The 115343-nt window shown below is 68.4% G+C and carries 84 protein-coding genes and 2 tRNA genes (2 of these 86 only partly in view); 47 read left to right on the top strand and 39 right to left on the bottom strand.

The window, feature by feature from the left end; genetic code table 11:
* Both ACZ5Z2_RS06825 and ACZ5Z2_RS06820 read right to left on the bottom strand, forming a co-directional pair.
* Positions 1–279, bottom strand: the start of a protein-coding gene (locus tag ACZ5Z2_RS06825) for a GGDEF domain-containing protein (protein WP_464761198.1). Its footprint begins 786 nt before the window's first position; 279 of the gene's 1065 nt are visible here — the first part of the coding sequence; its start codon is at positions 277–279; the stop codon falls past the left edge of the window.
* Positions 280–376: 97 nt separating this feature from the next.
* The gene (locus tag ACZ5Z2_RS06820; RefSeq protein WP_464761197.1) at positions 377–1045 is read right to left on the bottom strand and encodes a glutathione S-transferase; all 669 of its coding nucleotides are present in this window, start codon (positions 1043–1045) and stop codon (positions 377–379) included.
* Between the two features lie 221 nt (positions 1046–1266).
* Here ACZ5Z2_RS06820 and ACZ5Z2_RS06815 point away from each other — a divergent pair, with 221 nt between their 5' ends.
* Positions 1267–1647, top strand: a complete 381-nt coding sequence (locus tag ACZ5Z2_RS06815; protein ID WP_464761196.1) for a YidH family protein — start codon at positions 1267–1269, stop codon at positions 1645–1647.
* Between the two features lie 91 nt (positions 1648–1738).
* Positions 1739–2284: a hypothetical protein gene (locus tag ACZ5Z2_RS06810; RefSeq protein ID WP_464761195.1), complete on the top strand. Its 546-nt coding sequence runs from the start codon at positions 1739–1741 to the stop codon at positions 2282–2284.
* Between the two features lie 383 nt (positions 2285–2667).
* Here ACZ5Z2_RS06810 and ACZ5Z2_RS06805 read toward each other — a convergent pair whose 3' ends face one another.
* The gene (locus ACZ5Z2_RS06805; protein WP_464761194.1) at positions 2668–3471 is read right to left on the bottom strand and encodes a hypothetical protein; all 804 of its coding nucleotides are present in this window, start codon (positions 3469–3471) and stop codon (positions 2668–2670) included.
* A 654-nt stretch (positions 3472–4125) separates the two neighbouring features.
* On the opposite strand from ACZ5Z2_RS06805, the gene ACZ5Z2_RS06800 reads away from it, so the two are divergent.
* The 6 genes from ACZ5Z2_RS06800 to ACZ5Z2_RS06775 all read left to right on the top strand — a co-directional run bounded on the left by ACZ5Z2_RS06800 (position 4126) and on the right by ACZ5Z2_RS06775 (position 11483).
* Positions 4126–5934: an amidase gene (locus ACZ5Z2_RS06800; RefSeq protein ID WP_464761193.1), complete on the top strand. Its 1809-nt coding sequence runs from the start codon at positions 4126–4128 to the stop codon at positions 5932–5934.
* Between the two features lie 136 nt (positions 5935–6070).
* The gene (locus ACZ5Z2_RS06795) at positions 6071–6448 is read left to right on the top strand and encodes a glutathione S-transferase N-terminal domain-containing protein (RefSeq protein WP_464761192.1); all 378 of its coding nucleotides are present in this window, start codon (positions 6071–6073) and stop codon (positions 6446–6448) included.
* 55 nt (positions 6449–6503) lie between these two features.
* The gene (locus tag ACZ5Z2_RS06790) at positions 6504–9416 is read left to right on the top strand and encodes a GGDEF domain-containing protein (RefSeq protein WP_464761191.1); all 2913 of its coding nucleotides are present in this window, start codon (positions 6504–6506) and stop codon (positions 9414–9416) included.
* A 301-nt stretch (positions 9417–9717) separates the two neighbouring features.
* Positions 9718–10164, top strand: a complete 447-nt coding sequence (locus ACZ5Z2_RS06785) for a flavodoxin family protein (protein ID WP_464761190.1) — start codon at positions 9718–9720, stop codon at positions 10162–10164.
* Between the two features lie 85 nt (positions 10165–10249).
* Positions 10250–10522, top strand: coding sequence for a hypothetical protein (locus ACZ5Z2_RS06780; protein ID WP_464761189.1), 273 nt, complete (start codon positions 10250–10252; stop codon positions 10520–10522).
* Between the two features lie 55 nt (positions 10523–10577).
* A complete protein-coding gene (locus ACZ5Z2_RS06775) occupies positions 10578–11483 on the top strand; it encodes a hypothetical protein (protein ID WP_464761188.1) in 906 nt (301 codons plus the stop codon).
* Between the two features lie 186 nt (positions 11484–11669).
* Here the strand turns inward: ACZ5Z2_RS06775 and ACZ5Z2_RS06770 are convergent, their stop codons facing one another.
* From ACZ5Z2_RS06770 to ACZ5Z2_RS06760, 3 genes are all read right to left on the bottom strand, one after another.
* Positions 11670–13046, bottom strand: a complete 1377-nt coding sequence (locus ACZ5Z2_RS06770; RefSeq protein ID WP_464761187.1) for a hypothetical protein — start codon at positions 13044–13046, stop codon at positions 11670–11672.
* Positions 13047–13248: 202 nt separating this feature from the next.
* Positions 13249–13665: a hypothetical protein gene (locus tag ACZ5Z2_RS06765; RefSeq protein WP_464761186.1), complete on the bottom strand. Its 417-nt coding sequence runs from the start codon at positions 13663–13665 to the stop codon at positions 13249–13251.
* A 247-nt stretch (positions 13666–13912) separates the two neighbouring features.
* The gene (locus ACZ5Z2_RS06760) at positions 13913–17569 is read right to left on the bottom strand and encodes a methylmalonyl-CoA mutase family protein (protein ID WP_464761185.1); all 3657 of its coding nucleotides are present in this window, start codon (positions 17567–17569) and stop codon (positions 13913–13915) included.
* A 178-nt stretch (positions 17570–17747) separates the two neighbouring features.
* Between ACZ5Z2_RS06760 and ACZ5Z2_RS06755 the strand changes: the two genes are divergently transcribed.
* The 7 genes from ACZ5Z2_RS06755 (at position 17748) to ACZ5Z2_RS06725 (ending at position 28761) form a co-directional block, all read left to right on the top strand.
* On the top strand, positions 17748–18092 hold the full coding sequence (locus ACZ5Z2_RS06755; protein WP_464761184.1) for a YXWGXW repeat-containing protein: 345 nt from the start codon (positions 17748–17750) through the stop codon (positions 18090–18092).
* A 137-nt stretch (positions 18093–18229) separates the two neighbouring features.
* Positions 18230–18595 (top strand): YXWGXW repeat-containing protein, encoded by a 366-nt coding sequence (locus ACZ5Z2_RS06750; RefSeq protein WP_464761183.1) that lies wholly within the window; start codon positions 18230–18232, stop codon positions 18593–18595.
* Positions 18596–18772: 177 nt separating this feature from the next.
* Entirely contained in the window at positions 18773–22252 is a 3480-nt protein-coding gene (gene recC / locus ACZ5Z2_RS06745) for an exodeoxyribonuclease V subunit gamma (RefSeq protein WP_464761182.1), read from the top strand.
* Positions 22249–26010: an exodeoxyribonuclease V subunit beta gene (gene recB / locus ACZ5Z2_RS06740; RefSeq protein ID WP_464761181.1), complete on the top strand. Its 3762-nt coding sequence runs from the start codon at positions 22249–22251 to the stop codon at positions 26008–26010. Before recC ends, recB begins: the two co-directional genes overlap by 4 nt.
* Positions 26000–27979 (top strand): exodeoxyribonuclease V subunit alpha, encoded by a 1980-nt coding sequence (gene recD, locus ACZ5Z2_RS06735; protein WP_464761180.1) that lies wholly within the window; start codon positions 26000–26002, stop codon positions 27977–27979. The genes recB and recD overlap by 11 nt, the downstream gene beginning before the upstream one ends.
* Positions 27980–27997: 18 nt before the next feature.
* Positions 27998–28073, top strand: a tRNA-Thr gene (locus tag ACZ5Z2_RS06730).
* 154 nt (positions 28074–28227) lie between these two features.
* On the top strand, positions 28228–28761 hold the full coding sequence (locus ACZ5Z2_RS06725; protein ID WP_464761179.1) for a hypothetical protein: 534 nt from the start codon (positions 28228–28230) through the stop codon (positions 28759–28761).
* A 222-nt stretch (positions 28762–28983) separates the two neighbouring features.
* Here ACZ5Z2_RS06725 and ispH read toward each other — a convergent pair whose 3' ends face one another.
* The 5 genes from ispH to murJ all read right to left on the bottom strand — a co-directional run bounded on the left by ispH (position 28984) and on the right by murJ (position 36359).
* Positions 28984–29943, bottom strand: coding sequence for a 4-hydroxy-3-methylbut-2-enyl diphosphate reductase (gene ispH / locus ACZ5Z2_RS06720; protein WP_464761178.1), 960 nt, complete (start codon positions 29941–29943; stop codon positions 28984–28986).
* A 28-nt stretch (positions 29944–29971) separates the two neighbouring features.
* The gene (gene lspA, locus ACZ5Z2_RS06715) at positions 29972–30472 is read right to left on the bottom strand and encodes a signal peptidase II (RefSeq protein WP_464761177.1); all 501 of its coding nucleotides are present in this window, start codon (positions 30470–30472) and stop codon (positions 29972–29974) included.
* Between the two features lie 158 nt (positions 30473–30630).
* Positions 30631–33591 (bottom strand): isoleucine--tRNA ligase, encoded by a 2961-nt coding sequence (locus ACZ5Z2_RS06710; RefSeq protein ID WP_464761176.1) that lies wholly within the window; start codon positions 33589–33591, stop codon positions 30631–30633.
* Between the two features lie 183 nt (positions 33592–33774).
* Positions 33775–34728, bottom strand: a complete 954-nt coding sequence (locus ACZ5Z2_RS06705) for a bifunctional riboflavin kinase/FAD synthetase (protein WP_464761175.1) — start codon at positions 34726–34728, stop codon at positions 33775–33777.
* Positions 34729–34751: 23 nt separating this feature from the next.
* The gene (gene murJ, locus ACZ5Z2_RS06700; protein WP_464761174.1) at positions 34752–36359 is read right to left on the bottom strand and encodes a murein biosynthesis integral membrane protein MurJ; all 1608 of its coding nucleotides are present in this window, start codon (positions 36357–36359) and stop codon (positions 34752–34754) included.
* A gap of 196 nt (positions 36360–36555) precedes the next feature.
* Here murJ and rpsT point away from each other — a divergent pair, with 196 nt between their 5' ends.
* On the top strand, positions 36556–36819 hold the full coding sequence (rpsT, locus tag ACZ5Z2_RS06695) for a 30S ribosomal protein S20 (RefSeq protein WP_077483432.1): 264 nt from the start codon (positions 36556–36558) through the stop codon (positions 36817–36819).
* Positions 36820–37108: 289 nt separating this feature from the next.
* On the opposite strand, the gene radA is transcribed toward rpsT, so the two are convergent.
* From radA to ACZ5Z2_RS06660, 7 genes are all read right to left on the bottom strand, one after another.
* Entirely contained in the window at positions 37109–38485 is a 1377-nt protein-coding gene (radA, locus tag ACZ5Z2_RS06690) for a DNA repair protein RadA (RefSeq protein WP_464761173.1), read from the bottom strand.
* Positions 38486–38623: 138 nt separating this feature from the next.
* Entirely contained in the window at positions 38624–39712 is a 1089-nt protein-coding gene (gene alr / locus ACZ5Z2_RS06685; protein WP_464761172.1) for an alanine racemase, read from the bottom strand.
* 13 nt (positions 39713–39725) lie between these two features.
* The gene (locus ACZ5Z2_RS06680; RefSeq protein WP_464761171.1) at positions 39726–41120 is read right to left on the bottom strand and encodes a replicative DNA helicase; all 1395 of its coding nucleotides are present in this window, start codon (positions 41118–41120) and stop codon (positions 39726–39728) included.
* Positions 41121–41349: 229 nt separating this feature from the next.
* The gene (gene rplI, locus ACZ5Z2_RS06675) at positions 41350–41802 is read right to left on the bottom strand and encodes a 50S ribosomal protein L9 (RefSeq protein WP_464761170.1); all 453 of its coding nucleotides are present in this window, start codon (positions 41800–41802) and stop codon (positions 41350–41352) included.
* A 222-nt stretch (positions 41803–42024) separates the two neighbouring features.
* The gene (gene rpsR, locus ACZ5Z2_RS06670; protein ID WP_008213232.1) at positions 42025–42255 is read right to left on the bottom strand and encodes a 30S ribosomal protein S18; all 231 of its coding nucleotides are present in this window, start codon (positions 42253–42255) and stop codon (positions 42025–42027) included.
* A 14-nt stretch (positions 42256–42269) separates the two neighbouring features.
* The gene (gene rpsF, locus ACZ5Z2_RS06665; RefSeq protein WP_464761169.1) at positions 42270–42674 is read right to left on the bottom strand and encodes a 30S ribosomal protein S6; all 405 of its coding nucleotides are present in this window, start codon (positions 42672–42674) and stop codon (positions 42270–42272) included.
* Positions 42675–42898: 224 nt separating this feature from the next.
* The gene (locus tag ACZ5Z2_RS06660; protein WP_464761168.1) at positions 42899–43225 is read right to left on the bottom strand and encodes a HesB/IscA family protein; all 327 of its coding nucleotides are present in this window, start codon (positions 43223–43225) and stop codon (positions 42899–42901) included.
* Between the two features lie 162 nt (positions 43226–43387).
* Here ACZ5Z2_RS06660 and asnS point away from each other — a divergent pair, with 162 nt between their 5' ends.
* The 7 genes from asnS to ACZ5Z2_RS06625 all read left to right on the top strand — a co-directional run bounded on the left by asnS (position 43388) and on the right by ACZ5Z2_RS06625 (position 49481).
* Positions 43388–44803 (top strand): asparagine--tRNA ligase, encoded by a 1416-nt coding sequence (gene asnS / locus ACZ5Z2_RS06655; RefSeq protein ID WP_464761167.1) that lies wholly within the window; start codon positions 43388–43390, stop codon positions 44801–44803.
* Positions 44804–44805: 2 nt separating this feature from the next.
* Positions 44806–45693, top strand: coding sequence for a MalM family protein (locus ACZ5Z2_RS06650; protein ID WP_464761674.1), 888 nt, complete (start codon positions 44806–44808; stop codon positions 45691–45693).
* A 2-nt stretch (positions 45694–45695) separates the two neighbouring features.
* A complete protein-coding gene (locus tag ACZ5Z2_RS06645; RefSeq protein WP_464761166.1) occupies positions 45696–46055 on the top strand; it encodes a hypothetical protein in 360 nt (119 codons plus the stop codon).
* Positions 46046–46834: an SDR family oxidoreductase gene (locus ACZ5Z2_RS06640; protein ID WP_464761165.1), complete on the top strand. Its 789-nt coding sequence runs from the start codon at positions 46046–46048 to the stop codon at positions 46832–46834. The genes ACZ5Z2_RS06645 and ACZ5Z2_RS06640 overlap by 10 nt, the downstream gene beginning before the upstream one ends.
* 80 nt (positions 46835–46914) lie before the next feature.
* Positions 46915–48381 (top strand): aldehyde dehydrogenase, encoded by a 1467-nt coding sequence (locus ACZ5Z2_RS06635; protein WP_464761164.1) that lies wholly within the window; start codon positions 46915–46917, stop codon positions 48379–48381.
* A gap of 9 nt (positions 48382–48390) precedes the next feature.
* Positions 48391–49053 carry a carbonate dehydratase gene (gene can, locus ACZ5Z2_RS06630; RefSeq protein WP_464761163.1) on the top strand — a complete coding sequence of 221 codons (663 nt, stop codon included), beginning with the start codon at positions 48391–48393 and terminating at the stop codon, positions 49051–49053.
* Positions 49050–49481, top strand: coding sequence for a RidA family protein (locus ACZ5Z2_RS06625; protein ID WP_464761162.1), 432 nt, complete (start codon positions 49050–49052; stop codon positions 49479–49481). Before can ends, ACZ5Z2_RS06625 begins: the two co-directional genes overlap by 4 nt.
* Positions 49482–49566: 85 nt before the next feature.
* On the opposite strand, the gene ACZ5Z2_RS06620 is transcribed toward ACZ5Z2_RS06625, so the two are convergent.
* Complete coding sequence (locus tag ACZ5Z2_RS06620) at positions 49567–49827, bottom strand: hypothetical protein (RefSeq protein WP_464761161.1); 261 nt, start codon at positions 49825–49827, stop codon at positions 49567–49569.
* A 171-nt stretch (positions 49828–49998) separates the two neighbouring features.
* The gene (locus ACZ5Z2_RS06615; RefSeq protein WP_464761160.1) at positions 49999–51258 is read right to left on the bottom strand and encodes an NAD(P)/FAD-dependent oxidoreductase; all 1260 of its coding nucleotides are present in this window, start codon (positions 51256–51258) and stop codon (positions 49999–50001) included.
* Positions 51259–51349: 91 nt separating this feature from the next.
* On the opposite strand from ACZ5Z2_RS06615, the gene ACZ5Z2_RS06610 reads away from it, so the two are divergent.
* The 4 genes from ACZ5Z2_RS06610 to ACZ5Z2_RS06595 all read left to right on the top strand — a co-directional run bounded on the left by ACZ5Z2_RS06610 (position 51350) and on the right by ACZ5Z2_RS06595 (position 55010).
* Positions 51350–52681 (top strand): hypothetical protein, encoded by a 1332-nt coding sequence (locus ACZ5Z2_RS06610; protein ID WP_464761159.1) that lies wholly within the window; start codon positions 51350–51352, stop codon positions 52679–52681.
* 71 nt (positions 52682–52752) lie between these two features.
* Positions 52753–53139: a BlaI/MecI/CopY family transcriptional regulator gene (locus tag ACZ5Z2_RS06605; RefSeq protein WP_464761158.1), complete on the top strand. Its 387-nt coding sequence runs from the start codon at positions 52753–52755 to the stop codon at positions 53137–53139.
* A gap of 1 nt (position 53140) precedes the next feature.
* Complete coding sequence (locus ACZ5Z2_RS06600; RefSeq protein WP_464761157.1) at positions 53141–54340, top strand: M56 family metallopeptidase; 1200 nt, start codon at positions 53141–53143, stop codon at positions 54338–54340.
* 118 nt (positions 54341–54458) lie between these two features.
* Complete coding sequence (locus ACZ5Z2_RS06595) at positions 54459–55010, top strand: C40 family peptidase (protein ID WP_464761156.1); 552 nt, start codon at positions 54459–54461, stop codon at positions 55008–55010.
* A gap of 216 nt (positions 55011–55226) precedes the next feature.
* Here the strand turns inward: ACZ5Z2_RS06595 and ACZ5Z2_RS06590 are convergent, their stop codons facing one another.
* Positions 55227–55712 carry an FKBP-type peptidyl-prolyl cis-trans isomerase gene (locus ACZ5Z2_RS06590; protein WP_464761155.1) on the bottom strand — a complete coding sequence of 162 codons (486 nt, stop codon included), beginning with the start codon at positions 55710–55712 and terminating at the stop codon, positions 55227–55229.
* Positions 55713–55761: 49 nt separating this feature from the next.
* Positions 55762–56994, bottom strand: coding sequence for an MFS transporter (locus ACZ5Z2_RS06585; protein WP_464761154.1), 1233 nt, complete (start codon positions 56992–56994; stop codon positions 55762–55764).
* Between the two features lie 330 nt (positions 56995–57324).
* Between ACZ5Z2_RS06585 and ACZ5Z2_RS06580 the strand changes: the two genes are divergently transcribed.
* Entirely contained in the window at positions 57325–58662 is a 1338-nt protein-coding gene (locus ACZ5Z2_RS06580; protein WP_464761153.1) for a DEAD/DEAH box helicase, read from the top strand.
* 9 nt (positions 58663–58671) lie between these two features.
* Here ACZ5Z2_RS06580 and ACZ5Z2_RS06575 read toward each other — a convergent pair whose 3' ends face one another.
* A complete protein-coding gene (locus tag ACZ5Z2_RS06575) occupies positions 58672–59226 on the bottom strand; it encodes a GNAT family N-acetyltransferase (RefSeq protein WP_464761152.1) in 555 nt (184 codons plus the stop codon).
* A 1-nt stretch (position 59227) separates the two neighbouring features.
* Positions 59228–59977, bottom strand: coding sequence for an SDR family NAD(P)-dependent oxidoreductase (locus ACZ5Z2_RS06570; protein WP_464761151.1), 750 nt, complete (start codon positions 59975–59977; stop codon positions 59228–59230).
* 253 nt (positions 59978–60230) lie between these two features.
* Between ACZ5Z2_RS06570 and ACZ5Z2_RS06565 the strand changes: the two genes are divergently transcribed.
* The 5 genes from ACZ5Z2_RS06565 (at position 60231) to ACZ5Z2_RS06545 (ending at position 65718) form a co-directional block, all read left to right on the top strand.
* Complete coding sequence (locus ACZ5Z2_RS06565; protein WP_464761150.1) at positions 60231–62093, top strand: DEAD/DEAH box helicase; 1863 nt, start codon at positions 60231–60233, stop codon at positions 62091–62093.
* An 89-nt stretch (positions 62094–62182) separates the two neighbouring features.
* Positions 62183–63775: a sulfotransferase family protein gene (locus tag ACZ5Z2_RS06560; RefSeq protein ID WP_464761149.1), complete on the top strand. Its 1593-nt coding sequence runs from the start codon at positions 62183–62185 to the stop codon at positions 63773–63775.
* A gap of 62 nt (positions 63776–63837) precedes the next feature.
* Positions 63838–64644: a dioxygenase family protein gene (locus ACZ5Z2_RS06555; RefSeq protein WP_464761148.1), complete on the top strand. Its 807-nt coding sequence runs from the start codon at positions 63838–63840 to the stop codon at positions 64642–64644.
* A gap of 13 nt (positions 64645–64657) precedes the next feature.
* Entirely contained in the window at positions 64658–65071 is a 414-nt protein-coding gene (locus ACZ5Z2_RS06550) for an anti-sigma factor family protein (RefSeq protein WP_464761147.1), read from the top strand.
* 47 nt (positions 65072–65118) lie between these two features.
* Positions 65119–65718: a peroxiredoxin gene (locus tag ACZ5Z2_RS06545; protein ID WP_464761146.1), complete on the top strand. Its 600-nt coding sequence runs from the start codon at positions 65119–65121 to the stop codon at positions 65716–65718.
* A 19-nt stretch (positions 65719–65737) separates the two neighbouring features.
* On the opposite strand, the gene ACZ5Z2_RS06540 is transcribed toward ACZ5Z2_RS06545, so the two are convergent.
* Positions 65738–66106, bottom strand: coding sequence for a YkgJ family cysteine cluster protein (locus ACZ5Z2_RS06540; protein WP_464761145.1), 369 nt, complete (start codon positions 66104–66106; stop codon positions 65738–65740).
* 94 nt (positions 66107–66200) lie between these two features.
* Positions 66201–67067, bottom strand: coding sequence for a KPN_02809 family neutral zinc metallopeptidase (gene ypfJ, locus ACZ5Z2_RS06535; RefSeq protein WP_464761144.1), 867 nt, complete (start codon positions 67065–67067; stop codon positions 66201–66203).
* Positions 67068–67164: 97 nt separating this feature from the next.
* Here ypfJ and ACZ5Z2_RS06530 point away from each other — a divergent pair, with 97 nt between their 5' ends.
* A complete protein-coding gene (locus ACZ5Z2_RS06530) occupies positions 67165–67560 on the top strand; it encodes an MAPEG family protein (protein ID WP_464761143.1) in 396 nt (131 codons plus the stop codon).
* A 53-nt stretch (positions 67561–67613) separates the two neighbouring features.
* Here ACZ5Z2_RS06530 and ACZ5Z2_RS06525 read toward each other — a convergent pair whose 3' ends face one another.
* From ACZ5Z2_RS06525 to ACZ5Z2_RS06515, 3 genes are all read right to left on the bottom strand, one after another.
* Entirely contained in the window at positions 67614–69881 is a 2268-nt protein-coding gene (locus ACZ5Z2_RS06525; protein ID WP_464761142.1) for a thiamine pyrophosphate-dependent enzyme, read from the bottom strand.
* Positions 69882–69891: 10 nt separating this feature from the next.
* A complete protein-coding gene (locus ACZ5Z2_RS06520; RefSeq protein WP_464761141.1) occupies positions 69892–70395 on the bottom strand; it encodes a nucleotidyltransferase family protein in 504 nt (167 codons plus the stop codon).
* 254 nt (positions 70396–70649) lie between these two features.
* Positions 70650–71822, bottom strand: coding sequence for an acyl-CoA dehydrogenase family protein (locus ACZ5Z2_RS06515; protein ID WP_464761140.1), 1173 nt, complete (start codon positions 71820–71822; stop codon positions 70650–70652).
* Between the two features lie 125 nt (positions 71823–71947).
* Between ACZ5Z2_RS06515 and ACZ5Z2_RS06510 the strand changes: the two genes are divergently transcribed.
* A complete protein-coding gene (locus ACZ5Z2_RS06510) occupies positions 71948–72823 on the top strand; it encodes a DMT family transporter (protein WP_464761139.1) in 876 nt (291 codons plus the stop codon).
* Here the strand turns inward: ACZ5Z2_RS06510 and ACZ5Z2_RS06505 are convergent, their stop codons facing one another.
* Both ACZ5Z2_RS06505 and ACZ5Z2_RS06500 read right to left on the bottom strand, forming a co-directional pair.
* On the bottom strand, positions 72824–73555 hold the full coding sequence (locus tag ACZ5Z2_RS06505; RefSeq protein WP_464761138.1) for a sulfite exporter TauE/SafE family protein: 732 nt from the start codon (positions 73553–73555) through the stop codon (positions 72824–72826).
* Between the two features lie 33 nt (positions 73556–73588).
* A complete protein-coding gene (locus ACZ5Z2_RS06500; protein WP_464761137.1) occupies positions 73589–73975 on the bottom strand; it encodes a LiaF transmembrane domain-containing protein in 387 nt (128 codons plus the stop codon).
* A gap of 126 nt (positions 73976–74101) precedes the next feature.
* On the opposite strand from ACZ5Z2_RS06500, the gene ACZ5Z2_RS06495 reads away from it, so the two are divergent.
* On the top strand, positions 74102–74992 hold the full coding sequence (locus tag ACZ5Z2_RS06495; protein WP_464761136.1) for an aldo/keto reductase: 891 nt from the start codon (positions 74102–74104) through the stop codon (positions 74990–74992).
* A 35-nt stretch (positions 74993–75027) separates the two neighbouring features.
* On the opposite strand, the gene ACZ5Z2_RS06490 is transcribed toward ACZ5Z2_RS06495, so the two are convergent.
* The 4 genes from ACZ5Z2_RS06490 to ACZ5Z2_RS06475 all read right to left on the bottom strand — a co-directional run bounded on the left by ACZ5Z2_RS06490 (position 75028) and on the right by ACZ5Z2_RS06475 (position 82798).
* Positions 75028–75459 (bottom strand): hypothetical protein, encoded by a 432-nt coding sequence (locus ACZ5Z2_RS06490; protein ID WP_464761135.1) that lies wholly within the window; start codon positions 75457–75459, stop codon positions 75028–75030.
* Positions 75456–76385 (bottom strand): 5'-nucleotidase, encoded by a 930-nt coding sequence (locus tag ACZ5Z2_RS06485; RefSeq protein WP_464761134.1) that lies wholly within the window; start codon positions 76383–76385, stop codon positions 75456–75458. Before ACZ5Z2_RS06485 ends, ACZ5Z2_RS06490 begins: the two co-directional genes overlap by 4 nt.
* A gap of 522 nt (positions 76386–76907) precedes the next feature.
* Positions 76908–77669 carry an NAD kinase gene (locus ACZ5Z2_RS06480; RefSeq protein ID WP_464761133.1) on the bottom strand — a complete coding sequence of 254 codons (762 nt, stop codon included), beginning with the start codon at positions 77667–77669 and terminating at the stop codon, positions 76908–76910.
* Positions 77670–77881: 212 nt separating this feature from the next.
* A complete protein-coding gene (locus ACZ5Z2_RS06475; protein ID WP_464761132.1) occupies positions 77882–82798 on the bottom strand; it encodes an NAD-glutamate dehydrogenase in 4917 nt (1638 codons plus the stop codon).
* A gap of 305 nt (positions 82799–83103) precedes the next feature.
* Between ACZ5Z2_RS06475 and ACZ5Z2_RS06470 the strand changes: the two genes are divergently transcribed.
* Genes ACZ5Z2_RS06470 through ACZ5Z2_RS06460 form a run of 3 tightly spaced genes read left to right on the top strand, consistent with a single transcriptional unit; the run spans position 83104 to position 87697 of the window.
* Positions 83104–84273 (top strand): efflux RND transporter periplasmic adaptor subunit, encoded by a 1170-nt coding sequence (locus tag ACZ5Z2_RS06470; RefSeq protein ID WP_464761131.1) that lies wholly within the window; start codon positions 83104–83106, stop codon positions 84271–84273.
* Positions 84274–84285: 12 nt separating this feature from the next.
* A complete protein-coding gene (locus ACZ5Z2_RS06465) occupies positions 84286–87465 on the top strand; it encodes a multidrug efflux RND transporter permease subunit (protein ID WP_464761130.1) in 3180 nt (1059 codons plus the stop codon).
* Between the two features lies 1 nt (position 87466).
* Positions 87467–87697: a hypothetical protein gene (locus ACZ5Z2_RS06460; RefSeq protein ID WP_464761129.1), complete on the top strand. Its 231-nt coding sequence runs from the start codon at positions 87467–87469 to the stop codon at positions 87695–87697.
* Positions 87698–87813: 116 nt separating this feature from the next.
* Here ACZ5Z2_RS06460 and ACZ5Z2_RS06455 read toward each other — a convergent pair whose 3' ends face one another.
* Complete coding sequence (locus ACZ5Z2_RS06455) at positions 87814–88974, bottom strand: acyl-CoA dehydrogenase family protein (protein WP_464761128.1); 1161 nt, start codon at positions 88972–88974, stop codon at positions 87814–87816.
* 154 nt (positions 88975–89128) lie between these two features.
* Between ACZ5Z2_RS06455 and ACZ5Z2_RS06450 the strand changes: the two genes are divergently transcribed.
* From ACZ5Z2_RS06450 to metH, 3 genes are all read left to right on the top strand, one after another.
* Complete coding sequence (locus ACZ5Z2_RS06450; protein WP_464761127.1) at positions 89129–90061, top strand: ArsR/SmtB family transcription factor; 933 nt, start codon at positions 89129–89131, stop codon at positions 90059–90061.
* A gap of 10 nt (positions 90062–90071) precedes the next feature.
* Positions 90072–91154, top strand: a complete 1083-nt coding sequence (locus ACZ5Z2_RS06445) for a homocysteine S-methyltransferase family protein (RefSeq protein ID WP_464761126.1) — start codon at positions 90072–90074, stop codon at positions 91152–91154.
* A 151-nt stretch (positions 91155–91305) separates the two neighbouring features.
* Positions 91306–94092: a methionine synthase gene (gene metH, locus ACZ5Z2_RS06440; protein ID WP_464761125.1), complete on the top strand. Its 2787-nt coding sequence runs from the start codon at positions 91306–91308 to the stop codon at positions 94090–94092.
* A 7-nt stretch (positions 94093–94099) separates the two neighbouring features.
* Here the strand turns inward: metH and ACZ5Z2_RS06435 are convergent, their stop codons facing one another.
* A complete protein-coding gene (locus ACZ5Z2_RS06435; RefSeq protein WP_464761124.1) occupies positions 94100–94432 on the bottom strand; it encodes a lipid-A-disaccharide synthase N-terminal domain-containing protein in 333 nt (110 codons plus the stop codon).
* A 99-nt stretch (positions 94433–94531) separates the two neighbouring features.
* On the opposite strand from ACZ5Z2_RS06435, the gene ACZ5Z2_RS06430 reads away from it, so the two are divergent.
* The 5 genes from ACZ5Z2_RS06430 to ACZ5Z2_RS06410 all read left to right on the top strand — a co-directional run bounded on the left by ACZ5Z2_RS06430 (position 94532) and on the right by ACZ5Z2_RS06410 (position 104238).
* A tRNA-Val gene (locus tag ACZ5Z2_RS06430) sits at positions 94532–94606 on the top strand.
* Between the two features lie 185 nt (positions 94607–94791).
* Positions 94792–98163, top strand: coding sequence for an autotransporter outer membrane beta-barrel domain-containing protein (locus ACZ5Z2_RS06425; protein WP_464761123.1), 3372 nt, complete (start codon positions 94792–94794; stop codon positions 98161–98163).
* Between the two features lie 107 nt (positions 98164–98270).
* Positions 98271–99314: a type VI secretion system protein TssA gene (gene tssA, locus ACZ5Z2_RS06420; RefSeq protein ID WP_464761122.1), complete on the top strand. Its 1044-nt coding sequence runs from the start codon at positions 98271–98273 to the stop codon at positions 99312–99314.
* Between the two features lie 82 nt (positions 99315–99396).
* A complete protein-coding gene (locus ACZ5Z2_RS06415) occupies positions 99397–101616 on the top strand; it encodes a bifunctional diguanylate cyclase/phosphodiesterase (RefSeq protein ID WP_464761121.1) in 2220 nt (739 codons plus the stop codon).
* 168 nt (positions 101617–101784) lie between these two features.
* Positions 101785–104238, top strand: a complete 2454-nt coding sequence (locus tag ACZ5Z2_RS06410) for a PAS domain-containing sensor histidine kinase (protein WP_464761120.1) — start codon at positions 101785–101787, stop codon at positions 104236–104238.
* A 16-nt stretch (positions 104239–104254) separates the two neighbouring features.
* On the opposite strand, the gene ACZ5Z2_RS06405 is transcribed toward ACZ5Z2_RS06410, so the two are convergent.
* Together ACZ5Z2_RS06405 and ACZ5Z2_RS06400 are read right to left on the bottom strand one after the other, a co-directional pair.
* Entirely contained in the window at positions 104255–105382 is a 1128-nt protein-coding gene (locus ACZ5Z2_RS06405) for a hypothetical protein (RefSeq protein ID WP_464761119.1), read from the bottom strand.
* Positions 105375–115343, bottom strand: partial view of a filamentous hemagglutinin N-terminal domain-containing protein gene (locus ACZ5Z2_RS06400; protein ID WP_464761118.1) — the 3' portion only. It continues 2166 nt past the right edge of the window; the window shows 9969 of its 12135 coding nt (coding positions 2167–12135); its start codon lies beyond the right edge, outside the window; the stop codon is at positions 105375–105377. The genes ACZ5Z2_RS06405 and ACZ5Z2_RS06400 overlap by 8 nt, the downstream gene beginning before the upstream one ends.

The following is a 115343-nucleotide window of genomic DNA, read 5'->3' as shown; positions in this document are numbered from 1 at the left end:
TGCCGCATGCAGGGTGTAGAACCACGCCGGCGCGATCAGCGCCAGCGCCGCAGCCGCCAACGCCACCCGCACGATGCCCTGCAGCCACCATGGGCGCCGCATCAAGGCCACGATCAGGCTGCCGGACACCACGCAACTGGTGGGCGGCACGATCAGATCCATCGTGCGATGAACCGGCCCCAGCCAGTGGATCAGCGTGGCGCAGACACCCGCGAACAGCCCCAGCCACAACATGATCAGGACGGCGACGCGGACGTAACTGTCTTCGGACTCTTGCATGGGCACCGTCAGGCATCCGCGAGACTGGCCAGCAGTGTAGCGTCCCCGGCAAGCCCGACCGCCTTCCGACCGGCGGACGGCATGGCAGCCGGCGCGGTCAGCCCAGCGCGTAGGGGCCGCCGCGCTCCAGCGCGCGACGATACGCAGGCCGCTGCCGTATGCGCTGCACGAACGCGGCGACGTGCGGCAACCGCTCGCCCAATCCGCTGCGCGCCATCGCCGCTTCCATCGGAAAACTCATCTGGATGTCGGCCGCGCTGAACTCGCCGCCCACGAACCAGCCCGTCCGCGCGAGCGCGTCGTTGGCGTAACCCAGGTGCAGCGCCAGCTGCGGATCGACGAAGGACGACTGCAGCTTGCCGGCGATCCGCCGCGCGATCGGCCTGGCGAAGAACGGCATGGGCGCCGTGGCGATGCGCGAGGCCACCAGCTTGAGCAACAGCGGCGGCATGGCCGAGCCCTCGGCGTAATGCAGCCAGTAGTCGAAGCGCAGCCTCTCCGGCGTGCCTCGCGGCGGCGCCAGTCGCCCCGTGTCGTAGCGGTCGACCAGGTATTCGACGATCGCCCCCGACTCCGCGATCACCTGCCCGTCGTCCTCGATCACCGGCGACTTGCCCAGCGGATGGATCGCCCGCAGTTCCGGCGGCGCCAGCATCGTCTTCGGGTCGCGCCGGTACTTGCGGATCTCGTAGGGGACATCGAGCTCCTCCAGCAGCCAGAGCACGCGCTGGGAGCGGGAATTGTCGAGGTGGTGGACGGTCAGCATGGGGCGTTGCCGGCAATGGGAGTGCCGGAGGCTAACATGGGGTCGGAAAGCCGACGCGGGGCGGCTCCCAGCCTCCGTCCTCGACGCAAGTCGCTTCATCACCATGACGTCGGGCACCGTGAAGCCTCCAAGTGCGCCGCGCAGCAAGCAAAGACGCGCCTCGGCTTCATGTTTCACGGATGCGAACTAGACTGGATCGACCCTCCCGCACGGGCAGCCCGATGATCCCCCACTTCAGCGACCTCTCCGCCAACGAACGCACCTACCTCGCCTGGATCCGCACCGCGGTATCCCTGATGGGCTTCGGCTTCCTGATCGAGCGCTTCGACGTGTTCCTCGTCTACACCACGCGCGGCGCCGTGCTGAACACCGGCCTGCACCTGCGCGCGTCCGAATGGCTGGGCCTGGGCATGATCCTGCTTGGCGGCGTGCTGATCCTGCTCGCCACCCGCAGCTACTACCGCAACGCCCGGCTGATCCGCGCCGAGGCCGAAGCCGCCTACCATGGCACCGTGGTCGAACGCGTGCTGACGACGCTGCTGGTCGGGCTTGCGCTGTTCCTGGTGCTGTACGTGGGCTACCAGCTCACCAGCCTGGGTTGAGAATGGCCATCGCAAGGCAGCTACGTGGCGGCCCGTGCACGGAGCGCCGTTTCACGGTTGATGGCCTCCTCCCTTTTGGCCGGGCCATGCGATGACCATCTGGGAAATTGCGAACGACTCGATCGACAAGGCACCCATGCTCGTGGTGACCGAAGACGATCGATCCAACCTGTGCTTCTGGGATCAGTTCGGGGGCGACGGGTCGCCGATCCATTGGACAAAGCCGCCCAAGCTGCAACCGTTCGTGGACAAGAAGCGGTCGAAGCAGAAACCTCGCGCTGACATAAGCCCCTTCATGCCCGGCAGCCTTGCGCTCAATGCCAAGGCGCGCGATGCGCTGGGTGATTTCCTCGGCCGGTTCGGCCAACTGCTCGAAATCGACGTGCTTGGCGAGGTCGAGTATTACTACAACATCACCAACGTCATTGACTGCATCGACCTCGACAGGTCGGAGGTGCTGCCGGGCGGGTTCGTAAAAAGGCCGGTATTCAAGGAATCCTCGATCCCGACCCAGGCGGCGATATTCAAGGATGCCGCCCACCCCTCGAGCATCTACGCCAACGACGCCGCGAAATCGGAACTCGAGAAGCGCATCGCCGAGTCCGGCATCACGGGCATGGGCTTCAGCAAGGCTTGAGGATGGGCAAGACGGAGGATCGAGTGCGATTCTCCGTTCCCGCAGGCCTGCTCCCGCATTTACGGAACAGCTGCCCCGCCTGCACCTGCCGCAGGATCCAGTGCATGGCCTTTCCGCACCTCATCGCGCTGCGCGAACCCACGCCGCCCCGGCTGCGGCAACACGCTCGACATGCCTGGCGAGAGGCACTGTCGCGACAACGTTCGAGCCTTCCCAGATCGGGGCACTGGCGCGCTGGGCTCGGGGCAGCGCTTCAACCGTCACGACGTCGTGCTGCGAGCGGAAACCTCCGTCGTGTTCGACAGCCTGCGCCAACACGCCTTGCCGCTTCCGTAGCGGGCTCCCATGGAATCAGGCGCGCTTGGCGGCTGCGCCTTTCCGCTTCACGGCCCCAGTATCCGCGGCACCAGCGCATGCCATGCCGGCATATCCCACAACACATAGACGGGAACGGCGGAAAGCAGGAACAACCCCAGCCAGACCGGATAAACCCGTGGCACCGTCCGATGCCCGATCACGTCCCACAGGAACATCGGCGACACGGCGAGTAGCACATAGAGATCCAACGAGAGCGGGCTGGCCGGGAAGGTGGATGGCAGCCAAGCCAGCCGGGCGATCGCCGCCTGCAGGGGCACGGCCGTCGCCAGGAACATCATCCGCTTGTGGAAGCCGGGGTCGCGCCGCCGCGCATGCAAGGCCAAGCCAATGCACACGGGGAAGATGATGCCGGTGCGGAATTGAACCAGCGCAAGATTGTCGAGGAAATGGAGCGTTTGCCGGAGCCTTGCCTGGATCGGCGGCGGCGCAACCTGGGCGCCGTTCCACACCTGCTGGTAAATCGCCGGGATGAGGAAGAAGCCGACGACGACGATCGCCGGAAACAATACAAAAGCCGCGCGCCCCAGAAGCATGTGCCGATCGCGCCGGCCCGTCGCCATCAGCCAGGACTGCGCGAGCAGCAGAAGCAGGAAGCACCCCATCAGCACGGCATGCACATGCAGGATCGGCGGAAACGGCGGCCTCGCCCCGGCCCGCACCATTTCCACCTTGGCGATCGAATCCGGGGCGAATCCGGCCAGCGTGACGGCGATGAAGAAGGCCGCCATGAAGACCCAGATCCAGCGGTCGATCGCCAGGGCCAGCGGCCTGGCGGGCAAATAGAGCGATTGCGCGTAGTTCGTGGCCATGACACGCCCCCTGTAGGCTCTTTCCGCAACGGGTGATCCGGCCGGAACCTGCACCATGTCGATCATGACGCCGGAACGCAGCCGAACCCGATGGCACGCTTCGCCGTTGCTCCCGCGCGGAACCCGGGAAACGCGGCGCTCATGCCCGCCTCAAAGCTGGTACTTACCCCTCACTGCCCCACCGGCCCTCTCCGGCCACGACGCTTCCATCGCCACTAGCAACGCCACCCAGCGGAAAACCCCTCTTCCCCGGTGCCGAAGCCGGCCCAGCCGTGCAGCCTCCCGGCCTTGCCGGCAAGGCGTCCATTACCCCATGTCGCGCGCTTGAACAAGACGAAGCGTTGGCGCGCCTCGACCATGGTGAGCTTTCCGCACCAACCCCGCAACAGCCATCTGGAAGGCCAAAAGCTGCCATGGACAATTTGAACGTGAGAGGCATGGCCGGGTGGTTGGGTCGCCCGACTGCGCCAGCACGGCCAGCCACGGCGATCCGGCATCGAGCCGGGAACGCTTGATTCCCTCCCTCCGCTCATGCCCGAAGTTGTGCCCGCACCAGGACTCGCTCACAGTGGACAGCCATCGGGGAACGCGAGCCGCACCCTCGTCGGATTCGACAGCAACGCGCTTCCACCGCGAGGCGCATCGGGGAGAACCATGAAGACTCGTCGCGACTTCCTCACCCAGGCGCCGCTGGGCCTGCTGGGCGCCGTGGTGGCCGGCAGCGCAGTGGCGCAGACCGGGCAGAACCCCGCACCGACCACGCCGCCGCCCGGCTCGCCCGGCGCGTTCAACACCGCGCCGCCGGTGGGGCCGAAGCTCACCACGGCCACCTTCGTGGAGGCCGAGAAACTCGCGCAGGTGAGCATGAGCGAGGCGCAACGCGCCATAGCGGTGGCCAACTGGCCCACCTCGATGGCCGCGCTGCTGGAGCGCCGCATCGGCCCACGCAAGGTATCGCTGGAGGAAGGGCTGGCGCCGGCCACCACCTGGTTCCCGGCAATGGGGCGCGCCCACGTCGGCCCCGCGCGCGACCGCTTCGTGCCGTCCACCGTGGCGGCCATGCCGCTGCCGGCGAAAGACGAGGACATCGCCTTCGCCTCCGTTGCCCAGCTCGGCGCGTGGATCCGCGCGCGCAAGCTCACCTCCACCCGCCTGACCAGGATTTACCTGGAGCGCCTGAAACGCTTCGACCCCGAGCTGCGTTGCGTCATCACCCTGTGCGAGGAACACGCGCTGGCACAGGCCGCGCAGGCCGACAAGGAGATCGCCGCCGGCCATTACCGCGGCCCGCTGCACGGCATCCCCTGGGGCGCGAAGGATCTGCTCGACACCGCCGGCATCGCCACCACCTACGGCGCCGAACCGTTCCGCCATCGCGTGCCGAAGGACGACGGCGCGGTCACCCGCAAGCTCAACGCCGCCGGTGCGGTGCTGGTGGCCAAGCTCAGCCTGGGCGCGCTGGCGCTCAACGACATCTGGTTCGGCGGCCAGACCATGAACCCGTGGCTGCTCAAGGAAGGCGCCTCCGGTTCCAGCGCCGGCCCGGCCTCGGCTACCGCCGCCGGCCTGGTGGCGTTCGCCATCGGCAGCGAAACCCAGGGCAGCATCATCAGCCCGTGCATGCGCTGCGGCACCACCGGCCTGCGCCCCACCTACGGCCGCGTGCCGCGCACCGGCGCCATGACGCTGTGCTGGACGATGGACAAGCTCGGCCCCATCGCCCGCTCGGTGGAGGACACCCTGCTGGTGCTCGACGCCATCCGCGGCACCGACCCCGGCGACAGCGCCAGCGTGCCGGCGCACCTGGACTACGACGCGACCGAGTCCATCAGGGGCCTCAAGGTCGGCTACTTCCCCGTCTGGATGAAGGAGGCGCCGGCCACCGACCTGGATCGCGCCGCACTCGACCAGTTGCGCGCGCTCGGCCTGGTGCCCACCGAAGTGTCCCTGCCTGACTGGCCCTACGACGACCTCAACGTGCTGCTGTTCGCCGAATCCGCCGCGGCCTTCGAGGAACTCACCCTCTCCGGCGCTGCCGACCGGATGCGCGTGCAGACTCCGGACGCCTGGCCCAACCTGTTCCGCGAATCGCGCTTCCTCTCCGCCGTGGACTTCGTGCAGGCCGACCGCCTGCGCCGCAAGGTGGCCAGGGAAATGGAGCGTGTGATGGGCGAAGTCGACCTGCTGCTGGTGCCCTCGCTGCGCGACGAGATGATGGTGATCTCCAACATGACCGGCCACCCCTCGCTCACCCTGCGCACCGGCTTCGTGGAAGTGAGCCAGGTGCGCAGCGATTGGGCTCCCGACCCGAACCACCCGCTGCCGAAGCTGAGCAAGCCGCACCGCGTGCCCTATGGCGTCACCCTGATCGGCCGGCTGTTCGAGGAAGGCACGCTGGGGCGCGTGGGCCGTGCGCTGGAGGCTAGGGTGGCAGTGGCCGCGGAGCGGCCGGCGGGATTTTGATCGTCGTGGCTTGATCAACGCGCTCGAATCGAAAACGTGCCGCGCGACAGGCAAACGGTCGGTGTCGATTTTCGAAGGCCCCGTTCGTCTTCCTGTCGTGGGGCCGATGGGGCCGAACTCCCGAGGATGACTGGCGATGATCACGGTCTTTGGCGAAGGAAGAGGCTTTCGGGTCGTCTGGCTGCTGGAAGAGATGGGACTGCCGTACCGCTTGCGACCAGTGGATCTGCTGGCCGGCGTCGAGAAAGACCCGGAATTCCTGGCCATCAATCCGGCCGGCTTCATCCCGGCGAACGCGCCTTGGGTCGAGACGACTTCCGCGCCATGGTCGAAGCCAACACCCAACGCTTTGCCGGCGTCAGGCCAGCGCACAGACTCACACACAGAAAATCAAACGGGCGTAAGTGAACCTGGATCACCCCTGGGGGCAGGTTGGTGGCCGCGGCAAACGGTGCAGCGGAGCAATTCCCGAAAAGTGCACACGGCCCCCTGTTTTCCGCGGCGGCCAGCTTGATCTGCGTCGTGCCCCGCAACCACAGACGCGGCGAAAATTCCGGCACACTGCGCGGATGCGACGCTCCTTCATCCTGTTGATCCTGTCGTTTGCGCTGTACGCCGGACTGGCATCTGCCGCCCCGCCGGCGTCGATGCACGGCCTGCCGCTGATGCAGCGCTTCGAACGCGATGATCTGCCCTCCGCCAACCTCACCATCGACACGGTCATGGCGGTGGATGCGAAGGGCACGCCCTTCGTCACTGCAGCCGAGGGCGTGATGGTCTATCGCGGCGGCGAATGGGAAACCGTCGAACTGCCGCGCAAGACCGCGGCCAATTCGCTGTTCGCTGCTTCCGACGGCAAGTTGTATGTCGGCGGCACCGGTCTGTTCGGGGAGCTGCGCACGCAGGCCGACGGCAGCTTCCGCTTCATCGATCTGCTGCCGAAGTTCGCGCGCGACGGCAAACCGGCCACCGTCGGCTATGTGTCCGCCATCGTGGAAACACCGCGCGGCGTGTATTTCCTCGCCGGCACCGATCTGTTCCTGCTCGCCCGCGACGGCGGTGCGCGACGCTGGGCGTTGTCGCCGAATACGCGCCAGTTGCTGTTCGCGGTCGGCGATGCGGTGTATGCGCGCATCGACGGTGTCGGCCTGTGCCGCGTGGAAAGCGGCAAGGCAGTGCCGGTGACGGGCGGAAACGTATTCGCGAAGCTGCCGATCGTTGCCATCTGGCCTTGGCGCGATGGCCAGCTGATCGCGGGCTTCGACGGGTTTTATTTCGCCGACGCCGACGGCATCCGCAAGTTGCCCGGCGATGCCGACACCGCTTTCGCCGCGCACCAGCCTTACCTTAGCGCGCGCCTGCCCGACGGCAGTGTCGTGCTGGGCAGCTTCGATGGCACCTTGATGCGGTTCTCGCCCGAGCTGCGCCTGCTCGACAGTTTTTCGCCGAACCTGGGCGCGCTGGTGAACGCCGCGCAGGATCGCGAAGGCGGCCTGTGGATCGCCGGTGAAAATGGTTTGGCGCGGCTGCGGCTGCCCTCGCCGTGGACGGTGTACGACCAGCGCCACGGGCTGGACAATCTGGTCTTCGACAGCGCCTGGCACGACGGCGCGCTGTGGGTGGGCAGTTATGACGTGCGCCGTGCCGCGCCCGCGCAGGGCGGGGCCGCACCGCGCTTCGTCGCGCAACACTGGGTGCAGAACGACCTCGAGGCCTATGCGTTGGAGAACACCCGCGCCGGCCTGCTGATCGGCGAGCGCACCGGCGTGCTGGTGGTGGAACCGGGCGCGAAAACACCGCGACGCCTGCTCGAACAGGTGGAAAACAATTCCGGCGTCGAAAGCCTGTGGCGCGCGCGCAACGACGCCGACCACGTGCTGGGGCTGGGCGGGCCTCTGTCCGGCAACCGGCGCGCGGTGTGGCTGGCGTTGCACGATGGCCACTGGCAACTGGCGGCGCAGTGGGATTCCGGGATCGGGCAGCCGAGCGGCGTGGTCGCAACCGCGCCCGGCGAATTCTGGATCGGCGACCGCCTCGGCGGCGCATGGCGCTGGCGCATCGACCTCGCCAGTGGCGCGGTGCGCGAACGCCGCCATTTCGGCGCAGCGGACGGACTTGCGACCGACCACGACCTGGGCAGCCACATGTTCACGCTGGATGGCGCGCTGTACGCGATTTCCGGTGCGCGCGTGCAGAGGCTGCAAGGCGAACGTTTCGTCGATGCGCGGCTGCCCATCCTGCCCGGTCTGGAGCGTCCGTGGGAATTGCGCAGCGACGACAACGCGCTGGGCACATTCGTCTGGACGTCGCGTCAGCTCTGGCGGCGATCGCCGGGTCGAAGCGATTTCCAGCCGCTGCACATCAGCAACAGCCGCGTACCGAACTATCGCTCGCTGAAAGTCGACGGCGACGGCATCCTGCGCATCGCCGCCGGCAACACTCTGCTGCAGTTCGATCCGAGCATTGCGGAACCCACCGTGCCGCCGTTGCACGCCGGCCTGGTGCGGATCGAACAACACCCGCCGAACGCGGCGCCATCGCTGCTGCCGCTGCTGCCGGATGCCGCCGCACCGCCGCTGCCGCCCGGCTCCGGCCTGTCGCTGCGCTTCGGCACGGCGACGATGGAGCCGAACGTCGAATATCGCTACCGCATCCCCGGCTATCTCGATGCCTGGTCGGAGTGGAACGCGGATCCGGTGCTCAACATCCGCAAGTTGCCGCCCGGCGAACACACGCTCGAACTCGATGCGCGCATTCGCGGCGGGCGTGCGGGAACTCCGCTGCATTACCCGCTGCGGGTGCAGCCGTACTGGTATGAACGCGGCTGGGTGCGTGCGCTGTCCTGGCTGGCCGGCCTGCTGGCGGTGGTCGGCATCGCGCTGGCAGTGGCGTGGTGGCGCAACCGGCAGGTCATCGCGCACAACCGCGATCTCGCCCGGAAAGTCTTCGAGCGCACCGCCGAACTGGAAGACGCCAACCGCCAGTTGGCCGAACAGGCCACCCGCGACGGGCTGACCGGCGTCGCCAACCGGCGCGCACTGGAGCAGGCGCTGCAACGCGAATGGCAGCGTTGCGGCGAACACGGCGAGCCATTGGCCGTGGTCATGCTCGATGTCGATCACTTCAAGCGTTTCAACGACACCCACGGCCACCAGGAAGGCGATGCGCAACTGCGCCGCCTTGCCCAGGCGCTGGCGGCCGAAGCACTGGCGCCGCGCGACCTGGCCGCACGCTACGGCGGCGAGGAATTCGCGCTGGTGTTGCCCGGCCTGACCACGGAAGCCGCCGCCGAGCGCGCAGACAACGTGCGCCGGCGCTTCGTCCAGGCCGCGGCCGAAGCCGGTTTCCCCGGCACCGCCAGCCTCGGCGTGGCAGCGCTGTTGCCGGTGGCCGGCATCGAACCCGCCGAACTGGTCAAGCGCGCCGACGAAGCCATGTATCGCGCCAAGCACAACGGACGCAATCGGGTGGAGATCGCATAACGCGGAAGAACGGGGTCGAGACGACTTCCGCGCCATAATCGAAGCCAAGACCCAACGCTTTGCCGGCGTCAGGCCAGCGCAGGGGCCGCCACGCTGCGGTTCAAACGACAGCAAGTGAACCTGACGCGTCTTCCTGGCTGGCAAGCTAGGCCTGCGCATCGTTGGCATGCGACTCGCCACGCAACGATGGGATTGCCGTCAGTGCACCCGGCCTTTTCCGGTTGACCTTCATCAACACCACCGCCCGCCACAGCCCCAGCATGGAGCTCACGACCACCTCGCCGGGCGGAGAGGACAAGCCATGACACCCGCCAACCGCACGCTCGTCGTCTACTACAGCCGCAGCGGCACCACCGCGCGCGTGGGCCATGCCCTGGCCCAGCGCCTGGGCGCGGACGAGGTGGCGATCCAGGACGCGCGGGCGCAGGGCCGCGTGTCCGTCTGGCGGGCAGCGCTCGATCGCCTGCTCAATACCTTGCCACCCATCGCCCCGATCAAGGTGCCGCTGGATAGCTATGACCTGATCGTGCTTAGGACACCGGTCTGGGGCGGGCGCGCCGCGGCCCCGATGCGCCGGTTCCTCAAGGGCTACGGGCCGAGCCTGTCCATGGTGGCGTTCTTCTGCACGATGGGCGGCAGCGGTGCCGCAAGCACCTTCGAAGACATGCAGGCGCGGTTGGGCAAGCCGACGCGTGCAAGCTGTGCGTTCGACGCCAAGGTGTTGGCCAAAAGGGACGGAGGGAATTAAGAGACTCGGCCTCCAGGCGATGACCTACCGTCTTCGCCTCCATCTGCCGACGGTGCGGGCGCTCACCTGACGCCAAGCTTGCGACATGCCACGTCGTCCGCGCCTTCAGCTTCCAGGGAATCCCCTCCATGTCACCCAGCGTGGCGTCTCGCAAGCGCGCACGGCAGCCTACTGGACATGGTTGCGCGAAGGCGCCGGCGAGGACGAACTGCTGGGCATCCGCGCGCACCTCGAACAAGAGCAGGCGCTGGGCGACACCAAGTTCCAGGCCATGATCGAAAAAGCCCTGGGCCGCCCCGCCCGACTGCGCCCACGCGGGCGGCCACGGCGATCCGGTATCCTGCCGGGGGATGTTTAATTCCCTCCGTCCCCTTATCCGTCCTTATCCGTCCTTTACAGCTTCAGGAGACACCATGTTTATGCCATCCCCACCGCAGGCGCCGCCGGCGGTTGTGACAACACACCTTCAAAAGCATGCCATTGGCGAATGCGATGTGCTGGACTCAGGTCTCGGCTCGATACACAACAACTATGGTCTGTCTCCAATTACAAATGCCGAGATCTTTTTCAAAGATTTTGATTTTCATGATGCCCAAATCAAGATTCTCACCGAGCCGAAGCACGGAGTCCTGGAATCGGCCCCTGTTGATGCACCGAATCAGCCATTCCCAGCCGCGCATGCAGAGAACACGACTTACGTAGCAAATGAAGGATATGTCGGTCACGACAAATTCTCGGTGCGCGTATGGGACAAGAAGTATGACGTGACCATTTATTACGATGTTCAGTCGTTCGACGGCCTTCCGTCTCTGGATATCGCCAATGACAATCCGTGGTGTGACGGCCACCCAAACTTCGGTTCTTTCAAGATCTCGGATAGCGGCATGGAGTCGTCACCGTTGCCCACCCCCGACCCCGGCCAGCCGCTGCCATCCCTGCCCTACGACCTGTCACTGCTGGCGCTGTCCGCCCGCCGCAAATCGTCGGCCACGACCACGTCCTCTGATGCGGCATCCCATGCCTTGACCCTGGCCATACCGCGCGCCGACGTGACCACCGCCACTACCCTCACCAACGGCGACTTCGCCAGCAACACCGGCTGGTCCACTGCCGGCTCCGTGACCATCGCCAACGGCGAAGCCGTGCTGGGCGAAAACCCCGCCAGCCAGACGCGCCTGAGCCGGCCCTTCACCCTCGGCGCCAACGACCGCTTCCTGCACTTCACGGTGAGCAACGTCGCCCTGCAAAACCCCGGCGACCGGCCGGAGGACGCCTTCCAGCCCGCCAAAAGGGACACCAAAAGGGACGGAGGGAATTAAGAGACTCGGCCTCCAGGCGATGGCCTACCATCTTCGCCTCCATCTGCCGACGGTGCGGGCGCTGGGCGACACCAAGTTCCAGGCCATGATCGAAAAAGCCCTGGGCCGCCCCGCCCGACTGCGCCCACGCGGCCGGCCACGGCGATCCGGCATCCTGCCGGGGGATGTTTAATTCCCTCCGTCCCCTTATCGGGTACCGGTGGGCACGTTGTGGAGATCGACGATGTAGGTCGTGCTGCCGTCGGCGTTGGTGACGGCGGTGACGCCTTGCGCCAGGTGCGCGCTGCCGTCGCCCTGCAGGTTGAACAGGGCATCGGTCTGGCTGAGGTCGAGGGCGCCGGCGAGCGAGGCGCCGGTGGCGGCATCGAGCAGAGCGACCTGGAAGGCATCCTCCAGCCGGTCGCCGGGGTTTTGCAGGGCGACGTTGCTCACCGTGAAGCGCAGGAATCGGTCGTTGGCGCCGAGGGTGAACGACTGGCTCAGGCGCGTCTGGCTGACGTGGTTTTCGTCCAGCACGGCGGAGCCGTTGGCGAGGCTCACGGAGCCGGTGGTGGACCAGCCGGTGCTGCTGGCGAAGTCGCCATTGGCGAGGGTGGTGGCAGTGGTCACGTCGGCGCGCGGCGTGGTCAGGGTCAAGGCATTGGACGCGGTCTCCGAGGACGAGTCGCTGGCCGACGACTTGCGGCGGGCGGCCAGCGCCAGCAGTGACAGGTCGAGCGGCAACTGCGGCAGGGGCTGGCCGGGTGGCGCGGGCGCGTCGGGCTGGAAGGGGTTAGAGGGCGTGAAGGTGGTCGAGGCTAGCTGCGTGCCATCGGCGCCGGTGACGTCGATTTGGGAGATTTTCCATTCGCCCAGGCCCTGGCACAAGCCACTGGGATTTTCATATGAGGCTGGAACTTCGATGGTGTAATGAATATCGATTTTTATTCCGTATTTTTCTACTTGTATAACGATGGTGTCTTCTCCCGAGAAATCCTTGTCTGCAAGATAAGAATATAAGCCCTTATCAAAAGCATTGGTTGGAGCATCGTAGCTCGGCACTACATGGCCGTGCCTTGGGTGAACAAGGATCTGAGTCTTGGCCCCTACGAAGGAATACCCATCTGCCGCATATTTCTTAAGGGATGGATGGCTCTTGCTCAGATACTCCGTCATGTAGGTATCGGCATTAACTGTTGGAGCGAGTTGTGTCCCTTGTCCATTTGTTCCAGTGGAGGTGGTTTGGCATTCGCCCATCGCAAGGATCGGCGTCGCTTGGGTCGTAGCCACGGCCGTGGTGGATACCGCAGCTCCCAATGCTAGGCTGGAAAGCCATGTTGAAGCTGACGTTGCCATGGCATCGTCCTCCGTTGTTGTCGAAGTGGTGGGTTGTGCCAGGGGTGGCGCAGTCAAAAGGGACGACGCGACATTCGCGGTGTCGGTTGTTTCGGAAACTGCATGGGTGGTCATCCCCGTGACAGGTGCGGTGTTGCCCTCGATGAGGGTGAGCGTAGGCTTGAGTGTGAGGCCAAACTTGCTCTGGTAGCCCGTGGCGCCCTGGGTCGACAGGCCGAGCGAAGCCATGACCGCGGCGATAAGGAGACGGAGGCAATTAAACCACCCTCAAAGCTTGCACTTCCCCATCTCTCCCCTGCCATCCCTCTCCGGCCACATCGGACACAACGCCTCCACCACCTCCATCAACTCCACCCAGTCGGAAAGATCCCCCTTCCCAGGTAGTGGAGCCGACACGACATAGCTCCCGGCCAGTGGCTCGGCCACCCGGTCAGGATGCTTCATCGGCAATTTGGGCAAGCAGTTCATCGAGCCATTCCGTGCGATCGAACAGCGCAAAGTATTCGCGTACCTCGGCCATGTTGAGCTTTCCACGCTGCGCCCGCAACAACGCTTGGATGTCGTCGAGATCGCGGGTACGGGATGGGTTGTTGACCAGCGCCTGCAGTTTGAAGCCTATCAATCCTTCCGCGCTGATCACCCGCAGGGTGCCTAGCGCCGTGGCGCGTTCGCTGGCTTCGCCCAGCAGACGCCTTGCGATGGGACGGTGGGCATAGAGCAGGTCCAGACCTTCGTCGTCGCGCAGGTAGTTGGCGGCGTCCTCGCTGCAATGCACACAGCGATAGCCCAGGTCGAGCAGGATGCCGTGCAGACGATCCGCATCGTCCACATCGGCCAGGAAGTCCACGTCACGGGTAGCGCGTACCACCTGATTGCAGCCAGTGCCAAGCCGCTGATCAAGGCTGGCGGCGTCTTACAGCCGGCGAACGCGACGATGGCCTGCTTGATCTGCTCGACTAGGCGGGACATGGGCTTGCTCCAGTGAGATAAGCGTCGGAATCAATCGCCACTGGACAGACGATACCAAGCAAGAGCTTTCCCCTTCTCCCCAACCCTCTCCCCCGGCGCAGCCGGGGGAGAGGGAGTAAAGCGCGTTACATGTTGCGACGGTACTCGCCACCCACGTCATACAACGCATGACTGATCTGCCCCAGCGAATGCGTCTTCACCGCCTCCATCAGCGCCGCGAAGACGTTCTTGCGCTCGCGCGCGGTGCTCTGCAGGTAGGCCAGGCCGTGCCCTTCGACTCCGCTCGCCTGCGGCGAGCTACGCTCAGGGTGAACGGAGGCTTCTTCGTCGGTGGAGTCGGTGCCATGCGCATGTGACGTCTCGCCCGCAGGCGCCAGCACATTCCGCGCCTTCTGGAACGCCTGCACGTTGGCGATCTGCTGCCCCTTCTCCTCCTCCGTCGAGCGGATCAGCTCGATCTCGGTGGCGATCTCGCCGCCCTTGTCCTTGGGCAGGAAGGTGTTGACGCCGATCAGCGGCAGCGAGCCGTCGTGCTTCTTGTGCTCGTAGTACAGGCTCTCTTCCTGGATCTTGCCGCGCTGGTACATGGTGTCCATGGCGCCGAGCACGCCGCCGCGCTCGCTGATGGCTTCGAACTCCTTGTACACGGCCTCTTCTACCAGGTCGGTGAGCTCTTCGACGATGTAGCTGCCCTGCCAGGGGTTCTCGTTGAAGTTGAGGCCCAGCTCCTTGTTGATGATCATCTGGATGGCCACGGCGCGGCGCACGCTTTCTTCGGTGGGCGTGGTGATGGCTTCGTCGTAGGCGTTGGTGTGCAGGCTGTTGCAGTTGTCGAACAGCGCATACAGCGCCTGCAACGTGGTGCGGATGTCGTTGAACTGGATTTCCTGCGCGTGCAGCGAGCGACCGGAGGTCTGGATGTGGTACTTCATCATCTGGCTGCGCGCGCTGGCGCCGTAGCGCTCGCGCATGGCGCGAGCCCAGATGCGGCGGGCCACGCGGCCGATCACGGTGTACTCCGGATCCATGCCGTTGGAGAAGAAGAACGACAGATTGGGCGCGAAGTCGTCGATCTTCATGCCGCGCGCGAGGTAGTACTCGACGATGGTGAAGCCGTTGCTCAGGGTGAAGGCGAGCTGGCTGATCGGGTTCGCGCCGGCCTCGGCGATGTGGTAGCCGGAGATGGAGACGGAGTAGAAGTTGCGAACCTTGTGCTCCACGAAGTACTGCTGGATGTCGCCCATCATGCGCAGGGCGAATTCGGTGGAGAAGATGCAGGTGTTCTGCGCCTGATCCTCCTTGAGGATGTCGGCCTGCACGGTGCCGCGCACGCTGCTGAGGGTTTCGGCCTTGATGCGGGCGTAGGTCTCCGCATCCACCAGCTGGTTGCCGGTGACGCCAAGCAGGCCGAGGCCCAGGCCTTCGTTGCCCTTGGGCAGCTCACCCGAATACTGCGGGCGGCCGTTGGGGTACATCGCAGCGATGGTCTTTTCCGCCTCGGCCCAGCGCGCGGGGTCTTCCTTGAGGTACTTCTCCACGTTCTGGTCGATCGCGGTGTTCATGAACATCGCGAGGATGATCGGCGCGGGGCCGTTGATGGTCATCGACACCGAGCTGCTGGGCGCGCTGAGGTCGAAGCCGGAGTACAACTTCTTCATGTCGTCCAGCGTGGCGATGTTGACGCCGGAGTTGCCGATCTTGCCGTAGATGTCCGGGCGCGGCGCCGGGTCTTCGCCGTACAAGGTGACCGAGTCGAACGCGGTGGAGAGGCGCGTGGCGGCGCCGCCCTGGCTGAGGTAATGGAAGCGGCGGTTGGTGCGCTCGGGCGTGCCCTCGCCCGCGAACATGCGGGTGGGATCCTCGCCGCTGCGGCGGTACGGATACACGCCACCGGTGTAGGGGTAGTGGCCGGGCAGGTTTTCCTTGCCGAGGAACATGAGCTGGTCGCCCCAGCTTTCGGTCTTGGGCGGCGCCACCTTGGGGATCTTCTGGTGGCTGAGCGAGACGCGGTAGTTCTCGACGCGGATGGTCTTGTCGCGCACCTTGTATTCGTTGACGTCCGTGGTGACGGACTCGCGCAGCTTGGGCCAGTCGCGCAGCAGGTGGATGGACTCGTGGGTGAGTTCCTTCAGTGCGGCGTTGTAGCGTTGGCGGAGGAGCAGAAGGGTGCGATCCGCCTCTCCCCTCTCCCCTCGGGAGAGGGGTTGGGGGTGAGGGTTCGGGGCTTGCGTGGCGCTTGAGGCAAGGGCCGTACCCTCACCCTCGATCCCTCTCCCGGCGGGAGAGGGATGCAAATCGTCGCCGTGGTAAAGCTCCAGCGGCTTCGGCAGCTTGTCGTCGCCCAGTTCCTTCAGCGACTCGTAGTAGTGCTGCGCCTTGCTGGCGGCCTCGGCCTGGTGGAGCACGGAGGCGTTGATGCCTCGCCCCTGCTCGGCGATCTCGGCGAGGTAGCGCACGCGGCTGCCGGGGATCAGCACGGTGGCGCGCGGCTCCTTGAGCGTGGTGTCGAGCTGCGGCGTCCACTTGTCCGTGGGCAGGTGCAGCTTGTCGCGCATCAGCCGGCACAGGTTGGCGAACATCCAGGTGACGCCGGGGTCGTTGAACTGGCTGGCGATGGTGGGGTACACCGGCACGTCCTCGTCCTTCACGGCGAAGGCGGTGCGGTTGCGCTTCCACTGCTTGCGCACGTCGCGCAGGGCGTCTTCCGCGCCGCGCTTGTCGAACTTGTTGAGCACGACCAGTGCGGCGAAGTCGATCATGTCGATCTTCTCCAGCTGGCTGGCCGCGCCGTAGTCGCTGGTCATCACGTAGACCGGGAAATCCACCAGGTCGACGATCTCCGAATCGCTCTGGCCGATGCCGGCGGTTTCCACTATCACCAGGTCGTAGGGCTGCGCCTTGAGGAAGTCGATGCAGTCGTGCAGCACTTCGTTGGTGGCGGCGTGCTGGCGGCGCGTGGCCATGGAGCGCATGTAGACGCGGTGGCTGCGCAGCGCATTCATGCGGATGCGGTCACCCAGCAGCGCGCCGCCCGAGCGGCGACGGGTGGGGTCGATGGCGAGCACGGCGATGCGCATCTGCGGGAAGGCGTGCAGGAAGCGCAGCAGCAGCTCGTCCACCACGCTGGACTTGCCCGCGCCGCCGGTGCCGGTGAGGCCGAGCACGGGCGTGGCCTTGCCGGCCAGCTTCCACTGCTTGCGCAGGTGGTCGAGGTCGGTGGCGGAGAGCTTGCCCTCTTCGATGGCGCTGAGCATGTGGCCGATGGATATCTCGTCATCCACGTCCACCTTGGACGCGGCGGTGTCGGGCGCGCGCTGCGCGGCGGCGCGGCCGGCGCGCTGCATGACGTCCTCGATCATCTCGGTGAGGCCGAGCTTCATGCCGTCGTTGGGATGGTAGATGCGCTCCACGCCGTAGGCCTGCAGCTCCTTGATCTCCTCCGGCGTGATGGTGCCGCCACCGCCGCCGAACACGCGCACGTGGGCGGCGCCGCGCTCCTTGAGCATGTCGACCATGTACTTGAAGTACTCGACGTGGCCGCCCTGGTAGGACGACAGCGCGATGGCGTCGGCGTCCTCCTGCAATGCCGCGCGCACCACGTCCTCCACCGAGCGGTTGTGGCCCAGGTGGATCACCTCGGCGCCCTGGCTCTGGATGATGCGGCGCATGATGTTGATCGCCGCGTCGTGGCCGTCGAACAGGCTGGCCGCGGTGACGAAGCGCAACGGGGTGGTCTCGGCCTGGGGGGCGCCGGCGGGGACGTGCTTGGCGGGGGAACTCATGGCGACTCCGACATCGTGTGCTTGAACCCGCCGATTCTAGTGCGGCGCAGCGCATCGCCACTGATGCGCTGCGACATGCGGGAACCTGAACGCCTCATCGAGGCCGCGTCAACACCCTTCCGCCAAGCGGCGTTTCTCGTACTGCACGCCGCCTTTCGCGACGACCATGGAGAGCACGATGAGCCGCAAGTCTTCCACCCTGATGCTGTCTGCCGGCCTGGCGTTGGCCAGCGCCGGCTTCGTCGCCACGCCGGCCGCGCAGGCGGCGCCGCAGGTGTCGATCGGCGTGGGCGTGGGCATCGGCATGCCGCCACCGCCGCCGCGCTTCGAGGCGGTGCCGGCGCCGCGTTTGGGTTACGTCTGGGCGCCGGGTTACTGGATGTGGAATCCGCGCATGCATCGCCACGTGTGGGTGGCTGGCCGCTGGATGCACGCGCGGCCGGGCTGGCACTACCTGCCGCCGCACTGGGTGCATGGCCCACGCGGACGCTGGCATTTCAACCAGGGTTACTGGGCGCACTGAACGCGCAACAACCTGCGACGGAACCGGCCGTGCGCCGCCGCTTTCCGTCGCGGCAATCGCCTCTAGACTCCCATCACTTCGCGGCGCGGCAACGTCGTGCGGTCTTGGCCCATCACACCAAACGAGGGAGGAACCTCATGCCGTCTCACCGTCTCGCAAGCTTGTTGATTGTCGCCGTCGCAGCCCTCTCCGCCGCGGGTTGCGTGGTCGAACCGCCGCCGCGTCCGCACCGGGTGGTCTACGCGCCACCGCCCCCGCCGCGGGTAGTGGTGGAAGAAGTGATCGCGCCGCAGCCCCCGCCGCCGCCCATCGTGGAAATGGTGCCGCCGCCGCGTCCCGGCTTCATCTGGACACGCGGCTACTGGCGCTGGAACGGGCACCGCTACGTCGGTGTGGCCGGGCACTGGGAGGCCATCCGCCCCGGCTACCATTACGTTCATCCGCATTGGGAGCAACGTCGCGACGGCTGGCACTTCCGCGTGGGCGTGTGGGTGAACGGCTGAAGCCGTATCTTTTCGATCACCCCTGATCGCGAAGATCACACGGGCGGCCATCCATGGCCGCACGGTTCAAGGAAACGGCCCGGGCATTCCGGGCCGTTTCGTTTTTGCAACCCGCCTCCCGGCGCCGTCTTCAGGACGGTCGCAGACGGCGAGACCAAAGGACGGCAAAATCGACGGATGCCGACACCCCCGCCCCTCACGGAAGACATCCAGCCCGGCCTGATGGTCGTGCACGGCAACCGCCTGGAAGACCTGCGCGACCTGCTGGCCGAATGGCTGGCGCGCGCGCCGCTGGCACCGCTGGAAGACGAGCTGATGCTGGTGCAGAGCAACGGCATCGCGCAGTGGCTGAAGCTGGCGCTGGCGCGCCCGCGCGAGGCGGGCGGCATGGGCATCAGCGCGGCGGTGGACATGCAGCTGCCCGGCCGCTTCCTGTGGCGCGCGTACCGCGCCGTGCTGGGCCGCGAGGCGGTGCCGGCGGATTCGCCGTTCGACAAGTCGCGCCTCGCCTGGCGCCTGATGCGCCTGCTGCCCGCGCAGCTGGGCGACGAAGCCTTCGCGCCCTTGCGCCACTTTCTGGGCGAGGGCCGTGTCGATCCCGTCAAGCTGTTCCAGCTCGCGCGGCAGGTCGCCGACCTGTTCGACCAGTACCAGGTCTACCGCGCCGACTGGCTGGAGGACTGGGAACACGACCGCGACGCGCTGCGCGATCCGCGCGGGCAACGCCTGCCGTTGCCCGCCACGCAGCGCTGGCAGGCGCAGCTGTGGCGCGCGCTGCTGCGCGACGTGGGCTCCACGCAACGCGACAACCACCGCGCCGCCGTGCATCGCGCCTTCCTCGCGCGCGCCGCCGTGCTGGAGGCGCGGCCGGCCGCGCTGCCCAGACGCATCGTGGTGTTCGGCATTTCCTCGCTGCCGCAGCAGACGCTGGAGGCACTCACCGCGCTGGGCCGCGTGTGCCAGGTGTTCCTGCTGGTGACCAATCCGTGCCGGCACTACTGGGCCGACATCGTCGAGGATCGCGAACTGCTCAAGGCCGAGCGGCATCGCCAGACGGCCAAGCCCGGCGCGCCGGAAACACCGCAGTACGAGGAACTGCACCTGCACGCCAACCCGCTGCTCGCCGCCTGGGGCAAGCAGGGCCGCGACTACATCCGCCTGCTCGACGGCTTCGACGCGCCGGAGATCTACCGCGCGCGCTTCGCCGCGCTGAACCGCGACATCGACCTGTTCGCCGATCCCGGCCGCGACACGCTGCTGCACCAGGTGCAGCAGGCCATCCTCGACCTCGAACCGCTGCCCGCCGATCCCGCGCAACGTCAGGAGTGGAACGACGGCGACGAATCGCTGCGCTTCCACGTGGCGCACAACCCGCAGCGCGAGGTGGAGATCCTGCACGACGAACTGCTGGCGCTGTTCGAGCGTGCCGCACGCGAGGGCCGACCGCTGGCGCCGCGCGACGTGATGGTGATGGTGCCGGACATCCAGACCTACGCGCCGCACGTGCAGGCCGTGTTCGGCCGCATCCTGCCAGACGATCCGCGCCACCTGCCGTGCAGCATCGCCGACCGCCCCGCGCGCGGCAGCGCGCCGCTGCTGGTGGCGCTGGAGCAGCTGCTGCGCCTGCCCGAGTCGCGCTTCGCCGCAGGCGACATCCTCGACCTGCTCGACGCACCCGCGCTGCGCCGCCGCTTCCGCCTGGACGAGGCCGACCTCCCCGTGCTGCGCCGTTGGATCGAAGGCGCCGGCATCCGCTGGGGCCTGGACGGCGCGCAGAAGGAAAGCCTGGGCCTGCCGCCCGAGGAACAGAACAGCTGGCGCTTCGGCCTGCGCCGCATGCTGCTGGGCTACGCCGTGGGCGAGGGCGCGTCGCTGCACGGCATCGCGCCCTACGCCGAGGTGGGCGGCCTCGACGCCGCGCTGGTCGGCCCGCTCGCCATGCTGCTCGAACGGCTGGAACACGGCTGGCGCACGTTCGCCATGCCGGCCACGCCCGCGCAATGGGCGGGCCGCCTGCGCGGACTGCTCGCGGACATTTTCGACGCGGGACGCGACGACGATGACGCACTGACCCTGCAACGCCTGGCCGACGCACTCGCCGTCTGGGAGCAATCCTGCCTCGACGCCAACTTCGACGGTGCGCTGCCGCTGACCGTGGTGCGCGAGCACTGGCTCGCCGCCATCGACGAAAGCCGGCTGTCGCAGCGCTTCCTCGGCGGCGCGGTGAGCTTCGGCACCCTGCTGCCGATGCGCGCGATCCCGTTCCGCGTGGTCTGCCTGCTCGGCATGAACGACGGCGACTACCCGCGCCGCCACGACGCGCCCGACTTCGACCTGATGGCGCTGCCGAAGCAGCAGCGACCCGGCGACCGCTCGCGCCGCGAGGACGACCGCTACCTGTTCCTCGAAGCCCTGCTCTCCGCCCGCGACGCGCTGCACGTGAGCTGGATGGGCCGCAGCGCTCGCGACAACGCCGAGCTGCCGCCTTCGGTGCTGGTGGGCCAGTTGCGCGACTACCTTGCCGCCGGCTGGCGCTGCGCGGGCGACGCCAGCCTGCCCGACGCGCTCACCACCCACTACCCGCTGCAGGCCTTCAGCCAGCGCTACTTCGACGCCAGTGCCGACCCGCGCCTGTTCACCTATGCCCGCGAGTGGCAACGCGCACGCCAGTCCGTGCCCCTGGGCGACGCCGCGCCGTTGCCCGCATGGCAACCGGAGGCCGCGCTCGACCTCGGCCTGCTGCAACGCTTCCTCAGGTCGCCCGCGAAGACCTTCTACGCCACGCGCCTCGGCGTGCGCTTCGACATGCTTGACGACGCCGATACGGAGCACGAGGCTTTCGCGCTCGACGGCCTCGAACGCCACCAGGCCACCGATGCCCTGCTGCGCACCGCCATGGATGCCGGCACGGACGCGCTGCCCTACGCCGCGCAACGCCTGCGCGAACAGGGTGGCCTGCCGCCCGGCAGCTTCGGCACGCTGGCGCTGGAACCCGTCGAACAGGCCGCGCACGCCGCCGGCAGCGCTTGGCGTGCACTCGACGCGCGCTGGCCGTACGCCGCCGGCATGCGCGAACTTGGCCACGAAGCGCATGGCCTGCGCATCGAGGACTGGCTGGACGACCTGCGCGACGACGGCGAAGGCGGCCACGTGCGCCTGCTCGCCACGGCCAGCACACTGGCAAAGGATGGCGCCGTGCGCCACGACAAGCTGCTCGACGCGTGGGTGGCGCACCTGCTCGCCAACGCCCACGCGCTGCGGCTCACCAGCCACCTCGTCGGCCCCGACACCACGCTGACGCTGCCGCCGCTCGCCGCCGGCGAGGCCGCCGCCCTGCTCGACGAACTGCTCGCCGCGCTGCGCGCCGGCATGCAGTCGCCGCTGCCCATCGCACGCAGGACGGCGTTCGCCTGGCTGCGGGTCGAAGCCGCCAACCGGAACCTTGCGGACGACAAGCGGAAGCATCCCGCCAGCGCCGCACGCCAAAGCTACGACCGCGCCGGGCATCAACATGGCCGCGGCGAAGTGGAGGACGACATCTGCCTGCAGCGCGAGTGGCCGGACTTCGACGCGCTGCACGCCGCCGGCTTCGAGCAGTGGCTGCACCTGTACCGGCCGCTGCTCAGCGCCGCGCGCAACGACGGAGGCGCCGCATGAACGCGCCCCAGCCGCTGTCCCCGCTGCAACTGCCGCTGGCCGGCACGCAACTCATCGAGGCCAGCGCCGGCACCGGCAAGACCTGGACCATCGCCGCGCTGTACCTGCGCCTGGTGCTCGGCCACGGCCGCGCCGAAGCGCTGCTGCCCGCGCAGATTCTGGTGATGACCTTCACCAAGGCCGCCACCGCGGAGCTGCGCGAGCGCATCCGCGAGCGGCTCGCCGAGGCCGCCGGTGCCTTCCGCGGCCAGCGCGCGGCCGACGATTTCCTGCAGGCGCTGATCGCCGAATACCCGGACGGCGAAGCGCGCGCCGCCGCCGCACGCAGGCTCGAACTCGCCGCGCAGTGGATGGACGAGGCCGCGGTGTTCACCATCCACGGCTGGTGCCAGCGCATGCTGGTGCAGCACGCCTTCGACAGCGGCGAGGCGGTCAGCGAGGACGGCATCGCCGACGAAGGCGAGCTGCTGGCCGAAGCCGTGCGCGACTACTGGCGACGCTTCTTCTTTCCGCTGGATCGCGACGCCGCCGCACTGGTCGCGCGGCAATGGAAGGAGCCCGACGCGCTGCGCCGCGCCGTCAAACCGCTGCTTGCCGGCGCACCCGATGCCTTGCGTCTAGGTGGCCAGCCGGTGCCGGCCATCGCCGATCCTGCCGAAGCGCTGGATGCGGCTGCCGCATCGCTGCGCGATGCCGAAGCACGGGCATGCACGCTCTGGCACAAGCAAGGCAAGGAAATCGCGCAATTGATGCGCGATGCGATGGAGCACGGCGTACTCAACGCCGCCAGCTACAAGCCCGCCACGCTGGCTGCCGACCACGCCGCTTTCGACGCATGGGCTGGCGATACCCACCAAGCTCCCTCAACGTCATCCCGGCGCAGACCGGACAAGTGCGAAGCGCGCAGAACGCCCGAAGGGCGGCCCCGCAGGGGCGAGCGCAGCGAGTTATCCAGTGTCGACGAACTCGCCAAGGCCAAGACGCTGGAACGCCACTCCACCGCCAAGCTGCAGAGCGCGACGCGCAAGAACCAGTCCACGCCCACGCATGCGTTCTTCGCCGCCATCGACGCCGTGCTGGCGGCGCGGGCCGGCACCGACGCGCTCCAGCCGCTGCTGCTCGCCCACGCCGCCGCCTGGATCGCGCAGCGCCTCGACGAAACCCGCCGCGCGCGCGCCCTGCTCGGCTTCGACGACATGCTGAAGCGCCTCGCCGCCGCCCTGCACGGCGCCAACGGCGACGCGCTGGCGCGCACCATCGCCGCGCAGTACCCGGTGGCGCTGGTGGACGAATTCCAGGACACCGATCCGCTGCAATGGCGCAGCCTGCAGCGCATTTACGGCGGGCACGACGACACCGCTCTGCTGCTGATCGGCGACCCCAAGCAGGCGATCTACGGCTTCCGCGGCGCGGACATCCACACCTACCTGCGCGCCCGCGAGAGCGCCGCCCGGCCGCACTGGACGCTGGACACCAACCATCGCTCCACCAGGGCTCTGGTGGCCGCGGTGAACCGCGTGTTCGAGCAGGCGGACATGCAGCCGCAAGGCGCGTTCTGCTTCGGCAGCGAGTTGCCCTTCGTCGCGGTGAAGGCCAAGGGCCGCCGCGAAGTCCTGCTTCTCGATGGCGCACCGCTGCCCGCGATGCAGATGGCCGTCCATCCGTCCACCGAACCCGCCAGCATGAGCGCATGGCGCGAAAGCATGGCGAGCCACGCGGCCGCGCAACTGGTCGCCTGGCTGGACGCCGCGCAAGCCGGCCGCTGCGGCTTCATGGCGGAGGACGGTGCGTTCGCGCCGCTGCAGCCCGGCGACGTCGCCATCCTGGTGCGCGACAAGGACGACGCCGCCGCGATGGCCGAGGCCCTGCGCCGGCGCGGACTCGCCCACGTCTACCTGTCCGACCAGCAGTCGGTATATGCCAGCGACGAGGCCGCCGACCTGCTGCGCTGGCTGCATGCCTGCGCACGTCCCGGCGACGACCGCGCCATGCGCGCAGCGCTGGCCACGCCCAGCATGGCGCGCAGCCTCGCCGAACTGGCCAGCCTCGACGGCGACGACGCCGCACGCGAAGCCTGCGACGAACACTTCCGCCAGTCGCATGCGCTGTGGCAGCGCCACGGCGTGCTGGCGATGCTGCACGAACTGCTGCACCGCCTCGACCTGCCCGCGCGCCTGCTCGCCCGCGACGGCGGCGAACGCGCACTCACCAACCTGCTGCACCTGGCCGAACTGCTGCAGCAGGCCGCCACCGGGCTGGACGGCGAGCACGCGCTGATCCGCTTCCTTGCCGCGCAGATCGCCAGCCCCGGCAGCGGCGAAAGCGCGGAGGCGCAACTGGTGCGACTGGAAAGCGAAGCGGCGCTGGTCAAGCTGGTGACCGTGCACAAGTCCAAGGGACTGGAATATCCCGTGGTGCTGCTGCCCTTCGCCTGCGGCTTCCGCGAGGTGGACGCCGGCAAGGCCGTGCAGGTGCGCGACGGCGAAGGCCGCGCGCAGCTCGACCTGCAGCCCGGCGAAGACGCCCTGCGCGAAGCCGACCGCGAACGCCTGCAGGAAGACCTGCGCCTGCTCTACGTGGCGCTCACCCGTGCCCGCCACGCCTGCTGGCTGGGCGTGGCCAACCTCAAGCACGGCAACAGGAAGGATTCCGACCTGCACAAGTCCGCGTTCGGTTACGTGCTCGCGGGCGGCCAACCCATCCCGCCCGGCGAATTGCTGGCGCGCGTGCGCGCGCTCGCCGGCGAGGGCACATCCATCCAGGTCACCGAACTGGTCGAGCCCGCCGACGAACGCCGTCACCACGGCGCCACGGCAACCATCCTCGCCCGCCCCGCGCGCAGCTTCCCGCTGAAGCCGGCCGAGCCATGGTGGATCGCCAGCTACAGCGCGCTGGCGCACAGCGACGACGGCGCGGCACCACGCCACGCGCCCGAGACCGCCAACCAGGCCACGCTCGCCGAGAACGTCGCCGCAGGCAATGCGGAAGCGGCCGACACGGAGGTGCACGGCATCCACGCCTTCCATCGCGGCGCCAACGCCGGCACCTTCCTGCACGACCTGCTGGAAAGCTGTGCCGACGAAGGCTTCGCGCGCGCCGCCGCGCCTTCCGCCGGCCTGCGCGACACCATCGCGCGACGCTGCCAGGCGCGCGGCTGGCAAGCCTGGATCAAGCCGCTGACGGCCTGGCTGCCCGCGCTGCTGCGCACGCCGCTGGCCTTGCCCGACGGCGGCGCGATGCCGCTGGCCGCGCTCGGCGATCCCGCGCGCTATCGCGCCGAACTGGAGTTCTGGTTCGAGGCCAACCACGTCACGTCATCCGCATTGGATCGCCTCGTGAGCGCGTACACGCTGGATGGCGCGGCGCGTCCCGCGTTGCCGCCCAACCACGTCAACGGCCTGCTCAAGGGCTTCATCGACCTGGTGTTCGAGCACGCAGGCCGCTGGTACGTGGCCGACTACAAATCCAATTGGCTGGGCGGCCATGCCGCGGCCTACACCGACGAAGCCATGCGCGACTCGGTGCTGCACAGCCGCTACGACCTGCAGTACGCGATCTACACGCTGGCGCTGCACCGCCAGCTCAAGGCGCGCCTGCCCGGCTACGACTACGAATGCCACATGGGCGGCGTGCTCTACCTCTACCTGCGCGGCGTGGACGGCGAAGGCCACGGCGTGCATGGCGAGCGCCTGCCGTTCGCGCTGGTCGATGCACTGGATCGCCTGTTCGCCACGGGAGGCTCCACCCATGCGGCCTGACGCCTTGTTCGACCGCGCGCTGGAACAGCAGCGCCTGCGCCCGCTGGACGTCGCCTTCGCGCGCTTCCTCGCCGAACGCGACGCGCAACTCGCGCCCGCGCTGCTGTGGCTGGCCGCCCTGCTCAGCCGGCAGCTGGCCGACGGCCACCTCTGCCTCGATCTCGACATGCTGCCCGCGCTGGCGCAGGAACAGGACTGGCCCGAGGACTGGCGCGCGCTCGCCGACTCGCTGCACGACGGCGACGCCCTGCGCCTGCCCGCTTCGCCCTTGCTCGCCGCGAACGGCGATGGCGAACCGGCCGATGCGCCGCTGGTGCTGGACGGCACGCGACTCTACCTGCGCCGCAACTGGAACCACGAGCGCAGCGTGGCGCAGGGCATCCTGGCTCGCGTGGCGCGCAACGAGGCGCCCGCCGCGCACTTCGCCGCCGAACTCGCGCGGCTGTTCCCCGACGCCGCGTCGCCCGACTGGCAACGCATCGCCTGCGCGCTGGCCGCGCGCAGCGCCTTCGGCGTGATCACCGGCGGCCCCGGCACCGGCAAGACCACCACCGTGGTGCGTCTGCTCGGCCTGCTGCAGACGCTGCGACTGCGCGACCATGCGCAGCCGTTGCGCATCCGCCTCGCCGCGCCCACCGGCAAGGCCGCTGCGCGGCTCAACGCCTCCATCGCCGCGCAGCTCGCGCACCTGGACGTGGACGACGCCGTGCGCGCGGCCATCCCGTCCGAGGTGCTCACCCTGCACCGCCTGCTGGGCGCGCGGCCGGACACGCGCCGCTACCGCCACGACCGCCGCAATCCCCTGCATCTCGACGTGCTGGTGATCGACGAGGCCTCGATGGTCGACCTGGAAATGCTGGCCGCGGTGCTCGATGCGCTGCCGGCATCGGCGCGGCTGATCCTGCTCGGCGACAAGGATCAGCTCTCCTCGGTGGAAGCCGGCGCGGTGCTGGGCGACCTGTGCCGGCGCGCGGAAGCCGGCCACTACGACGACGCCACCGCGCAGTGGATCGCCACGACCACCGGCGACGACGTCGCGGCCTTCGTGCAGGCCGACGCGCAACCGCTCGACCAGCACATCGCGATGCTGCGCGACAGCCACCGCTTCGGTGCCGACAGTGGCATCGGCCGGTTGGCGCAGGCGGTGAACGCGGGCGACGCATCCGCCGTACTGGCGCTGTTGCAGGCACCCGCAGCCGACCTTGCCTGGCAACGCGACGCGGACACCGCCACGCTGGCAGCGCTGGCCATCGACGGCTCGGTCGCATCGGACGGCAGCGACGCTTGCGGCTACCGCCATTATCTCGAATGGCTGCGCGCGCACCGCCCGGCCAGCGATGCCGGCGAGGCGGCGCACGCGGACTGGGCGCGCGGCGCGCTGGAGGCCTTCAACCGCTTCCAGCTGCTGTGCGCGCTGCGGCGCGGCCCGCACGGCGTGGACGGGCTGAACCGGCAGCTCGCCGCGGCGTTGCGCGCACGCGGGCTGATCGACGACGGCCATGCCTTCGACGGCTCGGACTGGTACGAAGGCCGCCCGGTGCTGCTCACCCGCAACGACTACGGCCTCGGCCTGATGAACGGCGACGTCGGCCTGTGCCTGCGCCTGCCCGCCGCCGATGGCGGCAACGGCACTCGGCTGATGGTGGCCTTCCTCGCCGCCCCGGATCGCAGCGGCGGCCCGCAAAAGCTGCGCTTCGTCCCGCCCGCGCGGCTGGCCGACGCGGAAACCGCCTGGGCGCTGACCGTGCACAAGTCGCAGGGCTCCGAGTTCGGGCACACCGCCCTGCTGCTGCCGCCCGATCCCAACGGCGTGCTCGGCCGCGAACTGCTCTACACCGCGATCACCCGCGCCCGCCGCCGCTTCAGCCTGCTCGGCAGCGCCGCCATCGTGGAGCAGGCCATCGCCCGCCGCACCCGGCGCCACTCCGGCCTGGCCGAGCGGCTTGCGCCCCACCCGGCCGCCCCGTAAAATCCACCGTTCAACATCGCCGGAGTAGCTCAGTTGGTAGAGCACGTCATTCGTAATGATGGGGTCGTAGGTTCGATTCCTATCTCCGGCACCAAGTGAGACAAGAAGGGCAGCCCAAAAGGCTGCCCTTCTTGCTTCCGTCGCCGGGCGCCAGGCCGCTTTCCCGCGGGCGCGAACGACCACCTCTCTGGCCATCGCTTGCAGAAGTCGTAATACAGTGAGGGCCGCCGATTTGTCAGGGAAGCACGATGAGCGGAAGAAACGATGGCGTCTCGCACAACACCGAGGACAAGGGCTGGTGGTGCCAGCACGGCGTGCGGCTCGAGCTGGCGTTCGTGGACATCTGCCAGTCCAGGCTGGGCCTGGCTGCGGCGATCAACCCGGCCAAGAAAAGCGATCCGTATGCCCCGGATCTGGTCGTGGGCGGGCGACTGGCCGACCTGAAGGTTCAGAACACTCCCTTCTTCGTCTCGGGTCGCTATGGAATGGATCCCCGTCGCTCCGTCACCTTCAACCGCAAGGATTACGAGAGATACAAGTCGCTCTACCCGGGAATAGACATCTACTTCTGGGTGGATTGGATGCAGACCGAATCGAAGTTTGGCCGGGTCGACTATCTGGCGGGCATCTACCGGTTGCCGTTCGCCGACGTCGCAAGGCTGATCGAACGCGGCACGCCCGAGCATGGCTATATCCACCGGCGCGACGATACGCAGGGAAACGCGAAGTCTTCTTTCCTGCTGAACCTCGGCGACTTCCAGACCCTCTTCGAGACGGGCTGACTCACCGGCACTCGAAATGAGGCTTTGGCCTGCCCTTCGGCGAATCCCTGCGGCCACAGGGATTCGGCAAGGCACGCAGTTGCAGGGTTTGCTCAATCCACCGCGTCGAGGCAAGCGGCGCCTGCCTGATCGCATGGCAAGCGCAGTTCGACTCCTGTCTCCCCCATCGAACAAGCAAAAGGCCCGCATCGCTGCGGGTCTTTCGTCGTCCTGCCGATCAGATCAGCCCTCCGCGGGGCTGCCGGCGAACAGGCGCAATTCCTTGGGCAGGGCGAAGGTGATGGTTTCCGGTTCGCCATCCAGCTCACGCACCGCGCCAGCGCCCCAGGATTGCAGGCGGGCGATCACGTCGCGCACCAGCTTCTCGGGGGCGGAGGCGCCGGCGGTGAGGCCGATGCGTTGCACGCCGTCCAGCCACGCACGCTCGATGTGCTCGGCGCCGTCGATCAGGTAGGCGCGCACGCCCTGCTTTTCGGCCAGCTCGCGCAGGCGGTTCGAGTTGGAGCTGTTGACCGAGCCGACCACCAGCATCAGATCCACCGCGTCGGCGAGCCGGCGCACGGCGTCCTGGCGGTTCTGCGTGGCGTAGCAGATGTCGTCCTTGCGCGGCCCCTCGATGTCGGGGAATTTCGCGCGCAACGCGGCGATGATCGCCTTGGTGTCGTCCACCGACAGCGTGGTCTGGGTGACGTAAGACAGCTGGTGCGGGAACTTCGGCGCCAGCGCAGCCACGTCCTCAACCGATTCCACCAGCAGGATCTCGCCGCTGTTGGCGGCGTTCCACTGCCCCATCGTGCCTTCCACTTCGGGATGGCCGGCGTGGCCGATCAGCACCACGCTGCGGCCGATGCGCCCCAGCCGCGCCACTTCCATGTGCACCTTGGTGACCAAGGGACAGGTGGCGTCGAACACCTTGAGGTCGCGCTGCTCGGCCTCCTCGCGCACCGCCTGCGACACGCCGTGGGCGCTGAAGATCACCGTGGCGCCGTCGGGCACCTCGTGCAGTTCCTCCACGAACACCGCACCGTCGTGGCGCAGCTTGTCCACCACGTAGCGGTTGTGCACCACCTCGTGGCGCACGTAGATCGGCGCGCCGTACGACTCCAGCGCCCGTTCGACGATGGCGATGGCGCGGTCGACGCCGGCGCAGAAACCGCGGGGATTGGCGAGCAGGATGTCCATGAACGTACCGCGACAGGTCAGGCGGCGATTATCGCACGCCACCCTGCCCCTTCCCGCCGAACAGGCCGAACGCCACCAGCAGCACGGCGCCCACGGTGATGCCGCAGTCGGCGATGTTGAACGTGGCGTAATGCCAGTGTTTGAAATATACGTCGATGAAATCGGTGACCACCGCCGCATGCAGACGATCGATCAGGTTGCCAATGGCGCCTCCTATGATGAGTGCGAGCGGCAGCGCGGTGCGCCAGTCGCGGCGCGCGGTGCGCGTCAGCCACGCCACCAGCACCGCGCTGATGACCAGCGCCAAAACCACGAAGACCCAGCGCTGCCAGCCATCGCCCCAGGCCAGAAAGTTGAAGGCTGCGCCGGTGTTGTAAGCCAGCGTCCAGTTGAGGAGGCCAGGGATCACCGGATGCGGCACGCCTTCCGGTTGCAGCGTGGCCAGCGCCCACCACTTGCTGAGCTGGTCGAGGGCGATGACGAGGGCGGAGAGCAGCAGCCAGGGGAGTGCGTTGGGTTTGGTGGTCATGGGCACATCAAGGTTCGATGGAGTGTCTCCCTCTCCCCGCCGGGGAGAGGGTTGGGGTGAGGGGTCAATCTTGCGGCAAAGTTCGATGGAAAGGCTTTCGCTAGCACCCGCCCCTCACCTCGATCCTCTCCCCGGAGGGGAGAGGAAGAAAAGCACGGCTAGAACCAGCGCCGCATCTCGCCAGGCCCATCCACATTGTCCACGCAACGGCCGCAGAGTTCCGGATGGTTGGCATGGCTGCCCACGTCGTCACGGCGGTGCCAGCAGCGCACGCACTTGGCCGCCTCGCTGACGCTGGCCGACACCCATGCCCCGGCGCCATCCAGTTCCACGGCTTCCGCGCCTTCGGGCTGGGTTTCGGCGGTGGCGAGCTGCGCGTCGGAGGTGATGAAGAAGAAGCGCAGTTCGTCCAGCGCCGGCGCGTAGCGCGCCACCGTGTCGGCATCGGCGTGGATCACCAGCTTCGCTTCCAGCGCCGCACCGATCCGCTCGGCCTTGCGCATGCCTTCGAGCACGCGCGCGGCGCTGTCGCGGATCGCCAGCAGGTCGCTCCACCAGCGGCGCTGCTCGGGCGAGGCCTGGGTGGCGGCCAGGCCGTCGTACCAGGTTTCGAACAGCACGCTCTCGCCGCGCTGACCGGGCAGCGCCTGCCAGATCTCCTCGGTAGTGAAGCTCAGGATCGGAGCCAGCCAGCGCACCAGCGCCTCGGCGATGCGGTACATCGCGCTCTGCGCGCTGCGCCGGCCGTGGCTGTCGGTGGGCATGGTGTAGAGGCGATCCTTGGTGATGTCGAGGTAGAGCGCGCCCATCTCGTTGGTGCAGAAGTTCTGCACGCGCGCCACCACCTCGGGAAAGTCGTAGCGCTCGTAGGCGGCGACCACCGCCTGCTGCACGTCGCAGGCCTGCTGCACAGCCCACTGGTCGAGCGGCAGGCTGTCTTCCACCTTCACCAGGTGCTTCGCGGGATCGAAGCCGTCGAGATTGCCGAGCAGGAAGCGCGCGGTGTTGCGCAGGCGGCGGTAGCCGTCCGACACGCGCTTGAGGATCTCGTCGGAGACGCTCATCTCGTTGCGGTAGTCGGCCGAGGCCACCCACAGGCGCAGCACGTCGGCGCCCAGCGTGTCCATCACCTTCTGCGGCGCGACCACGTTGCCCAGCGACTTGGACATCTTGCGGCCCGAGGCGTCCACGGTGAAACCGTGGGTGAGCACGTCGTCGTAGGGCGCGCGTCCATGGATCGCCGCCGAGGTGAGCAGCGAGGACTGGAACCAGCCGCGGTGCTGGTCGGAGCCTTCGAGGTACATCACCTTGTACTCGCGCGCATCACCCTGCTGCAGCTCGGGACGCTGGCCGATCACGCCGAAGTGGGTGACGCCGGAGTCGAACCACACGTCCAGCACGTCGGTGACCTTGTCGTAGTCCTTCGCCTGGTCGCCCAGCAGCTCGGCGGGATCGAGGTCGTACCACGCGTCGATGCCGCCCTGCTCCATGCGCTTGGCCACCTGCTCCATCAGCGCCACGGAATCGGGATGCGGCTCTTGCGTCGCCTTGTGCACGAACAGCGCGATCGGCACGCCCCAGGTGCGCTGGCGGCTGATGCACCAGTCCGGGCGGCCGGCCACCATGCCGGCGATGCGCTCCTCGCCCCAGCCCGGCACCCAGCGCACGTCCTTGATCGACTTCAACGCCGTGGCGCGCAGGCCGGCCTGCTCCATGCCGATGAACCACTGCGGCGTGGCGCGGAAGATCACCGGCGTCTTGTGGCGCCAGCAGTTCGGGTAGCTGTGCTCGATCTTCGCGTGCGCCAGCAGCACGCCGCGCGCGCGCAGCAGTTCGACGATGGCGTCGTTGGCCTTCCACACGTGCATGCCGGCGAGGTCGAGGTCGCCGGCCTTGGGCGTGTCGTCGCGGTAGGTGCCGCGCGCGCCGATGTAGTTGAGCAGGCCGATGCCATTCTCGCGGCCAACCACGAAATCCTCCACGCCGTGGTCGGGCGAGGTGTGCACCGCGCCGGTGCCGTCCTCGGCGCTGACGTGCTCGCCGAGGATCACCGGCACGACGCGGTCGTAGAACGGGTGGCGCAGCTTCGTGCCGTTGAGCGCGGTGCCGACAGCATGCCCCAGAACCCTCCCCTCTCCCTGCGGGAGAGGGGTCGGGGGTGAGGATTCGGCGGAGCCGGAAGAGTGCGCTCCGCCCGTACCCTCTCCCGCCCTGCGGGCACCCTCTCCCGGAGGGAGAGGGAAATAGCGGGCGAGCGCCTTGTCGACCAGCGCCGCAGCAATTACCAGCAGCACGCGCTTGCCGTTGCGCGCCGGGCCTTCGACCAGCGCGTATTCCAGTTCCGCACCCAGCGACACCGCCTGGCTTTCCGGCAGCGTCCACGGCGTGGTGGTCCAGATCGGCACGGCCACGATGGCGTCGCCCGCATCCACGCCGAACTTGGCGGCCAACGCCTTGGCGTCCACCGCGTCATAGGCCACATCCACCGCCGGCGAGACCTTGTCGCCGTATTCGATCTCGGCCTCGGCCAGCGCCGAGCCGCAGTCGAAGCACCAGTACACCGGCTTGGCGCCGCGCACCACGTGGCCGTTGGCGACGATGCGCGACAGCGCGCGCACCATGTCGGCCTCGTACTTGAAGTCCATCGTGCGGTACGGGTTCTCCCAGTCGCCCAGCACGCCCAGGCGCTTGAAGCCGGCGCGCTGGGTGTCGATCTGCTCGGCGGCGTATTCGCGGCACTTCTGGCGGAACGCGCGCGCGTCGAGCTTCTCGCCCGGCTTGCCGTGCTGCTTCTCCACCGCGATCTCGATCGGCAGGCCGTGGCAGTCCCAGCCCGGCACATAGGGCGCGCGATGGCCGGCCAGCAGCTTGGAGCGCACCACCATGTCCTTGAGGATCTTGTTGACCGCGTGGCCGATATGGATCGCGCCGTTCGCATAGGGCGGGCCGTCGTGCAGCACGAAGGCCTTGTCGCGGCCGGCGGTCTTCGCCTGGATCTGCGCGTAGCGCCCGACCTGCTCCCACTCGGCCAGCCAGCCCGGCTCGCGCCTGGGCAGGTCGCCGCGCATCGGGAAATCCGTCTGCGGCAGGTTGATGGTGCTCTTGTAATCGGTGCTCATCGCTTCGGGTGCCTCTTCAGTCCCGCCCCGAAGCCGCCCGGCCCGGAGCGCTGTTGTACCGCCCACCGCGCGCGGCGGCAGGCGCACGCGCTGCGGGCGGATGTCTTCAAATAATAATGATCGCCGCGACGGCGCCGGCGCGCGCGCGGGTGGCGTATTTCGGGTTGGACTTGTCGCGGTTGCTCATGCGCGGGCCAGTACCGGATTCATGCCCAGGATTTCCCGGGCCGAACGCGCATCATGATCCATCTGCGCCTTGAGTGCATCCAGCCCGTCGAATTTCTGCTCGTCGCGCAGCTTGGCGACGAACTCCACCGCCATGCGCTGGCCATAGAGATCGCCCTCGAAATCGAACAGGTGCACCTCCAGCAGCGGCTCGCTGACCTGGTTCACCGTAGGCCGCACGCCCAGGCTGGCCACGCCCGGCCAGCTGCACTCGCTCTCGCCCAGGCCCACGCGCACCGCGAAGATGCCCTGCACCGGGCTGACCCGCTCGCGCAGGTGGATGTTGGCGGTTGGGAAACCCAGCGTGCGGCCGAGCTGGTTGCCGTATTCCACCTTGCCTTCGATCACGAACGGGCGACCGAGCAGCACGGCGGCGCCGGCGAACTCGCCTGCCCCCAGCAACTGGCGCACGCGGCTGGCGGAGACGCGGGCGCCATCCAGCAGGATCGACGGCATCACGCAGCCGGCGAAACCGGCCTTTTCGCCCAGCTCGCGCAGCAAGGCCACATCGCCTTCGCGCCTGTGTCCGAAGCGGAAGTCCGCGCCCACCCATACTTCCTTCGCGGCCAGGCGCTCGACCAGGATGCGCTGCACGAAGTCCCGGGCGGACATCGCTGCCAGCCCGGCATTGAAGCGCAGCATGTGCACACGCCCGAAATCCGCAGCCGCAAAACCGAGCAGCTTCTCGCGCACGCTGGAAAGGCGGGGCAACGGCTCGGGGGAGAAATAAGTCCGCGGCAGCGGCTCGAACGTCACCACCGCCGATGCGCAGTCCAGGGATCGCGCGCGGCGCTGCACTTGCGCGAACAAGGCCTGGTGGCCCCGGTGCAGGCCGTCGAACGCGCCGACGGCCACCACGCTGCCGTTGGGCGCCAGGCAGGGGCCTGCGATATCGCGGGAAAGTTTCGTCATCGCACCAGTATATCGGGCCGGCATCAACTTCCACGCAGATCGCGCAAGCGAAAGCCCGTGGCGAACAAGCCGCCTGCATAGGCCGCCGCCCCGGCCACCACCAGCACCGCCAGGTGCCAGAGGCGCGTGTGCACCGGCACCACCGTCCAGTGCGGCCACAGCCAGCGCCCGGCCAGCAGCACCAGCACCATCGCGGCGCAGGCGAACGCCAGCCGCAGCCAGTGGCGCAGCCAGCCCGGCTGCGGGTCGTACACGCCGGCACGCTTCAGCCAGTACCAGAGCTGGGCGAACTGCAGGTAGTTGGACAGCACGCTCGCCACCGCCAGCCCCACGTGCAGCCCGGGAATGGCGGCAATGCCCTGCAACCAACCGGCCTGGCGCTGCGCCGGCGTGGCCCATAGCAGGTACAGCAGGGCCACCAGCAGCACGTTGAACACCATGTTGCTGATCAGCGACACCACCGCCGCGCGCACCGGCGTGCGGGTGTCCTGGCGCGAATAGAACGCTGGCAGCAACACCTTCACCAGCGCATAGGCAGGCACGCCGCAGCTCAAGGCCATGGTCGACAGCGTGGTCATGCGGGTGTCGAACACGGTGTACTGGCCGTTCTGGAAGAACGAGCTGACCAGCGGTTCGGCCAGCAGCAGCAGCGCGCACATCGCCGGCACCGCGATCAGCAGCGTGGTGCGCACGCCCCAATCCAGCGCCTTCGAGAAGCCGATGCGATCGGTGCCCACGTGATGGCGCGACAGCGCCGGGAGGATCACCGTGCCCAACGCCACGCCGAACACGCCCAGCGGCAGCTCCAGGAAACGGGTGGACTGGTACATCCAAGTCTGCGAGCCAGTCACCAGCAGGGTGATCAGGATGGTGTCCAGCAACAGGTTGAGCTGTCCCACCGAGGCGCCGAACAGGGTCGGCACCATCAGCTTCATGATCCGTCGCACTGCCGGGTGCCGCCAGCCCCAGCGCGGCAGCGTCAGCAGATCCAGCCCGCGCACCGCCGGCAGCAGGAACAGCAGTTGCAGCACGCCCGCCACCAGCACCGCCCAGCCCAGCGACATGATCGGCACCGCGAGCCGCGGCGCCAGCCACAACGCGCCCGCGATCATGCACACGTTGAGGATCACCGGCGTCATCGCCGGCAGGCCGAAGCGATGGAAACTGTTCAGTGCACCGCCCGCCAGGGCGGTCAGCGAGACGAACAGCAGGTACGGGAAGGTCAGCCGCAGCAGGCCCACGATCATCGCGAACTTCTGCGGCTCGTGCACCGCACCGGGCGCGAACACCATGGCCAGCTGCGGCGAGAACAGCATGCCCAGCGCCGTCACCAGCAGCAGCACGCCGCCGAGGGTGCCGGCCACGCGCGCGGTCAGCTCCTTCAGCTCGGCGTGGCTGCGGGTTTCCTTGATCTCGGTGAACACCGGCACGAAGGCGGTGGAGAACGAGCCCTCGGCGAACAGCCGGCGCATGAAGTTGGGGATGCGGAACGCGATGACGAAGGCGTCGGTGGCGGCCGAGGCGCCGAACACGTGGCTCATCGCCACGTCCCTGGCCAGGCCGAGCACGCGCGACACCATCGTCATGCTGCTGAACGAGAGCAGCCCGCGGAACATGCTGGGGGACTTCATGCCGATGGGATTTCCTGGATCGGGCGGGCAACGGGCGCACAGTCTGCCAGCCGGCGCAGGCAAGATCACCGCCGGATCATGGCCGAATGCGGGCAAGGCCTCGTTCGCCGCCGCCTAAATGCTTGACGCACGGGCGAATCGACCGCATAATTCGCGTCTTTCTCCAACCTGCAACCCGCGATTCGGGAGTTTTACCTTGGCCAACATCAAGTCCGCGAAGAAGCGTGCGCGCCAGTCCGAGCAGCGCCGCCTGCGCAACATCAGCGCCCGTTCCATGGTGCGCACCGCGCTGAAGAAGGTCGTCAAGGCCATCGAGGCCAAGGACAAGGCAGCCGCCGTCGAAGCCTTTGCCGCCGCCCAGCCGGTGATGGATCGCTACGCCTCGCGTGGCCTGATCCACAAGAACAAGGCCGCCCGCCACAAGAGCCGCCTGAACGCGAAGATCCGCGAACTGGCGTAAGCCCGTTCCATCGCGCGTCACGAAAAAGCCGGCCTTGGCCGGCTTTTTTGCGTGTCCTCACTCTGCACGCGCTCGATTAACGTCAAGCCAGGGTAAAAAACTCCGTTCACGCTGGGCGTAGCTTGCGGTAGCAAGTGAAGTCGAAGCGGCGATCACCCTTCGACTTCCTCGCTCCTCAAAGCACGGCCATCCATGGCCGCTCTCCGCATCGGCCCTTTGGGCCTGCGCTCAGGGCGAACGGTGGTGGTCTATCGACGCGTCGACACCCATTGGGCGAGACGCAAGGCGCTCAGCGGCAGGCGTCGATCGCCTGCGCCAGCCGCTCCACGCCCACCACTTCCAGCTCGCCCACGCGACCGGACTTCGGCGCGTTCGCCTTGGGCACGATGGCTCGGCGGAAGCCGTGGTGCGCGGCCTCCTTCAGGCGCTCCTCGCCGTTCGGCACCGGGCGGATCTCGCCGGACAGGCCCACTTCGCCGAACGCGATGGTCTTCTCCGGCAAGGGCCGGTCGCGCAGCGAGGACAGCACCGCCAGCAGCGCCGGCAGGTCGGCCGCCGTCTCCTGCACGCGGATGCCGCCCACCACGTTGATGAACACGTCCTGGTCGTAGGCGGCCACGCCGCCGTGCCGGTGCAGCACCGCCAGCAGCATCGCCAGGCGGTTCTGCTCCAGGCCCAATGCCACGCGACGCGGATTGCCCAGCGAGGATTGATCCACCAGCGCCTGCACCTCGACCAGCAGCGGCCGGGTACCCTCGCGGGTCACCATCACCGCACTGCCCGGCGTGGGGCCGGCGTGCGCGGAGAGAAAGATCGCAGAGGGGTTGGGCACCTCGCGCAAGCCCTTGTCGCCCATCGCGAACACGCCCAGCTCGTTGACCGCGCCGAAGCGGTTCTTGAACGCGCGCAGCACGCGGAAGCGGCTGCCGGATTCGCCCTCGAAGTACAGCACCGCGTCCACCATGTGCTCCAGCACGCGCGGGCCGGCGATGCCGCCCTCCTTGGTGACGTGGCCGACCAGGAACACGCTGGTGCCGGTTTCCTTGGCGAAGCGCGTGAGCCGCGCGGCCGACTCGCGCACCTGCGACACCGAACCCGGCGCAGCGGTGAGCAGTTCCGTCCAGATCGTCTGGATCGAGTCGATCACCAGCACGCGCGGCTTCGCTACCGCGGCCTGTTCGAGGATGCGCTCGATGCAGGTCTCGGCCAACGCCTGCAGCGGTTCCAGCGGCAGGCCGAGACGCTGCGCGCGTGCGGCCACCTGCGCCAGCGACTCCTCGCCGGTGACGTAGACGCTGGGCAACTGCGCGCCCAGCGTGCCCAGCATCTGCAGCAGCAGGGTGGACTTGCCGATGCCGGGATCGCCGCCCACCAGCACCACCGAACCTTCGACCAGGCCGCCGCCCAGCACGCGATCCAGCTCGCCTATGCCGGTGAGCGTGCGCGCTTCGGCGGTCACGGCGACTTCGGTGAGCGGCATCACCTTCGATGCGCCCGCCGCCTTGCCCGCATAGCCGCCGCGCGCGGCACCTGCCGACTTCACCGCCGGCTGCAGCACGATCTCGGACAGCGTATTCCACGCGCCGCACTCCACGCACGAGCCCTGCCACTTGGGATGCTCGGCGCCGCAATCGGTGCAGACATAGGCGGTCTTGGCCTTGGCCATGCTGAGGTTCCTGGTGAATAGTGCGGCTATGGATAGCCGCTTTTTGACCTTTGCGCTCAAGGACGAGTGCAAAGTCATGCGACCAAGGGTAACCGGCGCCCATCGCAAGCGACGAGACGGCAACGCCAATGCGAAGCGTCAGCCCTCGTCCTCGACGAACAGCACACGACGCGTCATGCCGCAGGTGAGGTCGTAGCTGATCGTGCCGGCGTGCGCCGCCACGGTTTCCGCCGGCAGGCCGTCGCCCCACAGGGTGACGCGGTCGCCCACCTTCGCCTGCGGCGCCTCGCGCAGATCGAGCGTGACCAGATCCATCGAGACGCGGCCGATCAGCGGCACGCGCGTTTCGCCCATCCGCACCGGCGTGCCGCTGACTGCGCTGCGCGGGTAGCCGTCGCCATAGCCGATGGCAGCCACGCCCACTGGCATGTCTTCGGGGCAAGTCCACGTGCCGTTGTAGCCGATGCGCTCGCCCTTGGCCGTCCAGTTGATCGCGATCAGCCGCGTGGACAGCGTCATCGCGGGACGGAAACCGAAATCCATGCCGCTCTTGCCGTCCACCACCGACAGGCCGTACAGCAGTCCGCCGGTGCGCACCCAGTCGGCGCGTGCCTCGGGCCAGCCCAGCACGGCGGCCGAGTTGGACAACGAGCGCGGCCCGTACAGGCCCCGGGTGACTTCGTTGAAACGCGCGATCTGCGCGCGCGTGGCATCGCCGTCGAACACTTCGGATTCGGCGAAGTGCGTGAGCAGGCCGATTTCGGGATCGACACCTGGCATTGCGGCAAGCCGCGCATGCACCTCCGCCACGCGCTCCGGCGCGAAGCCCAGCCGATGCATGCCGCTGTCGATCTTCAGCCACACGCGCAGGCGGCCACGCGTGGCGCTGGCCTCGGACAGCCACGCCAGCTGCGCCTCGTGGTGGATCGCCGCGTCCAGTCCCAGCCGCTGCATCTCGGCGATGTCGCCGGCCTGGTCGGGGCCGGACAGCACCACGATGCGCTGGCGGTGCCCTGCCGCGCGCAGGCGCAGGCCGTCGCCCAGCGCGGCCACCGCGAAGCATTCGGCCTCGGCGTCCAGCGCGCGCGCCACGCGCTCCAGGCCGTGGCCGTAGGCATCGGCCTTGACCACCGCCATCACCCTGGCCGGCGCGGCCATCGCCTTGATGCGGGCGAGGTTGTGGCGCAGGGCGCCGAGGTGGATGGTGGCGACGGTGGTGCGGCTCATGCGTGGCGCGCGATCACTCGAACCCGCCCACGAACGAGTCCGCGGCGTAGTTCTCGAACTTGGTGTAGTGGCCGAGGAAGGTCAGCTTCACCGTGTCGGTGGGGCCGTTGCGCTGCTTGCCGATGATGATCTCGGCCAGGCCCTTGTCCGGCGATTCCTTGTTGTAGTACTCGTCGCGGTAGATGAACATGATCACGTCGGCGTCCTGCTCGATGGCGCCCGACTCGCGCAGGTCGGACATCATCGGACGCTTGTCGGCGCGCTGTTCCAGCGAGCGGTTCAACTGCGAGAGGGCGATCACGGGCACGTTGAGTTCCTTGGCGAGCCCCTTCAGTGAACGCGAGATTTCTGAAATCTCGGTGGCGCGGTTCTCCTTGTTTCCGGGCACCTGCATCAGCTGCAGGTAATCGATCACGATCAGGCCCAGGCCGCCGTGCTCGCGGTGCAGGCGGCGCGCGCGCGAGCGCATTTCCACCGGTGACATGCCCGGCGTGTCGTCGATGAAGATCTTCGCCTCCGAGAGGATGGCAATGGCGTTGGAGACGCGCGGCCAGTCCTCCTCGTTGAGGTCGCCGTTGCGCAGCGCCTGCTGGTGGATGCGGCCCACCGAGGAGATCAGGCGGAACGCCAGCTGCGAGGCGGACATTTCCATCGAGAACACCGCCACCGCCTTCTTCGCGCGCAGCGCGGCGCTCTCGGCGATGTTCAGCGCGAACGCCGTCTTGCCCATCGAGGGGCGCGCGGCCACGATGATGAGGTCGGAGGGCTGCAGGCCCGAGGTGAGGTTGTCGAGGTCGCTGAAGCCGCTGGTGATGCCGGTGAGCTGGCCGCGGTTCTCGTAGCGCTCGGTGAGCAGGCGGAACGCGTCCTTCACCGCCTCGCGCATGGAGACGGAATCCTTCTTGCCGCGCGCGCCGGATTCGGCGATCTTGAACACCGCCTGCTCGGCGCTTTCCAGCACCTCCTGCACGCTCTTGCCTTCGGGGCGGTAGCCGTCCTCGGTGATCGAGGTGCCGGCGTCGATCAGCTGGCGCAGCACCGACTTCTCGCGCACGATCTCCGCGTAGGCGGCGATGTTCGCGGCACTGGGCGTGCTGTTGGCCAACTCGATCAGGTAACTCGCGCCGCCGACCATCTCGGCCAGGCCGTTGCCTTCGAACCAGTCGCCCAGGGTCACCGCGTCGCAGGGCATGCCCTTGTTCGACAGCTCGGTGATGGCGCGCCAGATCAGGCGGTGGTCGCGGCGGTAGAAGTCGTCCTCGCCCAGCTTGTCGGCCACCTTGTCCAGCGCGTCGGGCGCCAGCATCAGGCCGCCCAGCACCGCCTGCTCGGCGTCGATGGAATGCGGCGGCACGCGCAACGCCTCGATGGCCGGCGACGAAGGCTTGCGTTCGGGCACGAAGGACATCGGGTTACCTCGGAAAGACGAGCCGGCCACCGCTGCGGCAGGCGCCGACGCACGGCGACGGACAAGACCCACATGATGCGCGGCGGCGTCTCACGGGTCGAGATGGAAACCTGTGGAAAAGCTGGGGAAAGTTGGGGATAAGGCAGCGCACCTCTCCACCCCGCATTTCGGGCCATCCAAAACAAACGGGCGCCCGAGGGCGCCCGTTCGCGGGACGTGCGGTGGCGGCTTACTTCTTCTCGCCGACCACGATCACCTTGACGCTGGTCTGCACGTCGGCGTGCAGGTGGATGGCCACCTCGAACTCGCCCACGTTGCGCAGCGGGCCTTCGCCCAGGATCACTTCACCCTTGTGGATGTCGTGGCCGATGGCCTGCAAGGCCTCGGCGATGTCGCGCGGGCCCACCGAGCCGTACAGCTTGCCTTCGGGGCTGGCGTGCGCCTCGATCGTCACCGACACGTCGGCCAGCTTGGCCTTGCGGGCCTCGGCCTCGCTCAGCGCGTTCTTGGCCTTGGCCTCGTACTCGGCGCGACGCTGCTCGAACGCGGCCAGGTTGGCGGCGTTCACGCGCACGGCCTTGCCCTGCGGGATCAGGAAGTTGCGGCCGTAGCCCGGCTTCACGCTGACCTTGTCCCCAAGGTCGCCGAGGTTGCGCACTTTCTGCAGAAGAATGAGTTCCATGGGTATTCCTTTTCGTTAGCGCCGGGATGGCCGGCGCAGCCGTGGACGGGTGTCCGAATGATTGATCTTAGCCCCCTCTCCCCATCGGGGAGAGGGCTGGGGTGAGGGGCCGGTCTTGCGAGAAACTGCTTCGAAGCGGACTTCGACCAGCGTCATCGCGAGCACCCGCCCCTCATCCGCCCTGCGGGCACCTTCTCCCCGACGGGGAGAAGGGAACACGCATCAAACGTCGTGATTGTCGGTGTACGGCAGCAGCGAGAGGAAGCGCGCGCGCTTGATCGCGGTCGCCAGCTGGCGCTGGTAGCGCGCCTTGGTGCCGGTGATGCGGCTCGGCACGATCTTGCCGTTCTCGGTGATGTACTGGCGCAGGGTGTTGAGATCCTTGTAGTCGATCTCCTTCACCTTCTCCGCGGTGAAGCGGCAGAACTTGCGGCGGCGGAAAAACTTGGACATGGTCGTGATTCCTCTCAGTCTTCGCTGTCGCTGTCGTTGTCGCGACCGTCACCCTCGTCGTCGCGGCGGCGCGACGAACGGGCATCGTCCTTTTCCTTGCTCTTCAGGATGAAGGACTGCTCGGTGTCGGCGCCATCGCGCTTGATGACGAGGTGGCGCAGCACGGCGTCGTTGAAGCGGAAGCCCGACTCCAGCTCGTTCAGCGCGTTCTGGCCGACTTCGATGTTCAGCAGCACGTAGTGCGCCTTGGCCAGGTTGACGATCGGGTAGGCCAGCTGGCGGCGGCCCCAGTCTTCCAGGCGGTGGATCTTGCCGCCGTCGGCCTCGATCAGCGACTTGTAGCGCTCGATCATGGCGGGGACTTGCTCGCTCTGGTCAGGGTGGACCAGAAACACGACTTCGTAATGTCGCAGGGACATCGTGGTTCGACTCCTTGTGGATGCGGCCGGAATGGCCTCGCAGCCTCCCGCCGGATGCGGTGAGGCAAGTGTCCGTCACGCCCCTTTCAGAGCGGACAGAAGCGGAATTGTAAGCGGAGCGCGGGACACGGCGCAAGTGATTGAATCTTGAAGGCGCGGCCAAGGATTGCCGCCCGTTCGACTTTCGCGCTCATGGACGAGCGCATCCGTACCGCCCGCTCCGATCACCCTACCGTGAAGCTCTCGCCGCAACCGCACTCGCCTGTGGCGTTGGGGTTGTGGAACACGAAGCTGGCGTTGAGGCCCTGTTTCTGGAAGTCGATCACGGTGCCGTCCACCAGCGGCAGGCTCTTGTCGTCCACCACCAGCGGCACGCCGTCGATGCTGACCAACTGGTCGCCCTCGCCCACCGACTGGGCCAGATCCACCACGTAGCCGAAACCCGAGCAGCCGGTGCGCTTCACGCCGAAGCGCACGCCGGCAGCATCCGGCGACTGCGCGAGGAAACGGCGCATGCGTTCGTTGGCGGCGGGGGTAATCGTGATGGTCATGGCTGCGGGCAATCTTGGGAAACGTGGCAAGGCGCATGCCTTTCCGGTCGCGGCACGTGCAAGGCCTAGATTATCATGCGGGTTTGTCCACGCGCTCCGTAGGGCGCGCGTTCCCCCTATAGATGCGCCCGTCGCGGCGCATTTCAACAGGAGTTCCGATCCATGACGGCGGTCAGCCCGATCCTATCGAGCGTGAAACAGGCTCTTTCCGGTGCCATCGAAGCCGGCCAGGTCGTCACGGTACGCGGCTGGGTGCGCACGATCCGCGATGCCAAGGGCGGCCTGTCCTTCGTCAACGTCACCGACGGCTCCTGCTTCGACCCGATCCAGGCGGTGGTCACCGACAAACTGGCCAACTACGAAAGCGAGGTGAAGCACCTCACCACCGGTGCGGGCCTGATCGTCACCGGCACGCTGGTGCCGTCGCAGGGCAAGGGCCAGCGCTTCGAGATCCAGGCCGACAAAGTGGAAGTCACCGGCTTCGTGGACGACCCGCTGACCTACCCGATCCAGCCCAAGCCGCACACCATGGAGTTCCTGCGCGAAGTGGCGCACCTGCGCCCGCGCACCAACCTGTTCGGCGCCGTGACCCGCGTGCGCCACACCATGATGACGGCGATCCACCGCTGGCTCACCGAGCAAGGCTTCTTCTGGATCAACACGCCGATCATCACCACCTCGGACGCCGAAGGCGCCGGCGACATGTTCCGCCTGTCCACCCTGGATCTGGCCAACCTGCCGCGCACGCCGGACGGCAAGGTCGATTTCCGCAAGGATTTCTTCGGCCGCGAGGCCTTCCTCACCGTGTCCGGCCAACTCAACGTGGAGGCGTACTGCCTTGCGATGAGCAAGGTCTACACCTTCGGCCCCACCTTCCGCGCCGAGAACTCCAACACGCCGCGCCACCTCGCCGAATTCTGGATGGTGGAGCCGGAGATCGCCTTCGCCGACCTCAACGACAACGCGGACTGCGCGGAGGGTTTCCTCAAGGCCATCTTCACGGCCGTGCTGGAGGAGCGTGCGGACGACATGGCGTTCTTCGCCGAGCGCGTATTGCCGGAGGCCGTCACCCGGCTGGAGAACTTCATCGCCCAGCCGTTCGAGCGCATCGACTACACCGAGGCCGTGGAGATCCTCAAGAAATCCGGGCAGAAGTTCGAATACCCGGTGGCCTGGGGCATCGACCTGCAGACCGAGCACGAGCGCTACCTCGCCGAGAAACATATCGGCCGCCCCGTGGTCGTAATGAACTACCCCGAGGCGATCAAGGCCTTCTACATGCGCCTCAACGACGACGAAAAGACCGTGGCCGCGATGGACGTGCTGGCGCCCGGCATCGGCGAGATCATCGGCGGCGCCCAGCGCGAGGAACGCCTGGATCATTTGGACGCCCGGATGGCCAAATTCGGACTCGATCCTGCCACTTATGGCTGGTACCGTGACCTCCGCCGTTACGGCACCGTGCCGCACGCGGGCTTCGGCCTCGGTTTCGAGCGCCTGCTGGTCTATGTGTGCGGTCTCTCCAACATCCGCGACGCCATCCCCTACCCGCGCGCCGCAGGGACAGCCGAATTCTGATGATGAAACGCCGGTTCACCGCACTCGCCCCGATCTTCGCCGCCGGCGCGCTGCTGGCCGGCTGCCACACCGTGAAGAACCTGGTGCCGACGAGCCTGGTGCCACCGAACCTGCGCCCGCCGGAAAACACCAGCGACCCGCTCAAGGAGGCGCAGCAGCGCCTGCTCGACGCCACGCCCTGCTGCACCAGCTTCGCCGACCTCTCCTACCAGAGCCTGCTGCCGTGGCAGCCGCGGCCCTACACGCTGGGCGGCGGCAGCAGCGTGGCGAACATCAACGGCACGCACAGCTATTTCCTCGCGTTCCGCCTTCCGGACGACGCCAAGCAGCCCTACCGCATCGCGTTCAAGTCCGAGTTGAACGGCCGCTGGCTGAAGTCCAGCTACCTGTTCGCCCCCACCGTGGTGGTGCTGGACAGCGGCTTCCAGCCGATAGCTTCCGACGACATCTCGCTGTGCGAACACATGGGCTGGAGCGACGCCACCTCCGGCGCGTTCGGCAGCTACACCGTCGACAGCAAGCAGGCGCGCTACCTGCTGGTCTACAGCTCGGCCAGCCAGCAGAACGGCAAGACCTACTGGGAACAGTCGCCCACGGCGTTCTCCACCCAGGCCACGCTGGACATGAACTCCAGCGGCAGCTTCAGCGTGCAGCACGGCCCCGACGGCACCATCTGGGTGGGCATGATGGACGCCACCTACGCCAAGGCCGTGGACAACGCGATCTGCAAGAAACCGCAGCAGGGCGACGGCGTGCTGAACACCTTGCGCACCGCCCTGCCGTGGAACGGCGGCACCGGCAGTCCGGACGGCGGCACGGGTAACGGCAACAACGGCACGGGCTCGAACACGGCTCCCGGCCCCGCCGCCGACGGCGCCAAAGGAAGCTGAGCGTGCTGGCTCTCTATCTCGGCCTGCTGGTCGCCGGCGTCGTCCTGTTCATGCTGTCCTACGTGGCGCCGTTCCGCGTCGCCGCCTTCATGCGCCAACGCCATCCGCAGCACTGGCAGGTGGTCGCCGAGTCGACCAAGGGCAGGATCGGCCCGCTGCGCACCTGGATGCGCATGCAATACGTGCTGCGCTCGCCCGCGCTGGCCCTGCTGGACGACCGCGACATCAACCGCTGGCGCGGCATCTGGCGCTACAGCCAGTGGCTGGGCTGGCTGTGCTGGCTGGCTGTGCTGGCTGGCAGCGCTGGCGATGCGCCTGCGCTGGGGTTGATCGACACCACGGGAGCTCGACCATGCAACTGAACCTCGATGGCCGCCACGCCCTGGTCTGTGGCGCCTCGCAAGGTATCGGCCGCGCCAGCGCGATCGAACTGGCGCTGCTCGGCGCCGACGTCACCCTGCTGGCACGTCGCGCCGAGGCGCTGGAAAGCCTCGCTGCCGAACTTCCACGCACGCATGCGGGCCAGCGCCACGATTTCGTGGTCGCCGACGTGGGCGACACCGCCGCGCTGCGCGCGCGCGCCGACTCGCTGGTCGCCGCCGCGCCCGTGCACATCCTCGTCAACAACAGCGGCGGGCCACCGCCCGGCGGAGTGCTCGACGCCGCGCCGGAGGATTTCCTCGCCGCGTGGCGGCAGCACCTGCTGGCCAACCACACGCTGGCGCAGGCCGTGGTGCCGGGCATGCGCGCGGTCGGCTGGGGCCGCATCGTCAACGTGATCTCCACCTCGGTGCGCGAGCCGATTCCGGGCATCGGCGTCTCCAATACCACGCGCGGCGCGGTGGCGAACTGGGCCAAGACCCTGGCCGGCGAACTCGCGCCGTTCGGCATCACCGTCAACAACGTGCTGCCCGGCGCCACCCGCACGCCGCGCATCGAGCAGATCGTCGCCGCACGCGCGCAGAAAAGCGGCAAGCCGCCGGCCGAAGTGCAGCAGGCGATGGAAGCCGAGGTGCCGATGCGCCGCTTTGCGGAGCCGGCGGAAATCGCCGCCGCGGTGGCCTTCCTCGCCTCCCCCGCCGCGGGCTACATCACCGGTGTCAGCCTGCCGGTGGATGGCGGCCGCCTGCGTTCGCTGTAAGTCCGGGCAAGGCGAATCGCATCGCCCGCGTACGCAGGCGTCCGGTGCAATCGCCGGCCGCGCAGCGTAAGCTTGCAGGGATGCCTTCCATGCGCCTCGCCAACCTGATCGACGGTCGCCTCGCGCCGCCCCAGGCCGACCGCTGGCTCGACGTGTTCGAGCCTGCCACCGGCGAAATCTTCGCCCATTGCCCCGATGCCGACGCCAGCGATGTCGCCGCCGCGGTCGCGGCCGCGCAACGCGCCGCGCCGGGCTGGGCCGCCACGCCGACGGCGCAGCGCGCGCGACTGCTGCATCGCCTCGCCGACCTGGTCGAGGCGCGGCTGGACGAGTTCGCCGCGCTGGAATCACGCGACAGCGGCAAGCCGGTGAAGCTCGCGCGCAGCGTGGACATCCCGCGCGCGGTGAGCAACCTGCGCTTCTTCGCGGCCGCAGCGGAAACCTGGGGGAGCGAGTCGCACGCGATGGCGCTGGGCCCATCGAACCAGGGCGCGATCAACTACACGCTGCGCCAGCCACTGGGCGTGGTGGGCTGCATCAGCCCATGGAACCTGCCGCTGTACCTGTTCACCTGGAAGATCGCACCCGCGCTGGCCGTGGGCAACGCCGTGGTAGCCAAACCCTCGGAAGTCACGCCCTGCACCGCCGCCCTGCTGGGCGAGTTGAGCATCGAGGCCGGCTTTCCGCCCGGCGTGCTCAACATCGTGCAGGGCCGCGGCCCCACGGTGGGCCAGGCCATCGTTGAACATCCGGCGGTCAAGGCGGTTTCTTTCACCGGCAGCACCGCCACCGGCGCGCACATCGCCGCGGTGGCCGCCGCGCAGTTCAAGAAGGTGTCGCTGGAGCTGGGCGGCAAGAACCCGGCCATCGTGTTCGCCGACGCCGATCTCTCCGACGCCAACCTCGACGCCATCGTGCGCTCGGGTTTCGCCAACCAGGGCGAGATCTGCCTGTGCGGCTCGCGCCTGCTGGTGCAGCGCTCGATCTACGACAGCTTCCGCGAGCGCTACCTGGAGTGCGTGCGCAGACTGCGCGTGGGCGATCCGGACGACGACGCCAGCGACCTCGGCGCGCTGGTGTCCAAGCCGCATTTCGACAAGGTGATGGCCTGCATCGCGCAGGCGCGCGCCGAAGGCGGTCGCGTGCCGGTCGGCGGCGAGGCCGTCGCCGTGCCCGGCCGCTGCGCGAGCGGCTGGTTCGTGGCGCCCACGGTGATCGAGGGATTGCCGAACGAAGCCGCCACCAACCAGCACGAAATCTTCGGCCCGGTGGTGACGCTGATCCCGTTCGAGGACGAAGCGGAAGCCCTGGCCATCGCCAACGGCACCGGCTACGGCCTCGCCGCCTCGCTGTGGACGCGCGACCTGAACCGCGCGCACCGGCTCGCCGCGCAACTGGAATTCGGCATCGTGTGGATCAACTGCTGGATGCTGCGCGACCTGCGCACGCCGTTCGGTGGCGTGAAGCACTCGGGCCTGGGCCGCGAAGGCGGCAACGAAGCGCTGCGCTTCTTCACCGAACCCAAGAACGTCTGCATCCGCTACTGAAGGGCACCGATGAACTCGATCAAAGACCTGTTGGCCAACAACCGGCGCTGGGCCGCCGAAACCACCGCCAAGGAACCGGACTTCTTCGAGAAGCTCGCGAGCCAGCAGTCGCCGAAGTACCTGTGGATCGGCTGCTCCGACTCGCGCGTGCCGGCCACCCAGATCGTCGACCTGCCGCCGGGCGAGATCTTCGTCCACCGCAACGTGGCCAACGTCGTGGTGCACACCGACCTCAACGCGCTCAGCACCATCCAGTTCGCGGTGGACGTGCTCAAGGTGAAGCACATCCTGGTGGTCGGCCACTACGGCTGCGGCGGCGTGGGCGCGGTGCTGAAGCAGTCGCGGCTGGGCCTGATCGACAACTGGCTGCGCCATATCGGCGACGTCGCGCTCAAGCACCCCGACAGGCTCGACCCGGCCGTGGCATTCGCGGTGCGCCACGCGCGCCTGTGCGAACTGAACGCGCTCGAGCAGGCGGTGAACGTGTGCCACACCACGGTGGTGCGCGAGGCCTGGGAACGCGGCCAGCCGCTGGCCGTGCACGCGTGGATCTACGGCCTGGACGACGGCCACATCACCGACCTCGGCCTGGACGTGCGCGGCCACGAGCAGCTGGCTGCCGCCTACGAAGGCGTGCTGGCCACGCTCGCCGAACGCTGGAACGCGCAGTGAGCGACGTCGTGCGCACCGACGCGGCGCCGGCACCGGTGGGCGCCTACCCGCACGCGCGGCGCGTGGGCAACCTGCTGTTCCTGTCCGGCGTGGGGCCGCGCCAGCCGGGCACGAACGCCATTCCCGGCAACGTGCACGATGCCGACGGCAAGCTCGTCGCCTACGACATCGAGGCGCAATGCCGGCAGGTGTTCGCCAACGTGCGCGCGGTGCTGGAAGCCAGCGGCGCACGCTGGGAGGACTTGGTCGACGTCACCGTCTTCCTCACCGACATGGCGCGCGACTTCGCCGCGTACAACCGCCTCTACGCCGAACATTTCGCCGGCGTGGACGCCTGCCGCACCACGCTGGGCATCACCGCGCTGCCCACGCCCATCGCCATCGAGCTGAAATGCGTAGCAGCGCCGGGCCTCGGCGATCGCCCCTGATCGCACAGTTCGAGCCGGTGGCCATCAAAAAAAAACCCGCCGGAAACCGGCGGGTTTTTCGTTTCGCCAAGAACCTTCCTGGCGATCAACCGGCCTTGGCCGGAGCAGCCGGAGTGGCCGCATTGGCCTTCTTCGCGGCCTTCTTGTGATGGCCGTGGTGCTTGCCCGACTTGTGCTTGGCGGCCTTGTGCCCGGTGGCGGCAGGGGCAGCTGCGTGCGGAGCGGCGGCGGGAGCCGCCTGCTGGGCCGGCGCCGGGGCAGCCGCCGGTTCGGCCTGTTGGGCGAACACGGAAGCGGACAGAGCCACGCCGGCGACGAGCAGGGAAGCAATCGCGAACTTGCGCATGATGGCGAACCTCGATGATTTTTTTGTGTATCGCGAACCCGGCCGGAACCCGGCGCCACGGGTGGCGCGACGTGGCCACGATAGCAGCCCCCCTGGCATACCGGGACTGAACGGAACGCGGGTTTCAGGGAGCGCGGCGGCGGCAGATATCCACGCTTCAGCTTGCGCGTTTCAGAGCCCGAAACGCGCCGGCGCGTAAGGCCGCGGATCGATCGCCGGTGCGCTGCCGCACAGTTGGCCGGCGACCAGTTCGCCGGTGGCAGCCGACATGCTCACGCCCAGCATGCCGTGCGCGGTGGCCAGGTGCAGGTTGGCCCAACGCGCGCTCGGGCCGATGATCGGCACCTCGTCCACGCTCATCGGCCGCCAGCCCCACCACTCTTCCAACCGCTGCGGCCCTTCCGGCTCGTGCAGGCCCTGCGCCGCGCCACGCCGCAAGGCATCGAGGCGCGCACGGTTGAGTCCCTCGGCGTAGCCGGAGAACTCCATCGTGCTGCCCAGCCGGTAGCCGTCGGCCCAGGTGGTGACGCAAACCTGCGCCTCGCGCAGCACCAGCGCATGGCGCGGCGCACGCGCCGGCCGCGTGTAGGTGATCGAATAACCCTTGCCCGGCTGCATCGGCAGGCGCAGACCCAATGCTCGCGCCAGCAGCGGCGACCAAGCGCCCAGCGCCAGCAGCACGCGATCGCCCGCGAAGGCACCGCGCGAGGTGCGTACCAGCGCGATGCGCTTGCCGTCGGTGTCGAAGCCCTCGATGCGCGCGCCGCATTCGATCGCGCCGCCCAGCTCGCGCACGCGCCGCGCGAGTTCGGCCACGTAGCGATCCGGCCGCAGCCGCGCATCGCCGGGATGGAACAGGCCGCCGGCCACGCCGGGTTTCAGCGCCGGCTCCATCGCCTCCACCGCGTCGCCGCGCAGGCGCTGCACCTCGACGCCGAGGCGATCCAGCACGGCGGCATGGTGGCGTTCGTCGGCCGCCAGCAGCTTCGCGCCGCGGTACACGTACAGCTCGCCTTCCTCGGCGAATTCGCAGTCCAGTCCCTCGTCGCGCACCAGCTCGCCCAGCCGCCGGCGCGAACGCTGCAGGATCGCCGAACGCGCCGTCGCGGCACGCTGGAAATCGGCCCAGTTGCAATGCCTCGCAAAACCCAGCAGCCAGCGCAGGCGCGGGCCATCGAAACGCGGATTGAGGTAGAGCGGCGCGTCGGCGCGCAGCATCGAGCGCAAGGCCATGCCAAGGGTGCCGGGCATCGCCAGCGGTGCGGCATGACTGGGCGTGATCGTGCCGCAGTTGCCGTGCGAGGCGCCGCAGCCTGGCGTGCCCTGCTCCAGCACGCGTACCTCCACGCCCTTGCGCAGCAGGTGCAAGGCGCAGGCGAGGCCGATCACGCCGCCGCCTAGTATCAGTACGTCCCCGCGAGTCGTATCCATCGGGCCATTGTAGCCGCCTGCTGCGTCGCGTCATGCGCGCGCCGCAGGCAACGTGCACGATGCGAGCCGCCTCTTCCCCAAAGGCATGACCATGTTGGCCCGACTCGCCGTTCGTGCAGGCTTCATCGCCGCGCTGCTGGCTTGCGCCAGTGCTGCCGCGCAGTCGTTCGACCCTTCCGCGCTGAAACTGCTGCGCGCCATGGAGCGTGCGCCGACCACGCTGGCGCGCTACCGGTACCTCGTCCGGAAGACGCCATCGCTGTCGCCCGGCGATCAGCTGCTGGCGATGCAGTTCATGGCCTTTTCGCAGAACGAACTCGGCCTCTACGACCAGGCCGTCTTCGATTTCCCGCTGAAGAACGACCTGCCGGACGACCTCAAGCTGCCGACGCCGGCGGAGTGGAAATCGACGGACGCCGTCGACGCCATCGCCGCGCTCGCGGCGCAGCGGCGCATCGTGATGGTCAACGAGGCGCACCACGACGCGCACACCCGGCAGCTCACGCTGGCGCTGCTGCCGCGGCTGCGTGCGCTGGGCTTCACCTACTTCGCCGCCGAGGCGCTGGGCGACAACGATCCCGACCTCGCCAAACGCGGCTATCCCGTGCGCAAGAGCGGCACGGAATACCTGCGCGACCCGATGTACGGCGACATCGTGCGCGAGGCGATCCGGCTGGGCTTCACCCTCGTGCCCTACGACAACGCGCTCACCGGCCAGGCGCGCGAAACCGCACAGGCCGAGACTTTGTACGAGAAGGTGTTCGCGAAGGATCCCAACGCACGCCTGTTCGTGCATGCCGGCTACGCGCACATCGACAAGGCGCCGGGCCGCCTGGGCGAATGGCATCCGATGGCGATGCAGCTGCAGAAGCTCACCGGGCTGGTGCCGCTTTCCATCGACCAGACCGACTTCCTCGAAACCGGCCTGGATGCCTCGGATACCTACCACCGGCTCGCGCGCGCGTTCCCGTCCGGCAAGCCAGAGATCCTGCTGAACCGCCAGACCGGCCAGCCATGGAGCGCACGACCGGCGGCCTACGACATCGACGTGATCCTGCCTGCCGGCCTCAGCCTCGAGGCCTTCGGCAAGTACAAGTACGGATACCAGCTCAGCTACGCGCAGGCCGGCCTGCCGCACGTCCTCGACTACAACGAAATGCAGCGGGCGGCCTGGCTCTCGCTGGACGACAAGCGGCGCGCCTATCCGATCGACACCACCCTGTGCAGGGGCTCCATCCCCTGCGTGGTCGATGCCTACTACCCCGGCGAACCGGACGACGCCATCGCCGCCGACCGCTACGCCTTCATGGGGCCCACCGAAACCAGCAAGCTCTATCTGCACCCCGGCTCGTACCGGCTGCGCGCCAGCGACAGCGACGGTCACACGCTGTCGCAAAGCGACATCGCAATAGCGCCGCCATGACCCTTGCGCCAAAAGGATTACAAGCGTAGTCTCAAATAAAACTACGCCCGTAATCCTTTGCAGGTGCAACCATGCCCGATCCCGTACCCGCGATCAGCGAAGCCGAAAGCCGCGTGATGGAAGCGCTGTGGCGCAAGGCGCCACAGGCTTCCGAAGACATCGTCGCCGCCGTGCAACGGGACAGCGACTGGCACGAGAAAACCATCCGTACCCTGCTCGGCCGCCTGCTCGGCAAGGGCGCGGTGAGCGCGGAGAGGAACGGCCGCCGCTACCTGTATTCGCCCACGCTGAGCCGCGAGCAATGGCAGTCGCAGGAAAGCCGCAGCCTGCTCGATCGCGTGTTCGGCGGCCGGCTCAGCCCGCTGCTGGCGCACTTCAGCGAACACGAGAAGCTGGGTGCGAAGGACGTCGCCGAGCTGCGCAAACTGCTGGACGCCATCGAGAAGAAGGGGCGCTGAAATGGACACACTGCTGCTGCGCGGCCTGACGCTCGCCACCGGGGCGCTTGCGTTCGTGCTGCTGGCGCGACGCCCCGCCCGGCGCGCCTTTGGCGCCGGCCCCGCCTTCGGCCTGTGGCTGCTGCCCATGCTGGCGCTCGCACTGCCTTACCTGCCCGGACTGCATGTGCCGTGGTTCACGTTGCCGGCCATCCGCATCCTGCCTGGCACGGCCGTTGCCGGCGCGGCCGTCCCGCAAGCTTCTGCCCGCCTGCCGTGGCTGCGCTGGCTGTGGCTGGCCGGTGCGCTCGCGATGGCGTTGCGGCTGATCGCGCATTACCTACGGTTGCACCGCCATGGCCGTCCGCTGCCTGCAGCGATGGCGGAGCGCATGCTGCATGAATTGGATGGCTTCGAGCCGCGCCGATTGCGCCTGCACCCGGCCGGCCCCGCTCTGCTGTGGGCGCCGCGCAGCCTGCTGTTGTTGCCGGCGGATTTCCTCGAACGCTTCGATGCCAACGAGCGCCGCCTGGTGCTGCGCCACGAGTTCGCCCACCTGCGCCGAGGCGACGCGCTGTGGAGCCTGGTCGCCGAACTGGCGTTCGCGCTGCTGTGGTTCCACCCGCTGGCGTGGCTGGCGCGGTCGCGCTTCCGGCTCGATCAGGAACTGGCCTGCGACGAGCGCGTGCTGCGCGATGCGCCACACGACGAAGCCGGCTATGCCCACACCTTGCTGCGCAGCGTCGGCCTGTCACCCATGCCGGCGCTGATTCCCAGGCTCGCCGAGCCTCAACTGAAGGAGCGACTCACCATGATCCAGCATCATCGTCCCGGCGCGCTGCGGCGTCGTGCGGGTGTCCTTGCGATTGCCGCATTGCTGGCTGGCGGCACGCTCGTGGCACAGGCGTCCACGGGAAACCAAGCAAATAAGCAGGCCGGCGAGAACCAGGCCTACAACACCAGTATCCGGCCGCGCTACCCGGCGGCAGCGATCAAGGGCAAGGAACAAGGCACGGTAGTGCTGGACATCCAGGTGCTTGCCGACGGCTCCACTGGAACGATCACCTACGATGCCAAGCAAAGCACCACCACCTCGGCCGACCTGATCGAGGCCGCCACCCACGCCGCCAGGCAGTGGCGTTTCAACCCGCAATTGAAGGACGGCAAGGCGATCGACGGCTATGCGCGCGTGCCCGTCACGTTCTCGCTGTCCGAAATATAGGCTTGGCCCCACGCTGAATCACACTGAGAAATCAAATACGAAACAGAAACTAGAAGATTGATTTGCATGTGAATTATTGAATTGATAACCTCGGCACACCCCGTGCCGAGGTTGTCGCGTGAACCTGCCTTCCGCCATCCGATCCGCCGCCTCGCCCGCGCGCATCGCACGGCTCGCGCTGCTGGCTCTCGCCATCGCCCTGCTCGCCGCCTGCGCCAGTGCGCCACGCCGCCACATCGCGCCATCCGCCCTGGCCAACGAACCGGCACGCGGCCCCGACGGCGAAATCGCCGCCGCCAACGACGTGCTGTTCCGCGCCATGGCACTGGTCGGCACGCCTTACCACTGGGGTGGCAACACCCCCGCCGGCGGCTTCGATTGCAGCGGCCTGGTCGACTACATCTACCGCAACGCCACCGGCCTGCAACTGCCGCGCACCTCCGGCGAGATGGCCGGCATGGACGCGCGCAAGGTCAAGCGCATGACCGGGCTGGTCAGCGGCGACCTGGTGTTCTTCGACATCGGCGGCCACATCAGCCACGTCGGCGTGTACGTGGGCAAGGGCCGCTTCGTGCATGCGCCGAACAGCGGCGGAACGGTGCGGCTGGACGACATCGACGGGCCGTACTGGCGCGAGCATTTTGCGTATGGGAGAAGGGTGCTGGACTAAGTCTCCCCTCTCCTCTCCCGCATGCGGGAGAGGGGTTGGGGGAGGGGGTGTCTTGATGCTGTCGTTCCGAAGATAGGAAGTCGGACAAGGATCAGAGCGAAAACCGTCTTTCGCGAGATTGGCCCCTCACCCCAACCCTCTCCCCGGCGGGGAGAGGGAGCCAACGAAAAACGGCGCCCTACGGGCGCCGTTTTGCTTTAACTCTTGATCCGCCGGTCAGTGCTCTGCACTGCCCGGCGGATGGGCGTGCCCGTGCTTCAGTTCTTCCTCGCTGGCATCGCGCACTTCCTGGATGCTCACGTCGAAGTCCAGGGTCTTGCCGGCCATCGGGTGGTTGAGGTCGACGTCGATGGTGCTCATGCCGACCTTGTGCACGGTCACCGCGCGCTGACCGCCTTCCTTCAGCGCCAGCACAGTGGTCATGCCGGGCTTGAGGTGCTTGGCGTGCTGGAAATACTTCTTCGGCACGCGCTGGATCTGGCCTTCCTGGCGCTCGCCGTAGCCGTCGGCCGGGGCGATGGTGGCCTTCACCTCGTCGCCGGCGGCATGGTCTTCCAGCGCCTTTTCCAGGCCCGTGATCAACTGGCCGTGGCCGAGCAGAACCCACAGCGGTTCGCCGTTGTCGTGCGAGCTTTCCACCTTTTCGCCGTCCACGTGCAACGTGTAATGCAGCGCGACGACTTTGTCCTTGCCAGCCTTCATTGCCTGTCTCTCGAATGGTGCAAAACGGCGATTCTATCAGGCCACCCCGTCAGGACGCGCGCCTGCCGAAGCCCACGCCGCGCGCCTCCGGCCCCAGCCACACCAGCAGGGCCAGCGCCACGGCCACCACCGCGATCCACAGCGACATGGCAAAAGCGAAATCGCCGCCGTGCCGGTGCGCGATCCAGGTCTGCGCCGTGGCGGTACCCGCGGCGAGCAGGTTGCCGAGTTGGTAGGCGAAACCCGGCAGGGTGCCGCGCACCGCATCCGGCGAGAGTTCGTTGAGGTGGGTGGGCACCACGCCCCACGCGCCCTGCACCATCACCTGGATCAGGAAGGCGCCGAGGCCCAGCAGCAACAAGGAACCGCCGTGCATCCACAGCGGAATCACCGGGATCGCCAGCAGCGCGGCCACGATCATCGCGCGGCGGCGCCCCACCTTTTCCGACCACGCGCCGAAGAACAGGCCACCCGCCAGCGCGCCGAGGTTGAGCAGCGCCACCAGCAGGAAGGCCGCGCCCGAACCGGTGGGCAGGTGCAGGTTCACTTCCTCGAAGGTGTGGTACATGTCCTGCGAACCGTGGCTGAAGGCGTTGAACGCGCACATCAGCACGATCATGTAGGCGAACAGCTTCCAGTGCCCGCGCATCGCATCGCCTACGCCGACCTTGCCGTGCGTCTGCCGCCCCGCCTGCCACACCGGGGACTCCGGCACCGTGCGCCGGATATACAGCACCAGCAGCGCCGGCAGCGCCCCCACCACGAACAGGCCGCGCCAGCCGATCGCGTCGACCAGCAGCCAGTTCACCAGCGCGGCGAGAAAGAAGCCGCAGGGATAGCCGCTCTGCAGCAACCCCGAGACCAGCCCGCGCGATTTCGGCGGAATCGACTCCATCGCCAGCGAGGCGCCGATGCCCCACTCGCCGCCCATCGCCACGCCGAACAGGAAGCGCAACGCCAGCAACATCGCCAGCGAGGTGGAGAACGCGGTGGCCAGCTCGAACACCGAGAACAGCACCACGTCCAGCATCAGGATCGGCCGCCGCCCGTAGCGGTCGGCCAGCCGGCCGAAGATCAGCGCGCCCAGCGGCCGCGCGGCCAGGGTGAGGAACAGGCCGTAGGTCACGGCCTGGTTGTCGGTGTGGAACTCCTTCGCCACGCCCACGATCACGAAGGTCAGCAGGAAGTAGTCGAATGCGTCCAGCGTCCAGCCGAGGAGGCTGGCCAGCACGGTGTGGCGCTGCTCGCGGTTCAGCTCGCGCAGGGACGACAGCAGCGACATGGCAGGCACTCCTCGGGGCGATGGCGCAGGCTAGGAGCGTGGGCGGTAGAAACGCAAGCGGCTGTGGCTTTGCCGTTTTGGGCATCTTTCGCGTCGTTTTTCGGCCCATAGAACCACTATGGGCCTTCAAAACACCACGAAACCTGCCTCAAAACGGCTTCGCCTCGCCTGCTTGGTTTCTACCGCCCACACTCCTAGCACGCAGCCGGGGCGCTTATCGGCTACACTGTGCGCACGGCCTCCCCGCCGTCAGCGGCCTTGCCGCCCCATCCCCCTCAGATCGCAACACGGTTCCGCTTGAACGCTCCGGGTTGCACAGGAGTCGTTCCAATGTCTTTCGAATCGCTGGGCCTCGCGCCCGCGTTGCTGCGTGCGCTCGCCGAACAGGGCTACGCCGAACCCACCCCGGTGCAGGCCGGTTCCATCCCGCTGGTGCTGGCCGGCCACGACCTGCTCGCCGCCGCGCAGACCGGCACCGGCAAGACCGCCGCGTTCGCGCTGCCGCTGCTGCACAAGCTCTCCAGCGCCGGCCCGACCATGACGCGCCGCCCGCGCGCGCTGGTGCTCACGCCCACCCGCGAACTGGCTGCGCAGATCCTCGACAACGTGCAGACCTACGGTAAGCACCTGCGCATCAGCGCCGCCACCATCTTCGGCGGCGTCGGCATGGGCCCGCAGATCAACGCGCTGCGCCGCGGCGTGGACATCGTGATCGCCACGCCGGGTCGCCTGATCGACCACATGCAGCAGCGCACGATCGACCTCTCCGGCGTCGAGACGCTGGTGCTGGACGAGGCCGACCGCATGCTCGACATGGGCTTCCTGCCCGCGCTGAAGCGCATCCTCGGCGCCGTGCCGAAGCAGCGCCAGACCCTGCTGTTCTCCGCCACCTTCGCGCCCGAGATCAAGGCGCTGGCGATGCAGTTCATGCGCGAGCCGCGCGAGGTCACGGTGACCCCGCCGAACACCGTGGCCGCCACGGTCAGCCACCACGTGCATCCGGTGGACGCCGAGCGCAAGCGCGACCTGCTGCTGCACGTGCTGGCGCAGGACAGCCGCCGCCAGACCCTGGTGTTCAGCCGCACCAAGCACGGCGCCGACAAGCTGGTGAAGTACCTGGAGCAGGCCGGCCTGCGCGCCGCGGCGATCCACGGCAACAAGAGCCAGAACGCGCGCACCAAGGCCCTGGGCGACTTCAAGAGCGGCCGCATCACCGTGCTGGTGGCCACCGACATCGCCGCGCGCGGCATCGACATCGACCAGTTGCCGATGGTGATCAACTTCGACCTGCCGATGGTCGCCGAGGACTACGTGCACCGCATCGGCCGCACCGGCCGCGCCGGCAGCACGGGCATGGCGGTGTCGCTGGTCAGCCACGACGAATCCGGCCTGCTGCGCGACATCCGCAAGCTGCTCAAGGACGAGATCGCCGTCGCCGACGTGGCCGGCTTCGAACCCTCCTCGCCGCTGCGTCTGGACGCCGGCGCGCCGCGCCCCAAGCAGGGCCAGCGCCAGCCGCGCGCACCGCAACGCCAGCAGGGCGCGAAGCCGCAAGGCGCGTCGCAGGCGCATCGCCCGCACGGCCATGCCCAGAAGCAGGGCAACGGCGAACACGCCGCGGGCAACCGCAAGCGTCGCCACCGGCCGCGTCCTGCCGCGAAGGCTTGATGATCCGGCTCAACCGTCCGGGCGAACCCGGGCGGTGAGCACGTGGTCTTCCCACACACCGGCGATCTGCAGGTAGCGTTTCGCATACCCCTCGCGCTCGAAACCCAGCCGCGCCAGCAGGCGCGCGCTACGTTCGTTGCGCGGCAGGTGATTCGCCATCACGCGATGCAGGCCCAGCTCGCCGAAGGCCCAGTCCAGGCCGGCTTGCAGGGCCTCGTGCATGATCCCCTGCCCTTGTGCGTGCGCCGCCGTGCCATAGCCGAGATGACAGGCCTGGAAGGCGCCGCGCACCACGTTGGCGAGGGTGAAGGTGGCGAGGATTTCCGCCTCGTCACGGTCGAACACCAGGAACGGATAACCGCGATCCAGCCGCGCATGCTCGCGGCCTTCGGCGATGGCCTGCACGCAGTGTTCCAGCGTGTAGAACGCCTCCTCGCGCAACGGTTCCCACGGCGCGAGATGCACGCGGTTCGCGGTGCGGTAGCACAGCAAGGCCGGCGCATCCGCCTCCCCGGCGAGGCGGATGCAGGTGCGCGCGGTGCGCAGTTGCGGCGCGAGGCCCACCTCAGCGTTCCTGGTCGGTGGGCCGCACCAGCACTTCGTTGATGTTGACGTGCGCGGGCCGGCTCACGCAGAAGGCGATCACCTCCGCGATGTCCTGGCTCTGCAGCTGGCGCATGCTTTCCGCCCAGGCGTTGAGCGCGTCCTTGGTCGCGGCGTGTCCGATGTGCTCGCGCAACTCGGTGGCCACCGCGCCCGGCTCGATCACGCTGACGCGGATGTTGTCCTTGTACACCTCGCGGCGCAGCGCCTCGGAGAACGCCACCACGCCGAACTTGGTGGCCGCGTAGCCGCCCGCGTTCGGGTTGGCGATGCGGCCGGCGGTGGAGGAGACGTTGACGATATGGCCCTCGCGCCGCGCGCGCATGCCGGCCAGCGCCGCCTGCGTGGCGGCGATCAGGCCCAGCACGTTGAGCTCCAGCATGTGCCGCCAGCGGCCGAGGTCGGCCTCGGCGACCGGCTCCAGGTACATCACGCCGGCGTTGTTGACGAGGATGTCCAGACGTCCGAAATGCCGTTCGGTCTCGCGCACGATGCGCTGCGCGTCGGCTTCGTCGGCCAGGTCGGCCACCAGCACCAGCGGCTCGGCGCCGAGTGCGGCCAGTTCCCTGGCCAGCGCATCCAGCCGCTCGCGGCGTCGCGCCGCAATCGCCACCCTGGCGCCCTGCCGCGCCAGTTCCAGCGCGGTCGCCTCGCCGATGCCGGAGGAAGCGCCGGTCACCAGCGCGATGCGGTCTTTCAGGCGGCTCTGCATGGTTCTCTCCTCAAGAAGTTTCCGTTCGCGCTGAGCGTAGCTTGCGGCAGCAAGCGCACGCGGGGAAGCGCCATGGATGGCGCTGGCATTGAGGAGCGAGGAAGTCGAAGCGCCCCGCAGCCACCCTTCGACTCCGCTTCGCTACGCTCAGGGTGAACGGTGCAGGCAAGGGCGCCAATGAGCGCGCGCAAGGACTGTTACAATGCCTGCCATTCTCCCGCATGCCGCCGCGCATGCCACCCCGAGGTTCCCCATGTCCGCCCCGTCTCCCGATTCCGCCCCGGCAACCGCCGGCTTCGGCGCGCTTGCGCTTTCGCCCGAGGTGCAGAAAGCGCTGGCCGACGTGGGCTACGAAGCGCCCTCGCCGATCCAGGCCGCCACCATCCCGCCGCTGCTGGAGGGTCGCGACGTGCTGGGCCAGGCACAGACCGGCACCGGCAAGACCGCCGCGTTCGCGCTGCCTATCCTGTCGCGCATCGACCTCAAGCCCGGCAAGCCGCAAGCCTTGGTGCTGGCGCCCACGCGCGAATTGGCCATCCAGGTGGCCGAAGCGTTCCAGCGCTATGCCGCCCATCTGCCCGGCCTGCAGGTGCTGCCGATCTACGGCGGGCAGAGCTACGGCCCGCAGCTGCACGCGCTGCGCCGCGGCGTGCAGGTGATCGTCGGCACGCCGGGCCGGGTGATCGACCATCTGGACAAGGGCACGCTGGATCTTTCCGAGCTGAAGTACCTGGTGCTCGATGAAGCCGACGAAATGCTGCGCATGGGCTTCATCGACGACGTGGAGAAGGTGCTGGAAGCCACCCCGCCCACCCGCCAGGTGGCGCTGTTCTCCGCCACCATGCCGGCGCCGATCCGGAAGATCGCGCAGAAGCACCTCAAAGAGCCGGTCGAAGTCACCATCAAGGCGGCCACCACCACCGCGGCGAACATCCGCCAGCGCTACTGGTTCGTCAGCGGCATGCACAAGCTGGACGCGATGACGCGCATCCTCGAGGCCGAACCGTTCGACGCGATGATCGTGTTCGCGCGCACCAAATCCGCCACCGAGGAACTGGCCGAGAAGCTGCAGGCGCGCGGCCTCGCCGCCGCCGCGATCAACGGCGACATCGCCCAGCCGCAACGCGAGCGGGTGATCCAGCAGTTGAAGGACGGCAAGCTCGACATCCTGGTCGCCACCGACGTGGCCGCGCGCGGCCTCGACGTGGAGCGCATCAGCCACGTGATGAACTACGACATCCCGTACGACACCGAAAGCTACGTGCACCGCATCGGCCGCACCGGACGCGCGGGACGCAGTGGCGAGGCGATCCTGTTCGTCACGCCGCGCGAGAAAGGCATGCTGCACGCGATCGAGCGCGCCACCCGGCAGAAGATCGAGGAGATGAAGCTGCCCACGGTGGAAGCGGTGAACGACCATCGCATCGCCAAGTTCAAGCAGCGCATCAGCGACACGCTGGCGGTGGGCGAACTCGACCTGTTCCGCCAGCTCATCGAACAGTACGAGCAGGAGCACGACGTGCCGGCCATCGAGATCGCCGCTGCCCTGGCGCGCATCGCGCAGGGCGACCGTCCGCTGCTGCTCACGCCCCCACCGAAGCGCGAATCCGCTCCGCGCGAGCACGAGGGCCGCGAGCGCCACGGCAAGCCCGAACGCGCTCCGCGCGAGCAAGCCGGCCGCGAGCGCGGCGAACGCGCACCCGCGCGCGATTTCGCCCACCATGCGCCGCGTCCGCATCACACCGAGGCCGGCAAGATCACCTACCGCATCGACGTGGGCCACGACCACGGCGTGAAGCCCGGCAACATCATCGGCGCCATCGCCAACGAGGCGGGGCTGGACAGCCAGTACATCGGTCGCCTCAACATCCGCGGCGACCACAGCCTGATCGACCTGCCCGAGGGCATGCCCAAGGAAATCTTCGCGCACCTGAAAAAGGTGTGGGTGGCGCGCCAGCAGCTGAACATCCGCGAGTGGGACGGCAAGGACGATGCCGGCGACGCGCAGGGCGCGCATCCCGCCCGCCGCCCCGGGGGCTTCCGCAAGAACGACGGCTTCAAGCCGGGCGCGCGCAAGCCGCGTGCGCACGACGGCAAGCCACCGCGCGGCAAGTAGAACCTTTCCGCGCGAGGCGCGGCCCACGGCTCGATTCCGCCACCGTCCGCCACGTACCATGGCCGGATGCCACGCAGCGGAAGCACGCCATGAACGCCTCGCCATCCGCCGACCAGCGCATGGCCGGCCTCACGCCCGACCAGGTCGCACGCCTGCAGTCCGCCGCGCGCGCGATCCGCGACGGCGCAGCGGATGCGGCCATGCGCCAACTGGACAGCGTGCTCGCCGAAGCGCCCGGCCATCCCGAAGCGCTGCGCCTGCAAGGCATCCTGCACAACCGCCTGCACCGTCCCGACGCGGCGGCGGCGGCGCTGCGGCAGGCCCTGATCGCGGCGCCGGAAGACGGCCTGATCTGGAACGACCTCGGCACGGCGCTGGCCGGCAACGGCCACATGGACGATGCCGTCGAAGCGTGGCGGCGAGCCTGCGTCCACGCGCCGGATTTCCCGATGGCCTGGTTCAACCTCGGACGCAACCTGCAGCAACTCGGCGCCAGTGCCGAAGCGCTGGCCGCACTCGACCGCGCCCGCGCACTGGCGAAAGACCTGTGGCCCGCGCACGTGCTGGCCGGCGACGCACTGGCCCACCTCGGCCGCTTCGAGGAGGCCGCATCCGCCTATCGCGCCGCGCTTGCCTCGCATCCGGCCTGCGGCGACGCATGGCGCGGCCTGTCCAACATCAAGACCGTGCCGCTGGCCGACGGCGACCTGGCCGCACTCGAACGCCAGCTCGCGCGCGCCGATCTCGCGGAACCGGATCGCATCGCGCTGGGCTTCGCGCTGGGCAAGGCGCGCGAGGATCGCGGCGACCATCCGCAGGCCTTCGCCACGCTGGCCACGGCGAACGCGCGCATGCGCGCGCTGGCGCCGTGGCGGCGCGAGGATTTCCGCCGCCAGGTCGAACAGGTGCTGGACTGCACGCGCGCCCTGCCCGCCATCTCGGACGCGGATTTCGGCCACCAGGCCATCTTCATCGTGGGCCTGCCGCGCTCGGGCTCCACGCTGTTCGAGCAGATCCTCGCCGCGCATCCGCAGGTGGAAGGCGCCAGCGAGCTGCCGGATCTGGAAGCGGTGCTCGACGACGAATCCGCGCGTCGCGGCCAGCCGTTTCCGCACTGGTGTGCGCAGGCCGGCGCCGACGACTGGCGCCGGCTGGGCCAGACCTATCTCGACCGCACCGCGCGCTGGCGCCGCCACGCGCCGCGCCACACCGACAAGATGCCCGGCAACTGGCTCTACGTCGGCGCGCTGCGCGCGATGCTGCCCGGCGCGCGGGTGATCGACGCGCGCCGCGATCCGCTCGAAGCCGGCTGGTCGTGCTTCAAGCAGCAGTTCTACCGCCTGCCGCATTTCGCCTGCGACCTCGCCGACATCGCGGCCTACACGCGCGACTGCATGGCGACGATGGACGCGTGGGGGGCGCTGGCGCCGCAGGCCATCCGCCTCCAGTCCTACGAAGCGCTGCTGGCCGCGCCGGAGGCCGAGATCCGCGCCCTGCTCGCGTTCTGCGGCCTGCCGTTCGACCAAGCCTGCCTGGAGTTCCACAGATCCACGCGCAGCGTGCGCACCGCCAGCGCGGCGCAGGTGCGCCAGCCGATCCGCCGCGACACGGCGCGGGCGGCACACTACGGCGCGCTGCTCGATCCGCTGCGGCTCGGCCTGGGCCTGCCGGCGTTCGCCTGACGCAACGCTGCGTTCCCCCTGCCCGCCGTGAAAAGCGCGGGTGGCGGTCTTATCTTGGGCGCATGGATACCCACGCCGCCCTGCCCAGCCTGTACGTCTCCCACGGCTCGCCGATGACCGCGCTGCAGCCCGGCGCCACCGGTACGCGTCTGGCGGAACTGGCGCAGGCGATGCCGCGCCCCGCCGCCATCGTGATCGCCAGCGCGCACTGGCTGGCGCAGACGCCGCTGGTGGGCGGCGCCGCGCAACCGGAAACCATCCACGACTTCTACGGCTTTCCGCGCGAGCTGCATGAACTCGGCTACCCCGCGCCGGGCGCGCCTGCGCTCGCCGCACAGGTGGCAGAACTGCTCGACCGCGCCGGTCTTGCGCCGCAGCTCGATCCGCATCGCGGGCTGGATCACGGCGCATGGGTGCCGCTGCGCCTGCTCTATCCGGAAGCCGACATCCCGGTGGTGCCGGTATCCATCCAGCCCAACCTCGGCCCCGCGCACCAGCTCGCGCTGGGCCGCGCGCTGGCGCCGCTGCACGAGCAGGGCGTGCTGCTGATCGGCTCGGGCAGCATCACCCACAACCTGCACGACCTGCGCGCCGGCTACAGCGCGGAGCGCGAAGCGCCCTACGTGCGCCCGTTCATCCAGTGGATCGAGCGGAATCTCGCCGCGGGCGACGTCGACGCCCTGCTCGGCTACCGCCGCCAGGCGCCGTTCGCCCAGCGCGCCCATCCCACCGACGAACACCTGCTGCCGCTGTTCTTCGCCCTCGGGGCGGCCGGCGACGGCGCACATGCGCAGCGCATCGACGCCGGTATCGACCTGGGTTTCCTCGCGATGGACATCTACCGCTTCGATGGCGCACGGCCGGACTGACGCCGGCGGCACGATGCCGCCACACCGCGCGCTGCAGCCGCAGCACCGGATGGACGTGGTGTCGACCGAGCAGCACACGGTGAAGCCGTGGTTCGACGGCAGGCTGGATTTCTCGCCGCGGGTGGTGGATCTCGCCGGCGCGGGTTTCCCGCTGGTGGGTGGCCGGTTGGACGCGCTGGACGGCCGCAGCGTCGCGGCACTGGTGTACCGCCGCCACCTGCATATCATCAGCGTGTACGAAGGGCCCGCCGCCACAACGGGCGCCGACGCCGCCCAGCGCGAATCGCGGCAGCACGGCTACACCGTGCTGCGCTGGATCGATGGCGGCATGCACTACGTCGCGGTCTCCGACGTCGATCCCGCCGCGCTGCGCGCATTCGCGCAGGATCTGCGCGCTGGCGGCGGCGCCACCGGCGACGCGCGTTGATCGACCCCACCCCCACCGAGAGGACGACCGCAGTGAAAAATCGATACATGAGCCTCATGACGGCGAGCGCGCTCGCGGCAACGGCGCTGCTGGCGACGCCGGCATCCGCCGCACTGGGCCAGGGCGCGAAGGCGCCGGACTTCACCGCCGAGGCCAGCCTCGCCGGCAAGGATTTCAGCTTCTCGCTGCAGGACGCCCTGAAGAAGGGGCCGGTCGTGGTGTATTTCTATCCGGCGGCCTACACCGGCGGCTGCGACATCGAGGCGCACACCTTCGCCACGCAGAAGGCGAAGTTCGACGCCGCGGGCGCCACCATCATCGGCGTCTCGGCCGACAGCATCCAGCGCCTCGACACGTTCTCGTCCGACCCGAACTACTGCGCCGGCAAGTTCCCGGTCGCCTCGGACGCCGACGGCAAGATCGCCGCGTCCTACGGACTCAAGCTGCACCCGGCGGAACCCGGCGCGACCGACGTGCACGGCCAGGCCATCGACCACGGCTTCATCCCGCGCACCACCTTCGTGATCGGGCGCGACGGCAAGATCGTCTCCATGCTGTCCTCGGAGGCCGACCACCTGCACCCCGAGGATCACGTCAAGCAGTCGCTGGCCATCGTGCAGCGCCTGCAGAAGAGCGCCGCGCCCTGATCGTCGCCCGTCGTTCGGACTAAGCCGGTTCCGCTCCGTCGACGCCGGCCCAGTCCGCCTGCGTCAGCGGACGCAGGCCGTGGGCGATGCGCCCCTTGTCGCACTGCGGGCTGTGCCGGCCGAACTCCCACGACGGCTCCACCTCGCGGCACACCGAGGGCTTGATCGGGTGGATGCCGCAGTGCGCGGCCACGCCGATCTCGCCCACCAGCGCCACGCAGCGCGGCGTCTTCGACTGCGTGCCGCGCATCACCACGCGGTGCGGGTCGAGCTTCTCGGTGAGCTCGACGGGCACGGTGCCGCCCAGCGACGGGTCGGTCTCCGACCAGTGGAAGGCGATGCGGAAATAGGCGCAACACGCGCCGCAACTCAGGCAGGGGTGACTCATGACAAGCCGGCGAAGGCGCACCCCGAGGCGCGCAGCGGGCGGATTCTAGGGCCGCCCACGCGCCGGCGGAAGATGCCGCCCGCTGCCGGCAGGCTCAGGGCTCGCCGGCGAAGGTGTTGCAGCTGTTGATGTCGCCGCTCTGCATGCCGGCCTTGAACCACTTCACGCGCTGCGCCGAGGTGCCGTGGGTGAAGGAATCCGGCACCACGGTGCCGCGCGCCTCGCGCTGCAGGGTGTCGTCGCCGATCTGGCTGGCCGCGTTGAGCGCGGACTCCACGTCGCCCGGCTGCAGCCACTGCAGGCGCTGCTCGCTGCGGTTGGCCCACACGCCGGCGAAGCAGTCGGCCTGCAGCTCCTGCCGTACCGAGAGGCCGTCGGCGCCGTCCATCGGCACGCCCCGGCGCTGCAGCTGCCGCACCTTGTCGAAGATGCCGAGTTCGTCCTGCACGTGGTGGCCCACCTCGTGCGCGATCACGTAGGCGCGCGCGAAATCGCCGCTGGCGTGGAAGCGATCCTGCAGCTCGCGGAAGAAATCCAGGTCGAGGTAGATCTTCTTGTCGCCCGGGCAGTAGAACGGGCCCACCGCGGTGGACGCCGCGCCGCAGGCGGTGTTCACGCCGCCGCTGAACAGCTCCAGCTTGGGATCGGTATAGGTCTTGCCCGCCGCGGCGAAGTAGTCGCCCCAGGTCTTCTCGGTGGAGCCGAGGATCGCGCTGACGAAGTCCTTCTGCTGCGGATCCACTTGCGCCGGCTGGCTGTTCGCGGCCGGCGGCGCGGCGCCCGTCTGGTTGCCCGACAGCAGCGCCAGCGGGTTCTTGAAGAACACCCAGCCGATGATGGCCAGGATCACGATGCCGCCCAGCCCCAGGCCGCGGCCACCGCCGAAACCCATGCCGCCACCGCCACCACCGCCGCTGTCGACTTCGACGTTCTGACTGCGTTCGCCCTTCTGCCAGTCCATGTTCCCCTCCCGTGTCGATATGCGCCGCGACGATAGCGCCTCGCACATCGTCGCACCAAACCATTACAGTGGCGCACCCTCCGTAACGAGAAACGCCATGCTCCAGCAGTTGCCTGAACTGGTCGTCCTGCTCGCGGTGCTGCTGCAGTTCGGCACGATGTGGGTGGTGGGCCACGCGCGCGGCAAGTACGGCATCAAGGCGCCGGCCACCAGCGGCCACCCTGCGTTCGAGCGCGCCTATCGCGTGCAGATGAACACGCTGGAAGCGGTGCTGCTGTTCCTGCCCACGCTGTGGCTGGCCGTGCACTACGGCTACGGCGGCTGGGCCGGCGTGGCGGGCCTGGTGTGGATCGTCGGCCGCGTGTGGTACGTGCTGGGCTATCTCAAGGACGCCGCGCGCCGCGGCGGCGGCTATCTGTTGGGCATGCTGGGCTGGGCCGCGGTGCTGTTGATGGCGCTGGCCGGCATGGGGCGCGCGCTGCTGGCCGGCTGATCCCGCCCGGCCAGGAGCGTGAGTGACTCACGCTCCCAGACGTACCGCCCCGTTCACGCCAGCTTGCGCGCCGCCGCCACCACGTCCGCATCGCCCGGCAGCACCAGGAAGGCGGCGCCGGCCAGCGGGGTGAAGGTATCGGCACCCACCACGCGCTCCAGCGGCGTGGCGCCGAAGCCGGCCTCGACAATCGCGGTGATCACGCCCTCGCCCACGCCAGCGCTCTTGCGGCCCTCGTCCAGCACGATGATGCGCTTGGCGTTCTTCGCCTGCGCAGCGATGAAGGCGTCGTTGAGCGGCGCCAGCCAGCGCAGATCCACCACGCGCACCTTCCAGCCCAGTTCCTTTTCGATGCTGCGCGCGGCGCGCAGCGCCATCGTCACGCCGTTGCCGAAGGTGAACACCACCAGGTCGTTCGCCTGCTCGTCGTAGACGCGGCCCTCGCCCAGCGTCATCGCCTCGCCCGGCGCGGGATAGGCGAACTGCCAGTGGCCGTCGCCGGCCTCGTACAGATCCTTGGTCATGTACAGCGCGATGGGTTCGAGGAAGGCGCAGACACGGCCGTCCACTTTCGCCAGCGCGGTGAGCGTGCGCAGCATGGTGGCCGCGTCGTCGCCGCGCGAGGGACAGCCGACCACGAGGCCAGGGATGTCGCGCAGCGCGGCGATCGAGTTGTCGTTGTGGAAGTGGCCGCCGAAGCCGCGCTGGTAGCCCAGCGAAGCCACGCGCATCACCAGCGGGTTGCGGTACTGGTCGTTGGAGAAGAACTGCAGCGACGCCGCCTCGCCGCGGATCTGGTCGCCCGCGTTGTGGAAGTAGGCGAGGTACTGGATCTCCGGGATCGGCAGCATGCCCATGTTGGCGTAGCCCTGCGCCAGGCCGAGGATCACCGTCTCGTCCAGCAGGGTGTTGAACACGCGGGTGTTCCTGAACGCCTTGTGCAGGCCCTTGGTCACCGTGTACACGCCGCCCTTCTGCGCCACGTCCTCGCCGAACAGCAGCGACTCGGGGTACTTCGCCATCACGTCGTGCAGGGCCTGGCCGATCTGGATGGCGAGGTGGCGCGGCGGCTGGTTCTCCGGCAGCTTCGCCTCGCCGCCGAAGGCCTTGAGGCGCGCGTCGGCATAGTCGGCGCGTTCGGCCTCGGCCTTCACCTTGGCCGGCGTATACGGCGCCAGCGGCTTCATCACGTCGTCCAGGCGCTCCAGCTTCGGCCGGCGGTCGGCCTCCTCGGCGGCGGCGAAGCAGCGCTTGCGGATGGCCTCGTTGAGTTCCAGCAGCGAGGCCTTGGTGTACAGGCCCGACTCCAGCGCGATGGCCGCCGAGCGCAGCAGCGGATCGCCCGCCTCCACCGCCACCAGCTCCTCGATGCTGCGCCACTCGATCTCGAAGTCGGTGCCGGCGTGACCCATGATGCGGGTGGTGCGCAGGTGCAGGAAGGTCGGGCGGCGCGTGCCGCGGCAATGCTCCACCGCGCGCTGCACCTGGGCGTAGCCCTCGGCGAGGTCGAGTCCGTCGGCGTAGAAATAATCGAGGTTGGAGCGCGACTGGAAGTTGCTGGCGACCCAGCCGGTGGGCGTCTTCACCGAGATGCCGATGCCGTTGTCCTCGCACACGAACAGCACCGGCGCGGGCAGCTTCTGGTAGGCCGTCCATGCCGCGGCGTTGAACGCGGTCTGCGCGGTGGCGTGGTTGCTGGAGGCATCGCCGAACGAGCAGATGGCGATGGAGTCGTCGGGGATCGGCAGCGTGTGGCCGATGCGCTTCGCATGATCGATGGCCACTGCCGTGCCCAGCGCCTTGGGCAGGTGCGAGGCGATGGTGGAGGTCTGCGGCAATACCCAGAGCGGCTTGCTGCCCCAGACCTTGTGGCGACCGCCGGAGGCCGGATCGTCCTTGCTGGCGGCGAAGCTCAGCGCCGAATCCATCACCGGATCCATCCCCGGCAGCTTGCGGAAACGCTCGGCCATGAAGCCGCCGCTACGATAGTGCAGGAAGGCCGGGTCGGTGTGGCGGGTCAGCCGCGCCACCATCGCGTTGCCCTCGTGGCCGGACGAGCCGATGGTGTAGAACACCTTGTTCTGCACGCGCAGCACGCGCGCCATCAGGTCGAGATGGCGCGAGATCAGCTGCGACTCCAGCAGCTCGCGGAAGCCGCGCGCATCGAGCGCGCTGCCCGGCAGCACCGGCGCGTCGTCGCGCGGCGCGGCATGCACCTCACCCTGCCACTGCTGCACGAACTCGGTGAAATTCTGGTCGACGATCTCGGCGCGGTTGAAGCCCTTGTGGCGGGCGGCGATGGGAGCGGGCGTAATGGTCATGGCGGTATCGTCAGGAAGAGGAAACGATGGAAAGCACGGAAGGTTGGCGCAGGCGGCGCAAGGCGGCGGCACGCTCGCGATCCTTGTCGCGGTCGAAGGATTCGAGGATGCGGATCTGCTCGTCCAGCGCAGGCACCGGCACGGCTATGCCCTGCACGCCGGCCAGCACCAGCCGGCCCGGCGATACGGGCCGCCAGCCTTCGCCCTGGTCGAGTTGCAGCCCGCCCATCACTTCCACCGGCAGGCCGGGAAAGCGGAAGCGGGCGAAATGCGAGCGGAAGCGGTCATTGCCGGCGGGGACATGCGCGGCGTCGCGGCGATCGGCCCACAGCGTCGTCAATGCCTCGGCATCGGCGCGCGAAACCAGCACGTCGACATCGGCTACGCTCACTTCGGCGCCGAGCAGGCGCGCCGCCGCGCTGCCGATCAGGCACCACGGCTCGGCACAATGCACATGCAGGTCGGGCACCAGCTCGGTGAGCGCGACGAACAGCGCGGGCGGGATGTGGCTCATGCGTCGAAATGGGTGCGCGGGATCAGGCGGTTGGTTTCGATGCGGATGCGATAGTCGGGACAAGGTTTCTTCCTCTCCCCCTCGGGGAGAGGATCGAGGTGAGGGGACACTCTTGCGACGATGCCTGATCGAAGCACGCTTCGAATGAAGGCTGCCGCGAATCCGGCCCCTCACCCCAGCCCTCTTCCTCGCTCCTCAAGGCAGGGCCATCCATGGCCCTTCCCCGCGTCCCGCAGGGGAGAGGGAGTGGGTGGTCAGAACGCGTTGATGCCAGTCAGCTCGCGGCCCACCACCAGCTCGTGCACCGTCTCGGTGCCCTCGTAGGTGATCACCGATTCCAGATTCAGCGCGTGGCGGATCGCGCCGTGCTCGGTGGTGATGCCCGCGCCGCCGAGGATGTCGCGGCACTGACGCGCGATGTCGATGGCCATGCGGCAGTTGTTCCACTTGGCCAGCGAGACCTGGGTGGGCTGCATGGTGCCCGCGTCCTTGAGGCGGCCCAGCTGCAGCGAGAGCAGCTGCGCGGTGGTGATGCGCCGGGCCATGTCGGCGAGCTTGAGCTGGATCGCCTGGTTGGCGGCCAGCGGGCGACCGAACAGCACGCGCTCGGCGGTGTAGTCGATCACTTCCTTGAGGCAGGCCTGCGCGGCGCCGATCGGGCCCCAGGTGATGCCGTAGCGCGCCTGGGTGAGGCAGCCCAGCGGGCCCTTCAGGCCCTTCACGTTGGGCAGGCGGTTGGCGTCCGGCACGCGCACGTTGTCGAGGAACAGCGCGCTGGTGACCGAGGCGCGCAGGCTCATCTTCTTGTGGATCTGCTGGGCGGTGAAGCCCGGCGTGCTGGTCGGCACGATGAAGCCCTGGATGCCGTCCTCGGTCTGCGCCCACACCACGGCGATCTGCGCGAGGTTGCCGTTGGTGATCCACATCTTGGCGCCGTTGATGACCCAGTCGCCGCCGTCCTTCCTGGCGTGGGTCTTCATGTTGGCCGGGTCGGAGCCGCCGTGCGGTTCAGTGAGGCCGAAGCAGCCGATGATCTCGCCCGCCGCCATCTTCGGCAGGTATTCCAGCTTCTGCTCTTCGCTGCCGTAGGCGTAGATCGGGTACATCACCAGCGAGCTCTGCACCGAGGCGAAGCTGCGCAGGCCCGAGTCGCCGCGCTCCAGCTCCTGGCAGATCAGGCCGTAGCTGACGCCGCTCATGCCGGCGCAGCCGTACTTCTCGGGGATGGTGGCGCCGAGCAGGCCGAGGCTGGCGATCTCCGGGATCAGCTCGCTGGGGAAGCGCGCCTGGTCGAACGCGTCGCCGATGATCGGCAGCACCTTCTCGTCGACGAAGCGGCCGACGGTGTCCTGCACCATGCGCTCCTCGTCGGAGAGCAGCGAGCGGACGTCGTACAGGTCGAGCGGGTTCAGGCGGGCGGCAGCCATGGGCGTTCCAGTGGTGGAAAGGGGAAACCGCCAATTCTACCCGCGCGCCCGGCGCGGGTCATGACGGGGCGCAGCAGCGGGCGGCATGCGATCATGGCCCGTCCTCCCCCTGCCCCGGAAACTCCATGCTCAAGGGTGTGCTGCTGGGCTTCGCCAGCTTTGCGGCCTTCGCGATCAGCGATGCCTTCGTGAAGGCCGTGCACGGCGGCGTGCCGCCCTACGAGTCGGTGTTCTTCGGCGGCCTGCTGGGCCTCGTCGCGCTGCCTTTCGTGATGGACAAGGGCGACCGCTGGCACGACGTGTTCTCGGCGCGCCGCCCGGCGCTGTGGTGGGTGCGCGCGCTGGCCGGCGCGGTGGGCAACATCACTTCGGTCACCGCGTTCACCCTGCTGCCGATGGCCGAGGTGTTCTCGATGATCTTCCTGATGCCGATCTTCGTGACCATCCTCTCGGTACTGCTGCTGAAGGAGCACGTGGGCTGGCGGCGCTGGACGGCGGTGTTCGTGGGCTTCGCGGGCGTGCTGGTGGTGCTGCGTCCAGGCTTCCGCTCGCTGGGCGTCGGCCACCTGGCGGCGATCCTGTGCGGCATCGCGGCGGCGGGGTCGGTGGTGGCGCTGCGCATGGCCGGCAGCGAGGAAAAGCGCGCGAGCCTGTACGGCGCCGGCATCATCGGCCCGCTGGTGGCCGGCGGCGTGCTGATGCTGCCGCACTTCGCCTGGCCCGACCTGCAGCAGACCCTGCTGCTCGCCGGCTACGGCCTGCTCGCCGCGCTGGCCAACGTGCTGTTGATGCATGCCACCCTGATCGCCCACGCCAACCGCGTGGCGCCCACTCAGTACAGCCAGATGCTGTGGGCCATCGCGTTCGGCTACTGGTTCTTCGGCGACCGCCTCGACTGGCCGATGCTGGCCGGCATCGTGATGATCCTCGGCGCGGGGCTGTTCACGCTGGTGCGCGAGGAGAAGATGACGGGCTGGTGGCGGCGCGCGAAAGTGCTGTGACTAGTCGCCCAGCCAGCCCCTCGACTGCAACAGCAGCATTGCGCCGACCAGCACGAGGCCCGCGTGCAGGCAACGCACGAACGCCTCTCCGCCCAGCCGCCGGTTGAACATGCGTCCAAGCACGATGGCGACGAGCACGCCGGGCAGCGCCAGCAGGTAGTCGCGGGTCACGACAGGCGTCCACAAGCCGGTGAAGCCGTAACCGGCCATGGTCATCAGGCTGGCCGGCAGGAAATAGCCCTGCAGAGTGGCGCGGAAATGCCGCGGCGACCAGCCGCGCAGCGTGCCGTACACCACCAGCGGCGGCCCGTTCATGCCGTACGCGCCGCCGAGCACGCCCGCGCCGAAGCCGAAGATCCAGGCATGGCGGTCGTCGTGCAGCGCGGCTTGCCGGCGGCGCAGCAGGGCGAACACCGCGAACGCCATCACCACCGCGCCGAGCGCCATCTTTACCCGCTGCCCATCCAGTGCGTGCAGCGCCCACAGGCCGAGCGGCGTGCCCACCGCGGTGGCCAGGAACAAGCGGCCCGCGCTGCGGAAATGGATGTGCCACCAGTCCTGCGCAACGGCCACGCCCGCCACCGTGATCGACACCAGCGCGGCGATCGGCGCCGCCGTATCCACCGGCATCGCGAAGGCCAGCAGCGGCACCGCGATCAAGGCTTCGCCGAAGCCGAAGGCCGAGCGGATGAAACTGGCGATGAACAGTATCGTCAGGACGGCGATCAGCACCGGCACCCCAGCACGCGAAGCGAAAGGCGCAGACTACCGCACCTCCTGCCCGCTCCGGCCCCGCGGATCGCGCACCAGCATGTGCAAGCCGCCGAAGATCACGAACAACGGCCACCATTTCGCCCACGACAGGCCGAGGATGAAGATCGCCGCCACCATCACGACGGCGAGCGCGTGCAGCAGCGAATGCCACACCGCATCGTCCAGCGCGCCCGTGGCGCGGTAGCGCTCCCAGGCTTCGGACAGCGGCCACGCCGCGCCGATCAGGATGAACCACGCCCACCAGTTCGCCCAATTGAGAAAGGGAAACTGCACGCCCAGGGTGACGCACAGGAAGAGCACGCCCACCGCGATCACCAGCACGGCCGGAATGATGCGGCTGCCGCGCCGCCCGCTGAAGCCCGTATCGTTGTCTGCCATCGTCGTTCCCCTCCGGAAGATGGCACAACGATAGACACGCCTGGCCGGGCAGCCCAGTGACAAGCGTCACCCGAAACGCCTGCACCATAATGGTCGCCCAAACCCGCCGCCCACGCCGAACCCGCCATGACGAACACACGCGCACCAGCCACGCCGCAGCTCTCCCCCATCGTCGCCGGCCTGTGGCGCATCGCCCGTTGGAACCTGTCCGTGCCGGAGCGCGTGCGCTGGATCGAGCAGGCGCTGGAGCTGGGCATCAGCAGCTTCGACCACGCAGACATCTACGGCGACTACGGCGCCGAGGCCCTGTTCGGCGAAGCGCTGCAGGCGGCGCCCGCGCTGCGCCGGCGCATGCAGCTGGTGAGCAAGTGCGGCATCCGCCTGCGCTCGGCGCAGCGTCCGTACCGGGTGAGCCACTACGACGCCTCGCCAGCCTACGTGCGGGCACAGGTCGAGCAGTCGCTGCGCAAGCTGCACACCGAACAGTTGGATCTGGTGTTGATCCATCGCCCCGACTACCTGATGGACGCCGCCGCGCTGGCAGAGACGTTCACGGCGCTCACCCGCGAAGGCAAGGTGGCGCACTGGGGCGTGTCCAACCATTCGGCCAGCCAGTTCGCCCTGCTCGACCAGTTCCACCCGCTCGCGACCAACCAGGTCGAGCTTTCGCCCCTGCACATGGACGCGCTTGACGATGGCACGCTGGATCAGGCGCAGCAGCTCGGCCTGCGCCCGATGGTGTGGTCGCCGCTGGCCGGCGGTCGCCTGTTCACCGGCGAGGACGCACAGGCGATGCGCGTGCGCGCCGAGATGCAGGGCATCGCCGAACGCCTAGGCATCAGCCTCGCCACACTGGCCTTCGCCTGGGTGCTGCGGCATCCCTCGCGCCCCCACCCGATCACCGGCAGCGGCCGCATCGAGGGCTTGCGCGAGGCCGTGGCCGCGCTGGACGTTTCGCTGGACACCGAGGACTGGTACGCGATCTGGACGGCCAGCAAGGGGCACCCTGTGCCGTAGCAGATGGCGCTTGCCAACCACCAGGCGCCAGAGAGCTACCAAAGACTCTGGAAGTAGCCCCTGTTCAACAGGGTTGCCGAGGCAAGCACGCCCATCAGTTCTTTGGCCTGCGCCCGGATCGGCACCAGGCAGGGTTGAAGCATGTCGGTCAGATTCGATGCCAACCGCGCCTCGGAATCGGCTTCGCGTCCGGAGTGTCGCCTGAAGGGGAGCTTGTCGATCCCATCGAGAAAAGTGCCGATGGCGGTCTTTTGTCGATCGGAAAGATAGCCAGCCTCCGACGTCAGCAGGTAACGCCCATCGGACACGTCGAGCACCACCTCAAATGCCGTGTTGCAGTTGCCGTTGAGGCGCACCTGCTCGGCCGGCTCACACGACAGGATTTCCAGCGCTTCGTGGAAATTTCTGTAGGCGTACTCGAACGCTTCCCGCGCAGGGAACCGGTTCTCGCCTCCATCTACGCTCACCGATTGCTTACTCCATGCGGCACGTGCCCCGTGGCCACGTGCCTGCGCGCCGACTCCACGTTGGCCGGGGAGTCGTCGAAGAAGATGTCGGCGCCGAATGCGTCGAGGAACGGCCCCTTGTCGCGGCCGCCGAGGAACAGCGCCTCGTCGATGCGCACGCCCCAGCGGCGCAGGGTGAGGATGACGCGCTTGTGCGCGGGCGCGGAGCGCGCGGTGACCAGCGCGGTGCGGATCGGCGAGTTCTCGGCGGGAAACGCCGCCTGCAAGCGGTGCAGCGCGGTGAGGAAACCGCGGAACGGGCCCACCGACAGCGGCTCGTCAGCGTGCTCGTGCTCGCTGCGATGAAAGGCTTCCAGCCCCTCCTCGCGCGAGACGCGCTCGCCCTCGTCGCCGAAGATCACCGCGTCGCCGTCGAAGGCGATGCGCAACTGCTCGCTCATCCGCGGCGGCGCGACGCTGGGCAGGATGGTGGCCGCCGCCACGCCGGCCTTGAGCGCACGGCCCACGTCCTCGGCGTTGGCGGAAAGGAACAGGTCGGCCTTGAACGGCGCGATGTAGTCGGAAGTGGGGGCGCCGCTGGTGAAGGCGGCGCGGCTGATCTCCAGCCCGTGATGCTGGATCGCGTTGAAGATGCGCAGGCCGGTGTCGCCGGAATTGCGCGACAGCAGGATCACCTCCACCGGCGGCACGTCGCCCGCCAGCTTGTTGAGGTCGAGCAGCTTCTGCACCAGCGGGAAGGCCACGCCGGGTTGCAGGATCTCGTTCTCGTGCTCGATCTGGAAGTTGCGGTAGGCGTCGAGCCCGTCGCGCTCGAACAGCGCGTGGCTGTCGCCGAGGTCGAACAGCGCGCGCGAGGAGATCGCCACGACCAGGCGGTTGTCGGTGGACGAGGAAGGGTCGTGGGTATCGTCGTGGCGCTTGGACATGGCCGTGAATCTAGCGCAAAAAACGGATGATCGCCGCCTGCAGCACCTTCACGTCATCGCATACCCCATCGCCTATATCCCGTCATCCCGTATCGGAACACCGCCTATCTTGTCATCCCGGCGAAAGCCGGGATCCAGCGACTTGGATTTCCTCGCAGCGGTGCGAAAGACCCTGTATCCCGGCTTTCGCCCACTGCTGTCCGGAATAATCTGGGGATGGTGTCGAAGGATGAAGGCCCGCGCCGCTTGCACGAAGCATTGCGAGAAGGCGACTTCATTTCCGATAACGACCACCTATCCAGACCGTCATCCCGGCGAAGGCCGGGATCCAGTAGCGACCATGTTCGCTCAGGCCGCACGGCCACTGGATTCCGGCCTGCGCCGGAATGACGAGAAAGACCGTGGCCACGAATGTTCAAAATTATTCCGGACAGCAGTGGGCTTTCGCTGGGATGACGAACGAGACCAGGATGGCGAACAAAACCGGGATGCCGAACAAGGCCGCCATGACGGATGTGGCGTTCAGTCCTGTGCGAACTGCTCGTCCAGGATGCGCTGCTCCAGGTTGTGCTCGGGATCGAACAGCAGGCGCACGCCCTGCCCCGCGGCTTGGCGCACCGACACCTCGCGCACGTCGCGCACTTCGTGGAAGTCGGCGGTGGCGCTGACCGGGCGCTTGCCGGGGTCGAGCACGCGCAGGCTCACCGCGGTGCGATGCGGCAGAATCGCGCCGCGCCAGCGGCGCGGGCGGAACGGACTGATCGGGGTGAGCGCCAGCACGTTGGCGTCCAGCGGCAGGATCGGCCCGTGCGCGGAAAGGTTGTAGGCGGTGGAACCGGCGGGCGTGGCGACCATCACGCCGTCGCAGATCAGGTTGGGCAGCTTCACCGCGTCGTTGAGCTTCACCTCGATGTGCGCGGCCTGGTTGCTCTGGCGCAGCAGCGAGACTTCGTTGAAGGCCAGCGCCGTGTGTGCGTGGCCGGCCGCGTCGGTCACCTGCATTTCCAGCGGGAACAGTTCGGCGGCGTGCGCGCGCGCCACGCGCTCGGGCAGGTCGTCGAGGCGGTGCTTGTTCATCAGGAAGCCGACACGGCCGAGCTTCATGCCGTACACCGGCACGCCCAGCGCGAGGTGCGCGTGCAGGGTGCGCAGCATGAAACCGTCGCCGCCCAGGGCCACGATCAGTTCGGCCTCCTCGACATGCGCGTCGCCGTAGCGCTCCACGAGCTTGCGCCGCGCCTGCTGGGCGACGCTGGTGTCACTGGCGACGAAGGCGAGGCGCATGGCTGCGGTTGGCTCCACGGAGATGCGTCGGAGCTTACCGCATGGATGCGGCGGGACGATGCAAAAGCGAAGCCCCGGACGGGCCGGGGCTTCGTGTGCCGCATGAAGATTGTCGCAAGATCGCCCCTCACCCCAACCCTCTTCCTCGCTCCTCAAGGCAGGGCCATCCATGGCCCTTCCCCGCGTCCCGAAGGGGAGAGGGAGGAGGAGCGTCACACCGGAACCTGCGCCAACTGGGCAAGGCGGCGCACGGCCACCGAGGCGATCGGGTAGTCGGCGTTCTGGGTGAGGATCTCGGCCAGCATGCCGCGGGTGTGCTGCAACGTGGCATCGTCGCGCTGCAGCCACGCCTGCACCGGCGAGACGCCCTTGCTGCCGCCGCCCATCTTCAGCACCTGCTGCGCCAGTGCGCGATGCTGGTGGTTGAGCTCGTCCAGCAGCGAGCCGCGCGCCTGCGCATGCCAGTGGCCTTCCACCGGCAGCGCCTCGATCTGGCCGCGCAGCCATTCGAGGTCGAGCGCCTCGGCCAGCTCGTAGAACACGCCCGCCACCTTCTCGACGGGCTGGCCGGTCTGCTGCGCCACTTCCACCATGTCCAGCGCGGCGCGCAGTTCGGACAGGCGCGCCAGCCGCACGGCCAGCTCACCGGGCAGGCCGAGGCCTTCCCACTTCTCCTGGCTGCTGGCGAAATCGCCCTTGCCGGTGGGCGTGAGCGCTTCCGGCAAAGCCTTGCGCAGGGCGCTCACGCCGGCCTGGTAGCGCTCGACGTTGGCGGCGATCTCCAGCGTGCCGCCTGGGCGGTTGAGCAGCCAGCGGGTCATGTGGCGCAGCAGCGACCACACCTGCATCACCGCGTCGACCTGGGTGCCCTCGGCCACCTTGCTGTCCAGCGCCTCGATCTCGGCCCACAGTTCGCGCGCGTCGAGGATCTCGCGCGCGGCGGTGTAGGCCTTGGCGATCGCCGCCGGGCCTTTGCCGGTGTCCTCCTGCATGCGCATCATGAAGGTGGCGCCCATGCGGTTGATCGTGGAGTTGGTCACCGCGGTGGCGATGATCTCGCGCTTCAGGCGGTGGCGCTGCATGTGCGCGGCGTACTTCTCGTGCAGCGGCGCGGGGAAGTAGCGCACCAGTTCCTTGGAAAGGTATGGGTCTTCCGGCACGTCGGAGTCGAGCAGTTGCTGGAACAGGCGGATCTTGTCGTAGGAGAGCAGCACCGACAGTTCCGGACGCGTCATGCCCTGGCCACGCGTCTTGCGCTCGGTCAGCTCGGCCTCGCTGGGCAGGTTCTCCACCTGGCGATCCAGCGAACCCTCGGCCTCCAGTGTGCGGATGAAGTGCGCCATCGAGCCGAGGCGCTTCGCCGACTGGTGCTCCATCAAGGTGATCGCCTGGTTCTGGCGGTAGTTGTCCCACAGCACCAGCTGGCCCACTTCGTCGGTCATCGCGGCGAGCTGGGTGTTGCGCGCGGCCTCGGTGAGCTCGCCGCGCTGCACGGCATCGTTGAGCAGGATCTTGATGTTCACCTCGTGGTCGGAGGTGTCCACGCCGGCGGAGTTGTCGATGAAGTCGGTGTTGAGCAGCACGCCCTTCTGCGCCGCCTCGATGCGGCCCTTCTGGGTCATGCCGAGGTTGCCGCCCTCGCCCACCACCTTGCAGCGCAGTTCGTTGCCGTCCACGCGCAGGCCGTTGTTGGCACGGTCGCGCGCGTCGGCGTGGGTCTCGCTGCTGGCCTTGACGTAGGTGCCGATGCCGCCGTTCCAGAGCAGATCCACCGGCGCCTTGAGGATAGCGTTGAGCAGGTCGTTCGGCGCCATCTGCGTGACGTCGGCCTTGAGGCCCAGCGCCGCGCGCACTTCCGGCGACACCGGGATCGCCTTGGCCGTGCGCGGCCACACGCCGCCGCCGGCGGAGATCAGCGACTTGTCGTAGTCCTCCCAGCTCGAACGCGGCAGCTTGAACATGCGCTCGCGCTCGACGAAGGAACGCTCCACGTCCGGGTTCGGATCGAGGAACACGTGGCGGTGATCGAAAGCGGCGACCAGCCTGATGTGGCGCGACAGCAGCATGCCGTTGCCGAACACGTCGCCGGACATGTCGCCGATGCCCACGCAGGTGAAGTCCTCGCTCTGGCTGTCGCGGCCCAGTGCGCGGAAGTGGCGCTTCACCGACTCCCACGCGCCCTTGGCGGTGATGCCCATGCCCTTGTGATCGTAGCCGTTGGAGCCGCCGGAGGCGAAGGCGTCGCCCAGCCAGTAGCCGTGCTCGATCGAGATGGCGTTGGCGATGTCGGAGAACGTGGCCGTGCCCTTGTCGGCGGCCACCACCAGGTACGGATCGTCCGCGTCGTGGCGCACCACGTCGTGCGGGTTCGCCACCTTGCCCTCGACCAGGTTGTCGGTGATGTCGAGCAGGCCGTTGATGAACAGCTTGTAGCAGGCGATGCCCTCGGCCAGCTGCGCGTCGCGGTCGCCGCCCAGCGGCGGCTTCTTGACGAAGAAGCCGCCCTTCGAGCCCACCGGCACGATCACGGTGTTCTTCACCATCTGCGCCTTCACCAAGCCCAGCACCTCGGTGCGGAAGTCCTCGCGGCGATCGGACCAGCGCAGGCCGCCGCGCGCCACTGGGCCGAAGCGCAGGTGGATGCCTTCCACGCGCGGCGCGCACACCCAGATCTCGCGGTACGGCACCGGCTTGGGCAGCTCGGGCACCGCGTGCGAGTCGAGCTTGAAGCTGATGTAGTCGCGGTACGCGCCGTTCCACTGCTGGAAGAAACTGGTGCGCAAGGTGGCGTGGATCACCGCCACGAAGCTGCGCAGGATGCGATCCTCGTCGAGGCTGGCCACGTTCTCCAGCAGCAGGTTGATCGCCGCCTCGATGGTCTTCACCTGCTCGGTGCGCGGCTGCGCCAGCGCGGCGGCGAGGCCGTCGACCAGGGCGGGGTTCGCGGTCTGCACGTTGGCCGGGATCAGCGCCGACATCTCGCCGTGCAGCAGCTTGGCGGCGAGCCTGCGCTCGTCGTCCGACAGCGATTCGCGGCGCGGGTCGAACTTGGCCAGGAACAGCTCCACCAGCAGGCCGGCGATGGCCGGATAGCGGTTGAGCGTGTCCTCCATGTACGGTTGCGAGAACGGCGTGCCGGCCTGCAGCAGGTACTTGCAGTAGCCGCGCAGCATAGCGATCTGGCGCCAGCTCAGCTGGGCGCCCAGCACCAGGCGGTTGAAGCCGTCGTTCTCGGCGTTGCCGCGCCAGATCTGCTCGAACGCGTGCTCGAACAGCGAGCCGACCTGCTCGACGCTGAAGGTGAGCTTGCCCACCGGCTGCACTTCGAAGTCCTGGATCGACAACGGCACACTGGCGCCGTGGATCTCGTAGACGTGCTCGGTGAGCACGCGCAGGCCGAGGTTCTCCAGCTGCGGCAGCACTTCGGACAGCGCGATGTCGCCGCCGGAGCGGTAGACCTTGAAGCGCAGCGTCTCCGGCGCCTTCGGCGGGTGGTAGAAGGACATGCGCAGCGCGTTGTCGCCTTCCAGCAGCGACAGCTGGCGCACGTCCTCGGCGGCCACCGCCGGGCTCACGTCGTCGATGTAGCCGGGCGGCAGCGCGCGCGCGTAGCGGTTGGCCAGCGCCACGCCCTCGTGCTCGCCGCACTGCTTCACCAGCGCGTCGCGCACGTCGTCGTGCCAGTTGCGCGCGATGGCCGCCACGCCCTGCTCCAGCGCGGCGAGGTCGTAGCCGGGCTGGTCGCCGATCTTCGGGCGCACCACGATGTACAAGCGCGCCAGCGCGTCCTCGCCCATCAGCACAGAGGAGTCGACCTGGTCGGCGTGCAGCGCCTCGCCAAGCAAGGCCTCGATGCGTTCGCGCACCGAAGTGTTGAAGCGTTCGCGCGGCACGAACACCTGGCAGGTGAAGAAGCGGCCGTAGCGGTCGCGGCGCATGAACAGGCGCGTGTGCGCGCGCTGGCGCAGTTCGAGGATGCCGGTGGCGATGGCGAACAGTTCGTCCTCGCTGCTCTGCAGCAGTTCCTCGCGCGGCAGCGTTTCCAGCGTGTGGCGCAGCGACTTGCCGGAGTACGAGTCGCGCTTCAGCCCCGAGCGCGCCAGCACCGCCTCCACCTTGTGGCGCACCAGCGGCACGTCCTGCGGGCGCGCCATGCCGGCGTTCGAGGTGAACAGGCCGAGGAAGCGCTGCTCGGCGATGGCGCGACCGTCGGCGCCAAAGCGCAGCACGCCGATGTAATCCATGTAGCCGGAACGATGCACGCGCGAACGCGCGTTGGTCTTGGTCAGGATGACCGCGTCCACCGCGCCGGAATGCGGCAGGCCGCTGGCCGCCAGCGTCTTCAGCGAACGCGGCGCCATCGACTGCTCGTTCTTGCGCAGGATGCCCAGGCCCGAGCCGTCGATGGCGCGCAGCACGTGCTCGCCGTCGGCGTCGGCCACTTCGTACTCGCGATAGCCGAGGAAGGTGAAGTTGTCGGCGGCGAGCCAGCGCAGGAAATCGCCGGCCTCGCGCGCGGAAGCCTCGTCCAGCGCCGGCTTGCGCTGCGGCAGTTCGCCGGCGATGGCCAGCGCCTTGTCGCGCATCGCCGCCCAGTCGCCCACCGCGGCGCGCACGTCGTCCAGCGCGGCCTCGACCTGCGCGACCAGTTGCGCCTGGTCGGCGCCAGCCACGCGGTCGATCTCGAAGTGCATCACCGACTCGGACGCGCCCTGCTCGCCGCCCAGCGCCAGCAGCTTGCCGCCGGCATCGCGCCGCACCGGCAGCACCGGGTGAACCACGGCATGGATCTGCACGTGCGCGGAAACCACCATGCTCACGGTATCGACCAGGAACGGCATGTCGTCGGTGACGATCTGCAACTGGCCGTGGCCGACCTCGGGACTCAGCACGCGCACCGCCGCGCGGCCGGGCGCGCGCTGCTGCGCGAACTGCAGCAGGCCATCGACCACCGCAGCCCATTGCGCCGGGGTGTGCAAGCCGAAATCGCCCGCGCTGATCCGTGCGAAGAAGGCTCCGATAAAAAATTGCGCCTCATCAAGGCGCTGGGCGGGGAATCCGGTTTGCTTCAGCGCCTCGAACACGGCGGACTGAAACGGAACTTCATGGGCTGCGCGAATGGCATTCATGGCATCTGCTTGTAGTGGGAACGAAAGTGACGCGACAAAGCCCCAAAAGGATACGCTTCGCCTCCTCAAAACGCCTTGTGCATAGCGTCATGCATTGCAGCGCAATTCAGGTCTTCGCGGCGTGCACGACCAACGTGGCGAAGAGCGGTCGCCATGGATCGTGCGTCGACGAGAAAACCTTTCCGCAAGCCCTGTAACAAATTGTAAACTGTACGGTATAGTAGCCACCTGCCCCACCGTGCTCGTCCCCGCGAGCCGCGGAAACGCTTTACCGTCGACCACGATCAGCACGCCCCGGAGTCCCCATGAAATCCCCGTCCCTGCGCGCCCCCGCGTTGTGCCTCGGCCTGCTGGCCCTGGCTGCCTGCGGCAAGAAGGAACAAGGCCAGATGCAGATGCCGCCGCCGCAGGTGGGCGTCGTCAACGCGCAGCCGCAGAACGAGCCGCTGACCAAGGATCTGGTCGGCCGCCTGTCGCCTTTCCGCAGCGCCGACGTGCGCGCCCGCGTGGCCGGCGTGCTGCTGAAGCGCGACTACGTCGAAGGCAGCGACGTGAAGAAGGGCCAGTTGCTGTTCGAGATCGACCCGGCGCCGCTGAAGGCCGCGCTGGCCGCGGCCGAGGCTTCGCTGGCGCAGGCGCAGGCCACCTACACCAACGCCAAGGTCAACGCCAAGCGTTCGCGCGAGCTGGCGCCCAAGGGCTACATCTCCCGATCCGACCTCGACAACGCTCTGGCCGCCGAGCGCACGTCCGCCGCGGCGGTGCAGGCGGCGCAGGCCAACGTGCAGACCGCGCGCATCAACCTCGGCTACGCCAACGTCACCTCGCCCATCGACGGCCGCGCCGGCCAGCAGCAGGTGACCGAAGGCGCGCTGGTGGGCAACGGCAGCGCAACCCTGCTCACCACGGTGGATCAGATCGATCCGCTGTACGTGAACTTCACCATGAGCGTGGCCGACATGGAGCAGTTGCGCCAGGCGCAGAGCAGCGGTGGCGTCACCCTCGCGCAGGCCAACCAGGCCAGCGTGCGCGTGACCCTGCCCGATGGCAGCACGTATGCCGAGCCGGGCACGCTGGATTTCACCGCCGCCACGGTGGATCCGGCCACCGGCGCGATGAACCTGCGCGCGCAGATTCCCAATCCCAAGCACAGCCTGCTGCCAGGCATGTACGTGACACTGCAGGCCACGCTGGGCGAGCAGCACAAGGTGTTCCTGATCCCGCAGGCGGCCGTGCTGCGCGACACCGTGGGCGCCTACGTGTTCGTGGTGGGCAGCGACGGCAACGTCAAGCGCCATGACGTCGCCGCAAACGGCATGAGCGGCGGCAACTGGGTGATCACCAGCGGCCTCGCCGCCGGCGACCAGGTGGTGGTGTCCGGCGTGCAGAACGTGCACGAGGGTGCCCCTGCCAAGGCCTCGCCGTGGCAGCCGCAGCCCGCCGCGGGCGGCGCCGCGCCGGCTGCCGGCAAGTAACGGAGTCCGACGATGCCAAGTTTCTTCATCGACCGCCCGATCTTCGCCTGGGTGGTGGCCATCCTGATCTCGCTGGGCGGCGTGCTAGCCATCCTCAACCTGGGCGTGGAGTCGTATCCGAACATCGCGCCGCCGTCGGTCACGGTGAACGCCACCTACCCCGGCGCCAGCGCGGACACCACCGAGAAGACCGTCACCCAGGTGATCGAGCAGCAGCTCACCGGCATCGACCACCTGCTGTACTTCAGCTCCTCGTCCAGCGCCAGCGGCCACGCCAGCATCACGCTGACCTTCGAGACCGGCACCGATCCGGACATCGCCCAGGTGCAGGTGCAGAACAAGGTGGCGCTGGCCACGCCACGCCTGCCTTCCGAAGTGACCCAGCAGGGCGTGGTGGTGGCCAAGGCCAACGCCGGCTTCCTGATGGTGATCGCGCTGAAGTCGGACAACCCGAACATCGACCGCGACCGCCTCAACGACATCGTCGGCTCGCAGGTGCTGGATCAGATCTCGCGCGTGCCCGGCGTGGGCAGCACCCAGCAGTTCGGCTCCGAATACGCCATGCGCATCTGGCTGAACCCGGACAAGCTGCAGGGCTATGGCCTGTCGGCGACGCAGGTGTTCAACGCGATCTCGGCGCAGAACGTGCAGTTCGCCGCCGGCTCGCTGGGCGCCGACCCGGCCGTGCCCGGCCAGGGCCTCACCGCCACGGTGTCCACCGAGGGCCGCTTCACCACGCCCGAGCAGTTCGCCGGCATCATCCTGCGCGCCAACGCCGACGGCACCACCGTCAAGCTGGGCGACGTGGCCAAGATCAGCTTCGGCCCCGGCAACTACGGCTTCGACACCACCTGGGACGGCAAGCCGATCGGCGCCTTCGCGATCCAGCTGCTGCCCGGCGCCAACGCGCTGGACGTGTCCACCGCGGTGCGCGCGAAGATGGACGAGCTGACGCCCAGCTTCCCGCCCGGCGTGAGCTGGTTCAGCCCCTACGACAGCACCGCCTTCGTGCACATCTCCATCGACGAGGTGGTGCATACCCTGGTCGAGGCGATCATCCTGGTGTTCCTGGTGATGCTGCTGTTCCTGCAGAACTTCCGCGCCACCGTCATCCCCACCCTGGTGATCCCGGTGGCCCTGCTGGGCACCTTCCTCGGCATGCTGGTGCTGGGCTTCACCATCAACCAGCTCACCCTGTTCGGCATGGTGCTGGCGATCGGCATCGTGGTGGACGACGCGATCGTGGTGATCGAGAACGTCGAACGCATCATGACCGAGGAGAACCTCTCGCCGAAGGAGGCCACGCGCAAGGCGATGGGCCAGATCACCGGCGCGGTGGTGGCGATCACCGTGGTGCTGGCGGCGGTGTTCGTGCCGTCGGCGCTGCAGCCGGGCGCCTCCGGCATCATCTACAAGCAGTTCGCGCTGACCATCGCGATGTCGATGGCGTTCTCGGCCTTCCTCGCGCTGTCGTTCACGCCGGCGCTGTGCGCCAGCTTCCTGCAGCCGGAGCACCACAAGAAGAAGAACGTCGTCTACCGCAAGTTCAACGAGTTGTTCGAGTGGGCCACGCGCAGCTACGTCGGCCACGTGGGCCGCGCGGTGCGGCACGCGCCGCGCTGGATGTTCGTGTTCGTGCTGCTCGCGGTGCTGGCAGGCTTCCTGTACACCCGCCTGCCCGGCAGCTTCCTGCCCGAGGAAGACCAGGGCTACGCCTTGGCCGTGATCCAGTTGCCGCCCGGCGCCACCAAGCAGCGCACCGGCGAGGTGATGGCGCAGATGCGCACGATCCTCAACAAGGATCCGGCGGTGGAAGGCGTGCTGCAGGTGACCGGCTTCAGCTTCATCGGCTCCAGCGAAAGCGCCGGCATGGCCTTCATCAAGCTGAAGGACTGGGCCAAGCGCGACGTCACCGCGATGCAGTTCATCCAGCGCGCGAACATGCAGCTGTTCGCGATCCGCGACGCGCGCATCTTCGTGGTGAACATCCCCACCGTGCAAGGCCTGGGCCAGTTCGGCGGCTTCGACATGTACCTGCAGGATCGCGCCGGCCTGGGCCGCGACGCGCTCACCCAGGCACGCAACATGCTGCTAGGCAAGGCCGCGAAGGATCCGCTGCTCACCGGCGTGCGTCCGAACGCGCTGGAGGATTCGCCGCAGCTCGACCTGAAGGTGGATCGCGTGCAGGCGCAGTCGATGGGCCTGTCGATCAGCGACGTGTACAACGCGGTCAGCCTGATGCTGGCGCCGGTGTACGTGAACGACTTCACCTACGGCGGCCGCGTGAAGCGCGTCATCATGCAGGCGGACGCGCCCTATCGCATGGGCCCGGACGCGCTGCAGCACTTCTTCACGCCCAGCAGCACGGAAACCAACGCCGACGGCACGCCGGCGATGATCCCGATCTCCAACGTGGTGCAGGCGAAATGGGGCATGGGCTCGCCGGCGCTGACCCGCTACAACGGCTACTCCGCGGTGGAAATCGTGGGTTCGCCGGCGCCGGGCCATGCCTCGGGCGAAGCGATGAACGAGATGCAGAAGATCGTCGCGCAGGATCTGCCCAAGGGCTACGGTTTCGACTGGACCGGGCAGTCCTACCAGGAAATCCTGTCCGGCAACGCCGCCACGCTGCTGATGGTGCTGTCCATCGTGGTGGTGTTCCTGGCGCTGGCCGCGCTGTACGAGAGCTGGTCGATCCCGGTGTCGGTGCTGCTGGTGGTGCCGCTGGGCCTGCTCGGCGTGGTGGTGTTCACCCTGCTGCGCGGCCTGCCCAACGACATCTACTTCAAGATCGGCCTGGTCACGGTGATCGGCCTGGCGGCGAAGAACGCGATCCTGATCGTGGAATTCGCGGTGGCCGAGCAGAAGGCCGGCCGCACGCTGCGCGAGGCCACCATCGACGCGGCGCGGCTGCGCTTGCGCCCGATCCTGATGACCTCGCTGGCCTTCATCCTCGGCGTGTTCCCGCTGTTCATCTCCACCGGCGCCGGCGCCAACGCCCGCCACGCCATCGGTACCGGCGTGATCGGCGGCATGCTGTTCGCCACCATCTTCGGCGTGCTGCTGATCCCGGTGTTCTACATCGTGGTGCGGCGCCTGCTGGGCGACAAGCTGGATGGCGATAGCAAGCCCCAGGCGGCCACGGGGGCAGGCATGCAGTCGTTCGACTCCGATCCGCGGCGCGGCCATTGAGATGAAAAGGCCCCACAGAAAATCCACGACATTCAACTTGTTTTTGGGTTTTCTGTGGCTCTTGCTGGCACGACTGGCATTCCATTTCCTGCCAATGTTTCCGGCGATCTTGGTATCCGTTGCGGCGTTCGCCTTGATGCTGCGTTCCATGCCGACCAAACAAGAGCAGCAAGAGGAAATCAGGCAGAAGATCGAGGAGAGCAAGGAAAACTGGCGTGGCATGAACAAGTAGGTTCTTGATCTCACTTCAACAAGAAGCCCGGGCGGGTTACCCCGCCCGGGCTTCTTGTTGATACGCAAGTCCCCCCTCACCCCAACCCACTCCCCAATGGGGTGGGAGTTGAAGGTTCAGCGCAAGCCCGTCTCGTTGCGTGCGATCACGATGCGCTGGATCTCGCTGGTGCCTTCGTAGATCTCGGTGATCTTGGCGTCGCGGAAGTAGCGCTCCAGCGGCATCTCCCGCGAATAGCCCATGCCGCCGTGGATCTGCACCGCCTGGTGGGCGATCCACATCGCCGCCTCCGACGCCGTGAGCTTGGCGATGGATGCCTCGGTACCGAAGCGGCCGCCGTGCTTCTCCGCCTCGCCCTTCGCCCAGGCGGCGCGCAGCGTGAGCAGGGTGGCGGCGTCGAGCTTGCACTTCATGTCGGCGATCTTGGCCTGGGTCATCTGGAACGTGCCGATCGGGTGGCCGAAGGCCTTGCGGTCGCGCGACCACTGCAGCGCCGCCTCGTAGGCCGCACGTGCGATGCCCACCGCCTGCGAGGCGATGCCGATGCGCCCCGCGTCGAGCAAGCTCATGCCCATCGCGAAGCCCTTGCCCTCCGCACCCAGCAGGTTCGCCTTCGGGCACACATAGTCGGTGAACTCGATCTCGCAGGTGGCCGAGGCGCGGATGCCCAGCTTGGGCTCGCTCTTGCCGGCGTGGAAGCCCGGCAGCTGCGTGTCGATGATGAAAGCCGACACGCCCTTTGCTCCAATACCTGGTGTCGTTATGGCGAACAGGATGATGTAGCGCGCCACCATGCCGGAGGTGATCCAGCTCTTCTTGCCGTTGATCACCCAGTCGCCGTTCGCGTTCTTCTGCGCGCGGGTGTGCATGGCCGAGGCATCGGAGCCGGACTGCGGCTCGGTCAGCGCATAGGCGCCGATCGCCTCGCCCTGCGCGATGGCGCGCACGTACTTCTGCTTCTGCTCCTCGCTGCCGTGCTTGAGGATGCCGTTGCAGAACAGCGAGTTGTTGACCGACATGATGGTCGCGGTGGCGGCGTCGGCCGCAGCGATCTCGATCATCGCCAGCGAGTAGGCGATCGGATCCATGCCCGCGCCGCCGTATTCGTGCGGCACCTCGATGCCCATCAGGCCGAGCTGCCCCATCTCGCGGATGTTCTCCAGCGGGAACTCGCCCTTCTCGTCCAGTTCGGCCGCCACCGGCGCGATGCGCTTCTGGGCGAAGTCGCGGGCCATGGCCTGGATGGCCAACTGGTCTTCGGTAAAGCTGAAATCCATGAGGGGCTCCGATGGGAGAAGAAAGCCCGCCATTTTAGCGTGGCCGCCCGAAAGGCCTTGTGCGAGCGCAACAATGCGCCACGGACAAGCCCTTGACGCACGGCGGGCGCCGGCCCAGACTTCGCATCTCTTTATCGCGATATAGGGATAACGCATGGATCTGGCCACCGCGTCCAGCATCTTGCGCCTGCTGGCCGACCCCACCCGCGTGCGCCTGCTGGCCCTGCTGGAGGGCGAGGAGCTCACCGTGGCCGAACTGGCCGCGGTGCTGCACCTGGCGCAGCCGCGCGTCTCCACGCATCTGGCCAAGCTGAAGGAAGCCGGCCTGGTGCGCGACCGCCGCGCCGGCGTCTCCGCCTACTACCGCGCCAACGGCGAGGGCGACGAGCACCAGCACACCTTGATCGCCGCGCTGCGCGAGAACATCGACGACGCCCTGCTGCGCGAGGACGCCGACCGCCTGCCCGCCGTGCTCGCCAACCGCGCCCGCGCCGAAGGCTGGGCCGACACCGTCGCTGGCGACATGGAACGCCACTACTCGCCCGGCCGCACCTGGGAAACGCTGGCGCGCGCGCTGCTGCAGCTACTGGGCACCGGCGACGTGCTGGACATCGCCTCCGGCGACGGCATCACCGCCGAACTGCTGGCGCCGCACGCCCACTCCGTCGTTTGCGTGGACTCCAGCGAACGCGTGGTCGAGGCCGCGCGCAAGCGCCTGCACGCCTACCGCAACGTCGAGGTGCACCAGGGCGACATGCACGCGCTGGAACTCGGCGAACGCCGCTTCGACCTCGTGCTGATGTTGCACGCGCTCACCTACGCCGAACGCCCCGCGCAGGCCGTGGCCGAAGCCGCGCGCCTGCTGCGCCCCGGCGGACGCCTGCTCGCGGTGACGCTGGGCAAGCACGACCACCGCGCCGCGGTGGAACCGTTCGACCACCGCAACCTCGGCTTCACCGAGGCGGAGCTGCGCGATCACGCCAGCGCCGCCGGCCTGCAGGTGCTCAGCTGCAACCGCATCAGCCGCGAGCGCAAGGCGCCGCATTTCGAAGTCATCAGCCTGCTCGCGCAGAAGCCGAAGAAGTGAGAAGCCACCGATGAGCGCCCTGCCCTGGCTGCACCCCGAACGCGTCGCCCTGCTGGAAGCGGCGCTGGCCGAACGCATCCTGATCCTCGACGGCGGCATGGGCACCATGCTGCAAGGCCACCGGCTGGACGAAGCGGGCTTCCGCGGCGAACGTTTCGAGCACGGCCACGACGGCGCCCACGCGCACCACCACGACCACCCGGGCTGCGACCTCAAGGGCAACAACGACCTGCTCACGCTGACCCAGCCGGCGATCATCCGCGGCGTGCACGAGGCCTACCTCGAAGCCGGCGCCGACCTGGTGGAAACCAACACCTTCAATTCCACCCGCATCAGCCAGGCCGACTACAAGCTGGAACACCTCGCGCACGAACTGAACCTGGAAGGCGCGAAGCTCGCACGCGCCGCCTGCGACAAATTCACCGCGCTCACGCCGGGCAAGCCGCGCTTCGTGATCGGCGTGCTCGGCCCCACCAGCCGCACCGCCTCGCTGTCGCCGGACGTCAACGACCCCGGCTTCCGCAACGTCACCTTCGAGGAACTGGCGGCCAACTACCGCGAGTCCGCCGCCGGCCTGGTCGACGGCGGCGCCGACATCGTGATGGTGGAAACCATCTTCGACACGCTTAACGCCAAGGCCGCGCTGTACGCGCTCTCCGAGCTGTTCCGCGAGCGCGGCGCGCGCGTGCCGCTGATGATCTCCGGCACCATCACCGACCGCTCCGGCCGCACGCTTTCCGGCCAGACCGCCGAGGCGTTCTGGTATTCCGTGCGCCATGCGCGGCCGCTGTCCATCGGCCTGAACTGCGCGCTCGGCGCGGCCGACCTGCGCCCGCACATCCAGACCCTCGCCGACCTCGCGGAATGCCACGTCAGCACGCATCCCAACGCCGGCCTGCCCAACGCCTTCGCCGAGTACGACGAGACGCCGGAGCAGATGGCCGGCGTGATCCGCGGCTTCGCCCGCGACGGCCTGCTCAACCTCGTCGGCGGCTGCTGCGGCACCACGCCGGCGCACATCAAGGCCATCGCGGAAGCCGTGCGCGAGTACCCGCCGCGCGCGCTGCCGGGCGAAAAACGGGAAGCCGCATGAACACCGCGAACCGGCTCCCTCTCCCCTACGGGGAGAGGGTTGGGGTGAGGGGTCACGCTGGCCCCGCGCCCGCATCACCGAATCTTGTCGCAAGCCTCGCCCCCTCACCTCAATCCTCTCCCCACCGGGGAGAGGAAGCAAGAGCAGAAGCATGAGCACCGCCCGCTACACCCGACTCTCCGGCCTCGAACCGCTGGTCATCACGCCCGATCTGCTGTTCGTCAACGTGGGCGAGCGCACCAACGTCACCGGCTCGGCGCAGTTCAAGAAGCTGATCAAGGAAGACCGCTACGAGGAAGCGGTGGAGGTCGCACGCCAGCAGGTCGCCAACGGCGCGCAGATCATCGACGTCAACATGGACGAAGGCCTGATCGACTCCGAGGCGGCGATGGTGCGCTTCCTCAACCTGATCGCCGCCGAACCCGACATCGCCCGCGTGCCGGTGATGGTGGACTCCTCCAAGTGGAGCGTGATCGAGGCCGGCCTGCGCTGCCTGCAGGGCAAGGGCATCGTCAACTCGATCTCGATGAAGGAAGGCGAGGCGGCGTTCCTCGAACACGCGCGCAAGGTGCAGCAGTACGGCGCCGCCGCGGTGGTGATGGCGTTCGACGAGCAGGGCCAGGCCGATACCGCCGAGCGCAAGATCGAGATCTGCTCGCGCGCCCATGCATTGCTGACGCAGGAACTCGACTTCCTGCCCGAAGACATCATCTTCGATCCCAACATCTTCGCCATCGCCACCGGCATCGAGGAGCACAACAACTACGCGGTGGACTTCATCGAGGCCACCCGCGAGCTGAAGCGGCGCTTCCCCGATTCGCACATCTCCGGCGGCGTCTCCAACGTGTCGTTCTCGTTCCGCGGCAACGACACCGTGCGCGAGGCGATCCACTCGGTGTTCCTGTACCACGCCATCCAGGCCGGCATGGACATGGGCATCGTCAACGCCGGCGCGCTGGCGATCTACGACGACCTCGACCCCACCCTGCGCGAACGCGTCGAGGACGTGGTGCTGAACCGCCGCGCCGACGCCACCGAGCGCCTGCTGGAAATCGCCGACAACTACAAGAAGAAGAAAGGCGAGGCCATCGTCGAGACGCTGGCCTGGCGCGAGAAGGACGTGCGCGCCCGACTCAGCCACGCGCTGGTGCACGGCATCGACCAGTACGTGGTCGAGGACACCGAGGAAGCGCGCCAGCAGGTCGCGCGCCCGCTCGACGTGATCGAGGGCCCGCTGATGGACGGCATGAACGTGGTCGGCGACCTGTTCGGCGCCGGCAAGATGTTCCTGCCGCAGGTGGTGAAGTCCGCCCGCGTGATGAAGAAGGCGGTGGCCTACCTGCTGCCCTTCATCGAGGAGGAAAAGGCGCGCACCGGCGACGCCGGCAAGAGCAACGGCAAGATCGTGATGGCCACGGTCAAGGGCGACGTGCACGACATCGGCAAGAACATCGTGGGCGTGGTGCTCCGCTGCAATAACTTCGACGTGATCGACCTCGGCGTGATGGTGCCCACGCAGAAGATCCTCGACACCGCCATCGCCGAGAACGCCGACATGATCGGCCTGTCCGGCCTGATCACGCCCTCGCTGGAGGAGATGAGCCACGTGGCCCGCGAAATGCAGCGGCAGGATTTCCGCATCCCGCTCTTGATCGGTGGCGCCACCACCTCGCGCGCGCACACCGCGCTGAAGATCGAGCCGCACTACAAGTCGCCCTGCGTATGGGTGAAGGACGCCTCGCGCGCGGTGGGCGTGGCGCAGTCGCTGGTCAGCAAGGAGTTGATCGACGACTTCATGGCGAAGATCCGCGCCGAATACGCCGAAGTGCGCGAGCGCCACCGCAACCGCGGCCCCGGCAAGCAACTGGTGCCGCTGGCCAAGGCGCGCGCTCAGCGCTTCGCCTGCGACTGGGCGGACTATGCCCCGCCGCAACCGAACAAGCCCGGCCTCACCGTGTTCGACGACTACGATCTCGCCGAGCTGCGTGGCTACATCGACTGGAGCCCGTTCTTCAACGCGTGGGAACTGGCCGGCCACTACCCCGCCATCCTCACCGATGAGATCGTCGGCCAGCAGGCCAGCGAACTGTTCCGCGACGCGCAGGCGATGCTGGACAAGGTCATCGCGGAAAAATGGCTCACCGCCCGTGGCGTGATCGGCTTCTGGCCCGCGGCCAGCATCGGCGACGACATCGAACTTCTCCCCTCTCCTTCCGGGAGAGGGGCTGGGGGTGAGGGTTCGGGCGAAGCGCAACACCCCGCTTCGCCCGAACCCTCACCCGCCCCTTCGGGGCACCCTCTCCCGACGGGAGAGGGGAAAATCATGCTGCACCACTTGCGCCAGCAGGCCGACAAGCCCGTCGAACGCCCCGATTTCTGCCTGTCCGACTTCATCGCGCCGAAGGAGCACGGCAAGCGCGACTGGATCGGCGGCTTCGCCGTCACCGCCGGCCTCGGCATCGAGCCGCACCTTGCTCGCTTCCACGCCGAGCACGACGACTACTCCGCAATCATCCTCAAGGCGCTGGCCGACCGCCTCGCCGAGGCCTTCGCCGAGCGCATGCACGAACGCGTGCGGCGCGAATTCTGGGGCTACGCGCGCGACGAAAGCCTCGACAACGACGCGCTGATCGCGGAAAAGTACCAGGGCATCCGCCCCGCCCCCGGCTACCCCGCTTGCCCCGACCACACCGAGAAGGCCACACTGTTCAAGCTGCTCGACGCCACGAACAACGCCGGCATCGAACTCACCGAAGGCTTCTCGATGTATCCGGCGGCGGCCGTCTCCGGCTGGTACTTCTCGCATCCCGGCAGCCAGTACTTCGTGGTCGGCCGCCTCACCCGCGAGCAGGTGGAGGACTACGCCGGGCGCAAGGGCTGGACGCGCCAGGAAGCCGAGCGCTGGCTGGCGCCCAACCTCGACTACGATCCGGAGTGACCTGTACTCAGGGCGTTTCGTCGCCGGTGAGGTTGTTCTTGTGGTGGCGCAGATGCACCACGAGGTTGTAGACCGAGACGAAGGCGGGGAAGAAGTTCGAGATGATGCCCACCGAATCGTTCTTGCCTACCAGGAAATAAGCCAGCAGCAACGAACTGCCGACCACCGACAGCCACCAGAACGCCAACGGCATCACCACCCGCTTGTGCTTGCGCGTGTAGTACAGCTGCACAAACCAGCGGCTGGTGAACATCACCGAGCCCAGCAGGCCGACCGCCTTCCACGGCGTCAACTGGAATTGCTGCAGCGCCTGCAGGGCGTGGGAAAGGTCGTGTGACATGGCGCTGATCCGGTCGGCGGGAAAGCCCGGCATTTTACGCGAGCGCCGCGCCATGGTTGACCTCGCCGCCCTCACCCCGTATATTTGCGCGCTCTCGGCGGGCGGTTAGCTCAGCGGTAGAGCACTGCCTTCACACGGCAGGTGTCACAAGTTCGATCCTTGTACCGCCCACCACCGAATCGAAAACGAAGGGCCCGGCCACGCCGGGCCCTTCGTTTTTCCGTGCCGGCCTTTCCCGGCATTTCCATTTTCCGCCCCTCGTCCGTCTGTCTCCCGATGGACACAACCGTCCAGCCGCGGAATGGCTGGACGGCAGAAGACAAGACGCGGAATCCGAAGCACAACCGGGAGAATCGTTGGTGAACAAGTTCAATCTGCGGCCGTTGCCTTTGGCATTGGCCTGCCTGCTGGCACCCATGCATGCGGCCTTCGCCGCCGACGCAACCACCAGCACCAGCATTCCGCTGGATCTGATCCAGGAGAATTACGGCGGCGGCCAGTACGGCTATCGCCTGGGCATCAACGTGGGCGTCAACGGCGCCACGCCCGAGGAATACCTGTTCGACACCGGCTCGGACTCCTTCAACATCGACGTGGGCCACGGTTCGCCCACGTGGTTCCCCAGCCAGCCGGGCGTGGCGCAGAGCGCTCCGTACGCCTACCTGTACGGCAACGGCACCTACGGCTACTGGCAGACCTCCACCACGGTCGCCAGCGTGCAGTTCTACGACTCGTCCACTGGCGCGCAGGCCGCCAGCTACGCCACGCCGGGCGGCCTGCCCGTGGCCGCGGCCACCGACTGGATGGTCACGCCGCAAAGCGCGGGCAGCGACACGCTGGGCCCGGCGATCACCACCGAAGGCGGCGTCACGCTGTACCAGGATCTCACCTGGCAGCAGAACCTCGACAAGGGCCAAGCGCCCGAGGAAGGCGTCTTCTACGGCACCTTCGGCGCCGGCGACTTCGGCAACGGCGTGTCCGGCTCGCTTACCAAGACCGGCTACATCGTGGAGGCCAACGGCACCGGCAAGGCTCCGGGCAACTGCGCCCAGGCCTGCCTGATCGAAGGCCTCACGCCTGCGCTGCGCGCGCAGTTCCTCAGCGTGGCGCCGTGGATCCCCACCGACGGCCAGACCACCCCGTTCCCGCTGTCGGGCGCGCCCTCGGCGTGGCAGTTCGACACCGCGTTCCTCTATACGCTCACCGACAGCAAGGGCAACAGCGTGAGCGCGCCGATGATGACGCTGTTCGACACCGGCACGCCGAACATCATGCTGATCGACAACGGCGACCTTGGCCTGGCCAGCGCCGAACAGGCCGCCGGCAACCTCAACCCCAATGGCAACCTGGTGCCTGGCATCACGCTCACCGCCACCGGCCTGGCGATCACCGCCAACGGCCTGATCATCTCCGGCCTGCCGACCTCGGTGACCAGCGGCGACGACAGCCAGGGCGACTACAGCAACGTGGTGACGCTGGGGCCGTACGGCGGCTTCCCCGACGCGGCGATCTACGGCCTGTCGTTCTTCATGCACAACGCGGTGATGTACGACCTGCAGAACCAGGCCACCGGCTACACGCCGTTCTACGTCACCACCGCCAACATAGCCACCGGCTTCACGGTGACGCCGGACATGGGCCCGCTGGGCCTGGCCGGCACGATTTCCGGCAGCAGCCCGCTGCAGGTGGCCGAAGGCGGCATCGCCGATCTCAGCGGAACCAACACCTATACCGGTGCCACCGACATCGCCAAGGGCGGCTGGCTCGCGCTCGCCGGCCCCGGCAGCATCGCGGCCTCGTCCGACGTGCATGTGGACGGCTATTTCGATATCTCGCGCACCTGGCAGGTCACCACGGTGCAGTCGCTCTCCGGCGCCGGCCTCGTGCAACTGGGCGACACCACGCTGGATCTCACCAATGCCAGCGGCAGCTTCGGCGGCGAGATCGCGGATGGCGGCATCGGCGGCGGCACCGGCGGCCGGCTGATCGTGTCCGGCGGCCACGAAACGCTCACGGGCGACAACACCTTCACCGGCGCCACCGGCGTCGGCGCCGGCGCGGCGCTGGACGTGGAGGGTTCGCTGGCCGGCGGCGCCGTCAACCTCGGCACGCTGGCCGACAACGGCAGCATCCTGGGCAACGTGGCCAACGGCGGCCTGATGATCGGCCAGGGCCGCGTCGGCGGCAGCCTGGCCAACACCGGCATCGTGGCGCCCGGCAACGGGCCGGGGCAGTACCAGACGCTGACCGTGGACGGCGACTACACGCAACGCGCCGGCGCGTCCTACCTGGTACAGCTCGATCCGGCGCAGGCCGGCGTGTCCAGCCTGCTCGCAGTGGGCGGCAGCGCGACGCTGGCGAGCGGTGCCGGCATCGGCCTGTCCTCGGCCTCCGGCGGTCTGTACCGCACCGGCACGCGCTACACCGTGCTGGATGCGCAGAACGGACTCAGCGGCAACTACCAGCTCATCGACGATGGCGCGCTCAGCGCCGTGCTCGGCGTCGCGCCCAGCTACGACGCCAACCACGTCTACCTGACCGTGGTGCAGACCCGTCCGCTGACCGCCGTGGGCGGCACGCCGAACGAGGTGGCCACGCTGGCCGGCGCGCAGAGCCTGTCGCCGCAGGCGACGCCCACCGGCTCCGGCCTGCATGCCTCCGCATGGCAGGCCACGGCAATCGGCGGCACCTCCGCCAGCACGGTGTTCAATGCGCTGGCCAACCTGCCCACCGATGCCGCGATCCGTGCCGCCGCCGACCAGCTCTCCGGCGAAATCCACGCCACCGCGCAAGGCGTGCTGCTGGAAGACAGCCGCTACGTGCGCGATGCGGTCACTGGCCGCCTGCGCCAGGCAGGCGAAGGCACAACGGCGGCGGACGGCCCGACCGTGCGGGACGGCAAGGGCGGCCTCGCGTGGTGGGGGCAGTTCGTCGGCGAGTGGGGCCAGCACGACGGCGACGGCAACGCCGCTTCGACCAAGCACACCAGCGGCGGCCTGCTGCTCGGCGCGGATCATGCGCTTGGCGAGCATTCGCGCCTGGGCGTGGCCGCCGGCTACACGCAGACCTCGATCAACACGGCCGCGCGCGGTTCGTCGCTGTCCAGCCGCGACCTCGACCTCAGCGCCTACATCGGCACCCAGCTCGGCAACCTCGGCCTGCGCGCCGGCGCCGCCTACGGCTGGCACTCGCTGGACGGTACGCGCCTGATCACCGTACCGGGGCTGGAGGGGCACGAGCTGAGCCGCTACGACGCCGACACCGCGCAGGTGTTCGGCGAAGCCGGCTACCGCTTCACGTTCAAGCACGCCTCGCTGGAACCCTTCGCGCAGGCCGCATGGGTACGCCTGCATACGGACGGCTTCCAGGAACACGGCGGTCTGGCGGATCTGTCGGGCGACGGCACGCAACGTTCCGTCGGCTACAGCACGCTGGGCGCACGCATGGCGACGGGCTTCCCGTTCCTCGGCAACCAGCAGGTGAGCGCGCATGCCATGCTGGGCTGGCAACGCGCCTGGGGCCGCAACGGCACCGCCGCGACGATGGCCTTCGCCGGCGGCACGCCCTTCGTGGTGGACGGCCTGCCGATCGCCCGCGACGCGCTCGCCGCCGATGCCGGCCTCACCCTGCAGGTGGCCAGGCACGCCGCGCTCGACCTGTCCTGGCATGGCCAGTTCGCCCATCAATCGAGGGACAGCGGCTTCCGCGGCAGCTTCGACTGGCAGTTCTGAGCAAGCCACGCCGGCGCGCGCCTCGCGCGTGCGCCGGCGTGCCCCGCACCGCTTGCATGCGGCGTGCCTGATGTACCATCCGTGGCTTGCACACAGGGGGAACATCGATGGCCAACCGCGACCTGGAATCGCTGCTGACGCCGCTGGACGACGAAGCGCCGAGCGGCCCCGACCTGGAATACGACCCGGAATTCCAGAACCTCGAACGCACCGCCACGCCCAAGGCCGAACGCGCGGTCGGCGACAGCGTGAAGACCGCCGAGGAACCCGACTGGGACAAGGTGAACAGCCTGGGCGAGAGCCTGCTCGGCCGCAGCCGCGACCTGCGCGTCGCCGTGCACCTCACCGCCGCGTGGACGCGCATGCACGGCCTCGCCGGCTGGGCCGACGGCCTGGCGCTGGTTCGCGGCCTGCTGGAAAACCTCTGGGACACGGTGCATCCGCAACTGGACGCCGAAGACGACAACGACCCCACCGCGCGCGTCAACGCGGTGATGCCGCTGGTCGACATGCAGGGAATACTCGGCTACTTCCGCGCCACGCCGTTCGTGCAGTCGCCGCGGCTGGGCCGGTTCTCGCTGCGCGACCTGCGCATCGCCAACGGCACGCTGAAAGTTGCGGTAGAGGACGAATCCAGCCTGCCGAGCATGACCGACATCGAGGCCTGCTGCCTGGATAGTGGCGAGGAACAGCTGCTGGCCGCCGCCAGCGCGACGGCCGCGGCGATGGAACACGCACGCGCCATCGACACCGCATTCAACGATCGCATCGGCACCGCCGGGCCGGATCTCAAGCCGCTGCTGGGCGAAATCTTCGAGCTGAAGAAATTCCTCGACGGCGAGGTCGCCAAGCGTGCGCCGGCCGGCGACGGCGAGACGTCGGGCGGCACCGAGGATGGCGGCGGTGCCCCGACCGGCAGTGGCGCTCCCGCCAGCACCGCGGGCGGGCGCATCGAAACGCCGCAGGACGTCATCAAGAAGCTGGACGAAATCTGCGAGTACTACGAGCGCCGCGAGCCCTCCAGCCCGGTGCCGCACATCCTGCGCCGCGCGCAGCGGCTGGTCGGCATGAACTTCGTCGACCTGATGAAGGATCTGGCGCCGGGCGGCCTGTCCGAGTTCCAGGTCATCTCGGGCAGCAGCGAGGAATAAAAACCCGAGCCCGGGACGGGCGCCATGACTTGCCGTACACCGCTACAACGAGATAGTTGTCATCGAGCACGGGGGGAAAGGCATGGCCGATCACGACGACGCGCTGATTTCGTTTGCCGACGAGCCGGCCGGGCTTGGCCACGCGCCGCCGCACCCCTCGCCGGGCGGCGCATGGCACGTGCTGATCGTCGACGACGAACCCGACGTGCACGCCGCCACCAAGCTGGCGCTCAAGGGCATCCACGTGGAAGGGCGCGCCCTCGCCTTCAGCCACGCCCACTCCGCGGCGCAGGCGCTGAAACTGCTGGCAGCGCCCAACGACTTTGCCGTGGCCTTCGTCGACGTGGTGATGGAAAGCGACGACGCCGGCCTGCAGCTGGTACGGAAGATCCGCGAGTCGCTGGACAACCAGTCGCTGCGCATCGTGCTGCGCACCGGCCAGCCCGGCTACGCGCCGGAAATCGACACCATCCGGCAATACGACATCAACGACTACCGCACCAAGTCCGAACTGACCCAGGTGCGGCTGTTCACCTGCCTGACCATGGCCGTGCGCGCCTATGCGCAGATCCGGCAGATGGAAGCCGGCCGGCACGGCCTGGAGCAGATCCTCGCGGCCTCCGTCGAGCTGGGCAAACTGGTGGGACTGAAGAAGTTCGCCGGCGGCGTGGTCACCCAGCTGTGCGCCCTGCTCAACGTGGACGCGCAATGCCTGGTGTGCGCCGCCATGCATCCCACCGAACACACGCCCTACGTGCTGGCGGCCGGCGGCGGCTACAGCACCTGGATCGGCCTGCCGCTGCAGGACGTCCCCGAGCCGAGGGTGCGCGACAACCTGCAGCATGCCCTGCTGCGACGGCGGCACTCGCTGGGCGACGGCGCCAGCCTGTATTTCCAGGGCTACGACGGCCAGGCGCTGGCCGCCTTCGTCGACGTGCAGCGCCCCTTGCAGCCGCTCGAAAAGGAGCTGCTCGAAGTCTTCTGCAGCAACATCTCGGTGGCCTTCGAGAACCTGCAGCTCTACCTCAACATCAACGATCTCGCCTTCAACGACTCGCTGGTGCACCTGCCCAACCGCAACGCGCTGGTGCTGGCGATCGACGGGCGCGGGCCGCAGCCGACCACCGTCGCGCTGGTCGACCTGGACGGCTTCGCCGACATCAACAGCATCCTCGACGACAGCTTCGGCGACGCCGTGCTGCAGTCGGTCGCGCTCAAGCTGCGCAGCTCCTTCCCCGAGGAAACCATGGTGGCGCGCCTGGGCGGCGACCTGTTCGGCGTGTACGGCCCGACCAGGCAGGTCACGCCGGAACGCATCGCCGCGGTGTTCGCCGAGCCGTTCGCCACGAGCAACGGCGAGCCCATGCGCCTGTCCGCCACCACCGGCCTGGTGCGCCTGCCCGAGGAACCGCAACCCGGCGTGGCCGTACTGAAGAACGCGGGCGCCGCGCTCAAGCAGGCCAAACGCTTCCAGCGCGGCAAGACGCTGTATTTCGAGGCCGTGCAGGCCGACGCCGCGCGCGACCGCATCCAGATGCTCAACCGGTTGCGCACGTCGTTCTCGGAGGATCGCCTGTTCCTCCACTACCAGCCCTTCCTGCGCCTGCAGGACAATCGCGTCGTCGGCGCCGAGGCGCTGCTGCGCTGGAAAAACGCCGAAGGCCAGTTCATCCCGCCCGACCAGTTCGTGCCCATCGCCGAGCAGTCGGGCCTGATGATCCCGCTGGGCGAATGGGTGGCGCGCACCGCCATGCGCTGGCGCGCGAGCCTGCGCGGCCGCGTGGACGAGGATTTCCGGGTGGCGATCAACGTGTCGCGCATCCAGTTCGCCGAACCGGATTTCGCGCAGAAATTCCTCGCCATCCTCGACGACTCGGGCCTGCAGGGGCCGCAGGTGGAGATCGAGCTGACCGAGTCCGTGGCCATCGACAACCTCGACAAGCTGACGGCGAAACTGCAGGCGCTGCGCGGACGCGGCATCCGCGTCGCGATGGACGACTTCGGCACCGGCTATTCGTCGCTGAGCGTGATCCAGCGCCTGCAACTCGACCACCTGAAGATCGACCGCAGCTTCGTCAGCGGCAGCCAGGTGGGCGAAGGCTCGTTCGAGATCGCGCGCACCGTGATCGCCATGGCCGACCACCTGCGCCTGTCCACCATCGCCGAAGGCGTGGAGACGCAGGCCCAATGCGACGCCTTGCTGGCCGCGGGCTGCCAGGAGGGGCAAGGCTACCTGTTCTCGCGGCCGCTGGGCGAGGCGGACTTCCTCGCGTGGCTGCAAGGCCGGGGCAATCCGCGCTAGCCCCGCCCCGACGTTTGTCCGCATGCAGAGGCAAGCCATGGATCGCAGGATCATGACCCCGGCATTTCTTCCCGTAAGCCGTCCGCCCGCGCGGATCGCCACGGCGCGACCCATCGCAGGACGCGCGTCCAGGCGCCCAGCCTGGCGCCGCAAAGCGAGCGTCGCCGCATGACCCGCTCCACCGCGCCCGCCCAGGCTCCCGACGACAAGCGCTTCGCCAACATCGACCGCCGGATGGCGCTGGTCTTCGGATTGCTGATCTTCTCCCTGATGCTGGCAACGCTGCTGACCGGAGCCTGGTATGTGCGCGGCATCATGGCGCAGGATCAGGCCCGGCCGGCCCCCATGGCCAGCCACGCCGCGACCGATGCCGCAGGCCACGCTGGACGGCAGCGAACAGGCACGCTCCCGCAACCGGCGGAAAACGGGCGGCCCGGCTCCGCCTACCGGCAGTTGCCGGATCGCCAGGGCGCCATGATCGCGCTGCTGTGCCTGCTGCTGTTGTCCACTGCCGGCATCCTGGCGACTTTGCGCATCAGCCGGCACTTCGGCTTGCCCATGCGCAGGCTGGCCACGGATGCGGCGCGCGAGCGCCAGCGCCTGGCCAACATCCTGGAATCCATGCATGCCGGCACCTGGGAATGGAACGTGGAAACCGACCAGGTGACGATCAACGGGCGCCTGGCCGAGATCATGGGCTACGCGCTGGAAGAGCTGCAGCCCATCGGCAGCCGGGACTTCGCGCGGCTATGCCATCCCGACGACCTGGCCCGCCGCCGCGAAGGCTTCAGGGCGCACCTTGCCGGCAGGCAGGAGAGCTACACCTGCGAAATCCGCATACGCCACAAGGCCGGGCATTGGGTGTGGATGCTGGACAACGGGCGCGTCGCCCAGCGCCACGCGAACGGCCGCCCGCTGTGCCTGATGGGCGCCTGCCAAGACATCACCGAGCGCAAGCGCGCGGAAGAAGCGCTGCGCCAGGAGAGCGAACGTTTCGTGGCGCTGGCCCGGGTCTCCAATACCGGCGTGTGGGAGTGGGACGACGCCACCGGCGCCCAATGGACCAGCCCGGAATACTTCAGCATGCTGGGCCGCGATCCCGACGACTTCCCCGACATCAGCGACGTCTGGCTGAAGCTGATGCATCCGGACGACAGGGAGCGCGCGACGCGCAGCTTCGCCGCCTACCTCGCGGGCGGTTCGCAGGGCATGTACGAAACCGAATTCCGCCTGCTGCACGCCAACGGCGAATGGGTGTGGATCTGGTCGCGCGGCAGCACCTTGCGCGACGCCAACGACAGGCCCACCAGCCGGACGCTGGGCACCCACGTCAACGTCACCTCGCTCAAGCAGGCCCAGGCGCGGCTGCGCGAAAGCCAGGAACACCTGCGGCTGATCAGCGACAACCTGCCGGACACCATGGTGTTCCAGCTCGACTGCGGCGAGGCCGGCGAACTGCGCAGGTTCACCTACCTGAGCGACGGCGTGCAGCGCCTGTACGGGCTGCCCACCAACGCCGCGCTGCACGATGCCGCGCTGCTCTACGGAAAGATCGTTGCCGAAGACCGCCCCGCGCTGGAAGCCCGCGAGCGCGAATGCATCGCCCAGCTGAAGGACTTCAGCATGGAAGTCCGCTGCCTGACGCCCGACGGCCGCATGCGCTGGATCATGATCACCTCGTCGCCCCGGCACACGGACAACGGCCACGTGGTGTTCGACGGCCTGGAAATCGACATCACCGAACGCAAGCGGCACGAGGAAAAGACCCACGAGCTCAACGCCATGCTGGAGCAGCGCGTGCTCGAGCGCACCGCCGAACTCAGCGCGGCGCTCGACGGCCTGCGCAAGACCCAGAACGAGCTGCTGCAAAACGAAAAGCTGGCCTCCCTCGGTGCCCTGGTGGCCGGCATGGCGCACGAGCTCAACACTCCCATCGGCACCGCGGTCACGGTGGCCTCGACCCTGGTGCAGGCGCACAAGCGCTTCCGGAGCCTCGCCGAGACCGGGCTCACCCGCAGCGCGCTGACCGAATACCTGGGCGACGTGGAGGAAGGCGGGCTCATCATCGAGCGCAACCTCGCGCGCGCCGCCGAGCTGATCGGCGGCTTCAAGCAGCTCGCGGTGGATCAGACCAGCTACCAGCGCCGCTCCTACGCGCTCAACGACGTGGTGCAGGAAATCGCCATGACCATGCGCCCCGCGTTGCGCAAGACGCCGTTCGAGCTGCAGACGGAGATCCCGCCGGATCTGGTGCTGGACAGCTTCCCCGGCCCGCTCGGGCAAGTCCTCATCAACCTGATCAACAACGCCATCGTCCATGCCTTCGAAGGACGCGAACGCGGCACCATCGCGCTGCGCGCCGGCCCTGCCGGGTCAGGCTGGCTGAGCCTGACCGTCAGCGACGACGGTGTCGGCGTTCCGGTGCAGAACCAGCAGAAAGTCTTCGACCCGTTCTTCACCACCAGGCTCGGCAAGGGCGGCTCGGGGCTGGGCCTGCACATCACCTACACCCTGGTCACCGGCCTGCTCGGCGGACGCATCGAGCTGCACAGCACGCCGGGGCAAGGCAGCCGCTTCGTGCTGCACCTGCCGCTGGCTGCGCCCGCGGGCACAGGCCGATGAGGCCGTTGCCCGAACCTCAATCCACGCCCGGGCAAACCGCTGCGCCGCTGCGCGCGAACAACGTGTGCACGCTGGGATCCCAGCTCAGCGTCAAACCGCCCGGCAATCCGACCGTGATTCCTGCGTCCGCCGGCTGCGTGATCGGGCCGACCGTGACCTGGTCGCTGCCGCCGAGATGCGCGGTCGCGCTGATCGTGTAGCTCTCGGGGTTCGCGCAGGACGCCGTGTCGATGGCCTGCGACACGCTGGCGCCGCGGCGCGCGATGGCCGGCAGGCTGCCGTGCCCCAGGGTCAGCGTGCCCTGCCCGCGGCAAGTCGCCGTGAGCGTGTAGTCGATGGCGACCTGCAGCGAAGGCGCCACCAGCATGGTCGCCACCGCCTCGGGCTGCTTCGTGCAACCCACCAGGAAAGCCTTGCGCTGCGGCACCACGTGCAGCACGTAGCCGCCCGGCTTCAGGCCGGCGGTGCTCGCCAGCTTGAGCGCGATGCTCTGCGGCGTGATGCCGGTGATGACGGGTTGCATGGTCAGCGGCTGGCCCTGCACGTCGGTCAGGCTCAGCTGCGGGTTGGCGCACTGCGGATCGAGCAGGTTCGTGCCGCGCACCACGAAGGCCAGCGGCTGCTCGGCCGGATGGATCACGAACAGCGGCTGCTGCTCCGGCGTCTCCACCGCATCGATCACCGGCGCCGCCGCCTTGTCGGTGACCGGCGCCCTGGCGAGCTGGTCGACCGCCAGCGCCAGCGATGCCGCCAGCGCCTGCGCGTCGCTGCCGCGGCACGCGGCGACGGCCTTGAGGTAGGCCTGCGTGCGCTGCGCGGCGGCGTTCGCGCGCTGCGCCGCCCCCTTGACCTTGCCGTCCATGATCTCGATGGGCTGGTTCATCGCGCTGCCCAGTTGCTTGCGCAGCGCATCCTCCATCTGGCCGAGCTGCTGCGCGACCGTGCCCAGCGCCGCATCCGGATGCGCCTTCGCCTGCTGCGCGAGCCCATGCTGCGCCGTGTCGAGCTGCGCCAGCACGTAATCGCCGGTGGGACGCGCGGCGTCCTGCGCCGCGGCGTACGCGCCCCATCCACCCGCGGCCAGCAGCAGCGCGAAGCCAACCAGCCGGCGGGACAGGCTGCCTTCCCGTCGCGGCTTACTCATCGTCCGGGCAACTCGCCGAGGCCGGCTGGCCGGGCTGGCAGTCCTGCTGGTCGGGTGGCAGCAGGATGCCGGACGGCACGATGCCGAACGAACGGTAGTTCGCGGTGACCACGCTGGGGTCGATGTAGGCGTCGCCGTGGTTGCCGTTCTGCGCGCGGCCGGTCAACGCCGAGGTGGGCACGTTGACGCTGGGCGCACCGACCACGGGCAGCAGGTTGCCCTGCGCATCCACCGCATAGAAGTAGCCCGGCGGCGAGCCCACCAGCGCCGCCACCTGCTCGCTCACGCCGGTGACGTAGATCGGTGCGGCAGCGGTGCCAAGGCGCCCCGTCGCCGACCAGGTGCCTCCGCCGTCGTAGGCCCAGGTGGTGCCCTGCTGCAGCAGGTCGCCCTGCACGCCCAGGTACAGCGCCGACGTGCCGGCATTCACGGTGTACGCGCTGCCGTTCACCGAAGCCAGCGTCAGGGTCTGCGCATCGGTGAAGCTGAAGCCGGCGGTGGAGGCAAACCCGCCCAGCGTGCCGACGTGGTTGCCCATGAACTGCGTGGCCGAACCCAATACGGTCGGGCCGACCGCGCTGCCGGTCAGCGTGGCGGCCGTGATGCTGCCGCCCGCGCCGCCGTCGATGGCACCGGCGGACTGCAGCGATACGAGCTTGGCGGACAGCGCGCCGTCGATCGTCAGGCCGCCGCTGGTCGTCTGCAGCGTGATGCCGCTGCCGCCGTTGACGGGGCCCGCGACCGTCAGCGCCTCGCCGTTCAGCAGGGTGAAGCCGTTGGCGGTGAAGCTGCCCAGCGTGGCGACCATGTTCGGCTGATCCAGCGAGGTGCTGCCCGTCGACTGGCCGGTCAGCAGGCCGGCCGTGACCACGCCGTTGCTGCCTTCGCTGATCGAGCCGCCCGAGAGCAGCGTGGTCATGCCGCTGCCGCTGTTCACGCCCGCGTCGATCACCAGGCCGCTGTTTCCGTTGAGCGTCACGGCGCTGCCGGCGACATTGCCATTGACCGTCAGCGCACCCGCCGTGGTGACAAGGCTCGTCGCGCCGCTGCCGCTGTTCACCGCACCGGCCACCGTCAGCGCCTGCGCATTCGTCAGGCCGATGCCGTTCGCGCTGAACCCGCCCAAGTTGCCGATCTGGTTAGCGCCGTTCAACGTGGCCGAGCCCGAGGCGTTGCCGACCAGCGTGCCCGCCGTGACGACACCGCTGCCGCTCTCGCCGATGTCGCCAGTCGAACTCAGGGTAGTGGTGCCGCTACCGCTGTTCACGCTGCCGTCGATCGCAATGCCGGCGCCGCTCAGGTTCACCGCGCTGCCCGCGACGCTGCCGGCTACGGTCAGCGCACCCGCGGTGGTGGCGAGGCTGGTGGTGCCGTTGCCGCCGTTCACCGCACCGCTGACCGTCAATGCCCGCGCATTCGTGAAGCTGAAACCGTTTGCGGTGAAGTTGCCAAGCTTCGCAACGACGTTGGCACCGCCCAGCACCGTCGCGCCGCTGGAGCTGCCCGTCAACGTGCCTGCAGTGATGACGCTGCCGCTGCCTTCGCTGATGGTGCTGCCGGAGGTGAGCGTGGTGGTGCCGGAGCCGCTGTCCACGTCACCGTTGATGCCCAGGCCGGCTTGCCCGCCCAGTGCCACGGAGCCGCCGGAAACGTTGCCGTACACCGTGAGCGCACCCGCCGTGGTGGCGATGCTGGTGGCGCCGCTGCCGCCGTCGATCGTGCCGGCCACGGTCAGCACCTGTGCGTTCGTCAGGCTGAAGCCGTTCGCGGTGAAGTTGCCCAGCGTGCCGACACGGTTCGCGCCGTTCAGTGCCGTGCTGCCGGTCGAGCTGCCCGTCAGCGTGGCGGCGGTGATGACGCCGCCGCTGCCTTCGCTGATCGCGCCGCCGCTGGCCAGCGTGGCGGCGCCGCTGCCGCTGTTCAGGCCACCGTTGATGGCCAGGTCGCCGGCGCTGTCCAGACCGACGCCCGTGCCGCCCACGGAGCCGTTCACCGTCAAGCCGCCGCTGCTCGTGGTCAGCGTGGTGCCGCCGGCGCCACCATCCACCGTGCCGCTCACCGTGAGTGCCTGTGCGTCGGTCAGGCTGAACCCGTTGGCGGTGAAGTTGCCCAGGTTCGCGATGCCGTTGGCGTTGCCCAGCGCAACGCTGCCCACCGCGTTGCCGATCAGCGTGGCTGCATCCACCACGCCGTTCGCGCCTTCGGCGATGGCGCCGGCGCTCGCCAGCGTGGTCGTGCCGCCCGTGTTGCCCACAGCGCCATCGATCGTCAGATCGCCCGCGCTGGTGGTCAGCGACGTGCCACCCGTACCCCCATCCACCGAACCGGTGACCGTCAGCGCCTTCGTATTGGTCAAGCTGAAGCCGTTGGCGGTGAAGCTGCCCAGCGTGCCGACGGCATTCGCGCCGTTCAGCGCCGTGCTGCCTGCCGAACTGCCGGTCAACGTGGAGGCGTTCACTACGCCGGTCGTGCCTTCGCCAATGGAACCGGCGCTCTTCAGCGTGGTGACGCCGCCGGTGTTGCCCACGGTGCCGTTGATCGTCAGATTGCCCGTGCTGGTCGTCAGCCGGGTTCCGTTGGCGCCACCATCCACCGTGCCAGTTACCGCCAGCGCCTGCGCATTGGTCAAGCTGAAGCCGTTCGCGGTGAAACTGCCCAGCGTGCCGACGGCATTCGCGCCGTTCAGTGCGGTGCTGCCCATCGAACTGCCGGTCAGCACGCCGGCAACGATGGTTCCGGCCGACTGGCTGATCGCGCCATGGCTGCTGGTCAGGCTCAACGTGCCCGCGGCAGCGACAGGGCCGCCGAGGGTCAGGTCACTGTAGCCGGCCAGCGAAACGTCGCCGCCCGAGATGGCCCCCGCCGTCGCCAGCGCACCTCCGTTGGATGCCAGCGTGACATCGCCGCTGCCGGCGTCGACCGTTGTCGCCGACAAGGAGAGCGTGCCGTCGGCGATCAGGCTCACCGCACCGTTGGCGCTGTCGGTGAGCGAGGCCACCGTGAGGTCGTTCTTGTCGGCCAGGGCAATGCCTTGCCCGGAAACGGTCACCGCTCCCACGAAATCGTTGGCGGAATTGGTCAGGGCGATCGCACCACTGCCGACGTCGATGACCGTCGCGCCGCCGACCGTGATTCCGCTGCCATTCTGCGAAACCGCTCCGCTTGCGTTGATCGTCAGATTCGATCCCACCGCAAGCGAACCAAGGGTGGTCGTGACCCCGGTACCGGAGGTGGCGATGTCAAGCGACGTACCGGATGTACCGCTGACACTGAGGTTGCTGTCGGCGATGATCGCGCCCACGCCCGAGGAGCTGCCACCCACGCCTGTCGTGCCGGCGCCCGACAGGTTCACATTCACCGGCGTGGTGTAACCGGTGTAATTCAACGTGCCATCGGTGCCCGCCACGAGATTGCCGGACAGGTCGCCATCGGCTCCCTGATGCATCAGGAAGGTTCCACTTCCCGTATCGGTGAGATTGCCGATACCCGAAAACGAACCGGAAAGATCAGTCACCGTACCCTGGTTGTGACCGGTCAGCGCCCATGTCTGGTTGGCAGCCTGGATCGTGCCCACGCCGCTGTCGGCGATGTTCTCGAACGACGTCCAGTTCACCGTGCCGTTGCCGCCCGCGTTCGCGCCGGTCAGCGTGTACGTCTGCCCGCTACCCGTCAGCGTGTCGCTGTGGCCGCTGCCCGTCACCGACGTCACACCGCTCCACGTGCCGCCGATCCCCGTGCTCGTCCCGCTGCCATCCGACAGGTCGAACGTCACCGCGCTGCCGTAACCGCTGTAGTCCAGCGACTGCGCCGTCACGTTCCCACTCAGGCTGCCGCCGGTGCCGAAGTTCACCGTGCCCGTCGCGTCGCTCACGTTCTCGAACGACGTCCAGTTCACCGTGCCGTTACCACCCGCGTTCGCGCCGGTCAGCGTGTACGTCTGCCCGCTGCCCGTCAGCGTGTCGCTGTGGCCGCTGCCCGTCACCGACGTCACACCGCTCCACGTGCCACCAATGCCCGTGCTCGTGCCGCTGCCGTCCGACAGGTCGAACGTCACCGCGCTGCCGTAGCCGCTGTAGTCCAGCGCATGCGCCGTCACGTTGCCCGTCAGGCTACCGCCAGCGCCGAAGTTCACCGTGCCCGTCGCGTCGCTCACGTTCTCGAACGACGTCCAGTTCACCGTGCCGTTGCCGCCCGCGTTCGCGCCGGTCAGCGTGTACGTCTGCCCGCTGCCCGTCAGCGTGTCGCTGTGGCCGCTACCTGTCACCGACGTCACGCCACTCCACGTGCCGCCAATCCCCGTGCTCGTCCCGCTGCCATCCGACAGGTCGAAGTTCACCGCGCTGCCGTAGCCGCTGTAGTCCAGCGACTGTGCCGTCACGTTCCCGCTCAGGCTGCCGCCGGCGCCGAAGTTCACCGTGCCCGTCGCGTCGCTCACGTTCTCGAACGACGTCCAGTTCACCGTGCCGTTGCCACCCGCGTTCGCGCCGGTCAGCGTGTACGTCTGCCCGCTGCCCGTCAGCGTGTCGCTGTGGCCGCTGCCCGTCACCGACGTCACACCACTCCACGTGCCGCCGATCCCCGTGCTCGTGCCGCTGCCGTCCGACAGGTCGAAGTTCACCGCGCTGCCGTAGCCGCTGTAGTCCAGTGCCTTCGCCGTCACACTTCCGCTGAGGCTGCTGCCCGAACCGAAGGCGACCGTTCCCGTCGTATCGGCAATGTTCTCGAACGACGTCCAGTTCACCGTACCGTTGCCGCCCGCGTTCGCGCCGGTCAGCGTGTACGTCTGCCCGCTGCCCGTCAGCGTGTCGCTGTGGCCGCTGCCCGTCACCGATGTCACACCGCTCCACGTGCCACCAATGCCCGTGCTCGTGCCGCTGCCGTCCGACAGGTCGAAGTTCACCGCGCTGCCGTAGCCGCTGTAGTCCAGCGACTGTGCCGTCACGTTCCCGCTCAGGCTGCCGCCGGTGCCAAAGCTCACCGCGCCTGTCGCGTCACTCACGTTCTCGAACGACGTCCAGCTCACCGTGCCGTTGCCGCCCGCGTTCGCGCCGGTCAGCGTGTACGTCTGTCCGCTGCCCGTCAGCGTGTCGCTGTGGCCGCTGCCCGTCACCGACGTCACACCGCTCCACGTGCCGCCGATCCCCGTGCTCGTGCCGCTGCCGTCCGACAGGTCGAACGTCACCGCGCTGCCGTAGCCGCTGTAGTCCAGCGACTGCGCCGTCACGTTCCCGCTCAGGCTGCCGCCGGTGCCAAAGCTCACCGCGCCTGTCGCGTCACTCACGTTCTCGAACGACGTCCAGCTCACCGTGCCGTTGCCGCCCGCGTTCGCGCCGGTCAGCGTGTACGTCTGTCCGCTGCCCGTCAGCGTGTCGCTGTGGCCGCTGCCCGTCACCGACGTCACACCGCTCCACGTGCCGCCGATCCCCGTGCTCGTGCCGCTGCCGTCCGACAGGTCGAACGTCACCGCGCTGCCGTAGCCGCTGTAGTCCAGCGACTGCGCCGTCACGTTCCCGCTCAGGCTGCCGCCGGTGCCGAAGTTCACCGCGCCCGTCGCGTCGCTCACGTTCTCGAACGACGTCCAGTTCACCGTGCCGTTGCCGCCCGCGTTCGCGCCGGTCAGCGTGTACGTCTGCCCACTGCCCGTCAGCGTGTCGCTGTGGCCGCTACCTGTCACCGACGTCACGCCACTCCACGTGCCGCCAATCCCCGTGCTCGTCCCGCTGCCATCCGACAGGTCGAAGTTCACCGCGCTGCCGTAGCCGCTGTAGTCCAGCGACTGTGCCGTCACGTTCCCGCTCAGGCTGCCGCCGGCGCCGAAGTTCACCGTGCCCGTCGCGTCGCTCACGTTCTCGAACGACGTCCAGTTCACCGTGCCGTTGCCACCCGCGTTCGCGCCGGTCAGCGTGTACGTCTGCCCGCTGCCCGTCAGCGTGTCGCTGTGGCCGCTGCCCGTCACCGACGTCACGCCGCTCCACGTTCCACCCACACCGGTCGTCGTGCCGCCCAGGCCGAAACTCACTGCGCTGCCGTAGCCGCTGTAGTCCAGCATCGGCGCCGTCACGTTGCCGCCCACCGTGCCGTTCGTGCCGAAGTTCACCACGCTCGCCGTCACGTTGCCCGTCAGGATGCCGCCCGTACCGAGATCCACCGTGCCCGTCGTGTCCACCACATTGCCGATGCCGCTGAAACTGCCCGTCAGCCACGTGCTGACTGTGCCGGCATTGCTGCCGCTCAGCGTGTAGGTCTGACCGGCACCCTTCAGCGTGCCGGTGCCGCTGTCCGCAATGCTCCCGAACGACGTCCAGCTCACCGTGCCGTTGCCACCCGCATTCGCTCCCGTCAGCGTGTAGGTCTGGTTGGCCCCCGTGATCGTGTTGCTGGCACTGCTGCCCGTCACCGACGTCACGCCGCTCCACGTGCCACCCACACCGGTCGTCGTGCCGCCCAAGCCGAAACTCACTGCGCTGCCGTAGCTGCTGTAGTCCAGCGTCGGCGCCGTCACGTTGCCGCCCACCGTGCCGTTCGTGCCGAAGTTCACCACGCTCGCCGTCACGTTGCCCGTCAGGATGCCGCCCGTGCCGAGATCCACCGTGCCCGTCGTGTCCACCACATTGCCGATGCCGCTGAAACTGCCCGTCAGCCACGTGCTGACCGTGCCGGCATTGCTGCCGCTCAGCGTGTAGGTCTGACCGCTACCCTTCAGCGTGCCGGTGCCGCTGTCCGCAATGCTCCCGAACGACGTCCAGTTCACCGTGCCGTTGCCACCCGCGTTCGCTCCCGTCAGCGTGTAGGTCTGGTTGGCCCCCGTGATCGTGTTGCTGGCACTGCTGCCCGTCACCGACGTCACGCCGCTCCACGTGCCACCCACACCGGTCGTCGTGCCGCCCAGGCCGAAACTCACTGCGCTGCCGTAGCCGCTGTAGTCCAGCGTCGGCGCCGTCACGTTGCCGCCCACCGTGCCGTTCGTACCGAAGTTCACCACGCTCGCCGTCACGTTGCCCGTCAGGATGCCGCCCGTGCCGAGATCCACCGTGCCCGTCGTGTCCACCACGTTGCCGATGCCGCTGAAACTGCCCGTCAGCCACGTGCTGACCGTGCCGGCATTGCTGCCGCTCAGCGTGTAGGTCTGACCGCTACCCTTCAGCGTGCCGGTGCCGCTGTCCGCAATGCTCCCGAACGACGTCCAGCTCACCGTGCCGTTGCCACCCGCATTCGCTCCCGTCAGCGTGTAGGTCTGGTTGGCCCCCGTGATCGTGTTGCTGGCACTGCTGCCCGTCACCGACGTCACGCCGCTCCACGTTCCACCCACACCGGTCGTCGTGCCGCCCAGGCTGAAACTCACTGCACTGCCGTAGCCGCTGTAGTCCAGTGCCTTCGCCGTCACACTTCCGCTGAGGCTGCTGCCCGAGCCGAAGGCGACCGTTCCCGTCGTATCGGCAATGTTCTCGAACGACGTCCAGTTCACCGTGCCGTTGCCGCCCGCGTTCGCGCCGGTCAGCGTGTACGTCTGTCCGCTGCCCGTCAGCGTGTCGCTGTGGCCGCTGCCCGTCACCGACGTCACGCCGCTCCACGTGCCACCCACACCGGTCGTCGTACCGCCCAAGCCGAAACTCACTGCGCTGCCGTAGCCGCTGTAGTCCAGCGTCGGCGCCGTCACGTTCCCGCCCACCGTGCCGTTCGTGCCGAAGTTCACCACGCTCGCCGTCACGTTGCCCGTCAGGATGCCGCCCGTGCCGAGATCCACCGTGCCCGTCGTGTCCACCACGTTGCCGATGCCGCTGAAACTGCCCGTCAGCCACGTGCTGACTGTGCCGGCATTGCTGCCGCTCAGCGTGTAGGTCTGACCGGCACCCTTCAGCGTGCCGGTGCCGCTGTCCGCAATGCTCCCGAACGACGTCCAGCTCACCGTGCCGTTGCCACCCGCGTTCGCTCCCGTCAGCGTGTAGGTCTGGTTGGCCCCCGTGATCGTGTTGCTGGCACTGCTGCCTGTCACCGACGTCACGCCGCTCCACGTGCCACCCACACCGGTCGTCGTGCCGCCCAGGCCGAAACTCACTGCACTGCCGTAGCTGCTGTAGTCCAGCGTCGGCGCCGTCACGTTCCCGCCCACCGTGCCGTTCGTGCCGAAGTTCACCACGCTCGCCGTCACGTTGCCCGTCAGGATGCCGCCCGTGCCGAGATCCACCGTGCCCGTCGTGTCCACCACATTGCCGATGCCGCTGAAACTGCCCGTCAGCCACGTGCTGACTGTGCCGGCATTGCTGCCGCTCAGCGTGTAGGTCTGACCGGCACCCTTCAGCGTGCCGGTGCCGCTGTCCGCAATGCTCCCGAACGACGTCCAGTTCACCGTGCCGTTGCCGCCCGCATTCGCACCCGTCAGCGTGTAGGTCTGATTGGCCCCCGTGATCGTGTTGCTGGCACTGCTGCCCGTCACCGACGTCACGCCGCTCCACGTGCCACCCACACCGGTCGTCGTGCCGCCCAGGCCGAAACTCACTGCACTGCCGTAGCCGCTGTAGTCCAGTGCCTTCGCCGTCACACTTCCGCTGAGGCTGCTGCCCGAACCGAAGGCGACCGTTCCCGTCGTATCGGCAATGTTCTCGAACGACGTCCAGTTCACCGTGCCGTTGCCGCCCGCGTTCGCGCCGGTCAGCGTGTACGTCTGTCCGCTGCCCGTCAGCGTGTCGCTGTGGCCGCTGCCCGTCACCGACGTCACGCCGCTCCACGTGCCACCCACACCGGTCGTCGTACCGCCCAAGCCGAAACTCACTGCGCTGCCGTAGCCGCTGTAGTCCAGCGTCGGCGCCGTCACGTTCCCGCCCACCGTGCCGTTCGTGCCGAAGTTCACCACGCTCGCCGTCACGTTGCCCGTCAGGATGCCGCCCGTGCCGAGATCCACCGTGCCCGTCGTGTCCACCACGTTGCCGATGCCGCTGAAACTGCCCGTCAGCCACGTGCTGACTGTGCCGGCATTGCTGCCGCTCAGCGTGTAGGTCTGACCGCTACCCTTCAGCGTGCCGGTGCCGCTGTCCGCAATGCTCCCGAACGACGTCCAGTTCACCGTGCCGTTGCCACCCGCATTCGCACCCGTCAGCGTGTAGGTCTGGTTGGCCCCCGTGATCGTGTTGCTGGCACTGCTGCCTGTCACCGACGTCACGCCGCTCCACGTTCCACCCACACCGGTCGTCGTGCCGCCCAGGCCGAAACTCACTGCACTGCCGTAGCCGCTGTAGTCCAGTGCCTTCGCCGTCACACTTCCGCTGAGGCTGCTGCCCGAGCCGAAGGCGACCGTTCCCGTCGTATCGGCAATGTTCTCGAACGACGTCCAGTTCACCGTGCCGTTGCCGCCCGCGTTCGCGCCGGTCAGCGTGTACGTCTGTCCGCTGCCCGTCAGCGTGTCGCTGTGGCCGCTGCCCGTCACCGACGTCACGCCGCTCCACGTGCCACCCACACCGGTCGTCGTACCGCCCAAGCCGAAACTCACTGCGCTGCCGTAGCCGCTGTAGTCCAGCGTCGGCGCCGTCACGTTCCCGCCCACCGTGCCGTTCGTGCCGAAGTTCACCACGCTCGCCGTCACGTTGCCCGTCAGGATGCCGCCCGTGCCGAGATCCACCGTGCCCGTCGTGTCCACCACGTTGCCGATGCCGCTGAAACTGCCCGTCAGCCACGTGCTGACTGTGCCGGCATTGCTGCCGCTCAGCGTGTAGGTCTGACCGGCACCCTTCAGCGTGCCGGTGCCGCTGTCCGCAATGCTCCCGAACGACGTCCAGTTCACCGTGCCGTTGCCACCCGCATTCGCACCCGTCAGCGTGTAGGTCTGGTTGGCCCCCGTGATCGTGTTGCTGGCACTGCTGCCCGTCACCGACGTCACGCCGCTCCACGTGCCGCCGATCCCCGTGCTCGTGCCACCCAGGCCGAAACTCACTGCACTGCTGTAGCTGCTGTAGTTCAGCGTCGCCGC

The organism is Rhodanobacter sp. G1, assembly GCF_055397855.1.
This window is presented reverse-complemented; position numbering and strand designations above follow the sequence as displayed.

Bases quoted from the DNA above. Each gene is read 5' to 3' on its own strand.
- ACZ5Z2_RS06820 (WP_464761197.1), bottom strand. From the start codon at position 1,045: ATGCTGACCGTCCACCACCTCGACAATTCCCGCTCCCAGCGCGTGCTC.
- ACZ5Z2_RS06815 (WP_464761196.1), top strand. From the start codon at position 1,267: ATGATCCCCCACTTCAGCGACCTCTCCGCCAACGAACGCACCTACCTC.
- ACZ5Z2_RS06810 (WP_464761195.1), top strand. From the start codon at position 1,739: ATGACCATCTGGGAAATTGCGAACGACTCGATCGACAAGGCACCCATG.
- ACZ5Z2_RS06805 (WP_464761194.1), bottom strand. From the start codon at position 3,471: ATGGCCACGAACTACGCGCAATCGCTCTATTTGCCCGCCAGGCCGCTG.
- ACZ5Z2_RS06800 (WP_464761193.1), top strand. From the start codon at position 4,126: ATGAAGACTCGTCGCGACTTCCTCACCCAGGCGCCGCTGGGCCTGCTG.
- ACZ5Z2_RS06795 (WP_464761192.1), top strand. From the start codon at position 6,071: ATGATCACGGTCTTTGGCGAAGGAAGAGGCTTTCGGGTCGTCTGGCTG.
- ACZ5Z2_RS06790 (WP_464761191.1), top strand. From the start codon at position 6,504: ATGCGACGCTCCTTCATCCTGTTGATCCTGTCGTTTGCGCTGTACGCC.
- ACZ5Z2_RS06785 (WP_464761190.1), top strand. From the start codon at position 9,718: ATGACACCCGCCAACCGCACGCTCGTCGTCTACTACAGCCGCAGCGGC.
- ACZ5Z2_RS06780 (WP_464761189.1), top strand. From the start codon at position 10,250: ATGCCACGTCGTCCGCGCCTTCAGCTTCCAGGGAATCCCCTCCATGTC.
- ACZ5Z2_RS06775 (WP_464761188.1), top strand. From the start codon at position 10,578: ATGTTTATGCCATCCCCACCGCAGGCGCCGCCGGCGGTTGTGACAACA.
- ACZ5Z2_RS06770 (WP_464761187.1), bottom strand. From the start codon at position 13,046: ATGGCTTCGCTCGGCCTGTCGACCCAGGGCGCCACGGGCTACCAGAGC.
- ACZ5Z2_RS06760 (WP_464761185.1), bottom strand. From the start codon at position 17,569: ATGAGTTCCCCCGCCAAGCACGTCCCCGCCGGCGCCCCCCAGGCCGAG.
- ACZ5Z2_RS06755 (WP_464761184.1), top strand. From the start codon at position 17,748: ATGAGCCGCAAGTCTTCCACCCTGATGCTGTCTGCCGGCCTGGCGTTG.
- ACZ5Z2_RS06750 (WP_464761183.1), top strand. From the start codon at position 18,230: ATGCCGTCTCACCGTCTCGCAAGCTTGTTGATTGTCGCCGTCGCAGCC.
- recC (WP_464761182.1), top strand. From the start codon at position 18,773: ATGCCGACACCCCCGCCCCTCACGGAAGACATCCAGCCCGGCCTGATG.
- recB (WP_464761181.1), top strand. From the start codon at position 22,249: ATGAACGCGCCCCAGCCGCTGTCCCCGCTGCAACTGCCGCTGGCCGGC.
- recD (WP_464761180.1), top strand. From the start codon at position 26,000: ATGCGGCCTGACGCCTTGTTCGACCGCGCGCTGGAACAGCAGCGCCTG.
- ACZ5Z2_RS06725 (WP_464761179.1), top strand. From the start codon at position 28,228: ATGAGCGGAAGAAACGATGGCGTCTCGCACAACACCGAGGACAAGGGC.
- ispH (WP_464761178.1), bottom strand. From the start codon at position 29,943: ATGGACATCCTGCTCGCCAATCCCCGCGGTTTCTGCGCCGGCGTCGAC.
- lspA (WP_464761177.1), bottom strand. From the start codon at position 30,472: ATGACCACCAAACCCAACGCACTCCCCTGGCTGCTGCTCTCCGCCCTC.
- ACZ5Z2_RS06710 (WP_464761176.1), bottom strand. From the start codon at position 33,591: ATGAGCACCGATTACAAGAGCACCATCAACCTGCCGCAGACGGATTTC.
- ACZ5Z2_RS06705 (WP_464761175.1), bottom strand. From the start codon at position 34,728: ATGACGAAACTTTCCCGCGATATCGCAGGCCCCTGCCTGGCGCCCAAC.
- murJ (WP_464761174.1), bottom strand. From the start codon at position 36,359: ATGAAGTCCCCCAGCATGTTCCGCGGGCTGCTCTCGTTCAGCAGCATG.
- radA (WP_464761173.1), bottom strand. From the start codon at position 38,485: ATGGCCAAGGCCAAGACCGCCTATGTCTGCACCGATTGCGGCGCCGAG.
- alr (WP_464761172.1), bottom strand. From the start codon at position 39,712: ATGAGCCGCACCACCGTCGCCACCATCCACCTCGGCGCCCTGCGCCAC.
- ACZ5Z2_RS06680 (WP_464761171.1), bottom strand. From the start codon at position 41,120: ATGTCCTTCGTGCCCGAACGCAAGCCTTCGTCGCCGGCCATCGAGGCG.
- rplI (WP_464761170.1), bottom strand. From the start codon at position 41,802: ATGGAACTCATTCTTCTGCAGAAAGTGCGCAACCTCGGCGACCTTGGG.
- rpsR (WP_008213232.1), bottom strand. From the start codon at position 42,255: ATGTCCAAGTTTTTCCGCCGCCGCAAGTTCTGCCGCTTCACCGCGGAG.
- rpsF (WP_464761169.1), bottom strand. From the start codon at position 42,674: ATGTCCCTGCGACATTACGAAGTCGTGTTTCTGGTCCACCCTGACCAG.
- ACZ5Z2_RS06660 (WP_464761168.1), bottom strand. From the start codon at position 43,225: ATGACCATCACGATTACCCCCGCCGCCAACGAACGCATGCGCCGTTTC.
- asnS (WP_464761167.1), top strand. From the start codon at position 43,388: ATGACGGCGGTCAGCCCGATCCTATCGAGCGTGAAACAGGCTCTTTCC.
- ACZ5Z2_RS06650 (WP_464761674.1), top strand. From the start codon at position 44,806: ATGAAACGCCGGTTCACCGCACTCGCCCCGATCTTCGCCGCCGGCGCG.
- ACZ5Z2_RS06640 (WP_464761165.1), top strand. From the start codon at position 46,046: ATGCAACTGAACCTCGATGGCCGCCACGCCCTGGTCTGTGGCGCCTCG.
- ACZ5Z2_RS06635 (WP_464761164.1), top strand. From the start codon at position 46,915: ATGCCTTCCATGCGCCTCGCCAACCTGATCGACGGTCGCCTCGCGCCG.
- can (WP_464761163.1), top strand. From the start codon at position 48,391: ATGAACTCGATCAAAGACCTGTTGGCCAACAACCGGCGCTGGGCCGCC.
- ACZ5Z2_RS06620 (WP_464761161.1), bottom strand. From the start codon at position 49,827: ATGCGCAAGTTCGCGATTGCTTCCCTGCTCGTCGCCGGCGTGGCTCTG.
- ACZ5Z2_RS06615 (WP_464761160.1), bottom strand. From the start codon at position 51,258: ATGGATACGACTCGCGGGGACGTACTGATACTAGGCGGCGGCGTGATC.
- ACZ5Z2_RS06610 (WP_464761159.1), top strand. From the start codon at position 51,350: ATGTTGGCCCGACTCGCCGTTCGTGCAGGCTTCATCGCCGCGCTGCTG.
- ACZ5Z2_RS06605 (WP_464761158.1), top strand. From the start codon at position 52,753: ATGCCCGATCCCGTACCCGCGATCAGCGAAGCCGAAAGCCGCGTGATG.
- ACZ5Z2_RS06600 (WP_464761157.1), top strand. From the start codon at position 53,141: ATGGACACACTGCTGCTGCGCGGCCTGACGCTCGCCACCGGGGCGCTT.
- ACZ5Z2_RS06590 (WP_464761155.1), bottom strand. From the start codon at position 55,712: ATGAAGGCTGGCAAGGACAAAGTCGTCGCGCTGCATTACACGTTGCAC.
- ACZ5Z2_RS06585 (WP_464761154.1), bottom strand. From the start codon at position 56,994: ATGTCGCTGCTGTCGTCCCTGCGCGAGCTGAACCGCGAGCAGCGCCAC.
- ACZ5Z2_RS06580 (WP_464761153.1), top strand. From the start codon at position 57,325: ATGTCTTTCGAATCGCTGGGCCTCGCGCCCGCGTTGCTGCGTGCGCTC.
- ACZ5Z2_RS06570 (WP_464761151.1), bottom strand. From the start codon at position 59,977: ATGCAGAGCCGCCTGAAAGACCGCATCGCGCTGGTGACCGGCGCTTCC.
- ACZ5Z2_RS06565 (WP_464761150.1), top strand. From the start codon at position 60,231: ATGTCCGCCCCGTCTCCCGATTCCGCCCCGGCAACCGCCGGCTTCGGC.
- ACZ5Z2_RS06560 (WP_464761149.1), top strand. From the start codon at position 62,183: ATGAACGCCTCGCCATCCGCCGACCAGCGCATGGCCGGCCTCACGCCC.
- ACZ5Z2_RS06555 (WP_464761148.1), top strand. From the start codon at position 63,838: ATGGATACCCACGCCGCCCTGCCCAGCCTGTACGTCTCCCACGGCTCG.
- ACZ5Z2_RS06550 (WP_464761147.1), top strand. From the start codon at position 64,658: ATGCCGCCACACCGCGCGCTGCAGCCGCAGCACCGGATGGACGTGGTG.
- ACZ5Z2_RS06545 (WP_464761146.1), top strand. From the start codon at position 65,119: ATGAGCCTCATGACGGCGAGCGCGCTCGCGGCAACGGCGCTGCTGGCG.
- ACZ5Z2_RS06540 (WP_464761145.1), bottom strand. From the start codon at position 66,106: ATGAGTCACCCCTGCCTGAGTTGCGGCGCGTGTTGCGCCTATTTCCGC.
- ypfJ (WP_464761144.1), bottom strand. From the start codon at position 67,067: ATGGACTGGCAGAAGGGCGAACGCAGTCAGAACGTCGAAGTCGACAGC.
- ACZ5Z2_RS06530 (WP_464761143.1), top strand. From the start codon at position 67,165: ATGCTCCAGCAGTTGCCTGAACTGGTCGTCCTGCTCGCGGTGCTGCTG.
- ACZ5Z2_RS06525 (WP_464761142.1), bottom strand. From the start codon at position 69,881: ATGACCATTACGCCCGCTCCCATCGCCGCCCGCCACAAGGGCTTCAAC.
- ACZ5Z2_RS06520 (WP_464761141.1), bottom strand. From the start codon at position 70,395: ATGAGCCACATCCCGCCCGCGCTGTTCGTCGCGCTCACCGAGCTGGTG.
- ACZ5Z2_RS06515 (WP_464761140.1), bottom strand. From the start codon at position 71,822: ATGGCTGCCGCCCGCCTGAACCCGCTCGACCTGTACGACGTCCGCTCG.
- ACZ5Z2_RS06510 (WP_464761139.1), top strand. From the start codon at position 71,948: ATGCTCAAGGGTGTGCTGCTGGGCTTCGCCAGCTTTGCGGCCTTCGCG.
- ACZ5Z2_RS06500 (WP_464761137.1), bottom strand. From the start codon at position 73,975: ATGGCAGACAACGATACGGGCTTCAGCGGGCGGCGCGGCAGCCGCATC.
- ACZ5Z2_RS06495 (WP_464761136.1), top strand. From the start codon at position 74,102: ATGACGAACACACGCGCACCAGCCACGCCGCAGCTCTCCCCCATCGTC.
- ACZ5Z2_RS06485 (WP_464761134.1), bottom strand. From the start codon at position 76,385: ATGTCCAAGCGCCACGACGATACCCACGACCCTTCCTCGTCCACCGAC.
- ACZ5Z2_RS06480 (WP_464761133.1), bottom strand. From the start codon at position 77,669: ATGCGCCTCGCCTTCGTCGCCAGTGACACCAGCGTCGCCCAGCAGGCG.
- ACZ5Z2_RS06475 (WP_464761132.1), bottom strand. From the start codon at position 82,798: ATGAATGCCATTCGCGCAGCCCATGAAGTTCCGTTTCAGTCCGCCGTG.
- ACZ5Z2_RS06470 (WP_464761131.1), top strand. From the start codon at position 83,104: ATGAAATCCCCGTCCCTGCGCGCCCCCGCGTTGTGCCTCGGCCTGCTG.
- ACZ5Z2_RS06465 (WP_464761130.1), top strand. From the start codon at position 84,286: ATGCCAAGTTTCTTCATCGACCGCCCGATCTTCGCCTGGGTGGTGGCC.
- ACZ5Z2_RS06460 (WP_464761129.1), top strand. From the start codon at position 87,467: ATGAAAAGGCCCCACAGAAAATCCACGACATTCAACTTGTTTTTGGGT.
- ACZ5Z2_RS06455 (WP_464761128.1), bottom strand. From the start codon at position 88,974: ATGGATTTCAGCTTTACCGAAGACCAGTTGGCCATCCAGGCCATGGCC.
- ACZ5Z2_RS06450 (WP_464761127.1), top strand. From the start codon at position 89,129: ATGGATCTGGCCACCGCGTCCAGCATCTTGCGCCTGCTGGCCGACCCC.
- ACZ5Z2_RS06445 (WP_464761126.1), top strand. From the start codon at position 90,072: ATGAGCGCCCTGCCCTGGCTGCACCCCGAACGCGTCGCCCTGCTGGAA.
- metH (WP_464761125.1), top strand. From the start codon at position 91,306: ATGAGCACCGCCCGCTACACCCGACTCTCCGGCCTCGAACCGCTGGTC.
- ACZ5Z2_RS06435 (WP_464761124.1), bottom strand. From the start codon at position 94,432: ATGTCACACGACCTTTCCCACGCCCTGCAGGCGCTGCAGCAATTCCAG.
- tssA (WP_464761122.1), top strand. From the start codon at position 98,271: ATGGCCAACCGCGACCTGGAATCGCTGCTGACGCCGCTGGACGACGAA.
- ACZ5Z2_RS06415 (WP_464761121.1), top strand. From the start codon at position 99,397: ATGGCCGATCACGACGACGCGCTGATTTCGTTTGCCGACGAGCCGGCC.
- ACZ5Z2_RS06410 (WP_464761120.1), top strand. From the start codon at position 101,785: ATGACCCGCTCCACCGCGCCCGCCCAGGCTCCCGACGACAAGCGCTTC.
- ACZ5Z2_RS06405 (WP_464761119.1), bottom strand. From the start codon at position 105,382: ATGAGTAAGCCGCGACGGGAAGGCAGCCTGTCCCGCCGGCTGGTTGGC.